Origin of the sequence: Rhizobium sp. 0TCS1.26 (assembly GCF_050455525.1) — a bacterium.
GTDB lineage: Bacteria > Pseudomonadota > Alphaproteobacteria > Rhizobiales > Rhizobiaceae > Neorhizobium.
In genome coordinates this window covers 513,977-627,780 of sequence record NZ_JBCIYV010000003.1, presented here as the reverse complement: position 1 = coordinate 627,780, position 113,804 = coordinate 513,977, and the positions used below count along the sequence as shown (strand labels likewise).

The 113,804-nt window shown below is 64.3% G+C and carries 100 protein-coding genes, 1 pseudogene and 1 riboswitch (2 of these 102 running past the window's edge); of the genes and pseudogenes, 33 read left to right on the top strand and 68 right to left on the bottom strand.

Features of this window, described 5'->3' with window-relative positions:
- Positions 1-545, top strand: the 3' portion of a protein-coding gene (locus AAIH46_RS16935) for a LysR family transcriptional regulator (protein WP_430307163.1). It extends 391 nt beyond the left edge of the window; 545 of the gene's 936 nt are visible here — the last part of the coding sequence; its start codon lies beyond the left edge, outside the window; it ends in the stop codon at positions 543-545.
- A gap of 62 nt (positions 546-607) precedes the next feature.
- Here AAIH46_RS16935 and AAIH46_RS16930 read toward each other — a convergent pair whose 3' ends face one another.
- Entirely contained in the window at positions 608-1,528 is a 921-nt protein-coding gene (locus AAIH46_RS16930; RefSeq protein ID WP_430307162.1) for an AraC family transcriptional regulator, read from the bottom strand.
- 190 nt (positions 1,529-1,718) lie between these two features.
- Here AAIH46_RS16930 and AAIH46_RS16925 point away from each other — a divergent pair, with 190 nt between their 5' ends.
- Positions 1,719-2,564 (top strand): SDR family oxidoreductase, encoded by an 846-nt coding sequence (locus tag AAIH46_RS16925; RefSeq protein WP_430307160.1) that lies wholly within the window; start codon positions 1,719-1,721, stop codon positions 2,562-2,564.
- A 47-nt stretch (positions 2,565-2,611) separates the two neighbouring features.
- Here AAIH46_RS16925 and AAIH46_RS16920 read toward each other — a convergent pair whose 3' ends face one another.
- Entirely contained in the window at positions 2,612-3,490 is an 879-nt protein-coding gene (locus AAIH46_RS16920) for an alpha/beta fold hydrolase (protein WP_430307159.1), read from the bottom strand.
- Positions 3,491-3,708: 218 nt separating this feature from the next.
- Here AAIH46_RS16920 and AAIH46_RS16915 point away from each other — a divergent pair, with 218 nt between their 5' ends.
- Positions 3,709-4,926, top strand: coding sequence for a cytochrome P450 (locus tag AAIH46_RS16915; protein ID WP_430307157.1), 1,218 nt, complete (start codon positions 3,709-3,711; stop codon positions 4,924-4,926).
- Between the two features lie 94 nt (positions 4,927-5,020).
- Here AAIH46_RS16915 and AAIH46_RS16910 read toward each other — a convergent pair whose 3' ends face one another.
- Positions 5,021-5,791 (bottom strand): GNAT family N-acetyltransferase, encoded by a 771-nt coding sequence (locus AAIH46_RS16910; protein WP_430307156.1) that lies wholly within the window; start codon positions 5,789-5,791, stop codon positions 5,021-5,023.
- A gap of 277 nt (positions 5,792-6,068) precedes the next feature.
- Here AAIH46_RS16910 and AAIH46_RS16905 point away from each other — a divergent pair, with 277 nt between their 5' ends.
- The gene (locus AAIH46_RS16905; protein ID WP_430307155.1) at positions 6,069-6,329 is read left to right on the top strand and encodes a hypothetical protein; all 261 of its coding nucleotides are present in this window, start codon (positions 6,069-6,071) and stop codon (positions 6,327-6,329) included.
- Between the two features lie 69 nt (positions 6,330-6,398).
- Here the strand turns inward: AAIH46_RS16905 and AAIH46_RS16900 are convergent, their stop codons facing one another.
- The 11 genes from AAIH46_RS16900 to AAIH46_RS16850 form a co-directional block, all read right to left on the bottom strand.
- Positions 6,399-7,760 carry an MFS transporter gene (locus tag AAIH46_RS16900; protein WP_430307154.1) on the bottom strand — a complete coding sequence of 454 codons (1,362 nt, stop codon included), beginning with the start codon at positions 7,758-7,760 and terminating at the stop codon, positions 6,399-6,401.
- Between the two features lie 122 nt (positions 7,761-7,882).
- Positions 7,883-10,414: a two-component system VirA-like sensor kinase gene (locus tag AAIH46_RS16895; protein WP_430307152.1), complete on the bottom strand. Its 2,532-nt coding sequence runs from the start codon at positions 10,412-10,414 to the stop codon at positions 7,883-7,885.
- Complete coding sequence (locus tag AAIH46_RS16890; RefSeq protein ID WP_430307151.1) at positions 10,371-11,411, bottom strand: cytochrome-c peroxidase; 1,041 nt, start codon at positions 11,409-11,411, stop codon at positions 10,371-10,373. The genes AAIH46_RS16895 and AAIH46_RS16890 overlap by 44 nt, the downstream gene beginning before the upstream one ends.
- Positions 11,408-12,130: a response regulator gene (locus tag AAIH46_RS16885; protein WP_430307150.1), complete on the bottom strand. Its 723-nt coding sequence runs from the start codon at positions 12,128-12,130 to the stop codon at positions 11,408-11,410. Before AAIH46_RS16885 ends, AAIH46_RS16890 begins: the two co-directional genes overlap by 4 nt.
- A 311-nt stretch (positions 12,131-12,441) precedes the next feature.
- Complete coding sequence (locus tag AAIH46_RS16880) at positions 12,442-12,681, bottom strand: DUF1127 domain-containing protein (protein ID WP_430307149.1); 240 nt, start codon at positions 12,679-12,681, stop codon at positions 12,442-12,444.
- Between the two features lie 90 nt (positions 12,682-12,771).
- Positions 12,772-13,110, bottom strand: a complete 339-nt coding sequence (locus AAIH46_RS16875) for a hypothetical protein (protein ID WP_430307148.1) — start codon at positions 13,108-13,110, stop codon at positions 12,772-12,774.
- Positions 13,111-13,229: 119 nt separating this feature from the next.
- The gene (locus AAIH46_RS16870; RefSeq protein WP_430307147.1) at positions 13,230-13,979 is read right to left on the bottom strand and encodes a CDP-diacylglycerol diphosphatase; all 750 of its coding nucleotides are present in this window, start codon (positions 13,977-13,979) and stop codon (positions 13,230-13,232) included.
- Positions 13,980-14,066: 87 nt separating this feature from the next.
- Positions 14,067-15,680, bottom strand: coding sequence for a GMC family oxidoreductase (locus tag AAIH46_RS16865; protein ID WP_430307349.1), 1,614 nt, complete (start codon positions 15,678-15,680; stop codon positions 14,067-14,069).
- Positions 15,681-15,875: 195 nt separating this feature from the next.
- Positions 15,876-17,021: an iron ABC transporter substrate-binding protein gene (locus AAIH46_RS16860; RefSeq protein ID WP_430307145.1), complete on the bottom strand. Its 1,146-nt coding sequence runs from the start codon at positions 17,019-17,021 to the stop codon at positions 15,876-15,878.
- A 214-nt stretch (positions 17,022-17,235) separates the two neighbouring features.
- The gene (locus AAIH46_RS16855; RefSeq protein ID WP_430307144.1) at positions 17,236-18,090 is read right to left on the bottom strand and encodes an MBL fold metallo-hydrolase; all 855 of its coding nucleotides are present in this window, start codon (positions 18,088-18,090) and stop codon (positions 17,236-17,238) included.
- Between the two features lie 110 nt (positions 18,091-18,200).
- On the bottom strand, positions 18,201-18,920 hold the full coding sequence (locus AAIH46_RS16850; RefSeq protein WP_430307143.1) for a response regulator: 720 nt from the start codon (positions 18,918-18,920) through the stop codon (positions 18,201-18,203).
- Positions 18,921-19,135: 215 nt separating this feature from the next.
- On the opposite strand from AAIH46_RS16850, the gene AAIH46_RS16845 reads away from it, so the two are divergent.
- Positions 19,136-20,215 (top strand): GAF domain-containing protein, encoded by a 1,080-nt coding sequence (locus tag AAIH46_RS16845; protein ID WP_430307142.1) that lies wholly within the window; start codon positions 19,136-19,138, stop codon positions 20,213-20,215.
- Positions 20,216-20,270: 55 nt separating this feature from the next.
- On the opposite strand, the gene uxuA is transcribed toward AAIH46_RS16845, so the two are convergent.
- The 8 genes from uxuA to AAIH46_RS16805 form a co-directional block, all read right to left on the bottom strand.
- The gene (gene uxuA, locus AAIH46_RS16840; protein ID WP_430307141.1) at positions 20,271-21,452 is read right to left on the bottom strand and encodes a mannonate dehydratase; all 1,182 of its coding nucleotides are present in this window, start codon (positions 21,450-21,452) and stop codon (positions 20,271-20,273) included.
- A gap of 101 nt (positions 21,453-21,553) precedes the next feature.
- The gene (locus AAIH46_RS16835; protein WP_430307140.1) at positions 21,554-22,405 is read right to left on the bottom strand and encodes a 2-hydroxy-3-oxopropionate reductase; all 852 of its coding nucleotides are present in this window, start codon (positions 22,403-22,405) and stop codon (positions 21,554-21,556) included.
- 3 nt (positions 22,406-22,408) lie between these two features.
- Positions 22,409-23,194 (bottom strand): 2-oxo-tetronate isomerase, encoded by a 786-nt coding sequence (gene otnI / locus AAIH46_RS16830; protein WP_430307139.1) that lies wholly within the window; start codon positions 23,192-23,194, stop codon positions 22,409-22,411.
- A 12-nt stretch (positions 23,195-23,206) separates the two neighbouring features.
- Entirely contained in the window at positions 23,207-24,919 is a 1,713-nt protein-coding gene (locus AAIH46_RS16825; protein WP_430307138.1) for an ABC transporter ATP-binding protein, read from the bottom strand.
- Positions 24,920-24,930: 11 nt separating this feature from the next.
- On the bottom strand, positions 24,931-26,106 hold the full coding sequence (locus AAIH46_RS16820; RefSeq protein ID WP_430307137.1) for an ABC transporter permease: 1,176 nt from the start codon (positions 26,104-26,106) through the stop codon (positions 24,931-24,933).
- A 9-nt stretch (positions 26,107-26,115) separates the two neighbouring features.
- Positions 26,116-27,102 carry an ABC transporter permease gene (locus AAIH46_RS16815; RefSeq protein ID WP_430307136.1) on the bottom strand — a complete coding sequence of 329 codons (987 nt, stop codon included), beginning with the start codon at positions 27,100-27,102 and terminating at the stop codon, positions 26,116-26,118.
- A 28-nt stretch (positions 27,103-27,130) separates the two neighbouring features.
- Positions 27,131-29,245, bottom strand: coding sequence for a family 10 glycosylhydrolase (locus tag AAIH46_RS16810; protein ID WP_430307135.1), 2,115 nt, complete (start codon positions 29,243-29,245; stop codon positions 27,131-27,133).
- A gap of 103 nt (positions 29,246-29,348) precedes the next feature.
- Positions 29,349-31,277: an ABC transporter substrate-binding protein gene (locus tag AAIH46_RS16805; RefSeq protein ID WP_430307134.1), complete on the bottom strand. Its 1,929-nt coding sequence runs from the start codon at positions 31,275-31,277 to the stop codon at positions 29,349-29,351.
- A gap of 160 nt (positions 31,278-31,437) precedes the next feature.
- Between AAIH46_RS16805 and AAIH46_RS16800 the strand changes: the two genes are divergently transcribed.
- A complete protein-coding gene (locus tag AAIH46_RS16800) occupies positions 31,438-32,448 on the top strand; it encodes a LacI family DNA-binding transcriptional regulator (RefSeq protein ID WP_430307133.1) in 1,011 nt (336 codons plus the stop codon).
- An 11-nt stretch (positions 32,449-32,459) separates the two neighbouring features.
- On the opposite strand, the gene AAIH46_RS16795 is transcribed toward AAIH46_RS16800, so the two are convergent.
- Complete coding sequence (locus tag AAIH46_RS16795; RefSeq protein ID WP_430307348.1) at positions 32,460-33,089, bottom strand: TetR/AcrR family transcriptional regulator; 630 nt, start codon at positions 33,087-33,089, stop codon at positions 32,460-32,462.
- 142 nt (positions 33,090-33,231) lie between these two features.
- Here AAIH46_RS16795 and AAIH46_RS16790 point away from each other — a divergent pair, with 142 nt between their 5' ends.
- Complete coding sequence (locus AAIH46_RS16790) at positions 33,232-33,993, top strand: SDR family NAD(P)-dependent oxidoreductase (protein WP_430307132.1); 762 nt, start codon at positions 33,232-33,234, stop codon at positions 33,991-33,993.
- Between the two features lie 130 nt (positions 33,994-34,123).
- Here the strand turns inward: AAIH46_RS16790 and AAIH46_RS16785 are convergent, their stop codons facing one another.
- The 3 genes from AAIH46_RS16785 to AAIH46_RS16775 all read right to left on the bottom strand — a co-directional run bounded on the left by AAIH46_RS16785 (position 34,124) and on the right by AAIH46_RS16775 (position 37,306).
- On the bottom strand, positions 34,124-35,239 hold the full coding sequence (locus AAIH46_RS16785) for a D-TA family PLP-dependent enzyme (RefSeq protein ID WP_430307131.1): 1,116 nt from the start codon (positions 35,237-35,239) through the stop codon (positions 34,124-34,126).
- A gap of 1 nt (position 35,240) precedes the next feature.
- Positions 35,241-36,710 carry a M81 family metallopeptidase gene (locus AAIH46_RS16780; RefSeq protein WP_430307130.1) on the bottom strand — a complete coding sequence of 490 codons (1,470 nt, stop codon included), beginning with the start codon at positions 36,708-36,710 and terminating at the stop codon, positions 35,241-35,243.
- 110 nt (positions 36,711-36,820) lie between these two features.
- The gene (locus AAIH46_RS16775; RefSeq protein WP_430307129.1) at positions 36,821-37,306 is read right to left on the bottom strand and encodes a hypothetical protein; all 486 of its coding nucleotides are present in this window, start codon (positions 37,304-37,306) and stop codon (positions 36,821-36,823) included.
- 112 nt (positions 37,307-37,418) lie between these two features.
- Between AAIH46_RS16775 and AAIH46_RS16770 the strand changes: the two genes are divergently transcribed.
- Genes AAIH46_RS16770 through AAIH46_RS16740 form a run of 7 tightly spaced genes read left to right on the top strand, consistent with a single transcriptional unit; the run spans position 37,419 to position 44,958 of the window.
- The gene (locus AAIH46_RS16770) at positions 37,419-37,805 is read left to right on the top strand and encodes a RidA family protein (protein WP_430307128.1); all 387 of its coding nucleotides are present in this window, start codon (positions 37,419-37,421) and stop codon (positions 37,803-37,805) included.
- 22 nt (positions 37,806-37,827) lie between these two features.
- Positions 37,828-38,691 (top strand): MurR/RpiR family transcriptional regulator, encoded by an 864-nt coding sequence (locus tag AAIH46_RS16765; RefSeq protein WP_430307127.1) that lies wholly within the window; start codon positions 37,828-37,830, stop codon positions 38,689-38,691.
- Between the two features lie 3 nt (positions 38,692-38,694).
- Positions 38,695-39,471, top strand: a complete 777-nt coding sequence (locus tag AAIH46_RS16760; RefSeq protein WP_430307126.1) for an SDR family oxidoreductase — start codon at positions 38,695-38,697, stop codon at positions 39,469-39,471.
- 35 nt (positions 39,472-39,506) lie between these two features.
- Positions 39,507-41,432: a beta-N-acetylhexosaminidase gene (locus tag AAIH46_RS16755; protein ID WP_430307125.1), complete on the top strand. Its 1,926-nt coding sequence runs from the start codon at positions 39,507-39,509 to the stop codon at positions 41,430-41,432.
- A 25-nt stretch (positions 41,433-41,457) separates the two neighbouring features.
- A complete protein-coding gene (locus tag AAIH46_RS16750; RefSeq protein ID WP_430307124.1) occupies positions 41,458-42,906 on the top strand; it encodes a M81 family metallopeptidase in 1,449 nt (482 codons plus the stop codon).
- Between the two features lie 40 nt (positions 42,907-42,946).
- Complete coding sequence (locus AAIH46_RS16745; RefSeq protein WP_430307123.1) at positions 42,947-44,155, top strand: MFS transporter; 1,209 nt, start codon at positions 42,947-42,949, stop codon at positions 44,153-44,155.
- Between the two features lie 38 nt (positions 44,156-44,193).
- Positions 44,194-44,958 (top strand): copper homeostasis protein CutC, encoded by a 765-nt coding sequence (locus tag AAIH46_RS16740; protein ID WP_430307122.1) that lies wholly within the window; start codon positions 44,194-44,196, stop codon positions 44,956-44,958.
- A 15-nt stretch (positions 44,959-44,973) separates the two neighbouring features.
- Here AAIH46_RS16740 and AAIH46_RS16735 read toward each other — a convergent pair whose 3' ends face one another.
- Positions 44,974-45,438, bottom strand: a complete 465-nt coding sequence (locus tag AAIH46_RS16735; protein ID WP_430307121.1) for an Lrp/AsnC family transcriptional regulator — start codon at positions 45,436-45,438, stop codon at positions 44,974-44,976.
- A gap of 135 nt (positions 45,439-45,573) precedes the next feature.
- Between AAIH46_RS16735 and alr the strand changes: the two genes are divergently transcribed.
- Both alr and AAIH46_RS16725 read left to right on the top strand, forming a co-directional pair.
- Positions 45,574-46,692: an alanine racemase gene (gene alr, locus AAIH46_RS16730; RefSeq protein ID WP_430307120.1), complete on the top strand. Its 1,119-nt coding sequence runs from the start codon at positions 45,574-45,576 to the stop codon at positions 46,690-46,692.
- Between the two features lie 27 nt (positions 46,693-46,719).
- Entirely contained in the window at positions 46,720-47,970 is a 1,251-nt protein-coding gene (locus AAIH46_RS16725) for a D-amino acid dehydrogenase (protein ID WP_430307119.1), read from the top strand.
- An 80-nt stretch (positions 47,971-48,050) separates the two neighbouring features.
- Here the strand turns inward: AAIH46_RS16725 and AAIH46_RS16720 are convergent, their stop codons facing one another.
- From AAIH46_RS16720 to AAIH46_RS16680, 9 genes are all read right to left on the bottom strand, one after another.
- A complete protein-coding gene (locus AAIH46_RS16720) occupies positions 48,051-48,452 on the bottom strand; it encodes a host attachment family protein (RefSeq protein WP_430307118.1) in 402 nt (133 codons plus the stop codon).
- 193 nt (positions 48,453-48,645) lie between these two features.
- Positions 48,646-50,097: a diguanylate cyclase domain-containing protein gene (locus tag AAIH46_RS16715; protein WP_430307117.1), complete on the bottom strand. Its 1,452-nt coding sequence runs from the start codon at positions 50,095-50,097 to the stop codon at positions 48,646-48,648.
- Positions 50,098-50,241: 144 nt separating this feature from the next.
- Positions 50,242-51,399, bottom strand: a complete 1,158-nt coding sequence (locus AAIH46_RS16710; RefSeq protein WP_430307116.1) for a glycosyltransferase family protein — start codon at positions 51,397-51,399, stop codon at positions 50,242-50,244.
- A gap of 6 nt (positions 51,400-51,405) precedes the next feature.
- Entirely contained in the window at positions 51,406-52,656 is a 1,251-nt protein-coding gene (locus tag AAIH46_RS16705; RefSeq protein ID WP_430307115.1) for a glycosyltransferase family 4 protein, read from the bottom strand.
- A gap of 5 nt (positions 52,657-52,661) precedes the next feature.
- Positions 52,662-53,870 carry a glycosyltransferase family protein gene (locus AAIH46_RS16700; protein ID WP_430307114.1) on the bottom strand — a complete coding sequence of 403 codons (1,209 nt, stop codon included), beginning with the start codon at positions 53,868-53,870 and terminating at the stop codon, positions 52,662-52,664.
- A gap of 58 nt (positions 53,871-53,928) precedes the next feature.
- On the bottom strand, positions 53,929-55,101 hold the full coding sequence (locus AAIH46_RS16695) for an ABC transporter permease (protein WP_430307113.1): 1,173 nt from the start codon (positions 55,099-55,101) through the stop codon (positions 53,929-53,931).
- Positions 55,098-56,105 (bottom strand): ABC transporter permease, encoded by a 1,008-nt coding sequence (locus tag AAIH46_RS16690; protein WP_430307112.1) that lies wholly within the window; start codon positions 56,103-56,105, stop codon positions 55,098-55,100. The genes AAIH46_RS16695 and AAIH46_RS16690 overlap by 4 nt, the downstream gene beginning before the upstream one ends.
- Entirely contained in the window at positions 56,098-58,002 is a 1,905-nt protein-coding gene (locus tag AAIH46_RS16685) for an ABC transporter substrate-binding protein (RefSeq protein WP_430307111.1), read from the bottom strand. Before AAIH46_RS16685 ends, AAIH46_RS16690 begins: the two co-directional genes overlap by 8 nt.
- Positions 57,999-59,888, bottom strand: a complete 1,890-nt coding sequence (locus tag AAIH46_RS16680; RefSeq protein WP_430307110.1) for an ABC transporter ATP-binding protein — start codon at positions 59,886-59,888, stop codon at positions 57,999-58,001. Before AAIH46_RS16680 ends, AAIH46_RS16685 begins: the two co-directional genes overlap by 4 nt.
- Positions 59,889-60,153: 265 nt before the next feature.
- Here AAIH46_RS16680 and AAIH46_RS16675 point away from each other — a divergent pair, with 265 nt between their 5' ends.
- Entirely contained in the window at positions 60,154-61,134 is a 981-nt protein-coding gene (locus tag AAIH46_RS16675; protein WP_430307109.1) for a glycosyltransferase family 32 protein, read from the top strand.
- Between the two features lie 6 nt (positions 61,135-61,140).
- On the opposite strand, the gene AAIH46_RS16670 is transcribed toward AAIH46_RS16675, so the two are convergent.
- The gene (locus AAIH46_RS16670; protein ID WP_430307106.1) at positions 61,141-61,878 is read right to left on the bottom strand and encodes a polysaccharide deacetylase family protein; all 738 of its coding nucleotides are present in this window, start codon (positions 61,876-61,878) and stop codon (positions 61,141-61,143) included.
- Positions 61,875-62,963, bottom strand: coding sequence for a glycosyltransferase family 4 protein (locus tag AAIH46_RS16665; RefSeq protein WP_430307105.1), 1,089 nt, complete (start codon positions 62,961-62,963; stop codon positions 61,875-61,877). Before AAIH46_RS16665 ends, AAIH46_RS16670 begins: the two co-directional genes overlap by 4 nt.
- Positions 62,964-63,164: 201 nt before the next feature.
- Between AAIH46_RS16665 and AAIH46_RS16660 the strand changes: the two genes are divergently transcribed.
- Positions 63,165-64,508, top strand: a complete 1,344-nt coding sequence (locus tag AAIH46_RS16660) for a nucleotide sugar dehydrogenase (RefSeq protein ID WP_430307104.1) — start codon at positions 63,165-63,167, stop codon at positions 64,506-64,508.
- A 35-nt stretch (positions 64,509-64,543) separates the two neighbouring features.
- Positions 64,544-65,026 carry a class I SAM-dependent methyltransferase gene (locus AAIH46_RS16655; RefSeq protein ID WP_430307102.1) on the top strand — a complete coding sequence of 161 codons (483 nt, stop codon included), beginning with the start codon at positions 64,544-64,546 and terminating at the stop codon, positions 65,024-65,026.
- A gap of 44 nt (positions 65,027-65,070) precedes the next feature.
- On the opposite strand, the gene AAIH46_RS16650 is transcribed toward AAIH46_RS16655, so the two are convergent.
- The 3 genes from AAIH46_RS16650 to AAIH46_RS16640 form a co-directional block, all read right to left on the bottom strand.
- On the bottom strand, positions 65,071-65,535 hold the full coding sequence (locus AAIH46_RS16650; RefSeq protein WP_430307101.1) for a cyclic nucleotide-binding domain-containing protein: 465 nt from the start codon (positions 65,533-65,535) through the stop codon (positions 65,071-65,073).
- 38 nt (positions 65,536-65,573) lie between these two features.
- Positions 65,574-68,294: an ABC transporter transmembrane domain-containing protein gene (locus tag AAIH46_RS16645; protein WP_430307100.1), complete on the bottom strand. Its 2,721-nt coding sequence runs from the start codon at positions 68,292-68,294 to the stop codon at positions 65,574-65,576.
- Between the two features lie 195 nt (positions 68,295-68,489).
- On the bottom strand, positions 68,490-70,265 hold the full coding sequence (locus tag AAIH46_RS16640; RefSeq protein WP_430307347.1) for an ABC transporter ATP-binding protein: 1,776 nt from the start codon (positions 70,263-70,265) through the stop codon (positions 68,490-68,492).
- A gap of 268 nt (positions 70,266-70,533) precedes the next feature.
- Here AAIH46_RS16640 and AAIH46_RS16635 point away from each other — a divergent pair, with 268 nt between their 5' ends.
- From AAIH46_RS16635 to AAIH46_RS16610, 6 genes are all read left to right on the top strand, one after another.
- Entirely contained in the window at positions 70,534-71,361 is an 828-nt protein-coding gene (locus tag AAIH46_RS16635) for a transporter substrate-binding domain-containing protein (RefSeq protein ID WP_430307346.1), read from the top strand.
- Between the two features lie 100 nt (positions 71,362-71,461).
- Positions 71,462-72,103 carry an amino acid ABC transporter permease gene (locus tag AAIH46_RS16630; protein WP_430307099.1) on the top strand — a complete coding sequence of 214 codons (642 nt, stop codon included), beginning with the start codon at positions 71,462-71,464 and terminating at the stop codon, positions 72,101-72,103.
- Entirely contained in the window at positions 72,100-72,768 is a 669-nt protein-coding gene (locus AAIH46_RS16625) for an amino acid ABC transporter permease (protein ID WP_430307098.1), read from the top strand. The genes AAIH46_RS16630 and AAIH46_RS16625 overlap by 4 nt, the downstream gene beginning before the upstream one ends.
- On the top strand, positions 72,765-73,556 hold the full coding sequence (locus AAIH46_RS16620) for an amino acid ABC transporter ATP-binding protein (RefSeq protein WP_430307097.1): 792 nt from the start codon (positions 72,765-72,767) through the stop codon (positions 73,554-73,556). The genes AAIH46_RS16625 and AAIH46_RS16620 overlap by 4 nt, the downstream gene beginning before the upstream one ends.
- A gap of 2 nt (positions 73,557-73,558) precedes the next feature.
- A complete protein-coding gene (hutC, locus tag AAIH46_RS16615) occupies positions 73,559-74,347 on the top strand; it encodes a histidine utilization repressor (RefSeq protein ID WP_430307096.1) in 789 nt (262 codons plus the stop codon).
- Between the two features lie 25 nt (positions 74,348-74,372).
- Positions 74,373-75,725: an LLM class flavin-dependent oxidoreductase gene (locus AAIH46_RS16610; protein ID WP_430307095.1), complete on the top strand. Its 1,353-nt coding sequence runs from the start codon at positions 74,373-74,375 to the stop codon at positions 75,723-75,725.
- Positions 75,726-75,728: 3 nt separating this feature from the next.
- Here the strand turns inward: AAIH46_RS16610 and AAIH46_RS16605 are convergent, their stop codons facing one another.
- The 9 genes from AAIH46_RS16605 to AAIH46_RS16565 form a co-directional block, all read right to left on the bottom strand.
- Positions 75,729-78,350 carry a DNA translocase FtsK gene (locus AAIH46_RS16605; protein WP_430307094.1) on the bottom strand — a complete coding sequence of 874 codons (2,622 nt, stop codon included), beginning with the start codon at positions 78,348-78,350 and terminating at the stop codon, positions 75,729-75,731.
- 212 nt (positions 78,351-78,562) lie between these two features.
- Complete coding sequence (recX, locus tag AAIH46_RS16600) at positions 78,563-79,123, bottom strand: recombination regulator RecX (RefSeq protein WP_430307092.1); 561 nt, start codon at positions 79,121-79,123, stop codon at positions 78,563-78,565.
- Between the two features lie 43 nt (positions 79,124-79,166).
- Complete coding sequence (locus AAIH46_RS16595) at positions 79,167-80,153, bottom strand: TRAP transporter substrate-binding protein (protein WP_430307091.1); 987 nt, start codon at positions 80,151-80,153, stop codon at positions 79,167-79,169.
- A 14-nt stretch (positions 80,154-80,167) separates the two neighbouring features.
- Positions 80,168-81,946 carry a TRAP transporter large permease subunit gene (locus tag AAIH46_RS16590; protein ID WP_430307089.1) on the bottom strand — a complete coding sequence of 593 codons (1,779 nt, stop codon included), beginning with the start codon at positions 81,944-81,946 and terminating at the stop codon, positions 80,168-80,170.
- A complete protein-coding gene (gene thiD / locus AAIH46_RS16585) occupies positions 81,943-82,743 on the bottom strand; it encodes a bifunctional hydroxymethylpyrimidine kinase/phosphomethylpyrimidine kinase (protein WP_430307088.1) in 801 nt (266 codons plus the stop codon). The genes AAIH46_RS16590 and thiD overlap by 4 nt, the downstream gene beginning before the upstream one ends.
- Positions 82,740-83,402 (bottom strand): thiamine phosphate synthase, encoded by a 663-nt coding sequence (gene thiE / locus AAIH46_RS16580; protein ID WP_430307086.1) that lies wholly within the window; start codon positions 83,400-83,402, stop codon positions 82,740-82,742. The genes thiD and thiE overlap by 4 nt, the downstream gene beginning before the upstream one ends.
- Positions 83,389-84,135: a hydroxyethylthiazole kinase gene (locus tag AAIH46_RS16575; protein ID WP_430307084.1), complete on the bottom strand. Its 747-nt coding sequence runs from the start codon at positions 84,133-84,135 to the stop codon at positions 83,389-83,391. Before AAIH46_RS16575 ends, thiE begins: the two co-directional genes overlap by 14 nt.
- On the bottom strand, positions 84,132-85,076 hold the full coding sequence (locus tag AAIH46_RS16570; protein WP_430307082.1) for an ABC transporter substrate-binding protein: 945 nt from the start codon (positions 85,074-85,076) through the stop codon (positions 84,132-84,134). The genes AAIH46_RS16575 and AAIH46_RS16570 overlap by 4 nt, the downstream gene beginning before the upstream one ends.
- The gene (locus AAIH46_RS16565) at positions 85,073-85,867 is read right to left on the bottom strand and encodes an ABC transporter permease (protein ID WP_430307080.1); all 795 of its coding nucleotides are present in this window, start codon (positions 85,865-85,867) and stop codon (positions 85,073-85,075) included. Before AAIH46_RS16565 ends, AAIH46_RS16570 begins: the two co-directional genes overlap by 4 nt.
- 139 nt (positions 85,868-86,006) lie before the next feature.
- Positions 86,007-86,109: riboswitch (TPP riboswitch) on the bottom strand.
- 135 nt (positions 86,110-86,244) lie between these two features.
- On the opposite strand from AAIH46_RS16565, the gene AAIH46_RS16560 reads away from it, so the two are divergent.
- The 5 genes from AAIH46_RS16560 to AAIH46_RS16540 all read left to right on the top strand — a co-directional run bounded on the left by AAIH46_RS16560 (position 86,245) and on the right by AAIH46_RS16540 (position 94,706).
- On the top strand, positions 86,245-87,513 hold the full coding sequence (locus AAIH46_RS16560; RefSeq protein ID WP_430307078.1) for a metallophosphoesterase family protein: 1,269 nt from the start codon (positions 86,245-86,247) through the stop codon (positions 87,511-87,513).
- On the top strand, positions 87,513-90,980 hold the full coding sequence (locus AAIH46_RS16555) for an AAA family ATPase (RefSeq protein WP_430307076.1): 3,468 nt from the start codon (positions 87,513-87,515) through the stop codon (positions 90,978-90,980). Before AAIH46_RS16560 ends, AAIH46_RS16555 begins: the two co-directional genes overlap by 1 nt.
- A gap of 118 nt (positions 90,981-91,098) precedes the next feature.
- Positions 91,099-92,049, top strand: coding sequence for a DUF1403 family protein (locus AAIH46_RS16550; protein ID WP_430307074.1), 951 nt, complete (start codon positions 91,099-91,101; stop codon positions 92,047-92,049).
- Positions 92,050-92,051: 2 nt separating this feature from the next.
- Positions 92,052-92,708: an SMC-Scp complex subunit ScpB gene (gene scpB / locus AAIH46_RS16545; protein ID WP_430307072.1), complete on the top strand. Its 657-nt coding sequence runs from the start codon at positions 92,052-92,054 to the stop codon at positions 92,706-92,708.
- 129 nt (positions 92,709-92,837) lie between these two features.
- Positions 92,838-94,706 carry an adenine deaminase gene (locus AAIH46_RS16540; protein ID WP_430307070.1) on the top strand — a complete coding sequence of 623 codons (1,869 nt, stop codon included), beginning with the start codon at positions 92,838-92,840 and terminating at the stop codon, positions 94,704-94,706.
- 21 nt (positions 94,707-94,727) lie between these two features.
- Here AAIH46_RS16540 and AAIH46_RS16535 read toward each other — a convergent pair whose 3' ends face one another.
- From AAIH46_RS16535 to AAIH46_RS16520, 4 genes are all read right to left on the bottom strand, one after another.
- A complete protein-coding gene (locus AAIH46_RS16535; protein ID WP_430307069.1) occupies positions 94,728-95,786 on the bottom strand; it encodes an ABC transporter ATP-binding protein in 1,059 nt (352 codons plus the stop codon).
- Positions 95,787-95,810: 24 nt separating this feature from the next.
- The gene (locus AAIH46_RS16530) at positions 95,811-96,599 is read right to left on the bottom strand and encodes an ABC transporter permease (protein WP_430307068.1); all 789 of its coding nucleotides are present in this window, start codon (positions 96,597-96,599) and stop codon (positions 95,811-95,813) included.
- A gap of 1 nt (position 96,600) precedes the next feature.
- Positions 96,601-97,425, bottom strand: a complete 825-nt coding sequence (locus AAIH46_RS16525) for an ABC transporter permease (RefSeq protein ID WP_430307345.1) — start codon at positions 97,423-97,425, stop codon at positions 96,601-96,603.
- Between the two features lie 192 nt (positions 97,426-97,617).
- The gene (locus AAIH46_RS16520) at positions 97,618-98,619 is read right to left on the bottom strand and encodes an ABC transporter substrate-binding protein (protein WP_430307344.1); all 1,002 of its coding nucleotides are present in this window, start codon (positions 98,617-98,619) and stop codon (positions 97,618-97,620) included.
- 627 nt (positions 98,620-99,246) lie between these two features.
- Between AAIH46_RS16520 and repC the strand changes: the two are divergent.
- A pseudogene (gene repC, locus AAIH46_RS16515) lies at positions 99,247-100,440 on the top strand (plasmid replication protein RepC); the annotation flags it as partial.
- Positions 100,441-100,488: 48 nt separating this feature from the next.
- On the opposite strand, the gene phnN reads toward repC, so the two are convergent.
- From phnN to AAIH46_RS16490, 5 genes are all read right to left on the bottom strand, one after another.
- Positions 100,489-101,043, bottom strand: a complete 555-nt coding sequence (gene phnN / locus AAIH46_RS16510; protein WP_430307343.1) for a phosphonate metabolism protein/1,5-bisphosphokinase (PRPP-forming) PhnN — start codon at positions 101,041-101,043, stop codon at positions 100,489-100,491.
- A gap of 47 nt (positions 101,044-101,090) precedes the next feature.
- On the bottom strand, positions 101,091-102,227 hold the full coding sequence (locus AAIH46_RS16505) for an alpha-D-ribose 1-methylphosphonate 5-triphosphate diphosphatase (protein WP_430307067.1): 1,137 nt from the start codon (positions 102,225-102,227) through the stop codon (positions 101,091-101,093).
- A 218-nt stretch (positions 102,228-102,445) separates the two neighbouring features.
- A complete protein-coding gene (locus tag AAIH46_RS16500; RefSeq protein WP_430307066.1) occupies positions 102,446-103,363 on the bottom strand; it encodes an integrase in 918 nt (305 codons plus the stop codon).
- A gap of 49 nt (positions 103,364-103,412) precedes the next feature.
- Positions 103,413-103,832, bottom strand: a complete 420-nt coding sequence (locus AAIH46_RS16495) for an RbsD/FucU family protein (protein WP_430307065.1) — start codon at positions 103,830-103,832, stop codon at positions 103,413-103,415.
- A gap of 83 nt (positions 103,833-103,915) precedes the next feature.
- Positions 103,916-104,362: an Lrp/AsnC family transcriptional regulator gene (locus tag AAIH46_RS16490; protein ID WP_430307064.1), complete on the bottom strand. Its 447-nt coding sequence runs from the start codon at positions 104,360-104,362 to the stop codon at positions 103,916-103,918.
- Between the two features lie 129 nt (positions 104,363-104,491).
- Here AAIH46_RS16490 and AAIH46_RS16485 point away from each other — a divergent pair, with 129 nt between their 5' ends.
- Positions 104,492-105,547, top strand: a complete 1,056-nt coding sequence (locus AAIH46_RS16485; protein WP_430307063.1) for an ornithine cyclodeaminase — start codon at positions 104,492-104,494, stop codon at positions 105,545-105,547.
- Between the two features lie 16 nt (positions 105,548-105,563).
- Here AAIH46_RS16485 and AAIH46_RS16480 read toward each other — a convergent pair whose 3' ends face one another.
- From AAIH46_RS16480 to AAIH46_RS16445, 8 genes are all read right to left on the bottom strand, one after another.
- Positions 105,564-106,640 (bottom strand): glycoside hydrolase family 25 protein, encoded by a 1,077-nt coding sequence (locus AAIH46_RS16480; RefSeq protein WP_430307062.1) that lies wholly within the window; start codon positions 106,638-106,640, stop codon positions 105,564-105,566.
- Positions 106,641-106,815: 175 nt separating this feature from the next.
- Positions 106,816-107,874: a 3-carboxy-cis,cis-muconate cycloisomerase gene (locus AAIH46_RS16475; protein ID WP_430307061.1), complete on the bottom strand. Its 1,059-nt coding sequence runs from the start codon at positions 107,872-107,874 to the stop codon at positions 106,816-106,818.
- A 7-nt stretch (positions 107,875-107,881) separates the two neighbouring features.
- Positions 107,882-108,499, bottom strand: coding sequence for a protocatechuate 3,4-dioxygenase subunit alpha (pcaG, locus tag AAIH46_RS16470; protein WP_430307060.1), 618 nt, complete (start codon positions 108,497-108,499; stop codon positions 107,882-107,884).
- Positions 108,500-109,240 carry a protocatechuate 3,4-dioxygenase subunit beta gene (gene pcaH, locus AAIH46_RS16465; RefSeq protein WP_430307059.1) on the bottom strand — a complete coding sequence of 247 codons (741 nt, stop codon included), beginning with the start codon at positions 109,238-109,240 and terminating at the stop codon, positions 108,500-108,502.
- Positions 109,237-109,656, bottom strand: coding sequence for a 4-carboxymuconolactone decarboxylase (gene pcaC / locus AAIH46_RS16460; protein WP_430307058.1), 420 nt, complete (start codon positions 109,654-109,656; stop codon positions 109,237-109,239). The genes pcaH and pcaC overlap by 4 nt, the downstream gene beginning before the upstream one ends.
- 2 nt (positions 109,657-109,658) lie before the next feature.
- On the bottom strand, positions 109,659-110,456 hold the full coding sequence (pcaD, locus tag AAIH46_RS16455) for a 3-oxoadipate enol-lactonase (RefSeq protein ID WP_430307057.1): 798 nt from the start codon (positions 110,454-110,456) through the stop codon (positions 109,659-109,661).
- A gap of 90 nt (positions 110,457-110,546) precedes the next feature.
- On the bottom strand, positions 110,547-111,758 hold the full coding sequence (locus AAIH46_RS16450) for an MFS transporter (protein WP_430307056.1): 1,212 nt from the start codon (positions 111,756-111,758) through the stop codon (positions 110,547-110,549).
- Between the two features lie 2 nt (positions 111,759-111,760).
- Positions 111,761-112,810: an NAD(P)-dependent alcohol dehydrogenase gene (locus AAIH46_RS16445; protein ID WP_430307055.1), complete on the bottom strand. Its 1,050-nt coding sequence runs from the start codon at positions 112,808-112,810 to the stop codon at positions 111,761-111,763.
- A gap of 250 nt (positions 112,811-113,060) precedes the next feature.
- Here AAIH46_RS16445 and AAIH46_RS16440 point away from each other — a divergent pair, with 250 nt between their 5' ends.
- Positions 113,061-113,399 (top strand): hypothetical protein, encoded by a 339-nt coding sequence (locus AAIH46_RS16440; protein WP_430307054.1) that lies wholly within the window; start codon positions 113,061-113,063, stop codon positions 113,397-113,399.
- A 17-nt stretch (positions 113,400-113,416) separates the two neighbouring features.
- Here AAIH46_RS16440 and AAIH46_RS16435 read toward each other — a convergent pair whose 3' ends face one another.
- Positions 113,417-113,804 carry the 3' portion of a TIGR02588 family protein gene (locus AAIH46_RS16435; protein WP_430307052.1) on the bottom strand. Its footprint extends 29 nt past the window's final position, so the window shows 388 of its 417 coding nt (coding positions 30-417); its start codon lies beyond the right edge, outside the window; it ends in the stop codon at positions 113,417-113,419.

Genomic DNA, 113,804 nt, shown 5'->3' with positions numbered 1-113,804 from the left:
TGGTCGATTACATCGCCGAGAATGTCGATTGTGCTCTGCGCGGCGGCACGCCGACCGATCAGTCGCTGATCGCCCGTAAAGTCGGCGAGATCCAGCTGCACGCCTACGCCTCGCCAATCTATATCAACAATTTCGGTGTTCCCGAGCATCCGCGCGACCTCGAAGACAAGCATTTCGCCGTCGGTTATCTGAACGCGACGGCAGGGCGGGTGATGCAGATGGAATTCTGCCGCGGCGACGAGGTGCTGGATATTGCGCCCCGCTACGCGGTCTCGGTCAATGACGCGCGTTCCTATGTGAACGCCGCGATCTCCGGCATGGGCGTCGCCCAGAGCGCTCGCTTCATTGTCAAGGATGCGCTGGAGCGTGGCGAACTCGTCGAGGTGCTGACCGACTGGGAGTGCGAGAAGCTGCCGCTCTACATCGTCTATCCGCAGACGCGCCACGTCAGCAACAAGGTGCGGGTGTTTGTCGATTGGCTGGCAAAGCTCGTTCAAGGGCTGAAGTCGGGCGACGAACTACCGGAATTGCGCAAGGCGAGCTGATCATCCGGCACCGGGGATACCGCCCCCTCTTTCGGTCATCTCCGATCACTCGCTTAAAAGCGTCAACTGGCCAAAGCAATGCGTGCATATTCGCGCGGCGGGCAGCCGATCTTCTGGCTGAAGGCGGTGCTGAAAGCACTGGCAGACTGGTATCCGACTTGCTCGGCGATCTCGTCCAGCGTCCCGCGCGAATAGCGCAGGGCGTCCTTGGCGAGAGCCATTCGCCACCGCAGCAGATATTCGACGGGAGCAAGCCCGACTGCCTCGGAGAATTTGCGGGCGAAGGCGGAACGCGACATCCCGGCCCGCTGCGCCAGTTCGGCAATGGTCCAGCCGCGCCGCACGTCGGCATGGATTTCGCCGATCGCCCGGGCGAGCTGTGGATGCGAAAGTCCGCGCAGCATGCCCGGATGAGGAAGCTTGGCCGCCTCCCTGCGCAGTGTCTCGATCAGCAGCACCTCGAGCAACCGCGAGAGGATCAGGTCACTGCCGACGCGCGCGTTCTCCGCTTCGTCGCGGATATAGGAGATCAGGTCGCCGAGCCTTGCGCCAGTTCCCTCGCCTGCACCGACGTGAACAAGGCGCGGCAGAAGCTCTGTCAGCAAGTCGGCATTGGTCGGATTGCAGAGGATGCAGCCGCCGACAATCCGGGCAACGCTGTCATCGCCGACATCGCCGACGATGATCTCGCCGTTCACCAGATGCCGGGCCTTGAAGTCGTCATCGGACAAGACGACGTCCTGTCCATCGGCGCTGAAGAACACATCCGCAGTCGGGCTGCCCGACAACACGAAATCTCCGGCGTTCAGGTGCACGGTCTCTCCTTCGGCCGTCCGGAAACGGACGTTGCCTTCGATCACGAAGTAGAGCATCGGTCCCGGCTGCGGCGGAACCTGCACAGCCCAGTCTCCAAATCCCGCCATGCTGCCCATCAGCACCGTCTTCGGCCGCAGCAGTTGGACCACATCCGTCAGCGCATCCATCTGCACAATCCATAAAGAGATCTACCAACTGCACCATGGATCGTCCCAGACGATTTGTACAGGGTCAGGCCTCAGGCACCGTTGCTCGATGATCATTGAGACGATCCGTAACAACAGCTGGATCTTCCATTATTCCTAATCTTCGCTGGTTCGCTATTCTCGGGGCATCGAAGAACAAGGAGATCGATACATGACCAAGACAGTTCTGATCACCGGCACGTCCTCCGGATACGGCTTCAGCATGGCCGAACACTTTCTCGACCGCGGCTGGAATGTCATTGCCACCATGCGCCATCCGGACCCGACGATCTTCCCGCCCGGCGGCGACAGGTTGAAGGTGCTCGCCCTCGACGTCTCAAGGCCGGAGACGATCGACAAGGCAATTGCCGACAGCATCACGGCTTTCGGGAGCATCGACGTGGTGATCAACAATGCCGGCATCGGGCTGGCGTCCGCCGTCGAGGCGACGCCGGACAGCGCGACCCGGGAGGTCTTCGAGACCAATACCTTCGGCGTCTTCAACGTCTGCCGCGCCATCATTCCGCACATGCGCCGCCAGGGTCACGGCGTGATCATCAACGTCACGTCGAGCGTTACCCTCGGCGTGGTCCCGCTCGTGGCGCTCTACGCAGCCAGCAAGTTCGCCGTCGAAGGGTTCAGCGAAGCGCTGTCCTACGAGCTCGAACAGTTCAACATCAAGGTGCGGCTTGTCGAGCCGGGCTACGGGCCGACCACCCGCTTCACCGCCAATGGCGGACCCCGCATGCAGGGCCTCATCCCGGCCGACTACGGACAGTTCGCGCAAGGGTGCTTCGAAAAATTCGCCAACTATCCCACCGCCTATTGCAGCGAGGCGGAAGTCGCAGACGCCGCCTATGCCGCGGCGACCGAGGGCGGCGAGCGGCTTCGCTATCCCGCCGGCGCCGACAGCAAGATGCTGGCGGAGCTTCGCTGGACCACCTCGGAAGATCACTACCGGGCAAGGATGCGCGAGATGTTCGCGCCGGATATCCGCCGGATGTCGAACGCCGCCTGAGCAGCGGCGCGCCTACGGCCTGCCGGCGCGGAGAAATCGCGCCGGCATCACTGCCCGCCGGTCAGCTCGTTCAAGAACTCCTGAACCGTGGAGAAGAACTTCAGCGGCTCTTCGGCAAACGGAAAATGCCCGGAGTTTTCGAACTCGACCAGTCTCGCATTGCGCATCGACCGGGCCAAGAACCGCGCCGCACTCGGCGGGCAGACCCAGTCGTGCCGGCCGACGATCACCAGTGCCGGCACCTCTATCGTATCCAGTTGCGAACGCAGGTCATAGGCGGGCGCGACGACCTGCATGAAATGCTGCATCATCGGGATGTCGAGGGACGTCAGCGACAGGATTTCCTGCATGATCGACGCGTTCGAGGGTGCCACATAAAACGGTGTAAGATCGCGCATGAACAGAGACATTGTCTCTTCGGTGATCTCTCCGGAAAAGACGCGTGACGCGATGGCCAGCGCCGCGTCCGATCCCCGCGATGCCAGCGTCGGGCCGGGATCACCATCCTCCTCCTGTATCGGCGCAACCGTCGGGCTGCCGTCGCAGATGATCAAACCGCCCAATTGACCGGGATGTCGCAGCGCCATGTGCAGCGCGACGAAGCTGCCGGCCGAATGCCCGAAGACGATGGGTCGCTCGATGCCCAGTTGCTTGCAGAACAACGCCACATCATCGGCCATCTGCTCAAGCGTGCAGGTGTCGAGCGGCACGCGCTCGGAGCGGCCGTTGCCGCGCAGATCGATGAAGATCACCTGGGCGATGTCGGCAAGCTCGCAGAGCCCGGGCCTTAAATAGCCGTGATCGAAACCCAGGCCGCCATGCAGCGCGATGATCGTCGGCTTCTCGACAAGCCCGCCCGCCTCGACGGCGAAGGCACTGCTGGCGACGTCGAAGAAAATCGATGCGTCGTTGATTCTTGCTAACATGGAAACATCCCCGTGTCTGATGTGCGGGACGATCGCAGCCGGCTGGCGCTTTGATGTTTCAGGAAGCCGCGACTTCGTTGCATCGGAAACTGGAGACCTCGCAGCAAACGCGGCAGCCCGCCGGATTACAGATCAAACCCGTTTGCCCGGCCCTGTAATCCTTCGACGCGCAGGCAAGCGGAGACTGGGATCCTTGTCTCAACCTCAGAGGACTCCCGGTGAACATTTCCCATACAACAGCTTCAGCTTCGGCTCCGCCCACCCTCAGTTTCGCGGAACTGAACGCCAATCCCCATCAGCTTTACGCGGAACTGCGCAGCCGCTTCCCGTTCGTCAGGCGCGAGGACGGCGTCTACATCGTCCTGCGCGCCCGAGATATCGAGACGCTGGTCAGCGATCCCCGTACGCGGCAGATCGAGACCGAAATGATCAGGATCCGTGGGATCAACTCCGGGCCGATCAGGGACTTCGTCTCATACAGCATGCTGTTTTCCAACGGCGAGACGCATCGCCGGCGCCGGCAGCCGCTGACCCGGAATTTCGCCTTCCGCATGATGGCCGGCTTGCGGCCGAAGGTCCGGGCGCTTTCCCAGGACCTTTTGGATAACGCCGTCGACAAGGGTCGGCTGAAGCTTCGCGACGATTATGCCGCGCTGATCCCGGCAATCACGATTGCCGGGATCCTTGGCATCCCGCGCTCCGACGTTCCGCTGTTCACGACGCTCGCCTACGAGGTCGCGAGGATCCTGACGACCTCGTGGACGACCGAAGACATTCCCGGCATCGAAGCAGCGACCCGCGAACTGACGGACTACTGCGCGCGGCTGATCGCCGAGCGCCGCAAGCTCCCGAGAAACGATTTCCTTTCCGAATATGTGGCGAAGATCGACGAAACGCCGGAATTGTCGCCAATCGAGGCCGTCATGCAGATCGTTTCCGTGGTGCTCGGCGGCAGCGACACCACCCGCGCCGCGATCGTCATCCAGACGGGGCTGCTGCTCGAACGGCCGCATCTCTGGGAGGCGATGCGGAGCGATCCGCAGATGATCGTCCCGGCAGTCGCCGAAGCCTTGCGCTACGAGCCGGCGGTGGGCTCGATCCCGCGGCTGACGCTGGAGGATGTGTTGCTCGACGGGCACGTGATCCCCAAGGGCGGCCCCATGAGCCTCTCGACGCTTTCGGGTTTGCGCGACCCTGCGGTCTTCGACAATCCCGACGCATTCGATCCGCAGCGCGAGCAGCCGCGCTGGCACCCCGTCTTCGGCGGCGGCGAACATCGCTGTCTCGGTGAGGCGCTGGCGAGGATCGAACTCGAAGAGGCACTGACGACGCTGACGACCTCGCAGCTGCAGTTCGGCCTCGGGTCACAGCCGCTGCGCATCCACGGGCACGCGGCGATCCGCAAGGTCGACGAGCTGGAGATCGAGTGCCGATAGGCAGCCAACAAGGGGCACAAGCGTCCGGGCGAGAAGACAGCGCCCGGACGTCGATAGCGAGCGTGACCGGCCGACGCAGCGGATCCAGCCTAGCTCAGAAGGCGACGACGTCGTATTCGGCGATCCTCTTGAAGCCGATACGCTCATAGACGGGTTGTCCCATCGGACTTGCCTGGAGCGTCACCACCTCAAAGCCCATCTCGACAGCCGTCCACGCCGCGTGCAGCGTCATGAGGGTGGCGATACCCTTTCTGCGATGCTGTTCGGCGGTCGAGCAGAGGTAGATCCCGGCGATGCCCTCCGCGCAGAGAAGCGCCGAGGTCGCGACCATCCTGCCGCCGATCCTTGCGGCGAACCGCCGAAAACTTCCCGGCGCATCCGGGCGGTCTAGTTCCATCTGCAGCGTTTTTCCGACCTGGTCCGGGGTGACGCCCATCGACGGCGCAAAACAATCCACCCATTCCGCAAGACCGCGATCGTCCCTCACCTCCTCGATGACAAGCCCGGCAGGCTTGGCCTTGCCGGTGGGCAGATCCGTGAGGCGCAGAGCGTAGACAGGTATTGTGCCATGCTTGGCGCCGCCGTGCCGCATGAGGGCGTCCAGCGCATCCGGGCGGGAGTCCGGACCGACCCACCAGATGCAGGGCACGCCCGCCAGTTGCTCCTGTGCCTGCGTGATCAGCACATCGATGTCGGCGCCGTACAGGCGCAGGACGCCGTTCAGCTGCGGATGGACGACGCCGGAGCGAAACATTGAAATGCCGTCGTCACGGCGGAGCTCGCGGCCGAAGTTCAGCCAGTAGCGACGGCAGTTGGCGAGAGCGGCCTGGAAGGTGGCGTCGGAAAGGTAGGTCTGGTCGATCATTGAAGGTCCTCGGATCAGGTTGCCCGCCACCCTTTCCGGCCCGCTGATGCACTGCCATGTCAGATTCACGGCTGTCGATTGCGGATGACATGGAGGCCATTCCGCACGGCAGATTAGGCCCGCGGGATGCCGAAGCCTTCGTTACATCCGGGTTGGGCCGGGTTACCGATGAATGCATCGAGGGCGATGCTGAAACCGTAGGCTCATGGGCCACTGGTCAACTCCATCATGCCGCTCGTGACGCACACGGCGGTTCACAGAAATGGAGAACACAACGATGAAAACCGCCCTTATCGCTATCGGCTTCGGCGCACTTGGCCTGGCGCTTGCCGCCACCGAGGCCATGGCTTTCGTACCCGAACCGATCCCCGGAAGCCTGATCTTCCCGCAACCGCCGCACACGAAGCTCACCAAGGCGCCGGTCGGCAGCGCCGTCGTGCACGAGTTCCGGCGGGACGGACGCAAGTACCGCGAGACCTACGTCATCCAGCAGGACCGCTCGCTGAAGCTGACGAATCGCGGCGTTGGCAACGACTGACCTGACCGCACGGGCGCGGCGGCCGGTCGCCGCGCCCGCTCTGTCGCAGAAGCAGGACAGGCCGCCCAGTCAACCGCCCCATATGCCCAGTCGCAGATCGTCCGGATGCGGCTCCAGCATCTGCCTGTTGCTGCTGATATAGGCGCCGAGACCGCAGGCCAGCACGGCGATGAACAGCAGATAGTAGGCCGGCGCCATAGGATCGTATTCGACGAGCCAGGTGAGAAGAACCGGCGTCAATCCGCCGAAGACTGCGTAGGAGATGTTGTAGGAGAAGGAGACGCCGGTGACCCGCACACGCGCCGGGAACGCGTTGACCATGACAAAGGGCACCACCGCCATCAGCCCGACGGCCAGCCCCATGATGATATAGAGCAGGCACAGAAGAGCGAATGAGTGCCCGGCGAACGAATAGAAGACGAACGTCGCCGCTCCGAAGATGGCGCTTCCGCCCATCAGGCAGAAACCGGCACCGAGCCGATCAACGGCCATTCCGAAGAGAGCGGTTCCGAGGATCAGCGCAAACGTCCCGATGCTCGTCGCCACCAGCGCATGTTGCGCCGAAAATCCGTAGACGGTCTGGAGCAGGGTCGCGGTCATCAGGCCGGTGACGAGAATGCCTGCCGACAGCACCCAGGTGAGCAGGATCGACACGATGATCGCCCTCAGATGATTGCGGAAGATCGACACCAGCGGCAGCTCAGGTACCAGGGCCCAGCGGTCGCGCAATGCAGAAAAGACCGGTGTCTCCTTCAGCCGCCACCGGGCGCCGATGGCCGGCAGGCTGAACAGCGCGCCCATGACAAAGGGGATCCGCCAGGCGAAGGCTTCGATCTCTGCGGCGGAGAAGAAAGAGTTCAGCAGCGCGACGATGACCGATGCCAGGAGGATGCCGGCCGTGAACGACGACGAGACGAGAGCGCAGGCGAGGCCCACGTGGCGGCGCGGCATCTGCTCGGCGACCAGCGTCCAGGCACCAGGCACCTCGCCGCCGATGGCGACGCCCTGGAGCACGCGCAGACAGATCAGCAGCAGCGGTGCTGCAACGCCTGCGGTCGCGTAGTCGGGAAGCACGGCCATGCCGAGCGTCGACACCGACATCAACAGGATCGAGAAGGCGAACAGCTGCTTACGGCCGAACAGGTCGCCGAAATGCGCCAAGGCGATGCCGCCCAGCGGACGGAACACATAGCCGGCGGCAAAGATGCCGAAGGACTGCATGACCGCCAGCCAGCCGGCGATGCCAGCCGGGAAGAACACCTTGCCGATGACTGGTGCAAGAAAGGCGAAGACGACGAAATCATAGTAGACCACCGAGCCGCCGGCGGCGACCAGCCCGATCGTGCGCAGGTTCTGGTAAAGGTCTGCCGCCGGCACACGACCTGTACCTTGATCTGAGCGGCCGTCGCTTGGCTTTGCGGAAACCGCCATCCACCTGCCCTCCCCAAGCAGCCGACATCATCCAAACGCTGGGGGCCGGTCATTGGCCCTCGATGTCAGAAACGCCCTGTCCGGTTACGATTGAAATCTTTCTCTGTCCTCGGGCCCGAGCTTTAGGCGAGATTGATCCGGTGGAAGATCGCCTGCGCCAGGGACTGCGAACTGAATGGCTTGTTGAGCGCGCAGGCGCTCAGAAGCGGACAGTCATCCAGATTGGCCGCCCGGTTGCGGTCAGCCAGCACGAGATAGCGAAGACCGCTCAGTACCGCCTCGAGCTGCATGATCGACATCGACGGGTCGATACAACTGCTGTCGACCACCACCAGGTCCGGCTGGATTTCCTCCGGCTCGAGGATCCGCAGGAGCGCATCCAGGCTCCCGTAGCCGACCGGCTCGTAGCCGAGTGCTGCTATCTTCTCCTCGTACATGTCGAGCAGCGCCTTGTCCTTTTCGACGATGGCGACGGTCTGGCCGATGCCGGTCGGCACCGAGCCTTCGTTGAAGAAGCTCTTGACCGGCACCGGGGGTCGCAGGCTTGCCGGAAAGAACAGCTCGAAGCGTGTGCCCGATCCGGAAATGCTCTGGACGTTGATGCTGCCGTCCATGCCAGAGACGCTGCCATGAACGGCCGAGAGGCCGAGGCCGGTGCCGCCCGACTGCGCCTTGGTGGTGAAGAACGGCTCGAATATGTGCGGCAGCAGGGACTTCGGTATTCCGTCGCCATGATCCTGTACCGCGAGACAGACATAGAAACCCGACAGGATTTCGCCGTGCGACAGCGTCCGCCGCCTGCGGACCTGCACCTGGCTGACTTCCATCTCGACCTCCTGGCCGCGAACGGAGGCTTCCATCGCGTTCTTGCAGAGGTTCATGGCGATCTGGTGGATCTCGATCGGATTGCCCTCGATGACGGCCGGCTTTTCCGGCAGCCTGGCGGTGAGCGCGATCTGGTTTCCCAGCGTGACCTGCAGCAGGGGCAGGATATCCGATATCGCCTCGACGACATCGAACGGCTTGCGAGCCCGCTCCCGCTTGCGGCTGAAGGTGAGGATCTGGTCGACGATGTGCTTGGCGCGCTCGGCGCTCGTCAGGATCTCCTGCACATACTGGCGCGTCGGCGATGGCTTGCGCAGCATCTGGAGCGCCATTTCGCCGTAGCCGAGGATCGCACCCAGCACGTTGTTGAATTCATGGGCAATGCCGCCGGCGAGCGTTCCAACCGCCTCCAGCCTCTGCGAATGTTCCAGTCGGTTTTCGAGCGCCTCCTTTTCCTGGCGGCTCTGCTTGCTGTCGATGAGCTCGATCAGCACCTGCACAGTCGTCTGCATGAGACCGATGTCGTCGGCAGCCAGCTTCGGGCGCGGCGCGTCGAAGAGGAAGAGCAGCGTCGCCGCCGAGCGGTCCGGCAGCTTGCGGCCGACGACGATCCCCGAGGATGTATCGTCGCGCGTATAGGCGAGATCGTCGGTCTTCAGGAGGTTTCGGTGGGTCGGAAACCACGGGTCGTCCTGCGGCTGCGCGTCCGCGTTCATCAGCAGGTCCCGGGCAAAATCGGCAAGCAGTGCGACGTATTCGTCCTGCTGACCGCGCAGCCGGTAGTGGTCTTTAACTTCGCCGGTATCGCCGTTGAGGATCACGAAGCCACAGGCATCGGCGTCGAAGAACCCGGCAAGCATTCCCAGCGCCTGCTCCATCAGGTCGGGAAAATCGCGCGGCGAGGCATTGACCATCATCGTCTTGATAAGGGTGATGCAGCTTTCGTATTCGAGACGGTTCTTCAGCCGTTCCGTCTGGTTGCGGAGCCGGTAGACCAGCACGAAGACATAGAGGCAGAGCGAGATCGCCGTCGCGCCGAGCAGCATGCGGCTCCAGGCGCCGTTCGAATTGACGGCGCCGTAGATATCCAGATAGAGGGCCTGCAGCTGTTGCGCGCGCGCAGGCGTGCCGGACGCCTGGACAGCGGCGATCTTCTCGTCGACCACCGGCAGGATGGCGAGGATCATCTCCGCATGGGTGACCAGCGTCTGGATCTCCCGGCTGTCGGCCGCGGGAACCGCCATGTGCCGGATATAGGTGAGATCGGCGCGGATGGTCGGCACAAGTTCCGCCTCCGGCTTGGTCGCGAACCGCATCATCAGGTTTCCGAGATCGGAAACTGCGGCGAGGCCGGTGCGCACCGCCGGGTTCCGAGACTGATGAAGGGTGGTGAGGGTCTGGCCGAAGACGCCGATCGAGTTCTGCAGGAGCGCGTTGCGGGTCTTGAACTGCTCGACCAGCTGCTCGTCGGCATCGATGCTCTTCTGCAGTTCCTGCAAAAGTCGCGCCAGCCGTTCTTGATCGTCGAGCTTCGTTGCCAGCAGCAGGTCGTTGAGCTTGGCGGTGATTGCCCGCAAGGCCACCACCGAATTGACCAGCGGATCGTACGAGCGGATGAGGCCGGCCCGCACCCGCAGCACGTCTCGCTGCAGCGACGCATGGCTGAGATCCACCTCGCGCAGCGTCCTGGTTATCTTTTCGTGCGTTGATTGGCCGGGATCGCGCCCAGCGGCGATGACGGCCAGCGAAATGGCAAACATGACCGCCAGCGCGATGAGCCACGCCTCACCGACCACCTTCAATGGACGGCGCTTTGAGCCTTTCACCATTGTATTCTCCGGTCAGGCTCTTGAGGAATTCGACGATCGACGCGACATCGTCCTGGGGCAGTTCGCGTCCGAGCTGGCTCCGGCCCATGATGGCGACGGCGTCGTCGAGACGTTCCGCCCGGCCGTCGTGGAAGTACGGCGCCGTAACCTCGACATTGCGCAGGCTCGGCACCCGGAAGACATGTTCGTCCTCGTCAGCGCCCGACAGCGGCCAGGGCAGGATGTCGGCGGATGGGCCCGCCCAGTTTCCCGGTTCCGGCGGTGCAAAGATGCCGAAGATCTGGAACATGTTGCCGCCAATGTTCGAGCCCTGATGGCAGGAGACGCAGCCGTAGCTCTTGAACAGCTCATAGCCGCGCTGCTGCTCCGGTGTGATCGCATTCGCATTGCCTTCCAGGTAGAGGTCGAACGGGGCGTTCGGCGTCACCAGCGAGCGCTGGAACGTCACCAGCGCATCGAGAACGCTGTCGCGGTCGGGCGATCGTCCGTAGATGGCCTTGAAGCGCGTGCGGTAGAAATCGGTGCCCGTCAGGCGCGGCAGCAGCGTCTGCCAGTCGTTCGCCATGAGGTTGGGATCGATCAGCACATTCTCGTTCTGCGCCGCAAGCGAGGCGAACTTGCCGCGCCAGCCGAGACGATAATTGTTGCCGACGTTGAAGACGGTGGACGCATTGAACTGGTGCAGCCGGCCATCATAGCCGACCGTCCGCTTCACCGGCACCGTGCCGCCGGTGGCCAGGCCGTGACAGGAGGCGCATGACAGCATCTGTCGCCGCGACAGGATGGGATCGTTGAACAGCGTCTCGCCCAGCTCGACCTTGGCGGCATTCAGGCGCGGCGACGGCGGCAGGGGGAAGAGCGCATCGCGCTGATCCTCCGCCAGCGCCGCATGGCTGCTCGGCAGGCCGCCGCTGAAATCCATTCCGGCAACACAGAGACCGGCGGCGAGGACGGACAGGCCGGCGAGAACCCTGATGCCTGTCCGCGACGAGATCATGGCTTGCTCCGCAGCCGGTCGGTAACCACATCGGCATCGAAGAGATAGCCGGCACCGCGCTCGGTCATGATTAGCCGTGGCCGCGACGGGTCTTCCTCCAGCTTGCGACGCAGCCGCAGGATCAGCACGTCGATGCTGCGATCGAACACCTCGTCGTCGTGAATCCGGCTGGCGGCCAGCAGCTGTTCACGCGACAGGATCTGCCGCGGAGACTTGAGGAAGGCGGTGAGCAGGTTGAACTCGCCAGCCGTCAGCTTGACCTCTCGCGTGTCGCCGCACACGAGCTTGCGCAGCTTCATGTTGAGGACCCAGTTGCCGAAGGAGTAGGTCTTGCGCTCCTTCCGGCCCTTGATGACGGGTCGCTCGCGCAGCGATGCACGGACGCGGGCGAGGAACTCGCGCACGCCGAAGGGCTTGGTGATGTAGTCGACCGCCCCGAGCTCCAGTCCCACCACCTTGTCCGCCTCTTCCAGACGGTCGCCGCTGATGATGATGACCGGCGCGTCGCAGGAGCTCGAAAGGGTCCTGACGATTTCCAGCCCGTCTTCATGTCCCAGATTGAGGTCGACGATGACCAGATCGACGGGATCGGTCGACAGGATGCGGGTCAGATGCTGGCTGTCGGAAATGCCGGTGACACGGAAGGCGTGCTGGGTCAGGTAGTCGGTCAGCAGATTTCGGATGCTGGGGTCGTCATCGATTACGAGTACGTGCTTCAATGTTCCGCTCCTGGGCGCGCAGGTCGGCATGCGGGTCCCTCCCCACAACCGCAGGAGTTGCAGCATGGTGGCGGTGGCCGGAACACACGTCGACGACCACGGCGCTGCATGGCCTGAGAATTGCGACTATGTCGGCGGCCAGGGTTTCAGTGCCGTTTCAACGGATGGAAAAATGAATGCAACCGTAACATGGTCGCATCCCACTGCGCCGCCGCACGCTGTCAGCCGCGCCCATTTGCGAGGTCCGTTTGCGCGGCCGGGCCACCAGCCGCGCAGGCAAGCGGCGACGTGCCGCTGTGACAGCCTGCTGCTCAGTGATCCCTCAGCCTGCCGGTCACCGAATGGATCTGGGAGCGGGAGATGCCGATATCCTTGAGGAGATAGTCGGGCAGCGACATCAGTTGCTGGGAGGCCCGCTTGCGCGCCTGCCATCTGGACCACCTGCGCGAGCGGATCGCCAGGTAGCGCATGAGAATGACGATGGGGCTGAGCCTCTGCAGCTCCTGGAACCCGTTTAAATGCTTCTTGGTGTGGATGACCTGATAATGCATTTTGCTTTTCCTTGGTGTCCTGTTTCTTCTGCTTTGGGCTTCCGCGTTGGAGCGGCAGCAAGATCAGGATCGCCGGCCCGGCGGTTGTCGTCATTTCAGCAAGCGGGACCTTGGTTGCATCCGCAACAGCAGCGCCTTGATGCGGCCGGCGAAGCGCCGACGCCGCTCAACCGGCGGCTCACAAGCAATCTGCTCATGCGCGTCCTCCGGCGCGCCCATCGAAGCGGGCGTCGCGTGCAGGCTTTCTCCGGCGAATGCGAAGCCGCTCAGCATCTCGTCGAGGAGCCGCCTGACGGCTGGCCGGGCCACCGGCACCAGACTTTGCGCCCGCGCCGGCGGATCCGCCGGCTCGGGGCCATCCAGGGCGACCAGCCTCAGATGGTTTCTGCAGTTGCGGGGGGACAATGAGGTTCGGTCGATGTCTGACATGGCAGCCTCCAGAGGAGGCCACAGGAAGCGGGATTGCCGTTGCAGCACCGTTTCATCGGGACCCTGCCGCTCCTACAGATGTAGCCGGACGGCAATCGGTTCTCGATCCGCCTACAGGTTCAGGAGCGCTCAAGGCCGCAGGTATGGTCCTGCAGTTCCTCGGCCGAGGCGAGGTTCAGGTCGAACAGGGACAGTCGGGTGGCAAGGATGAGGAAACCGTCGGAGCGGGCCCTGGTCATCGCAAGGCTGAAGCGTCCCATGTCGGAGGGCGCAACCGGCAGGCTGTCGGAGAGCAGTCGGAAGGCGCCGATACGCTGGATCTCGTCTTCGCCGGCCCGGCGGACCCAGTAGTCGTTGCCCTTCAAGCCGTTGCCGATCGGTCGCCAGGCGGCGCCGAGCCCGTGCTCCAGCGCATCGAGCCGGGCTCGAACGTCGGCTGACATGCAGGAGATGTGGATGTGAAGCTGCCTCTGAGACCGGCCATAGCGGGAGTTGATGGCCAGCAGGACTTGATCGTCGTTGATGCCGCGCGGCGCATTCGAGAGGAATTCGCGGTTCTCCCATGCAAGCCAGAAATAGTTCGGCGTCTCTGGATCGAGCAGCGTCGCGCTTTCCATGCCGGATATCGCCTGCGTCGGAAGCAGGAGGTAGTGATGTGGACCTTTCCGGTCCCGCAGCACGACATAACCGGCGCCGCGATCAACCTTGAGGCAGGGCTCGGCCATCGCCGCCTGCCCCGCCCGGAGCCCGCACCGGCTGCCGATGATCTTCGACAGGGCATTGCCGTCCGGAAGCAGGGCGAGATAGGCGCCGAAGATCAGCGCCAGGACCAGGCCCGGAACGAGGAGGAACTTACTTAGCGATCTCAACACCGACTCCTCGACGCGGCAGGCGAACGACGTGTGGCAGCGGCAGGTGCGGGCGCCTCGTCGGAGCCCGCACCCTCGCACGGCAGGTTACTCAGCAGCATTCTCCTGCGGGCGGAAATGATCAAGGCCATGGGCGGCGCGGATCATGTCGGCGGCACGCTCACCGACGACGACGCAGGGAGCCATGATATTGCCGACCGGTATTCGCGGCAGGATCGACGCATCGGCAATCCGCAGATTGTCGATCCCGTAGACACGCAGCTGGGCATCGACCACCGACATCGCGTCGCGGCCCATCTTGGCGGTACATGATTGGTGCCAGTAGGTGATCGCGGAATTGCGGATGAACCGTTCCATGCCGAGCCGATCGCGTTGCAGCGGCGCGACCTCCCCCTTGACCAGCGAGCGGAAGCTGTCGCTGTTGCCGAGCTCCCGGCACAGTTCGATGGTCTTGAACGCCGCCGCCAGATCCTCCGGCTCGCTCAGCGAGTTGAGCTCGATGAGTATCGGGTCGCTGGGATCGGCGCCGGACAGCCGAAGCTGCCCGCGGCTCTTCGGCTGCGCAAGGCCGGCGAACATCGACCAGCCGTGTTCGGGCGGACCGATACCCACTTCCTGCGGCGGCGGCACCGCGAATTCCAGCTGGCAATGCAGCAGATCCGGTGCGGGAAGACGCGAGTCGCTCTTCGAGTAGATCGTCGCCTCGCATCCGCTGCCACCGACGCCCTGTGGCTCCAGGTATTCCCAGGTGCAGCCGAAAGCCAGATGATCCTGATGGTTCTGCCCGACGCCGGGAAGGTCCTGCACCGTCTTGATGCCGTGCAGGCTCAATTCCTGCTGCGGCCCGATGCCGGATTGCATCAGCACCTTGGGCGTGTGCAGGGCGCCGAGCGACAGGACGACCTCGCAGCGCGCGGCAAACCGCAGCAACTGCCCTCCGACCATGGCCTCGATGCCAACGGCTTTCTTCCCGTCGAGGATCACCCGCGTCACCAGCGCATCCGTCAGCACCGTCAGGTTGGACTGGTTCATGCGTGGATAGGTGTAGGACCGGTAGACGGACTGGCGCCTGCCGTCGCGGATGCGCAGGTCGGCGATGGCAGCGCCCCCGGCTGCTTCCATCATTTCGCCGTTGGGACTGGCAAAGGTCGGGATTCCCATGGCCGCCGCAGCGTCGAGCAATGCGCCGGCGATCGGTTGCGGCGATGCCGGCTGTTCAACGTGAACAGGGCCACCGCGGCCGCGGCGCAGCGGATCGGCCTGTCCCTGCCAGTCCTCGATGCGCCGATAATAGTCGAGTACCGACTGGTAGCCCCAGGCGGGATCGCCGGATTCGGCAGCGAAATATTCCCAGTCCGCCTTGTGCCCGCGGGCCCAGACCATGACGTTGATGCTCGAGCCGCCACCCAGCGCCTTGCCCATGCTGAGCGGCAGGCGGCGACCGTTCAGGGTTGCAGCAGGCTCGCCCTGGAACGCCCAGTCGTTGGACGATCCAAGGTTCAACGGCCACTGGCCGGGTTCGGTGATCGCCGGCATCTCGTCGCTGCCACCGGCCTCGAGAAGCAGAACCTGCGCGTTGCGATCCTCGGCCAGTCGCGCGGCGACCACCGAGCCGCTGGAGCCTGCACCGCAGACGATGAAGTCGAATTCCCGGCGAAGATGCTCGCGCAGGCCCGCCTGATTCCGGGCAACGTCGTACATGTGCGAAGCATCATCGGATTGATATGTCATTGAGCTCACCATGATTTATGTCGAGATTGATCTTGCTGAAGCGGGGCTGGCCCTTCGGGGCACCCCTGCCGCGATCCGGCTGTGCAGACCTTCGCCCATGCCTGTTGCTGCGGTGTTTCGGTTCCAGGTTCCGGGTTTCATCTGCAGCAATCCGGCAGTTCGGAGTCAGTGTCTCGGCACCGCGTCCTTCAGAAGATCATCGAGCTGCACTTCCGTCAGATCCACCTGGTAGAAGCGCTTGAAGAAGGTCGCGACGTCGGCGCGCAGGTCACCCTGGAAGACCGTCGGATAGAACAGTGCCTCCAGCCAGCGGATGCCGATCAGTCGGTTGATCCCGGGAGGAGCGTCGAACCAGCCGAACGGCAGCGTCGGCGTTGCGTAGACCTTGCCGTAGCGGACCGCGGCGATCTCCGCCCAGGACCGCTCGCGCTTGGCGATGCGGGCAAAGCGCGGCGTTGCCGCCAGGATGACGTCCGGGTTCCAGGCCGCCACCTGCGGCACGGAGACGTTCGCCAGTCCGCCCTTGCCGAGCGCTGCCGCGACATTATTGGCGCCGACGGCTTCGAGAACCTCGAGATTGATTGATCCGCCAAGGCCGGTTTCGAGCCCCTCGGGTCCGCGCCCGTAGTAGACGCGCGGCCGGTTCGCTTCCGGGATCCTTGAAAGACCGTGCCTGAGTGTCCGGAACGTCGCTTCGGCATAATCGGCCAGTTCTCCCGCCCGGTCCGGAACCCCGAGCAGCTCTCCGACCTGCCGCAAGCTTTCCGGCGTTTTCTCAAGGCTTCCGTCGATCAGGATGTACGGAATGCCGGTCTTTGCCTGCACCATGTCGGCAAGTGCAATGAAGGTCGGATTGACGGTACCGATATCGATGATGACATCCGGACGGGCGGCGATGACAGCCTCCATAGTTGCCGTATTGCCCTGGCCGGTAAGCCGGCCAAAGGTCGGCAGGGAACGCGCGGCCGGCAACAGGAACTGCTTCTCCCGTTCGCTCGGCTCGCGTGACCACCCGACAAGCTTGTCGGGTGCCAGTACGTAGACGAGAACGGAAGCGGGTGGGCCGGCAGGCAGCACACTCGAGATCTTGTCGGGAAGTTCGACGGTCCGTCCGCCCGCATCGGTGAAGGTGCGTGCCAGGGCGGGCGAGACGGCCGCGAAGCTGATCGTGACGATCGATATGATGATCTTCAACGCCGCGGTCAGTCCCCAGATCCGCCAGAGCGGAATGTCTCGGCGGGAGATGGCGTGCGACCGATTGGCCGAACCTGGCGGATGGTCAGACCACGGAACCATGCAGATCTCGATCATCGGCCAGCCTCCTTCGTGCGGGGGTGGTCGACGTCACCCCTACGGTCGGGATGGGCGAATGATCGGTCGGGCTGGAGCATGATCTGGTCCTTTGCAAGCAGAGGGAAACGGAGCGAAGTCCGAGACACCCGATCTTGCAGGACGAGATGCGCGCCCGATGTCAGCCGCGCATGAAGCGATTACAGCTGACACCGGCCGGCGTGCGAGGCCGGCTCTACCAGCCGATCTCGACCGGCAGCTTGAGGAACCGCCGTCCGGCAGCGTCGGCGCGTGGCCACCTGCCGCCGTCGAGGTTGACCTGCAGCGCCATCAGCATGAGATTGGGCAGAGGCAGCGTCCTGTCGCGCGCCTGGCGCTCGTTGACGAACTGCTGCTGGTCGCGGCCAGCCAGATGGATGTTGGCCTGCTGTTCGGCCAGCGAGCTTTCGAAAGCCAGAGGCCGACCTTGCGGCCGATAGTCGTGACCGGTGAAAAGTCGCGTCTCGGCCGGCAGGCTGCGGATCGCACCGATCGTCTGCCAGAGATCCTCGGCACTGCCGCCGGGGAAATCCGTCCGTGCGGTGCCGCTGTCAGGCATGAACAGCGTGTCGTTGATGAAGGCCGCGTCGCCGACCCGGTAGATGACGGTCGCCAGCGTATGGCCTGGGGCGTTGATGACGCTGACCTCCAAGGCTCCGACCGTCAGCACGTCTGCCTCGCCGAGAAGCCTTGTCCATTGCCGCCCGTCCGTGTGCAGCTCCGGCAGGTCGTAGCGTTCCTGCCAGATCCTCTGCACCTGCGTCACGCGTGCGCCGATCGCCGTCGGAGCGCCGGTCCGCCCATGCAGATAATGGGCCGCCGACATGTGATCGGCATGCGGATGGGTATCGAGGATCCAGTCGATCACCAGTCCGCGCGCCTTCACAAAATCGAGGATCGCGTCCGCGTTGTTCGTCGTGAAGCGGCCGCAGGCACGGTCGAAATCCAGCACGGGATCAATGATCGCGCAGCGAGCCGAGACGGGATCGGATACGACATACTGGATCGAGCCTGTCGGCTCGTCATGAAAGGCTTTGACGTCAGGTTTCATATCTTGCTCTCGCGTTGCGTGATCCCTCCGGATCGGCAACCTGCATTGCACCGCGGTGTCAGTCGTTGAGCGGGCGATGTCAAACGCAATAGCGGCCGGCCGAGGGCTCTTCAACCGGCCCGACGCACCTCTACCGCAACGTCCGTATCGAAAGCATAACCGACGCCCCGCTCGGTCCTGATGATCTTCGGATCGGACGGATCGACTTCCAGCTTGCGACGCAGGCGCAGCACGAGCACGTCGATGCAACGGTCGAAGACCTCCTCGGCATGCACGCGGCTTGCCGACAGGAGCTGCTCCCGGGACAGAACCTGCCGTGGCGCATTGACGAAGGCCAGCAGCAGGTTGAACTCGCCGGCCGTCAGCTTCACCCGTGTCTCGTTGTTGTGCGTCAGCTGTCGCATCTTGGGGTTCAGGGCCCAGCGGCCGAAGGAATAGCGCTTCTGCTCCTTGCGCTCGAGAGGCGCCGGCCGTTCGCGCAGCGCCACCCTCACACGTGCCACCAGTTCCCGCATGCCGCAGGGCTTGGCGATGTAATCGGATGCTCCAAGCTCAAAGCCGGCGACCTTGTCCGCCTCGTCCAGCCGATCGCCACTCATGATGATGATGCCGGACTGCGACTTGCCAGACAGCCTGCGGACGATGCCCAAGCCGTCTTCCTGACGCAGGTTGAGGTCGACAAGCGTCAGATCGACCTGCTCGCGGGCAAGGATCTGCTCGGCCTGTCCCGGGTCACGGGCACCCGTCACGCGGAAGGCATGCTGGGACAGGTAGTCTATCATCAGTCCGCGCGCTTGGCTGTCGTCGTCGACGACGAGGAGATGTCTCATGACACGCCTCTCCTGACTGAGGATCGCGCAGGGCACGCTGGCTCGGAATTCTGCGTCTTCATTTCGCACCTCGATTTCAGATGGAACGATGCACCATATGTACAGACTATCAAATTTATCACAAGTATCATTTTTGCCGTTTGTTGCGATTGAAACGGAATCTCGATATGAGCTTTGTCGGCGCTTGGTTATGCTGAAGAAAATGGAGACATGAGTTGGACGATATCCTCACCACTGCCCAGGCTGCCAAGCTGCTCGGCGTGTCCGTCAGGACGGCCCAGCTTTGGGTGGAGAGCGGCAACCTCTCGTCCTGGAAGACGCCCGGAGGCCACCGACGCATTCCGCGGCTTGCCGTTGCCGAACTGATTGCCGGCCAGGCGATGCGGCAGCCGACGGGCGCCACCGCCTTAGTCCTTACGGAAGGCGATCGGGCCGCGGCATGGCAGGCGCTGGGAAAGGCCGGCTTGCTGGTCGAGATCATCGAGGATGTTCTCCAGGCGGCCATCCGGATCGGCGAACTTCTGCCGTCGCTGATCGTCGTCGACACCGCCGAGACGGACCAGGATAAGCTGCTGGATCGCCTCGACGCAGACGGCCTGCTGGCGTCCTCGCTAGTGGTGGTGCGACGCAAGGCCAGGTCGGGCGCACCCAAGCGCGTGGCGGCCCGTCAGCATCTGGTCCTGGACGAGGATCAGGACGTCGCCGACTGCATCGAGGCCATCCGTGTGCATCTGAGCCGCTGCGCGATCCCCACGCAGGCTGACCATGTTCCCTATCCTCTTCCGTTCAATGAACAGGACCGCTTGAAGGCCGTGGCGGCATCAGGGCTTTACAATTCGCCGCGCGAGGAGAGCTTCGACCGGCTGGTCGAGCTTGCGACGCGCACATTCCAGGCGCCGATGGCGATGTTCACCCTGCTTACCTCGTCGCAGCAATGGTTCAAGGCTCTGACGGGGTTCAACGCCGGTGCCACGCCGCGTGATTGGGCTTTCTGCAACTATACGCTGGCTGCCAATCAATTGACGGTCTTCGAAGACCTGTCCACCGATGCACGCTTCGCCAATAACCCGATGATCCAAGAGCCGCATCATTTCCGGTTCTATGCCGGCGCTCCGGTCCGCGACGAGAATGGCTACGCGCTCGGATCGATCTGCATCATCGACCGTGTGCCGCGGTCCTTTGGGCCGGATGACCGCAATGCGCTTACCACGCTCTCCGAAGCTGCATCCAACATCATCAAATGGCGCGCCCAGGAGCGACAGCTTCGCCGGCTTCGCGCCACGATGGACGCATAAGTATTGAGCGAGTGTATCCGATGAACGGTGGACGCGTCGTCGATCTGCAACCGAACTAGGCGAGGTCCAAGGCCTCGATCGTCCGCATGATGCCGCGCAATTCCGCCAGGCCCTTCAGCCTGCCGATACACGAATAGCCGGGGTTCACCGGCTTGCCGATGTCGTCGATGATCGCGTGCCCATGGTCGGGGCGCATCGGAATCTCCCAGTCCGGCCGTCCCGCTTCGCGCCTGCGGCGTTCCTCCGCCATCAGCGCGAGAGTGACCTGAACCATGTCGGTATCGCCCTCCAGATGCTCCGCCTCATGGAAGGAGCCGTCGGCTTCCTTCGTGACGTTACGCAGATGGGCAAAGTGGATGTCCGGGGCGAACTCCTTGGCCATCGCCACCAGATCATTCTCCGGATTTGCGCCGTAGGAGCCGGTGCACAGGGTGATACCGTTGGAGGGTGATGGAACGGTCTGGCGCAGAGCCCTGATATCGGCGGCATTGCGCACCACGCGCGGCAGGCCGAACAGCGAAAACGGCGGATCGTCCGGATGGATCGCCATCTTCACCCCTGCCTCTTCCGCCACCGGGATGATCTCTCCAAGAAACGCAAAGAGGTTGTCGCGGAAACCGGTATCGGAAAGCTCCCTGTAGACGTCCAGCATGCGGTTGAGGCTCCGCCGGTCGTAGACGAACTCACGCGCCGGCACCCATTCGATGAGATTCCGCTCGAGACGGGCCAGATCACTTTCGCTGAGTGACTCCAACCGCAGGGCCGCCTGTTCAATGCGGTCGGCAGGATGATCCGCCTCGGCGTTCGGCCGCTTGAGGATGAAGACGTCGTAGGCGCAGAACTCGACGATGTCGAAGCGCAGGGCGGTACCGCCATGTGGCATGCGATGATCGAGATCGGTGCGGGTCCAGTCGGTGATCGCCATGAAATTATAGCAGACCGTGGTGATGCCCGCCTTGGCGACCGCGCGGATGGATGCCTTGTAGTTGTCGATGAGTTCGCGGTAGCGGCCGATCCGCGTCTTGACGTCCTCGTGGACGATGATGCTTTCGACGACTGACCAGGTCAGGCCGTTGCCCTCGATCAGTGCCTTGCGCTTCAGCACCTCGTCATCGGGCCAGGCGCGCCCGTCGTTGAGATGATGAAGGGCGGTAACGATGCTGGTCGCGCCTGCCTGCTTCACATGATCAAGCGTCACCGGATCGTCAGGACCGAACCACCGCCAAGTCTGTTTCATCGGTTTGCGGCCTCCTCACCTGACCGTGCTGCGCCCGCCTGCGCGTCACGATTTTCTGGGGCGGGCGCTCTCGACAGAGGTAGATCATGTTTATGCGCGTTCTATAAGACCTCGATCAGCGCCGAATGATCCTTGTCGCCCAGCCCCTTTACCAGCGCGCTGTTCATCAACTGCTGCACCATGGCGGTATTCGGCAACATGAGTTCCAGCAGCCGCGCCGAGTCCATCGCCAGCGACAAGTCCTTGTGGTGCAGGCGCAAGCGGAAGCCGGGCTCGAACGTCTCGTTGATCATGCGTTCGCCGTGAACCTCGAGCACGCGCGATGCCGCGAAACCTCCCATCAGCGCCTTGCGGACGGTCGCCGGATCGGCTCCCGCCTTTCGCGCGAAGCTCAGCGCTTCCGACACTGCCTGGATGTTCAGGGCGACGACGATCTGGTTGGCGACCTTGGCGATCTGACCATCACCGACGCCGCCGATCAGCGTGATGTTTTTGCCCATCTTCTCAAACAGCGCTTTTGCCCGCTCAAAGGCGTCCGGCTTTCCGCCGACCATGATGGTCAGAGAGGCGGCTTTCGCGCCGACCTCTCCGCCGGAGACCGGTGCGTCGAGGTAATCGCATCCGCAAGCCTCGACGCGGGCGGCAAAATCCTTCGTCGCCAGCGGCGAGATGGAGCTCATGTCGATGATCAGTTTTCCCGGCTCAATGCTGGGCACCACGCCGTCCTCGCCAAACAGCACGTGTTCGACATCCGGTGTGTCGGGGAGCATGAGAATGATGACCTCAGACAACCGCGCCACCTCCGCCGCAGACGCGCAGGCCGTCGCACCGCTTTCGACGAGATGAGCGGACACCGGCTTCACCCGATGGAGAAAAAGTTCGTGACCAGCCTCGATCAGGTGCTGCGCCATCGGGCGTCCCATCACGCCCAGACCGATAAATCCGATTTTCACTGTTCAATTCTCCTGCTGAAGCATCTTCAGCCAGCCGAGCCCGGCGCTTGTGCCGGCGGCGGGCTTGTATTCGCAGCCGACCCAGCCGTCGTAGCCGAGCTCATCCAGCCGCCTGAAGATGAAGTCGTGGTTGATCTCCCCGGTGCCCGGCTCATGACGGCCGGGATTGTCGGCGATCTGCACATGGCCGATCTTGCTCTGCAGCCTCTCGAAGGTGGCGACGAGATCGCCCTGCATGATCTGCATGTGGTAGAAATCATACTGGATCAGCAGGTTGGGGTGGCCGACCCGGTCCATGATCCGCTCGGCCTGATCCGTCGTCGTCAGAAAGTAGCCGGGGATGTCGCGGGTGTTGATTGGCTCGAAGACCAGCGAGATCCCGGCATCGGCCAGCCGCTCGGCGGCATAGCGCAGATTTTTGACGAGTGTCGCCTCGGCCACGTCCGCCTCTAAGCCTACGGGCGCGATGCCGGCAAGGCAGTTGATCTTGCGGCAGCCGAGCGCGTCCGCGTAGGCGATCGCCTTATCCACGGATGTCTCGAACTCCGCGACCCTTTCCGGCAGGCAGGCGATCCCGCGTTCGCCGGCTGCCCAGTTGCCGGCCGGGAGATTGAACAGCGCCTGCGTGAGACCATGTCGCTTCAGCTCGGCTGCAATGGCCTCAGGCGTTTCCTCATAGGGGCTGACATATTCCACCGCCTGGAAGCCATCGGCAGCGGCGGCGGCAAACCGCTCGATGAAGAGGTGCTCCGTGTAGAGCATGGAGAGATTGGCTGCGAATTTCGGCATGCTTGGCGGCCTTCAGACTTGATCTGCGCGCATGCGGTGAAGCATGCGCTTGTTGCGGGGATCCGGGTTCGGAACGGAGGAAATCAGCCGCTTCGTGTAGGGCTGCGACGGGTTCGTGCAGATGGTTTCCGCATCGCCGACCTCGACGATCTTGCCCTTGTGCATCACCGCCACACGGTCGCAGAAATAGCGAACGACGGATATGTCGTGCGAGATGAAGACGAAGCTCAGATGCAACTGCTTCTGGATGTGGAGCAGCAGGTCGAGGATCTGGCTGCGGATCGACACGTCGAGGGCAGACGTCGCCTCGTCCGCAACGATGACCTTGGGGTTGAGGGCGAGCGCCCGGGCGATGCCGATGCGTTGGCGCTGACCACCTGAGAATGCATGCGGGTAGCGTTCCATGGCGAGCGGATCGAGGCCCACCTTGCCGAGAAGCTCGGCAACCCGTGTCTCGACGGCCTGGCCCGACATGCCCTTCGAGATGACGAGCGGATCGCCGATGATCTGCTTGACGGTCATGCGCGGATTGAGTGAGGCGAACGGATCCTGGAAGATCAGCCGGACGTCCTGGTGGTAGCGCCGCAGGTCGACCTTGCCGAGCGATGTCACGTCAATCGGTGCGGCCGTCCCGTCGGCGCGATAGGTGACGGTGCCGGATGTGGGTTCGACGATGCGCAGGATCATCCGTCCGAGGGTCGTCTTGCCGGAGCCGCTTTCGCCGACGATGCCGAGGTTTTCGCCCGGGAAGAGATCGAGGTTGGCATCGTCGACGGCCACCAGCCCGCGACCGCTGCTGCGGGCAAACAGGCGCGACGGCGCACCGTAGATCTTGCTGAGGTTTCGCACCGAAAGTACCGGCTCGACCGACGGCGTCAGCGACGCCGGCAGGACACGTGCTTTAGCGCCGCTCTCCAGCTTCACCGTCGCGTCGAGAAGCTGGCGCGTATACGGGTGCTGGCTGGCGTGGAAGATATCGTCGACCGTCCCCTGTTCGACGATCTTGCCGAAGCGCATGACGGCCACCTCATCCGCGACTTCGGCGACGATGCCCATGTCGTGGGTGATGAGCAGCATGGCCATGCCGCGCTCGTCCTGCAGCCGTTTGATGAGGTCGAGGATCTCCGCCTGGGTCGTGACGTCGAGCGCCGTCGTCGGCTCGTCGGCGATCAGCACCTCGGGATCGCAGGCGAGCGCCATGGCGATCATGGCCCGCTGCCGCATACCGCCGGAAAACTCGAACGTGTAACGATCGGCCATCAGTTCCGGCTGCGGGATCTCGACCTGGCGCAGCAGTTCGACGCAACGCGCCTTGGCTTCCGCCTTCGACAACCGCGTATGCAGGCGCACCGCTTCGACGATCTGGGATCCGATTGTATGGACCGGCGACAGCGAGCTCATCGGCTCCTGGAAGATCAGCCCGATCCGACCGCCGCGGATGGCGAGCACCTCGCGGCTTCCCTCCTTGAACTGCGCCACGTCCACAGGGCCGTCCGGGCCATCGAGCAGGATCTGGCCGCCGATCATCCGGCCTGGCTTGTCGATGATCCGCATCAGGGCGCGCGCCGTCACCGATTTGCCCGAACCGCTCTCGCCGACAAGCGCCAGCGTCTTGCCGCGCTGCAGGTCGAAGGTGACGTCGCGCACGGCGTGCAGCACATGTGTCCGCAGGTGGAAATCGATCGACAGATTGCGGACCGAAAGCAGCGTGTCGGGCTTCATCATCGAATTTCCTCTCACGTATCGTAGGGATCGGCTGCATCACGCAGGCCGTCGCCGAAGAAATTGAAGGACAGCACCGCAAGCACGACGGCGAGGCTGGGCCAGATGAGCAGCCACGGCGCAGTCGCGACGGTGCGGACGTTCTGAGCGTCCTGCAAAAGCACACCCCAGCTGACGACCGGCGGCTTCAGGCCGACGCCGAGGAACGACAACGAGGTCTCCGCAACGATCATCGTCGGAATGGCGAGCGTCACCACGGCAAGGATATGGCTGGTGAGCGACGGCAGGATGTGGCGGAAGATGATCCGCCGCTCGCCTGCTCCGTCCAGCCGTGCGGCCGTCACGAAGTCGTCGCCACGCAGCGCGAAGAACCGTCCCCGGACCTCGCGCGCCAATCCTGTCCAGCTTAATAGCGAAACGATGAGCGTCACCATGAAATAGACCGAGAGCGGCGACCAGTTGAGCGGAATGGCGGCGGCGAGCCCCAACCACAGCGGGATGGTCGGCATGGCGCTGACGATCTCGATGATCCTCTGGATGAGCGTGTCGACCCAGCCGCCGTAATAGCCGGAAACCGCCCCCATGATCACGCCGAGCGTCAGCGAGATGGCCACACCCACCAATCCGATCGACATGGACACGCGCGTTCCGTAGATCAGGCGGCTCATCAGGTCTCGTCCGAGACGGTCTGACCCCAGCAGGTACATCGGATCGCGCGCATTCAGAGGCCCGATGAGATGGGTTTCCATCGGAATGACGCCCCAGAGTTCGTACGGCGCGCCTTTGACGAAGAAGCCGATCGGAATGATCTTCGTCTCGTCGACCACGAAGCTGCGGCGAAGCGCCTTGGGCTCGATCTCGATCTTGTAGCCCTTCACGTGCGGCCGGAAACTCGTGGCTCCGTCGGGCTCGCTCGTGAACAAGGCGATCCGCTGGGGTGGCGCGAACGTGTATTGCGGCCGCGAGGCGTTGGGCAGGCCGGGTGCCAGGAACTCGGCAAACGCGCCGATGAGGTAGAGCACCAGAATGATGCCGCCGGCGAAGGCGGCGACCTTGTGGCGGAAGAAGCGCTGGCGGATGAGCGTCCATTGGCCGGCCGCCTCCAGCGTCACCACCTTGCCGCCCGACTTCAGCGGGCTGACGGCGGGACCGGTCTCCATGACCGCGGCAGAATTCGTGTCGATCAACATGGCGACCCCTCAGTTGAACCGGATCCGCGGATCCAGGACGGCCAGAAGAATGTCGGAGATCAGCATCCCGACCAGCGTGAGGACCCCCATCAGGAGAATGAAGCTGCCCGCGAGGTACATGTCCTGACCAACGAGCGCCCGCAGCAGCAGCGGTCCCGCGGTCGGCAAATTGAGGACGATCGCGGTGATCGTGACGCCGGAGACGAGGTCTGGCAGCACCCAGCCGATCGAGCTGACGAACGGGTTGAGGGCGATGCGGACCGGGTATTTCAGGATTACCCTCCGTTCGGGCAGCCCCTTGGCCCGGGCGGTGACGACGTAAGGCTTGCTCAGTTCGTCCGAGAGGTTCGCCCGCAGGATACGGATCATCGCGGCCGTGCCCGACATGGCGATGACGATCACCGGGATCCACATGTGGCTGAGCATGTCCTGAAGCTTTGCGAAGCTCCACGGCGCATCGGCGAAGGCGGGGGAGAAGATCCCGCCGACGCTCTGCCCGAGGAACCGGTAGCTCGCATACATGAGGGTGAGTGCCATGATGAAATTCGGCACGGCCAGCCCGATGAAACCGAGCAGCGTGAAGGCATGGTCGCCGAACGAATGACGCCTGACGGCGGAATAGATGCCGATCGGCAGCGAGATCGCCCAGACCAGCAGGAGGCTCGCCAGCGAGATCAGCAGTGTCGACCCCATGCGATCCCAGATCAAGGTCGACACCGGCTGGTTCCACTCGAACGAATAACCGAAATCACCGCGGGTCAGGATTCCGGTTATCCAGACGAAATACTGGACGTAGGCGGGCTGATCCAGGCCATACTGGGCCCGCAGCCGGGCGATCGTCGCCTCGTCAAGGTTCTGCCCGCCATCCGCCATGGTCGACAGGAGCGACGTCAGGTAGTCGCCCGGTGGCAACTGGATGATCATGAAGGCGATCAACGACATGCCGAACAGTGTCGGTATCATGTAGAGAACGCGCTTTGCCACATAAGCCAGCATGGTTTCCTCCCGCTGCGTATTCCTCGGCTTACGAATGCCACGTCAGATGGACGGTCTCCAGCGCCTCGATCGACGGCACCATGATCTCGACGCGATCGCCGACGACGCGGCATGAGCGCGTCTCGCCCCTGACCAGCAGTTTTGCCGAAGCCGACTTGCGACCCGGCGGGATCTTGATCGACACGGTCTGCTGGCCGATCGGATAGATCTCCCGCAGCGGCCCCTTCATCATCATCGGATTGGTAAGGTTGACGAGGAAGATCGCCATCGCGTCGTCGCTCTCGTAGACCGCAATATCGATGACGCCCTTGCCGTCGACCCGGACGCGGTAATCCTTGCCGATCGCCCAGTTGACGGCATTGGCGATCAGCCGGCCGTGATCCGGCGCCAGCACCTTCCAGAATACCTCGCCGATATTCCAGGGGATGTAGACGGTGCGTCCACCCTGATCGGTATCGCGTGCAACGACTGCGGCACCCCTTGGCGCCTCGCGAGGATAAACCTCCTCCATCGGCAGGTCGGGGAAATCGGGGACGTAGAGGAACGGGGTCTGGGCGCTGGCATCCGCATCGACGGCAATGAGCCGCGTCCCGCCGATGATGCGGGTGGCGCCTTCATAGCCCAGGTTCAACGGATGCGGATCGGACAGCGCGACATAGGTGTTCTTCACCGGCCCGCGGGGATCCGACGTCAGCGATGCGCCAAACACCCGTGCCAGCCCAAAGTCATCGCGCCGATTGCCGACTTCGTCGTAGAGCGAGGTCTCGTTTGCCGCGACGACCGAACCGCCGCGCTGGACGTATTGCTCGATGGCAGCGCACTGCGCGTCGGACAGATAGGTGGCGTTTGCCAGCACGATCAGCTTGAAGCGGTCGAGCGCTTCCGGCGTCATGACCTGGTCGGAGAGAAACTCGAACGGGATCCGTGCCTCGACCAAGGCATGATAGAAGCCGAGATCGTTGTGCTCGGCGATATGCCGTTCTTCCGGTGCCCAGTGCCTGAGTGTCGTCGACGGATCGATGATGGCAATCTCGGCCGTCGGCTGCATTCCCTCGATCTGCGGCTCGATTTGCGCATGCAGGTTGAAGGCCTCGACGACCGGCTGCACCCAGCGATCATCGGGAACGCAGGCATTGAACTTGGTGAACCACGGGAACAGCCCCTGCGCCATGCCATCATGGATCCACAGCTTGATCTCTTCGCCGCTCTGGACCGAGTCCTTCCAGCGGTATTCCTCCTCCGGGCCGATGGAGGTGATCAGTCCGACCGGGCGGTCGCGGAACGTCCCGCGAATGCGCTTGCCGTTGCGTCCGGCGGACCAGCCGACCTCGACGCCTTGGCGTGCCTGATGATCGACGAACAGGATCGGGCAATGCTTCTGGATGAGCGACAGGTCGAATTCCATGAGCGAGGAACCGCTCATGTTGGGAATGAAGCTCGCATGTGGCCGCACTGCCTTCACGGTTTCATCCCAGTAGACGACGAGTTCGGTGAGGATCCGCCTGCGCCACGCGGCCCAGGCCTGCCAGGCCGGATCGCTGGCATCGGCCTTTGCCGGCAGATCGAAGCCGGTCTCGTTCTTGAACCGCCGCTGATTGTCCTCGCTGTAGGAGACCCCGTGTCCCTGCCAGCGGTTGGCGAAGACAGCGTCGACATCGTATTTGGTGATGACCTCGCGGATGACGTCGGTGGTGAAATCGCGGTTGTAGCTTCCCAGCGCGTCGGTGACGTAAATGCCGGGAAAGGCCCAGTGCTCGCGCGGGCTGCCGTCACGGTTGATCGCCACCCATTCCGGATGCGCCTCTGCCGCGTCCGCATGGATGGCATGCGGATCGACGCGCGCCATGACATGCATGCCGAGTTTGCGCGCACCCTCGACGATCGTCCCGAACGGGTCGGTGCCGCCGATGAACTTCGACACGTAATGGAGGGGGATCTCGCTCGGGTAGTAGGCGATGTAGCCGCCGGCCGAGAGGCACACCGCGTTCGACTTCGTGCGCCGAAACACATCGATCCAGAATTCCGGATCATATTTTTCCGGATCGTCTTCCGCGAAGGTCAGCTGTGTCCAGCGAGTGGCGGATTTGTACCATTCGTTGGAACGGGCGGATGAGTTGGCGATAGCGTCTGGTCGATGCAGCATCTGGGCTTCCCATGGCAATACGGTGCCTTCGCGCCGGAGGGCACGTGCAGCAGGTTTGAAGTTCCCGTCCCACCCCTGACGGGATCGGAACGGGACGGATTGATCAGGCCTTGAAGAAGGTCTCGGGATTGGCAGGTCCCGGCGTCGGATATCCCCAGGAGTTCGGCATAGTCTTCGGAACGTTCTGCATGTCGTTTTTCACGACCCCGTAGCTGTCGCTCGGCAGGCAGACGCCGAAGACGTAGAACTGGTCGGCGGCGATCTCCAGGATCTCGGCCATCAGTTTCTTCTGCTCGTTTGGATCCGGAGATCCGAGCACCCGGTCGTAGAGGGCCAGCGCATCTCTGACTGGCTGGGGAGGCTCGACGGCTCCCTTGGACGCAGGGTCGCGGTACCACAACTGCCAGCCCTTGGCGTAAAGCGCCTCGGTGGTATTGGGGATGAAGTAGCGCGGATCGAGGATGGCTGCGATCCCGCCATTGCCGCCGAAGCGGTGCGCCGTGGCATCGAACTCGATGCCCTGGCGAACCCGGACTTCCCAGAGCGAGCGGTCCATGCTGCGCATCTGCACATCGACCCCGACCGCCTGGAACATCGGCAGTGCCAGCTGGAAGATGTCGAGGAAGGTGGCGCGTGCCTGGTCAATCTCGAAGATGATCGACACGCGCTTGCCGTTCTGGTCCAGCCGATAGCCCTCGCCGTCCTTGTTCGGCAGGATCTTGTCGAGCAGCGCGGCAGCGGCCTCCGGATCGTACTGTGTGAACTGGGTGGCGAGCCGCTCGTTATAGAGCGGATCCTCCGCCCGCACCGCAGGCTGCGAGATCGTCCCCTGTCCGATGAACACCGTGTCGATGATCGCCTGCCGGTCGAGCGACATCGACAGCGCCGCTCGGAAATCCTTGTTGTTGTAGAGCTTGCGCTTGGCCTCGTCGGGATGGTTGAGATTGAGCTGGAAGACCATCTCGTTCGTCTCGGTCGACGTCAGCGTGTAGAGGCCGAACTTGCCCTGTTCCTGGGCGTCGTAGAGCACGGCGCGATTGGAGGGCGTCGCGATATACTGGTCCATCAGGTCGATTTCGCCCTGCATTGCCTTCAGCAGCAGAACCTGTGCGTCCGCCACCATCTGGTAGACGATGCGGTCCAGATACGGCAGCTGATTGCCCTCGGTATCGACCTTCCAGTAATAGGGATTTCGTTCCGCAACGGCGCGGTCGGTACTCTGCCCGGGCGCCACAGTCATCTTCCAGGCGTGGATCACAGGGCGCTGCGAGTTCTGGAAGAACTCGTTGTCGACGACAAGACCGGCCTCGCGCTGGAACAGCTGGATCCAGCCGGACGCGCCCTTGCTCTTGGCTTCCTGTTCGGCATTCGGATTGTACTTGATGTGGAACTGCTTGAGGTAATGCTTCGGCGCGCGCGTCGTCTGATCGTCGTTCGCCCAAGCGAGCCGCAGCGGAAACAGCCCGTTGGGTGCGGCGAAAATCACCTTGAAGGTCACATCGTCGACCGCTTCGAACCGGGCCTTCTTGCCGCCGGCGCGCAGGTGGTTCTGGCCGACGTCGTTGAGGCCCTCGTAGTTGAAGATGTCCTCGTACCAGAACAGGATGTCTTCGGTGGTGAAGGGCTCTCCGTCCGACCACTTCATGCCCTTGCGCAGCCTGAAGGTGAATTCGGTCGCGTCGGCGTTGCTCTCGAAATGTTCGGCAACGTTCGGCACGACGCCCGACCAGTCCGGCGCATAGCGTACGAGAGGCTCATAGGCCTGGTAGCGGAACAGCATCGACAGCGATCCGCCGCCGACGATCGCGCTGTTCCAGTCGCCACCATGGGTGCCGACCCGATCGAGCGGCGTCACCACCAGCGGATTGAGCGGCAGACGGCTGGCGATCGGCGGCAGACTGCCGCTGTCGACCAGCGCCTTCAACATCTGAGGTTCTTTGGCAGGTCCGGCTTGCGCCAGAACGGGCAGTGCAGGCAACAGGATTGCGGCTGTGCTGGCGGCCAGGAAGGCGCGCCGATTGAATTCTTGCATGGTGTTTCCTCCTCCCGAGGTGATGGCCGGATCCTCCCCTCCTCAGGTTCGATCCCGCATCCAGAAATACTATGTAAGCTTCCCTCTGTTTATGGATGACAGCTTGTATTATGTATTTTGTTAGGTAAAGCGTTATGTGAAATGTTTTTGAGGGAAGGCTATGAGCCGGGTCACCCTGCAGGATATCGCCACAGCGACGGGTCTATCGAAATTCGCCGTCTCCCGCTCGCTTGCCGGCAAGGACGGCGTCAGCGATGCGACGCGCAAGAAGGTCGAAGCCTCGGCAATCGCGCTCGGCTACCGACGGGAAAAACCGCCGGAAGAGCGCCGCGACATCACCGTCGTCTTCCACGACCAGGTGGATAGCGTCAGCTATGAGCTGCGCACCATGCTGCAGGATGGCATGCAGCGCGAAGCCCAGCGCCTCGGACAACCCGTGAGGCTTCAGTGGACCCATGATGCAGACCGGGTGCAGGCGATGGCCCGCGACAGCGCCGGTCTCATCCTCGTCGGCCCGCACGAGCGGAAAACTCTCGATCTGGTGAAGGCCGCTGGCATCCCGGTGGTGCGCCTGGGCTGGGTTGCCCCTCTCGAGCAGGCGGATCATGTCGGCGGAACGGATCACGAAGCGGGAATGGCGGTCGGCGAATACCTGACGGCGCTCGGCCATCGCCAGATCGCGTTCCTGCAAGGCGAGAGCGGGTATCGCGGCCGGATGGAGCGGTATTTCGGCCTGCGGGAATACCTGGAGCCGCACCCGGACGCCGAGTTGCACGACCTGCGCTTCGACGAAAGCGGCGGTTTCATCCCGGCATTGCGCGCCCTGCATGCAGAGGGCATCGCGCCGACAGCGCTGTTCTGCGCCCATGACGGGCTGGCGTTGACAGCCGTCTCTGAACTGCTGGGACACGGGTACCGGATCCCGCAGGACATGTCGGTTGTCGGGTTTGGCGACTTCTCTGCAGCGACGCAGATCTCTCCGCAGCTGACCACCATCAAGGTTCAGGGCCTGGAGATGGGGGCGGCGGCACTCCGGCTCGTTCTCGAGCGTATCGAAGGTGAGGGGCTTCCTGCTCCGGCAAGGCGCATTCTTATCGCATCGACGTTTATCGAGCGTCGTTCGTCCGGCCCGGCGCCGAAGCGCGCCCGACGGCTTGACGAAAAGACCTGAGCGCGCGCCGGTTAGGCGTCGCAGCTCAGGCTGACTTGCGGAGCCGTTCCCGTATGGCCGCCGGCGGGCCAGGAGGCAAGCGCCTGCTCGGCCACGCCCTGCAGGGTCTCCCGGCTGAAGCCAGCCTTTGCCTGCACCGCCATCCCATGGAGGACGGCGAGCAGAAACGCCGCCAGCGCTTCGGGCCGTGCCGCCTCCGGCAGATCGCCCTCCGCCTTTGCCCGTTCAAACCGTTCCCGGAGTTGCGCCTCCCCGGCCGCCCGGGCCTCGATCAGCGCCTGACGCACCGGTTCCGCCTCGTCGGATCCCGCCAGGACACCATTGATGCCGAGGCACCCGGGGTGTTCCGGATAGCGGGTATTGAGGTCGATGGCGCTGTAGAGGATATGCACCGCCACGTCGCGCGCAGTGGGCAGTTCCAGCGCAGCCGGCAGATAATCCAGATACCGCTCGTAGTATCGGACAAGCACCTTGCGAAACAGCGCTTCCTTATTGCCGAAGGCTGAATAGAGAGCGGGTCGCTCGACGCCTGCGGCAGCGGTCAGGTCCGCATAGGACGCGCCCTCGTAGCCCTTGCGCCAGAAGACGCAAAGAGCCGCATCGAGGACTTTATCCACGTCGAATTCGCGATGGCGCCCCATCATCCTGCCCTGCGGAGTTTCATAACGCTCATTATTAAACCCCTTGACCAGCACTGTCAAATTTCATACCGATCGTTATCGTAACATCCGTTACGTTATTCCAACGCGTCGAGCAGGCGCTCGAACACCGAAGGACAATTTCATGACAGCCATCTTCAAGGGGAAAGCAGTGCTGGTGACCGGCGGCTCGCGCGGGCTGGGTGCTGCGATCGCCGAAGCCTTCGCGGATCGGGGTGCGGACGTTGCGATCAGCTACGCGGCCTCGGCGGACAAAGCCCGGGCGGTTGTCCAGAAACTGAAAGCAAAAGGCGCGAGAGCGATCGCCGTTCGGAGTGACCAGTCGGATCTCTCGTCGGCGACCCCGCTGATCGATCGCGTGATGGCGGAATTCGGGAGGCTCGATATTCTCGTCAACAATGCGGGCATCGCCATTCAGGGCAAGCGCGTCGACGATCCGACGCTTGATGGCGAGGATTACAATCGTCAATGGCAGGTCAACGTCCTCGGTTCGATCGCCAATACGCGGGCGGCGGCGTCGAAGCTGACCGACGGTGGACGGATCATCTTCATCGGCTCGGGGCTCGGCTCCTACGTGCCTTTCCCGTGCGTCGCCGATTACGCAGGAACCAAGTGGGCGCTTGTCGGCTACGCAAAGGGCATTGCCCGCGACCTCGGCCCCCGCAACATCACCGTCAATGTGGTGCAGCCGGGCATCATGCCGACGGACATGGCCGCAGAGGTCGCCGGCGAACTGCCGAACCTCGACGCGATCCTCGACCTGCATCCGATCCGTCGTATCGCGACGCTTGAGGAGGTCGCGGCAACCGTCTGCTTCGTCGCCGGTCCCGATGCCGGCTACATCAACGGCGAGACCATCAATGTTGCCGGTGGCCTCGGCATCTGACACTCACGAAAGACAACATATGTCGGATGGCGGGGTGGTTAGGGCCGCCCCGCCCTCAACGCTGACGTCGGGTGATCGCAGATCGGGTCATCCATCGTGGAACCGCACGGGCAGTTGCCCGGACGCGGGGCTACCAGACCCGTCCGCGCGCCTCGATCCGCTCGACCCGGGTCACGACGCCGTTGCGGTGGAAGGTCATCGTGTCGAAGAGGTTGGTGACGACGCAAGTGTGGTTCGGAACGATGCACAGCTTGTCGCCGATCTGCGGCCGATCACCTGAAACCTTCGACAGGTCGACGACGGCATGCTCCTCGGAGAGCCCCGTGATCACCGCATCGGGATACTCGACCACATGGCCGTAGTCGCTGAGGCCGAGCAGATCCGAGGTCAGCGCCTTGGACCCGGCATCGAGCACGGCGCGGTCGGGCGTCGGGCGCGAGACGACGGTCGCCAGAATATGCATGGCGCAGTCCCCCAGCGTGCAGTGGCCTGATCGCACCATGGCGCGGTCATTGTAGACATAGGTGCCGGCCCGGTGTTCCGTGGCCGACGGTACGAGATGGCCGGAGAACAGGCTGGGCGTGCCACCGTTGGAAACGATGGGGCAGGCAATGCCGGTTTCGGCAAGCATGGCGATGGTGGCCGCGAGGAACGCTTCCGTCGCCTCCTCCGAACGCGCTTTCGGATAGGTCACCAGCCCGCCGAACACGAGGCCGGTACTGGCTGCGATCCGCCGGGCGAGATCAGCCGCTGCGTCCGGTGTCTGAACGCCGCAGCGACCGGCGCCGGTGTCGCATTCGACCAGCACAGTGAGCGGCTTTTCGCCGGCGAAGCGGGCGGAGAGGCCGTCGACGGTCTCAAAGCTGTCGGCGACGACCTTGAGGCCGGAGATAGTAGCGTTCAGCGCCACCAGCCGCTCCAGCTTTTCGGGCCCGATGATGTTGAAGGTGATCAGGATATCGTCGAAGCCTTCGGCGGCAAAGACTTCCGCCTCGGTGATCTTCTGGCAGTTGATGCCGCGCGCACCGGCCTCCACTTGCTGGCGGGCGACGGCGGGCAGCTTGTGCGTCTTGATGTGCGGCCGGAAGTTCAGCCGATGCGCGTCCATGTAGGATTGGACGCGGGCGATGTTTGCTTCAAGTCGATCCTCGTCGATCAGCGGCAGCGGCGTCGAGAGTGACAGAATGTCGTCTCCGGGCCGGGCAATCGGCAGGTCGCTCGGGAACGATCGCTGTCCGGTATCCATGTCAGGCGGCCTCCGTGCCGTGCGGATCGGCCATGATCGGCCAGATGTCGCGGCGCACCCGCCGGTAGGGGTTGGTCGCCGGGTTGTTGGGATAGGGCGAACCGGCGGAGCAGTAAAGGATCTCGGCGGCGATCTTCGAAAACGCCGCATAGAAATGGTTGGTCGACTTGATGACCAGGATGCGCTTTTGCGTCGGGTCGATGCCGAGCGCCGTAAACAGCGATGGATCATAGCTCTGCACGCGCACCGAACTCAGCACGATGTCGATGCCGGCAAGATGAATATGCGCAGCATCGCCGAACGGCGCGATGCTGTCGCCGAAGTGCATTTCGGCCGAAGGCTGGACCCTCACCACCTTCACCAGCCCGTCCACCGGATTGCCGGTGCCCGGCGCCGATTTGGCGCCAAAGCGCAGCGGGATCTCGGCCCCCTCGCCGGCCGCCATGCAGATCTGCACGGCAATCGGATCCCAGATCATGCCGATCGCCACATCCGTCGCACCCCGCGCCAGCAGCTCCTCCAGCACCACCGTCGCGTCGCCGGCCGTGCCGCCGCCCGGATTGTCCCACATGTCGGCAATCACCACCGGCCCGGACGTTGCCCCCAACGCCAGGCTCACAGCCTGCTTTTCGTCCATCCACGGCATCATGAAGGTGCCGCGCTTGGCAAACAGTTCCATGCCGAGCGCGCGGGCAAGCGCGGCACCCTTTTCTGGCCTGGCATTGGTGACGGCGATGGTCTTCGTGCCGAGTTCCGGCACGTCGCCGGCCATGAAACCATGGATCACCGACAGTGACAGCACGTCCGGATCGGTTGCCTCGATCTCGATCAGTTTGTCGACGAAGGAGCGCATCGGCTCGCGCGAGGTCGGAAACACGTCGATCATCCGGCAATCGAAGACCGACATCGCCGGCTTCACTCGGCCCTCCAGCGTGTCGACGGCGATCCTCCAGAGATCCTCGGCGCGATCGACGAAATCAGTGTGCGGGAACTCCTTGAACACGACGAAGAAATCCGCCGCTGCGACGCGTTTCTCGGTGAGGTGGCTGTGCGGATCAAGCTCGGCGCAGAGCAGGATGTCGGGCCCGATGATGGTGCGGATGCGGGTGAGGAAATCGCCCTCCGGATCGATGTAACCATCGGCGACCATGGCACCGTGCAGGCCAAGCACGACGGCATCGACCGGCATGGCGGCCTGCAACTGATCGAGGATCTCGTCGCGCAGGCCCTCATAGGCCTTTCGGTTGATGAGGCCTGCGGGATCGGCCCAGGCAGCAGTGCCCTCGATCAGCGTCCAGCCCTTATCCCGACAGACCTTGCGGCCGACGGTGATCGGCGCGGTGCAGAGGGTCGGCGTTTCGGGATGCTGGCCGGGCGGCGCATAGAGCGATTCCTCGAACGCCCGGCGGTCGACGCAGATCGGCGAAAAGGTGTTGGTTTCGGTGGCAAGGGCGGCGGTGAAGATGCGCACGGAGAGCGGCTTTCTGTGGGACGAAGTGTGGTCGGAACGCCGGCTTGGATTGGGGCTGGCCGTGCCGGGTCCGGCGTCGAGAGGCACTGTCGAACCCCTCGTCCGTCGGCTTACCCCATCGGGTTGGGTAGGTAGCCGGTGAAGCCGGAGATCTTCCAGCGTCCCTCGTGCAGCCGGCAATAATAGAGCGTCTGCCAGGCCATGACGTCGAGCGTGCCGTCGGTCTTCCTGATGCCGCCGTCGAATTTCTTGCGCACCAGCGCCGTCTCGCCTTCGATCTCGATCTCCTCCAGCGTGGTGGTCGTGAAGATCGCGGCGCGCGGATCCTCGCCATAGGCCTGGCCGGCGAAATCCTCAGCCTGTCGCAGCCATTCGGCCCGGTAGGCGGCAAGATTGGGGAAGGCAAGGCTCCATTTGTCCGGGTTGACGTCGCGGTTGCCGGAGATTCCGATGAACCCGTCCTCGACGAAATCGCCGGCGACCATCGACCAGTCGGCGGCCAGAAAAGCGTCGATGTCGCGCGGCACGAGCATCTCCCAGATCGAGCGGCGTGCGCTGTCGCTATCGGGGAACGGATTTTGAAAAGGATCACGCATCGAGGGCCACCTGTCTAAATTCTTTTCATCCAGCCTGAAAAACTCTGGTCAAAATTCACTCGATATGGTCCAGTGTCAACGAACAAAGAAAATAATTTGCAAGAGAGGCGGAATGTCGATCAAGCGTTACGGAGCCGAAAAGGCCGGTGCCGGTGGCCAGCGACTGCCCTTCGCCCGCGCCGTGGAAGCCGATGGATGGCTGCATGTCTCTGGCCAGGTGGCCATGGAAGACGGCGAGATCATCAATGGCGGGATCGTCGAGCAGACCCACAAGACGATCGCCAATGTCATCGCCATTCTGGAAGAAGCCGGCTACGGGCTGGAGCACGTGGTGCGCTGCGGCGTCTGGCTGGACGACCCACGCGACTTCTGGACGTTCAACAAGATCTACCAGGGCTATTTCGGCGAGCACCCGCCGGCTCGCGCCTGCGTGCAGGCGTCGATGATGGTCGACTGCAAGGTGGAAATAGACTGTATCGCCTACAAGCCGAAAAGCTGATCCGGGCTTTTTGGGAGGGCGCATGGATATTTTCGAGAAGATCCAGGAAGACCGGAGCCAGTTCTCGCCCTCCGAGCAGCGCATCGCCGACATCCTCCTCGACCAGTTCGATTTCGCCGTCAACGCGTCGATCATCGAACTTGCCGAACGCGCCGAAGTCTCGCCGCCGACCGTCACCCGCTTCTGCCGCCGCCTTGGTTGCCAGAGCTTTTCCGATTTCAAGGTAAGGCTGGCGAAGACTGCCTTCGTCGGCGTGCGCTATCTCAATCCGGAAGCCAAGAGCACGGCACCCGTCGACGTGGCGGAAGACGTCATCACCAAGGCGCAGAACGCCCTGTTCATGATCCACCGGACGCTGGACCCTGCCGTGCTGGACAAGGTCGCCGACCAGCTGTCGCGGGCCGACATGATCTATGCGTTCGGCTCCGGCGGTAATTCCTCGATGATCGCGAGCGAGCTGCAGAACCGGCTTTTCCGGCTCGGTTCGCGCGTCACCGCCAGCAACGACCACAACATGCAGCTGATGCTGACGGCCGCAGCGCAGACCAACGACGTGATCGTCGGCTCGTCGTTTTCCGGCCGCAACGAGGATCTCGCTCGCTGCTTCGCACTGGCGCGCGAGAACGGCATCAGCACAATCGCGTTGACTCAGAGCGGTACCCCGGTGGCGCAAGCCGCCGAACTGGTGATCGGCATCGATATTCCCGAGGGCGACAACATCTACCGCCCGACCTCGACCCGCTTTGCGTTTCTCGCCATCGTCGACGTTGTCGCGAGCCTCGTTGCCTACCGCAACCGCAAGCTTTCCACCGTTACCCTTCGCCATATCAAGCAGCAGCTGGTCGAGCACCGCGACGGTGACGACCGGCAGGTTCTCGGAGACTAGAGCATGACCCGCTCCCTAGCCGTGGTGACAGGTGCTGCCGGCGATATCGGCCAAGCGATCGCCCGGCGTCTGGCAGACAGCCATGACTGCGTGGCGCTTCTGGATATCGACGCTGCAGCCGTCTCCGCCGCGATCGATGATCTCGGCGGCGACGACCGCTTTCTGCCCGTGGTCTGCGACGTGACCGACGAGCAGAGCCTTGCCGCAATGGCGCGGGTGCTCGCTGACGCCGGACAGGTGAAGACGCTGGTCAACAATGCCGGCGCGGCGCGCGCCGTGTCGCTGCACGATACGGATGCGTCGATCTGGCGACAGGACCTGGCGCTGAACCTCGAGGCTGCCTTCCTGACCTTCCGCGCATTCGAAGCCTTGCTCAAGGAGAGCCGGGGCTCGCTCGTCAACATCGCCTCGGTGAACGGCATGGCCGTCTTCGGCCACCCGGCCTACAGCGCTGCCAAGGCCGGTCTCATCCACTTCACCAAGCTGGTGGCGGTCGAATACGGAAAGTTCGGCATCCGCGCCAACGCGGTGGCGCCGGGCACCGTGCGCACGCAGGCCTGGGAGGCACGCGCGGCGGCCAACCCGCAGGTGTTCGAAGAGGTCAAGCGCTGGTACGCGCTGCGCCGCATCGCCACCGCTGATGACGTCGCCAATGCGGTGCATTTCCTCGCCGGAGATCAGGCGGCGGCGATCACCGGTGTCTGCCTGCCTGTCGACTGTGGTCTCACCGCCGGACAGGCCGAACTCGCGCACACGTTTTCACAGTCAGATCACTATTGAACCATCGATCATAAAGAGCCGGAAGGGGAACCATCATGGCCAATGCAGAGTATCGTCTTGAGAATGCCTGGGAGCCGGTCGACGGCGACCCCTGCGGGCGCTTCGTCTTCACGCTGATCAATCTTTCAGACGCGCCGCTGTCCGGCTTCAAGCTGGCCTATACCTCGCTCACCCGCATCAAGGATTCCGAAGAGCCGCATTGCGAGAATGCCACCTTCCTGCGCCGCAACGCCAATTTCCACCAGTACGAACCGCCGGCAGGCCTGACGCTGCAGCCCGGCGACAGCTGGCAGTTTACCGTGGCGCCGCTCTGGCGGCCGGCCCGCCATCGCACCGACGGGGCGAAATCCGCCTACCTGACGCTCTCCGATGGACGCCATGTCCCGGTTGCCGTGGACGACACGTTGCTGTCGGGCCGGCCTGCCGAACCGGCGCCCGTGCTGATGCCCGCGGGCGAGGCGAAGCAGCCCTTCTCGCTGCTGCCCTGGCCTGCCGACGCAGCGCTCGAAGCGGGCGATAAGGCTCCTGTGGCTCTTTATCCGGCGGATGGCGCAAGCGTCGACGACCGACGCGCCATGCAGGTGGTCGGCAGCCTCTACCGCCGGCTGTTCCAGATCGGCCAGCAGCCGTTTGCCCTGGCAACGGTGCATGACGGCCAGGCGATCCGTTTCGCAACGGATGACACGCTTGTCGGCGAAGCCTATCGCCTGGAATTTGGAGACGAGATCACGCTCACCTCGGGTGGTCCGGCCGGTTGCCAATACGGCCTGACGGCGCTGGCGCAGCTTCTGCACGGCGCGCGCACGCAGCCCGGCACGTTCAAGTTTCCAGCATCCGGCACAATCAGCGACCAGCCGCGCTACGGCTGGCGGGGGTGCCATCTCGATGTCTCGCGGCAGTTCTATCCGGCAGCCGACGTCATCCGCCTCATCGACATCATGGCCTGGATGCGGCTCAACATCTTCCACTGGCACCTGACCGACGACGAAGCCTGGCGGCTGGAGATCAAGGCCTATCCACAACTGACGACGACCGGGGTACTCCGCGGACCGGACGAGCCGATGCTGCCGCAGCTCGGCAACGGCGCCGAACCCGTCGGCGGCTTCTACAGCCAGGACGATGTGAAGGCGATCGTCGCGCATGCCGGCGCGCTGCATGTCGAGGTGGTGCCGGAAATCGACATTCCCGGCCACAGCACGGCGACGCTTGCGGCGCTCGCGGACCTGACCGACGGCCAGGAAGCTCCAGACAGCTACCGTTCGGTGCAGGGTTTCCCCAACAATGCGCTGAACCCGGCGATCGAAGAGACCTACACCTTCCTCGGCAAGGTGTTCGACGAGATGGTCGAGCTGTTTCCCTCCAAGCTCCTGCATATCGGCGGCGACGAGGTGGCGGCCAATACCTGGATGGCCTCGCCGCTCGCCCGCAAGCTGATGGAGGACGAAGGCCTCGATGGCACCTTCGGCCTGCAGAGCCATTTCATGAAGCGCATCCAGAAGATGCTGGCCGAGCGCGGCCGTCAGGTCGCCGGCTGGGACGAGGTCAGCCATGGCGGTGGCGTCGATCCTGAGGGCACGCTGCTGATGGCCTGGCAGAAGCCGGAGGTCGGCGTCGAGCTGGCAAAGCTCGGTTACGACGTGGTGATGACGCCGGGCCAGGCCTATTATCTCGACATGGTGCAGGACGAGGCGTTCCAGGAGCCGGGTGCCAGCTGGGCCGGCACCGTGCCGCCGAAGCATACCTACACCTACGAGGCGGTCGGCGAGTTTCCCGAGGAGCTGAAGTCGCGCATGCGCGGCGTACAGGCCTGCATCTGGTCGGAGCATTTCCTCAACCGCGATTATTTCAACCATTTGGTCTTCCCGAGGCTCGGCGCGATTGCCGAAGCCGCTTGGACGCCGAAGGACAACAAGGACTGGCTGCGTTTTGCTGCCATCGCTCCGCTGATGCCAAAGCTTTGACAATTAGACGCTTCAGGAGATTTTCATGACGTTTCGCATTGCCGTCGGCGGTATCCATACCGAATGCTCGACCTCCTCTCCCGTGCTGATGCAGCCGGAGGATTTTCGCGTCCTGCGCGGCGCTGATCTCCTTGGCGCCGAGTATTTCAACTTCCTCGATGCCGATGGCGTTGAGCACCTGCCGCTCCTGCATGCCCGGGCGGTGCCGGGTGGCCCGCTGGCACGCCACACCTACGAGGCTTTCAAGGCCGAGTTTCTCGACCTGCTGCGGGCCAGCCTGCCGCTCGACGGCCTGTATCTCGCAATGCATGGCGCAATGAACGTCGAAGGCATGGACGATGCCGAAGGCGACTGGATCTCGGCGGCCCGAGAGGTCGTCGGCCCGGACCTGCCGATTGCCGCAAGCTATGACCTGCATGGCAATGTGACCCAGAGGATCGTCGACCAGCTCGACATCTTCGCCGCCTACCGGACCGCGCCGCATATCGACGTGCGCGACACGATGATCCGCGCCTGGTCGATGCTGGTGAAGACGATCAGGACCGGCGAGAAACCGGGCGTTGCCTGGGCGCCGGTGCCCGTGCTGCTGCCGGGCGAACGAACCTCGACGGAGGATGCACCGGCTGACGGGCTCTACGCAAAACTGCCGGAGCACGACAAGGCGCCCGGCATCTGGGACGCCAACCTGATGGTCGGCTATGTCTGGGCCGACGAGCCGCGCGGCACGGCGTGCGCCGTGGTGACGGCGACCGACAAGACGGCCGCGAAACAGGCGGCGGAAGCAATCGCCATGTCCTACTGGAACGCGCGGGAAGCTTTCCGTTTCGGTCCGGTGACCGCGCCGCTCGCCGAAGTTCTGGACATTGCCGACAAGGCCGAAACCCAGCCAATCATCCTGGCCGATTCCGGCGACAACCCAACCGGCGGTGGCGTCGGTGATCGTGCGGACGTGCTGAAGGCTCTGATCGAGCGCCAATTCGACGGCGCGGTGATCGGCGGCATCACCGACCGGCCGGCGGTCGAGGCCTGCTTTGCCGCTGGTGTCGGGGCGGTTCTCTCGCTGAAGATCGGCGGCTCTCTGGATCCGAACAGCCCTTCGGTGGAAACGGAAGCCGAGGTTCTGAGCCTCGACGATCCGGGCAATGCGGCCGAACGCCAGGCGGTGGTGAAGATCGGCGACATCACGCTGATCCTTGCGGCCCGTCGCAGGCCCTACCACAACATCGCCGATTTTACCCGGCATGGCATCGATCCCGCGTCTGTCCGACTGCTGGTGGTGAAGTCCGGCTACCTCTCCCCGGAGCTCAGCCCGCTTGCCAATCCCAGCCTGATGGCGCTGACCGACGGCGTCATCAACCAGGATATCGAACGCCTGTCGAACAATCGCCGCAGCCAGCCGAGCTATCCGTTCCAGAAGGATTTCGAGTACCAGGCGGACGCGAAGCTCTCGAGCCGTTGGGCGGACAGGGCATGATGCTTGACGCATTGCGCCGCTCGGTCGGGCGGAGCCTCAGATGAGCGTCAGCCTGTGCAATACGCTGAAGGATCCGGCGCTGCGCGCAAGCGCGCTCGCCATCTTCTTCTTCGGCACGACTGGTGCGGCAACATCGCCTTACCAGTCGATCATCGGCATCCAGGAGCTCGGCCTCAGTGACAGCGGCTACGCAGTCCTGATGTTTTCGGCCGCCGCCATCAACGTCACGGCAAGCGTGCTGATGGGGATTCTGGCCGACCGGATGGGCGACTACCGGACATCTATCCTCTATATCAGCCTGTTCGGCGTGGCGGGCTTCGGTCTCGTCTACCTGGCCGCCAGCGTACCCGCATTCGTCGCCTCGAAGCTGATCCTGCTGCCGATCTACGGGGCGCTGAACTCGCTGATCTTCGCCTATATCCGGGCAAGCTCGACGGGCCAGACGGCCGCACGACTGATTGCCATCAACTCGACGATGCGCGCCACCCTGTCACTATCCTGGGTGCTGATGCCGGGGATCGTCGGCGTCATGCTGGCGGGCGCTTCCTCAATGCTGCCGGCCTACCTGGTGGCGACGATCGCGGCGATTGCCTGCTTCCTGCTCGCGGCCTTCCAGTTTCCGAAACCGCAGGTCCAGCCTGAGCGGCGGACCGAGGAGCGCTACCGGTTTCTCGCATCGCTCCGCGAGGTCTTCGAGACGCGCGTGATGCTGCGGATCCTGGCGATCGCGCTGATCTGCTCGATGCTGCACATCAACGATGCCATCCTGCCACTGATCGTCACCGGCCAGGCAGGCGGCACGGTGGGCGATGTCGGCATCATCATCGGCATCGTGGCACTGCTGGAGATCATCTTCATCATCGTCTGGGGACGCGCCGAGCGCTGGCTGACCGCGGTGAGGGCGTTGGCGATCGGAGCCGGTCTCTACGCGCTCTACCTGCTGCTCCAGGGGTTTGTCAGCACCACCTGGCACGTCTACGCCCAGACCATCCTCAGCGGCATCGCGGCGGCCGCCATCATCAGCCTGCCGATCACCTATCTGCAGGACCTGATCGCCGACCGGCCGGGACTGGGCAGCTCGCTGATCGCCGTCAACATCTTTCTAAGCGCAGGCCTCAGCGCCGTCATCTTCGCCGTCGGCACGGCCATCGGCAGCTATGGTCTTGTGGCGATCCTCGGGGCGTTGGTCGGCAGCGCCGGCATCGCGCTGCTTCTGGTGCTGGACGGCACCCGGCGAAGAACCGTATGAGAACAGCAGCGGGAAGGTCAGCGGGAGGCTATCACAGCATGCACAACGATCCGATCCTCGAAATCTGCGTCGACAATGCCGAAGGGCTGTTTTCGGCCATCGAAGGCGGCGGCGACCGCATCGAGCTCTGCTCGGCGCTTTCAGTCGGCGGCCTGACCCCGTCGCGCGGCTTCATGACGCTTGCCGGACGCCAACCGATCCCGGTGTTCGCCATGATCCGGCCGCGCGCCGGAAGCTTCGTCTTCTCGCCCGAGGAGGTGGAAATCATGAAGGCGGATATCGACGCTGCCCGGGCCGCCGGGCTTGCCGGCGTGGTGATCGGCGCTAACCTTGCCGACGGCAGACTGGACATGGCGACACTCGCGACGCTATGCCGTCATGCCGACGGGCTGGACCGCACGCTGCACCGCGCTTTCGACGTGACCCCCGACAAGACCGAGGCTCTGGAACAGGCGATCGCGCTTGGCTTTTCCCGCATCCTGACCTCCGGCGGAAAACCCACCGCGCTCGAGGGCGTGGAGACGCTGGCCGGGCTCTTCGAGCAGGCGGGCACCCGGATCGCGATCATGCCGGGCTCCGGCGTTCGCCCGGCAACCGCGCCTGCGCTTCTCGCGCGGCTTGCCGTTGTGGAACTGCATGCCTCCTGCTCGGCACGGTTTGTCGAACACGACCAGCAGCTGGTCGACCTGAGTTTTGCCGCACGCGAGATGCTGCGCACCGATGCCTCGGCCGTCCGGCAGTTGAAGGCCATCCTCTGCAGCGCGGTTGCCGACCGGGCCGGGCGTCGCATCGGGCGTGCCTGACCCAGGATCTCGCGGCTAACCCCGGCGGCCGCGCGCCAGCAATGCGTTGCGGATCGAGAAGCTGGAGTGGATGCGCGTGACGCCCGGCAGCTTCGACAGGATGTCCGTGTGGATCGCCTCGAATTCCTTCGGGCTTTCCACCTCGACCCGCAGGAAATAGTCCCAGTCTCCGGTCATCAGATAGCACTCGCGGATTTCCGGATGCTTGCGTACCGCATCTTCGAAGCGATTGAGCGAATCCTCGGTCTGGCGGTCCAGCGTGATGTTGATCATCACCGCCAGCGTGCTTCCCTCTTCGCCAGATCCGATCAGTGCCGTGTAGCCGCGGATGATGCCGCTCTGCTCCATCATGCGGATGCGCCTGAGACAGGCGGACGGCGAAAGGCCGACGATCTCGGCCATCTTGGCGCTGCTCATGCGGGCATCCAACCGCAGCAGTCTGATGATGTTGCGGTCTATGGCATCGATCGTCGGGCTCATGCTCGCTTCATGCGTCCTTGCGCTGAGATTTCGAGCGATATGAGCATGAACGCGCGATAGCGGCAATATCTGCTCGGAACGCGCACGATCTTCACGCTACACTTTTATCAGGATTGAGCTTGTGAGGTCTCGCCCATGGACATGCTGTCGAACCTGGACTGCGAGGCCACCGGCGCGCCGGGCGTCCTGACGATCGATCTTGCCGCTCTGCGCCGCAACTATCGGCGTATCGCCGAGATGGTGGCGCCGGCAAGGGCAGCCGCGGTCGTCAAGGCCGACGCCTATGGTCTCGGTGCCCGAACGGTCGCTCCCGTTCTCTACGGCGAGGGATGCCGGGATTTCTTCGTCGCCCAGTACGGCGAGGCGACCTCATTGCGGCCGAGCCTTCCCCAAGATGCGACGCTCTACGTCCTGAACGGGTTGCAGCCCGGCGTCGAGGCGGACTGCGCCGGGCGCGACATCGTGCCAGTGCTGAATTCCCTGGAGCAGATCGGGCGCTGGCGCTCGGTCGCACAGCTTGCGTCGCGTCGCCTGCCCGCCCTCCTGCAGTTCGATACCGGCATGTCGCGTCTGGGCATGGCGGCCGAGGAGGCGGAAGCGCTGGCCACAGATCCGGCACTGCTGAACGGCATCGACGTGCGCGCCATCATGAGCCATCTCGCCTGCGCCGACGATGTCGAGGATCCGCATAACGCGGCCCAGGAACAGAGCATGCTGCGGTTCGAGGACATGTTTCCGGGCGTGCCGGTGTCGTTTGCCAATTCGGGCGGCGCGTTCCTTGGGCCGAACTACCGCGGTGCTCTCGTGCGTCCAGGCATCGCGCTCTACGGCGCTCGTCCGACGGACCTGCCGGTGCGGCCGATGGAACGGGTCATGACGATCGAGGCGGCTGTCGTGCAGACGCGCATCGTGCCGGCCGGTACAGCGGTCGGTTATGCCGCAACCCATGTGACCGAAGGCGAGCGCCGGCTGGCGACGCTGGCGCTCGGTTATGCCGATGGCGTGCTGCGGTCGCTCAGCAATCGCGGTGCCTTCTACTTCGACGGCATCCGGCTGCCGATCCTCGGTCGCGTGTCGATGGACAGCACGATCATCGATATCTCCGACCTGCCGGCCGGCACCCTGAAGCTCGGCAGCCTCGTCGAGTGGATCGGCCCGCAGCAGTCGATCGAAGATGTCGCGGAAGACGCCGGCACCATTCCTTACGAGATCCTCACCAGCATCGGCCATCGCACCTTGCGCCGCTACCGCTGAGCCAACCACCAGTCACGGGACACTACGATGAAGATCACCATTCTTGGAGCCGGCGTCATCGGCGTGACCTCCGCCTACTACCTGGCGAAAGCCGGCCATGAGGTCACCGTCCTCGACCGGCAGCCGGGCCCGGCTCTGGAGACCTCGTTCGCCAATGCCGGCGAGGTGTCGTTCGGCTACTGCTCGCCCTGGGCGGCGCCGGGCATTCCCCAGAAGGCGCTGAAGTGGCTGTTCATGGAACACGCGCCGCTGATCCTGCGGCCGAAGCTCGACGCGGCCACGCTGTCGTGGATGCTGAAGATGCTCTCCAACTGCACCTCGGAGCGTTACGCGATCAACAAGAGCCGCATGCTGCGGCTGGCCGATTACAGCCGTCTGGCGCTGGCCGAAGTGCGCATGGACACCAACATCGACTACGATCAGCGCATGCAGGGGACGCTGCAGCTGTTCCGGACACAGGCACAGCTCGACGCGTCGGCCAAGGACGTCAAGGCGCTGGCGGCAGACGGCATTCCCTATGAGGTTCTGGATCCGGATGGCTGCATCCGCGTCGAGCCGGCGCTCGCTCATGTCCGCGACAAGATGGTCGGCGGACTGCTGACGCCGAAGGACGAGACAGGCGACTGCTTCAAGTTCACCAATGCCCTGGCCGACAAGGCGACCAGCATGGGCGTAACATTCCGCTGGGGCGTGCAGATCAAGGCGCTGAACGTTGAGGCCGGAGAGGTCAAGGGCGTCATGACGGATACCGGGCTGGTCGCCTCGGACGCCGTGGTCGTGGCGCTCGGCAGCTACTCGCCGCTGCTCGTCAAGCCGTACGGCATCGACCTGCCTGTCTATCCGGTGAAGGGCTATTCGCTCACCATTCCGATCGTCGATGCGGCGCGGGCGCCGGAATCGACGGTCATGGACGAGACCTACAAGATCGCCATCACCCGGCTCGGCGATCGCATCCGCGTCGGCGGGATGGCGGAAATTTCCGGCTACACAAACGACCTTGGACAGGCTCGCCGCCGGACGCTGGAGCATTCGGTGACCGACCTGTTCCCGGGCGGCGACGTTTCCAAGGCAAATTTCTGGTCCGGGCTGCGGCCGATGACGCCGGACGGCACGCCGGTCATCGGTGGGACGAAGGTGCGCAACCTTTTTCTCAATACCGGTCACGGAACGCTCGGCTGGACGATGAGCTGCGGCTCGGCCAAGGTGCTCGCCGATATTGTCGGCGGTCGACGGGCCGATATCGAGACCAAGGACCTGGCGGTCGCGCGCTATCGGTAGGAAGAACATCGGGGCCGCGGAAAGCCACCGCAAAGTGGTGGAGCCTCCGACGCCGCTGCGGCAGAGGCTCCGTCAGCCGGCTAGTTCGCCAGCGCCTTCTCGATATCCTGAAGGGAATGTCCTGTCAGATCCTTGTCGATCTCTCCGATGAGGATCTCGGACAGGGACTTGTGATAATGCTTCCGCAGTTCACCGAGCGTGCGCGGCGCTGCAATGATCACCAGGTTCTTGATGTGGCCGTCGAGGACCTGCTTGTTGAGGAGCTCGGCGATACCGCCGCTGAAGCCGTCTTCGTCCTGCTGGCTGTCACCCGGATTGGCGGCGCTGCTGGAATGGCGTGCGCCCGAGGTAATCTTGGATGCATCAACGTCCGGGGTCGCGAGCGCCTTCAGCTTGACGTTAGCGCCGTCGCCTTCGTTCTGAAACAGGCTGATCTTTTCGCCGTCGGCAACGGCGATCACGGTGTTCTTGGGAAGGTGCAAGTTCATCTCCAACATTTGGCCCGCATGCGCAGGCAAAGGGCCGAACCGGTGGTCCAGCCCCTCATCAGCGCGCCAGTCGACGTTAGGTTCCGGAAGGCGCGAGACGACAACCGCGCCCGTCGAGGATCCAGGTCGAGGCCCACGCGGGATTTGTTGTGATGATTCCGGCATCTCTGCAGAGGAATGTCGGCCGTCAGGCATTGCTGCGCAGGAGTTCCGGCCGGACGCGCTGCTGCGCCCGCTTGTGCTCGTACATCAGCGCATCGGCACGCCGCACGACCGTTTCGATCTTCTCGCCGTCCTCGCTCGTTGCAAGGCCTATGGAAATGGACAGCGGAGCGTTCGAGTAGAACTGGTTGTTGATCTTCAGCAGTTCCATGATCGTGTCGGCCATGGCGGCTGCCGCCTGCCGGTCAGCCCCCGGCATCAGCACGGCGAACTCGTCGCCGCCGATGCGGGCTGCATGGTTCGGCCGCGATACGGCACCGTTCAGCACTTCGCCGATCCGGCGCAGCAGCGCATCGCCGGCATCGTGACCCAAGTGATCGTTGGTTTCCTTCAGCCGGTTGAGGTCGATGACCATCGCCGAAACCGGACGTAGCGATTTGCGTTCCAGGCGGTTCAGCTCGTCCATGTAGAAGGCGCGGTTGTGCAGCTTGGTCAGGACGTCGTGCTTGCCGAGATATTCGAGATAAGCCTCTGCCTTCTTGCGCGCCGTGATGTCGGTCAGCGCCACCTGCACCAGCGACCAGTCGTCCTCGTGGCCGGGTAGAACGGAGAACTGCAGCAGAACGTGGCGCGCCGACCCATCGAGGGCATAGTTCACGACTTCGCGCTGGTGGAACAGGTTGTTGTTCCAGAGGTCGATCAGCTGCTCCTTGAAATGCTTCTCCATCTCGTCGCGGAAAATCTCGCCCTGACGGTGAAGCAGCGTGCGGCGATCTTCGGCGCAGAACAGATCGAGCGTCGCGCGGTTGACGTCGATGACCCGGATCTCGCTCATGCACTGGCGCACGAATTCCGGATGCACGTCGGTAAAGACGCGGAAGTCGACGATGCCGCGATCGCGCAGCTCGTCCAACAGGGTCTTGATGCTGCTGAAATCCTCGACCCACAGCGAAACCGGCGAATGCTCGAAGATGCCCTCGGCATATTGCCGGTTCTGGTGCTCGGCCCGCCGGGCCTGCTCGCGCTCGGTAACGTCCTCGGTGGTCAGCAGCACACGGTCGAGGGTCGCCTCGTGACCCGGCATAACCGAACCGCGCAGCTGGATATCGAGCCTTTGCCCGGTCAGGGTGTAGTTGACGCCGCTGCCGACGAACTGCGTCTCGCCGTCGAACAGCGCGGAAAGCTCGTTTATGTGGCTTTCCAGCATCTCGTCGCGGAACACACGGCCGATATTGTCGACGAGCTGCTGGCGGCTCGACGCACCAAAAAGCTCAAGCGTTCTGGCGTTGACGTCGATGATGCGGATCTTGCCGGCGCACAGCGCCACCCGTGACAGATCTTCCCGCAGGAACGAGCGGATGTCGGAGACACCTGCCCGACGCCACGCGTCGAACTGTGCCTTCACCTGCGAGAAATCTTCCATCCACATGGCGATCGGCGCCAGATCGAAAACACCGGAACGGTCGAATGCAGACATGGGAAGTTATCTCAAGATTGTCGGAAGGAATCACTGACCTTCCTTAGCGGTCGAATCACTTAAATGAACTTAAACATGACCGCGAAAATACGACGATGACTTTTAAGTGTACTTTAGTAATGCGAAATATTTGTGAACTGCGCGTCAGCGGCCTGATGTCGATCGGCTGTCGATGAGGTCCTGAAGGAGCCGCGCCGTCTGTTGTGCGCCGTCTAGTGCAACGGCGACAGTCGGCCGCGCGATGCCGGATCGAGCCGCAACGATGGCGCGCGCCAGCCGGTCGCTGTCGAGCGCGTGTTCGGGAACCACCTGCGCGAAGCCCAACGCGGCAAGCTTTTGCGCCCGCACGGTCTGCTCCGTTTCACCTCCGGATGCGAAGGGCACCAGCACGGCCGCGCACTTGGCCCGCAGCAGATCGCAGACCGTGTTGTATCCAGCCTGTGACACCGACACCTCGGCATTCATCAGCAGGCTCGGGAAGTCGGGGCGGAAGCGCACGAGCGTGACGGTGGCCGGTGCCATCGCTTCGAGGCGGACGAAATCGTCTCCGGGAAGGTTGGGGCCGGCAATCAGGCACCAGCTTCGGCCGTCGGCAAGGATGCGGGCAGCGCCGAGACTGGCTTCCAGAAGCTCGGCACCGACGGCGCCACCGCCGGCGGAAACCACCACGTCGAAGCGGTCGGAGGATGGTACGGGCGGCTCCGGCGCCACAAGCCCCGTGTAATGGACCTTGGCCGAGATCTGCCCCGCAAACGGAAACGTGTCTTCCAGGCGCACGAAGTTCGGATCGCCGTGGACGAGCACGCCATCGAAATGACCGGCCACCAGGTCGGCGGTTTCCTCGTCGCGTCCGGGCTTGCGGTCCTCCTGCAGGATGTCGCGCACCGAGCTGAATAGCAGCGGGCGCGGATCGGCAGCCTCGATCGCGTCGAGCAGCGGCAGGAGCTCGAACCGCATCTGTCGGCGGCCGAAAGGAAAGGCCTCTATGATCACCGCATGCGGCCGGGTGGTCTCGAAGACCTCGAGCAGCGCCCGTGTCCGCTGTTCGCGGTACGCGTCATCGACGGGTGCGCCGGCGCCGTCCGCAAGGCCCGAGAAGTTGCTGTTCGAGGCGAGGATCGTCGGCAGCGCGACATGCCTGATCCCGGGTGCCGGGAAACCAGTGACAGCCGAGCCGCCGGTGACCATGGTCACCTCCATGCCCGCCGCGTGGATCGCCTGTGCGACGCGGCTTGCCCGCACCAAATGACCTATGCCCAGCAGATGCTGGACGTAGAAGAGAATGCGATGGGGCGTGGTCATCTGGAGTTACGCGCCTTTCCCGGCCCAACTGGCGGCAAACAGCCGCTCCAGGTCGCCGATGCTGTTGCGGTAATCGAAGTCGCTGCGCACCTTGCGTTCGGCACTCTTGGCGAGCCTGTTGCGCAGATCAGGATCGCGGATCATCCGTTCGATCGCGAGCGCCAACGGGTCGGGCGCGTCGGGGGCAACAAGCAGGCTGTTCTCCTCGTTCTCGAACAGTTCGGTGATGCCCGACACCGTCGTCGATACAATCGGCAGGCCCTGGCTCGCGGCCTCGACCATGACGTTCGGCAACCCGTCCCGGTCGCCGTCGGCGGTGATCCGGCAGGCGAGTGCAAAAAGGTCGCTGTCGCGGTAATGCGCCAGCACGTCCTTCTGATCGAGGGCACCCTTCCAGGTAATCCGTCCTTCAAGACCCAGTTCTGTCGCCAGCGGCTTCAGCACCTTCAGTTCGTCGCCGCCGCCGATATGGACAAGCTGCCAGTGCAGATTTTCTGGCAGCTTTGCCAGCGCCCGTAGCAGCACGTCATAGCCCTTCTTCTTCACCGCCCGGCCGACGCTGAGCAGACGGACCGGATCCGCTGCATCGCTGCCGTCGCGGCGACTGCGCGTACCTTCAAACGGCGGGAAGCGCGTGAGGTCCAGGCCGTGATAGCTGAGGTTGACGTTGTTGCGGCCGCGGCTCAGCATTGTCAGGTGGTCGTAGCCGACACGGGTGCAGGTCACCGCCCAGTCCGCATGCTGCAGCTTCTCTTCCAACTCCCAACCCGGTGACGTCCAGATGTCCTTGGCATGCGCGGAGACCGTCCACGGCACGCCGCCGATCATGCTGGCATAGCGGGCGACGGACGCGGGCGTATGGATGAAGTGCACGTGCAGCCATTCGGCCGCCTGTGGCCATTCGGCGATGAGGACTGCCGCCTGGCCGAACCGGCGGACCCGGTTGCGCGACACGTCGCGGCGCAGGTCGTTTCTGAAGGCAGCTAAGGCGCGTGCAAAGCCCGCCAGTCGTCGAACTTTCCACAGCGCCTTCAGGACGCGCAGCGGTTCCTGGTGCAGATACTCGGGCAGGTACCAGACCCTGGCGCGGATCTCATCATGCACCGGATGCCGTTTGCGGTCGGTCGGACGGCGCATCGCCACGAGCTCGAGCTCGAAGCCCGCCCGCTCGAGGCCGAGAAGCTCCTGGGCGATGAAGGTCTCCGACAGACGGGGATAGCCCTTCAGGAGGACGAGGATCTTCTTCTTTCGGTTCACGGCCGTCAGCCCTGCGCGAGGGACAGGTGATGCTCGCCCTTGCGGTTGAACCAGTCGGCGACGATGCGCGAAATGTTCGGAAGGCCTTCAAGCTGCAGGTCGGGCGCACTGACGGACGGCGCCTCGCGACGCAGCACGTCCTTGATGGCAGCGGCAAAACGCAGGCTGTCGGTGGATTCCTCCGGCGACAGCATGTCGACGAGACCGAGTTCGGCCGCCCGGGTGGCGCGGATCAGCTGTTCCTCGCGCGGCTGTGTGCGCGGCACGATCAGCGCCGGCTTGTCGAAGGAGAGGATCTCGCAATAGGTGTTGTAGCCACCCATCGCGACAACCGCCTTGGCGCCGGCGATGCGATCTTCCATGCGATTGTCGAATTCGATGATCTCGATGTGCGGGTGGCCGACGCAGGCCTCGTGGAAATGGTTTCGCTGTTCGCCCGACATGTACGGACCGAGCACGATGACCGCCTTGTGGGTGAGCGTCGGATCTGCCGCGTAGGCGGCGATCACGTCGCGCACCAGGTCGGCACCGTCGCCGCCGCCGCCGGTCGTCACCAGCAGGTAGTCCTCGCGTCCCGGCTGCGACGTCGACGGCTCCAGAGATGCCTTGCGCTGCAGGAAGCCGACAAAATTCATCTTCGAGCGGACGCAGGGCGGCACGTCGATGCCGGTCAGCGGATCATAGAATTCCGGCGGCCCATAGACCCAGACGTCGTCGTAGAGATTGCCGATCTTGCGCAGCACGTCGTTGCGCTTCCACTCCGCCTCCAGGAGATGCGGCGCATCCATCACGTCGCGCAGGCCAAGAACCAGCGTCGTGCCCTTGGTCTTCAGATAGACGAGCGTGTCTTCCACTTCGCCGCGTAGGCCGAGCGGCTCCTTGTCGATGATGAATACGTCCGGCTCGAAGGTTTCGGCGGTGTGCCGGATGATCGACTGGCGCATCTTCATCGTCTCGTGGAGATCGATATGACGGTCCATCGACGTGTATTCGCCGTTGCGCAGCTTGATGACGCTCGGAATCTTGACGAAATCGACGCGCGCCCGATAGTCGAAGGCACCGGCGATCGTCGCCCCGGAAATGATCAGCACGTTGAGGCCGCGGTAATCCTCGACCAGTGAATGGGCGATCGTGCGGCATCGCCTGAGATGCCCAAGCCCGAAGGTGTCGTGGCTGTACATCAGGATACGAGCGTTCCCCAGTCGTCTCGGCATGCTCAGTATTCTCCTTAGGATCCGAATGCCGGAAGACGCGACGCGCAATCCGAGTATCTCATTTATACGGGTCGGCGGCATCTCTAAGACCGTCCCCAAGGAAATTGAAGGCGAGGATCACGAAAATCACGGGCAAAACGGGAAATAGCAGCCATGGATAGAGCGCCAGTACACTCACTGTTCGCGCTTCCGTGAGCAGGACACCCCAGCTGGTAATCGGCGCACGCAGGCCAAGTCCGAGGAAGGACAGCGTCGTTTCGCCAAGGATCATGCCGGGTATGGTCAGCGTCGCGCTGGCGATCAGGTGCGACATGAAGCCCGGCACCAGATGGCGGCCGATGATGCGGGCGCTGCCGGCTCCCATAAGCTGCGCCGCCAACACGTAATCCTCTTCGCGAAGCGCCAGAAGCTTGGAGCGCACGGCACGCGCCAGCCCTGTCCAGTCCAGGAGGCCGAGGATGAATGTGATGCCGAGATAGACGAACAGCGGGCTCCAGTCGACCGGCATGATCGCCGCCAGTGCCAGCCACAACGGAATGGTGGGGATCGACTGGAGGACTTCGATCATCCGCTGGACGATGAGATCGAACCAGCCGCCCCAGTAGCCGGCGAGCCCGCCGATCACGATGCCGAGAACGAAGCTCGTCATGACCCCCAGAAGCCCGATGGTGAGCGAGATACGCGCCCCGTAGAGGATGCGCGAGAAGATGTCGCGGCCGAGCCTGTCGGTTCCAAGCAGGAACATCTGGCCGTTCTCAGCCGGGCAGACGAAATGCAGGTTGCTGTCGACGACACCCCAGAACTTGTAGGCTTCGCCCCGGCAAAAGAACCGCAATCGCTGGATGTCGGCCGGATCGTTGTCATAAACGCGCCGCAGCGTCTGCATGTCGAGCGTCATCTTCTGGCCGTAGACGAAGGGACCGACAAAGTCGCCATCGTGGAACAGGTGGACGCGCTGCGGCGGTGCAAAGATGAAATCGATGTTGCGCGTGTGAACGGTGTAGGGCGCCAGGAACTCGACGATGACGATCATCAGGTAAGCGGCGAGAAGCGCGATGCCGGAGATCAACGCCAGCCGATGCCGCTTGAAGCGCCACCACATGAGCCGCAGCTGCGACGCCTGGTCGAGCGGCGAAGACGTCAGGATCTTGTCGTCGGCGTACGGGTCGAACGGTGTGTCGCGCACGTAATGCGGCAGGTCGTCGGTCCGGGGATCGGTGGTGGTCGTCACTTCGTGCTCCCTCCCTGAAGGCGGATCCGGGGATCGAGCAAAGCGAGCGCGATGTCGGACACCAGCACACCGATGACGGTCAGGAAGGCGAGGAACATCAGGAAGGACCCCGCAAGATACATGTCCTGGCTTTGCAACGCCCGGATCAGCATCGGGCCGGTGGTTTCCAGCGACAGCACGACGGCCGTGATTTCAGCACCGGAAATGATCGACGGCAGGATGGAGCCGATGTCGGAGATGAAGAAGTTCAGCGACATGCGCAGCGGGTACTTGATCAGCACGCGGAACGGATGGAGCCCCTTGGCCCGGGCCGTCATCACATATTGCTTGTGCAGTTCGTCGAGCAGATTGGCGCGCACCCGGCGCACCATCCCGGCAGTGCCGGCGGTGCCGATGATGATGACCGGTATCCAGATGTGCTCGAGGATCGAAAGCATCTTGTCCCAACTCATCGGCTCGGACAGGTACTTCTGGTCCATCAGGTGGCCAATCGAGGTGCCGAACCAGATGTTGGCGAGATACATGAGGATCAGCGCCAGGACGAAATTCGGCACGGCAAGGCCGATCAGCCCGAGCAGCGTCAGCCCGTAGTCGCCCCAGCTGTATTGATGCGTCGCAGAATAGATGCCGATCGGGAAGGCAAGCAGCCAGGTGAGGATGATGGTGACGGTGGAGACGAGGATGGTCAGCCACATGCGGTCGCCGACGACGTCCTGAACCGGCATCCGGTATTCGAACGAATAGCCGAAATCGCCGACGATCATGCCACCGACCCAGTTGAGGTAGCGGATCGGCATTGGCTTGTCGAAGCCGTAGCGGGCCCGCAGATCCTCGATCTGCTCCATGTCGGCCTTCTCGCCGATCGCCTTCAGCTCCTCGACATAGCTTTCGAAATAGTCGCCGGGCGGCAGCTGGATGATCGTGAAGATCAACAGCGAGATCAGCCCGAGCGTCGGGATCATCACCAGCATGCGCCAGAGGATGTAGCGGAGAAGGTCACGCATCGGCATCGTACCAGAAGCTGTCGGGCATATAGACGCCGAGATAGGACATGGGATCGAACCCGTAGAGGCCCTCATCCGGCAGGTTGCGCAGCGTTCTGGCGCGCACCATCGGCTGAAGCGTCGCGTTCACGGTGCCGATGGTGAAGACCTGGTCGGTGTAAAGGTGAAGCATCTGGTGCCAGATCTTTTCGCGGTCCTCGGCGGCGGCAGCGCTGCGCCAGGCCTCCAGCAGTTCGAAGAGGGCGATCGCCTCCGGCAGGTCCGGCGCGTGGCCGTCGCTGCCACCGGACAGGGCATGCAGCCCCCAGAGCGGCCACTGCAGCTGGTCGTCGGTCGTCGGCGCCAGTTCGTTGGGGGCCATGTCGGCCGACGGCACGCCATTGTCGAGCCCCATGCCGACGGTCATGATCGTCTCGCCGCCCTTGACGCGGCGGCGCAGAAGTTCGCGCTGCGATGTGCGCAGGTAGATCTTGATGCCGACCCGCGACCACTGGTCGTTGACCAGTTCCAGCACGTCTGCCTCGGCCGAATGCTCGCCGGCAGTCTCGACGACGATCTTTGCCGGACGGCCGTCGGGGAGCAGCCGAAGACCTTCGGGGCCGCGCTTGTCGAGCCCTGCTTCGTCCAGCAGCCGATCGGCCGTGTCCGGATCGAAAGCCGACCACGCATCCCGGTACTCCGGCTTGAACAGCGGGCTTGCCGGCAGGATCGTGTTGGAGCTTTCCTTGGCCAGGCCGAAGAACACCGCCTTGTTGATCTCCGCCCGGTTGATCGCGAGAGACAGCGCGCGGCGAACGCGCGCATCACGCCAGAGGTTGCGCCAGACGTCGTCCCGGCAGTTGAGATTGGGGATGAGACAGACGCGCGACCCCTGGATCCGCTTCCACAGATTGACGACCATCGGATAGCGCTGCTCGGCGTTCTTCAGGAACGTGTAGTCGGAGAAGTCGAGATTGGTGAACTGCAGGTCGGCCTCGCCGGTGCCGGTCTTGGCGGCAATCAGGTCGGACGAACTGATGTCGAGCAACAGGCGGTCAACATAGGGCAACTGGCGGCCGTTCTCGTCGACCCGGTGGTAATAGGCATTGCGCTCGAAGACGAAGCGGCCGGACGGAGGTGCCGTGCGGTTGCACCACGCGTCAAGCGTTGGGAGATCCGGATTTTCCGGACGTACGGTGCGCGACTTGTTCTGGTGCAGCGCCACCCAGTCGGCCGCCTTTTCGCTGACGATCAGCGCGTCGAGCTTGGTCTTGTCCTGGTAAGTGGGGTGGAACTGCTTCAGATAGGCCGAGGGCTGCATCAGCCGCAGCGGCGACGGCGAGGCGACGTCCGCAAGAAAGATCGGGTTGGCGTTCTCCCAGGTGTAGCGGACCGTCAACCGGTCGATCACCTCGAATTTCGGACCCTTGCCCTCGACCTTCAGGCTTGCCGGAATGCCGCCCTTGAAGAGCTTCTTGTTGAGGAACATGTCCTCCCACACATAGCGGAAGTCTTCGGCGGTGAACTCGCTGCCGTCCGACCAGCGATGGCCGTCGCGCAGGTGGAAGGTAAAGACGCGCTCGTTCTCGACCTCGAAGCGCTCCAGCAGATCGGCCTCTAGCTGCAGATGCTCGTTATAGCCGACCAGCCGCGAGTAGGAGATGATCGGCACGTAGCGGATGTCGCGCTGGCCGCCGATCAGCATGCGCAGCGTACCGCCGTGTTTGCCGGGCAACATGCCTTTGGCAGCCATGTTGACGACGCGCGGCACCTTCGGCAACCGCTCGGCAACCGGCGGCAGCGGCTTGGCGGCCTTCGGATCGCGCAGGAAATCCGAATCCTGATAGGCGGCGGCAAGTACCGACCGCGGCACGAGGGTTCCGGCAAGCAGCGCGAGGGTCTGGCGACGCGAGATCATCGGCGCAACTCCCGCGCATCGACATTGCGGCGAGCCAGCACGAAATGTCCGTCACCGAGATCGGCATGCGTCAGATCGTTCTCCGCCTCCGACTGGAACTGGCGTGCCCAGAGACGCTTTGCCTCGGCGCTCGGTTGGCCGATCGCGGCGAAATCCATCGGGCTGTCGAGGTTGGGCAGCGGCACGGCCGCCAGCAGCTTCTTCGTATAGGGATGAACCGGATGGCGCATAATGATTTCGCAGGGGGCGATCTCGACGATGCGTCCCGCATACATGACCGCAACCCGGTCTGCCATGTAATCGACCACAGCCAGATTGTGCGAAATGAACAGGTAGGTGAGGCCGAGGTCCTTCTTCAGGTCCTTCATCAGGTTGAGGATCTGCGCCTGGATCGACACGTCGAGGGCAGACACCGGCTCGTCGCAGATCAGCAGGTCCGGGCCGAGCGCCAGCGCCCGGGCGATGCCGATGCGCTGCCGCTGGCCGCCCGAGAAACTGTGGGGATAGCGGCTGAGGGCACTTTCCGGCAGGCCGATGGCGCGGATCAGCCGCTGCACCGCCTCCGACCGGCTCTTGCCGTCGCCGCGCTGGTGAATTTCCAGCGGTTCGCTGACGATGCCGCGCACCGTCATGCGTGGCGACAGCGAGGATACCGGATCCTGGAACACCATCTGGATGCGCCGGCGCAGCATGGTGAGCGCGCTGCCTTCGGCGTTCAGCACATCGACCGGGCCGGTGTCGCCGTTGTAGGTGACCGAGCCGTGGTCGGCGGTGACGCCGCGCATCAGGATCTTGCTGAGTGTCGTCTTGCCGCAGCCGCTCTCGCCGACCAGGCCCAGAGTTTCGCCGCGCCTGATGTCGAAGCTGACGTCGTTGACGGCAAGCGTCGTCGGCGCCTTGCCCATGCCGTAGCCGCCGCGGCGCTTGGAGGTAAAGGACTTCGACACGTTGCGAACACAGAGGATGACCTCATCCGCCGCGGCCGGCGCCGTGCGCGCCTGCTTTCCGAGAAGCCCCGCGGTCTCCACGTGGATCTCCCGCAACGGCTTGAGGCGCGTGTCGCGCGGCATGTTGAAATCCGGAACCGCGGCCATCAGCCCCTTGGTATAGGCGTGGCCCGGACGCCGGAAGATCGCCTCCACCGGTCCTTGCTCCATCACCTCGCCGCGATAGACCACGACCACCTCGTCAGCCATGCTGGCAACGACGCCCAGATCGTGGGTGATCAGCAGCATCGCCATTCCGAGCTTGGACTGCAGATCGCGCAGCAGCTTGAGGATCTGCGCCTGGATCGTCACGTCGAGTGCCGTCGTCGGCTCGTCGGCGATCAGCAGCGACGGCTTGCAGATCAGCGCCATGGCGATCATCGCACGCTGCCGCATGCCGCCCGACAGCTCGAACGGATACATGTCGAAGGCCCGCACCGGCTCCGGAAAGCCGACGAGGCTCAGCATTTCCTCGCAGCGCGCGCGCCGTTCGGAAGGCGTCATCACCGAATGGATGCGCAGCGCCTCCTCGATCTGGTTGCCGATCGTGTGCATCGGCGAGAACGAGGTCATCGGCTCCTGGAAGATCATGCCGATCCGGTTGCCGCGAATACCGCGCATGGTCCGGCCATCGGCAGGCAGGCTGAGGAGATCGATCTTCTCGCCGGTCCGCGGATCGTCGAAGAAGACGCTGCCGGTGATCTGCGCGGTGTCGGTCTCGATGCCCATGATCGCGCGCCCGAGGACCGACTTGCCGGACCCGGATTCGCCGACGAGAGCGGTCACCCTGCCGGGCCGCACGCGCATGCTGATATTCTTTACGGCTTCGATACTTCCTCCCCACAAGGGGAAGGAGACAGACAGCCCTTCGACGCGGAGCAGATCTGTGCGTGCACTCATCCAGTCAATATCCCGGAAACTGCTTGACGCGCCTTTTGGCCGCCCCGTTTCCCTTGTTGTTCCCACTGTTTTGCCAAACCGTATCGCAGCCTATGGTCCATGTCCATGACGAACCCCGTGGCCGGGAGCCGCTCGCTGACGCTCAATTGAACGAGATTGATTTCGGGAGCATGACACTCGACGCAAATCGTCATGATGGCTTGAACGATCCTCTGACAACGTGCACGAACGCTTTGACCCTTCGCTTCGCCCGGAACCTCGATCGATGACAGACTGCTCCCTCCTCCCGGCCGCGCTGCAAGACCTGAAGGCGGCGAAGGCCATGATCGCAGACGGGCGTTTTGCGGAAGGCCGGGCGCTCCTCGATCGGATCGCGGCGGATAAGCGTCTCGACGGACTGGCAGGCCTTGGAAGCCGCACCGCCCTCGGCCTGCCGCGCAAGCTGCATTCGACCTATCTGAAGCTTGCAAAGGCGGAAGGCCGATCAGCCGAGCGTATCGCCTTGCAGTACAGCCTGGTGCCGCCGCCAGAACTGCTGATGCCGCTTGCGGCAGTCGACGAGATGGCTCGGCGGCAGATGAACAGCTTCAATCGTCAGTCCGTGCCGCGGATCCTCCACCAGATATGGATCGGTTCGCTTGCGGTGCCGCCGGGCGTCGAGGCGTGGCGGCGCCATGCGGAGAAGAACGGTCTTGAATACCGGCTGTGGCGCGAGGACGACCTGGCGCGCATCGGCGTCTACGATCACCCGGGCTTCGCCGCGATGATCGCCGCGGGCGATTTTCCGGGCGCGGTGGACGTGGCGCGCTATGCCGTGCTGCTGGCGGAGGGCGGTATCTACCTCGATTGCGACTGGTATCCCGCCCGAGACGATGTGAGCTTTGCCGATCTGCTGCCGCTGACGGGTCTGACGGCGCTCGCCGAGGAGACGCCTCGCAACACCGGCATGGGAAGCCTGTTGCTGACCAATTCGTTTCTCGCGGCGCCGGCTGGTCATCCGGCCTTCGCGCGACTTCTCGATATTTTGCCCGAGGCGGTCCGGCTGCTGCCGGAAGGTCCCGCCTGGTGGTCCACCGGGCCGCTGATCCTGACGCTGGTGTTTCGCGGCACAAGTTTCTCCATGCCGGATGCCGATTTCGTCGCCTCCAACCTCGAGCGCAAGGCACCGTTCGAGCAGGTCGAGGCGGCACGGGCGAAAGCCCTGGACGAGAAGGGTGGCCTGCTGATCAACTGGAAATCCTGGTAGCGCGCACTACGCGTTGGCAATCACGTCACGTGCCGAAACCCAGCGGCAGGCGGGATGACCTGAGGCCTCCGCGATCAGTTCGCCGAGGAAGGCCCAGGCCTGCGCATCGTGCACCAGATGGTGGGTGAGGATGCCGATGGCGGCTGGCCGCTGCCCGTCATTGATGATCGCCGCAAGATCGCCGAATAGCTCATCCGACGGGCGCCCGCCCCGCGTGCCGCGCCAGTCCATCACGTCGATATGCGTGTTGATGAGCGGCAGCAGCGGCGCCGGCTTTTCGCGACCAAACACCGACAGGCACTCGAAGCCGAGGCCAGCCAGCTGCTCGACGAGCTGTGGCGCGATGCGGTTCCACGGCGGCACCAACATCGGCAGAAGCTGCTCTCCGTAAAGCACCGAGAGCTTGTGGAGGCCTTGCGCCAGCTCGGCCAGAACGATCTCAGACGGCCGGTCGAGCCCAAGCTCCTGCTTCTTGGCAGGTGGTTGGCTGTAGCTGCGATGCGACCAGCCATGGACCGCCACCGATACACGATCACGCCGTGCCAGATGCTCGGCAAGCGCGTGGTCAGTCTCCTCGGGAATGACCGCGAGCGTCAGAGGCACGCCCTGCGGTTCGGTCAGATCAAGCAGTGTCGCGAGTGCCGGCGTTGGGATGACGGCATCGTCGTCACGCAGCCAGAGGTTTACCGTTGCACCCTTCGTCGCAAGATCGTCGAGAGCCTGCCTGAACAACGCGCGGGTCATGCTGTGCCTCCGACATGGGTGCGAATGATGGCGTCGAACCGCTTCGCCGCCGCATCCATCGACCGTTCTTCGCGAACGAACCGGCGGGCTTCACCCGACAGGATTTGGCGTCGGTTCTCATTGGCCAGGATATCCCTGATGGCCCCGGCATAGGCGTGACGATCGCCGGGCGGCGTCAGCATTCCGGTTTGACCGTCGGCGACCACCTCGGGCACGCCCGCCACCGCTTCGGCGATGACCGGCACGCCGGCGGCCTGCGCTTCGAGATAAGCGAGACCGTAGGCCTCGCCGTGGCCTGGCCAGAGATAGAGCGCGGCGGTGGAGAGCAGCTGCGCCACCCTGTCAGGTCCAAGCTCGCCCGCCCATGTGAGGCGCTCAGCGGGAATGCCGGCAAACGCCGCTTCCACCTCTCCCCGCGCCGGACCGTCACCGGCGATCGTCAGGTGCCAGTCGATGTCGAGCAGCTGCGAGAGGCTCTCTGCCAGGGCCGTGTAGCTGCTCAGCTTGTCGCCGGACCGCATCATCGCCACCGCAACCATATGCTTCGACCGCGGCTGCGGATCCCGAACGAGGAAAGGCCGGGGCTCGATGAACGGCGCCAGCCGCGCGAAGCGGCCCTCCGGCACCGCCTCGCGAAGTCCGCGAAGATCCCGCTCGGTTAGGCAAATGTTGACGGCTGCCTGCGCCGCACCGTCGCGCACCAGTGATTGCGATTGCGCCCAGCCACCGATGTTGCGCCGGCCTGAGTAGGAGCTTTCGCAGGTTACGTAGGGAAAACCGAACCGTCGCGCGAGGACCGGTCCCAGCCTGTCAGGCGCCTTGTAGTAGGGATGGTAGCAGAACCACAAATCTGGCAACCCATCGCGCGCGAAACTGGAGGCGACCCGCTGGAGCTCCATCTCGGCCGCCTGCAGATCGTCCGGCAAGACATCGGATGTCGCGGAAAAACTGCGCAACCGCGACACCAGGCCGACATCGTGGCCGGAGAGGGTCAGCGCCTCCACAAGCTGGCGGGCCATCAGGCGGTCGCCGGAGGGAACCGGATGGTCGGGTGCTTTCAACGGCGCGTAAAAGGCGATCTTCATGCAGCGCAGATGGCGCGGACCGCCGGTAAAATGCAAGCACGGGCGGCGTCGTTTTCTGTGAGGTCCACCACGAAGCGCCGCAGGCGGGCGACCGGTTCCCGCAGCCGGGTTGACCCGGCGCGACCTTCCGTGATCTTGACAGGAGATCGTCGGCCTCTCAACTGAGGAGCCGAAATGCCATCCTCATGCGGAGCGATCCAGGTGGACGAACAGAACAAGACGAGGCCGGATCTTCTCGCCGCCATCCATGACAGAACCGCGAAAGCCGGTGTCATCGGCCTCGGCTATGTGGGCCTACCGCTTGCCATGAGCATGGCGCGCGCCGGCTTCACCGTCATCGGCTTCGACGTCGACCCCGACAAGATCACCCAGATCGAGGCGCGCCGGAGCTACATCGACGCGGTATCCAACGAGGTGCTCGCCAGCCAGTGCGACGCCGGGCGGTTCTCGGCGACCGTCGACTTCGCGCTGCTTGGCGATTGCGACGTCATCGCCATCTGCGTCCCGACGCCGCTGACGCGCCACCGCGATCCCGACCTGAGCTACGTCGAAAACACCTGCCGCGATATCGCCCGCCACCTGCGCCCCGGCCAGCTGATCGTGCTGGAATCGACGACCTATCCCGGCACCACCGAAGAGGTGATGAAGCCGATCCTGGAAACCAGCGGGCTTCTCTGCGGCCGCGACTTCCATCTCGGCTATTCGCCGGAGCGCGAGGATCCGGGCAATCGCGATTTCGACACCTCCAGCATCCCGAAGGTGGTGGCCGGCGACGGCGAGGTCGCCTCGCAACTGATGCAGGCCTTTTACGGTGCAGTGGTGAAGACCATCGTTCCAGTCTCCAACACACGCACCGCGGAAGCCGTAAAACTGACGGAAAACGTCTTCCGCGCCGTCAACATAGCCCTCGTCAACGAGTTGAAGCTCGTCTACGACGCAATGGGGATCGACGTCTGGGACGTCATCGACGCGGCGAAGACCAAGCCGTTCGGCTACATGCCCTTCTATCCGGGGCCAGGGCTCGGCGGCCACTGCATCCCGATCGACCCCTTCTACCTCACCTGGAAATCTCGGGAATACGACCAGCCGACACGGTTCATCGAGCTTGCCGGCGAAATCAACACGGCCATGCCGCGCTATGTGGTGGAAAAGCTTGCCGAGGCGCTCGACCGGCGGCTGGGGCGGGCGCTCAGCCGCTCCAAGGTGCTGGTGCTCGGCCTCGCCTACAAGAAGAACGTGCCGGACATCCGCGAAAGCCCGTCGCTGCGGCTGATGGAACTGCTGCTTGAGCGGCAGGCGGATGTCAGCTACCACGACCCGTTCATCGACGAGGTGCCGCGCACCCGTGAATACGGGCATCTGAAGGGCCGCCGCTCGGTCGAGCTGACGCCCGAGGCGGTTGCCGGTTTCGACGCGGTGGTCATCGCCACCGACCACGACCAGATCGACTACCAGGCGCTGGCCAAGTCCGCGCAGTTGATCGTCGACACCCGCAACGCCTTTGCCCGTCGCGGCATCGACAGCGACAGGCTGGTGAAGGCTTAGGACCGAGCGACTTCACGCCCAGATCGGAGAGTTTCGTGAGCAGACTGGACAGTTTCATCAACCGCATGAGCGCGCAACGGGACCTCTTGAACCACGTGCGCGATCTGCCGGACCTGCCGGTAGAGGGAGCGGTCCTCGAGATCGGGCTCGGCAACGGCCGCACCTTCAGCCATCTCCGGGAGAACTTTCCTGGGCGGCGGATCGTCGCCTTCGACCGAAAGCTCGCCTCGCATGCATCGGCAACGCCAGAGCCGGAGGATTTCGTCGAGGGCGAGATCAGGGACAGCGGACAGGCATTCGTCGGCAGCGGCGCAGCACTTGTGCATGCCGATATCGGCACCGGCTATGACGACAAGGACGCCATCACGCTGACCTGGCTGCCGCAGATGGTGGCGGGGATGCTGCAGCCGGGCGGCTACGCGGTGAGCGGCCTGCCGCTCGATCATCCGCAACTGTCACGTCTGCCGCAGCTGCCGACAATCGAGGAAGGCCGATACTTCCACTACCGGCGGGTCTAAGGACAGAACGTATTCGGAGATTCGTGCGTGTTGCGAGCCGGGCCTCAGTGGCTGGGCTCGGTTGCTTTCGCCATCGGCGCCTGCAGCTGGATCGCCTGGTCGCGCAGCGTCTCGGCCAGCGCGCGGCTGACTTCGATGCCGATGCGCGGATTGTCGGCAATCACCCGGAAGAAGCAGTCCCTGTTGATACGCAGCGCCTCGACCTCGCCTGAGGCTCTGACGGTCGCCGCCCGCGGCGCGTCACGGAGCAGGCACATTTCGCCGACGATGGACTGCGGGCCGACCGTGCCTATCTTGATGTCGACGGACGCCGACCCGACCCAAAGCTCGGCTTCGCCGCGCAGGATGACATAGGCCGCATCGGCCTGATCACCCTGGCTGAACAGGACTTCACCCGGATTATAGCAGACCCGGTCCGACGAAAATGCCATCAGCTTGAGCTTGCATGGGTCGACCTTCCCGAAATAGGAGACGTTCCGCAGCATCTGTACTTCGTCGTCGAGCATCATGGCGTCCACCATTCCTATGCGCGCCGGCCGGCAAAGGGTCATGCGACCAGCGACTTGAATATCCCACTCTCTTTGTCCAGCGCCTCGAAGGTTCCGTCTTCGACCACCGTCCCCCGATCGAATACGATTACTCGATGAAACAATCGTGACAGCGATGTGTTCGAAAGAACCCATACGATTGATGGATCATTGTCTTGCTCACGGACGAAATCAAGCACCGCTGAGACGATTTCCTCCTGCATTCGTCTGTCGAGACCCGGAAGCGCCCTGTTGAAGATGTAGAAATCGGAACGGCGAACCAGCGCCCGGGCAAGGCTGAGCTTGTGCCGCTGGGAGAGCGTCAGGCGTCGTCCGCCGGCACCGACGTCGAAGTTCAGGCCAAGCGCCAGGAAATTCTGGAACAGACCCTTTTCCCGAACGATGCGCGCCGCAACCGGGCGCACCTTGGCCGGCGCGTCAGGCACCCGGTAGGACAGTTTGCCGAACAGCACGTTCTCGCGCAGCGTCGCCGCAGCCATGTAGCGGTGTGGGTCGTAGCGTTCGATGCGATCGTGCAGTTCCGGCGGCAGGCTGGCGTAGAACTGGTCGCGCGCCGCCACCACGGCATTCTGGATCTCCTCGGTCAGGACACCGAAACGATAGCGCGGCTCGATATAGTGGAGGCTCAGCCGCACCACCGCGCGCGCCTCGTCATCGGTGGCATTCTGATTGCCGCGCGCCTGCTGGCGCAACAGCAGCTGCTGGTAATAGGTGATGTCTTCGGCGGTGATCTGGTCCAGTTGCTGGAAGAACGGGTGGTCCGGCGGCAGGCCACCAAAGATTTCCACGAGGTTCTCGGCAATCGTCAAACCCATGTCGTAGAGCATGTCGAACAGCCGGGTGACCTTCAGCACGTCGAAGACGTAGTCGCTCTCCGACAGATCGCCCTCGCCGGTGCTCGACAAGCGTGTCGCGGCAAACAGCAGGTTTTCGCCGACGGTGGCTTCGGTATTGTAGGCGGACGGATCGAAGTGGGCGACGATATGCCCGAGCCCCTCCGCCTGCAGCGCCTCGCGCAGCGCATGGCGCACCTCGACGACCCGTTCGGCAAACGCCGGATCGTCTTCCGGGTGGAAGAACGAATGCAGCGCCAGTTCCATGACCTCGTTGGTCAGTTGCACCGCATCCAGGGCCCGCACCAGCGACTGCTCCATGTCGTCGTCCGAGCCATGCAGCACGGAGGTCGAGCGCCGGTCGATCCAGTCGGCGTTCAGATCGTAGTCGTTGTTCATCGCCAGTTGCGCTTCACGCATCTCCCACTGGCGCTGCACCGCCTCGCGGCCCGAATAGTTGACCGTCGTCATCGGCGCGTGCTTGAGGCCGTACAGAAGATTGTCCCTGAGGCTGCCGTGGAAGAAATAGCTGTCGCCGGAGACGTAGGAAATCCGCCGTCCGGCGACCGATTCCGGCAGCTCCAGAAGATCGGTCTCGGCGAGCGTGATGCGGCCGGAGACCGGCCAGACGAGACGGCCGAACGCTTCGGCAAGCGCCTCGGCGCCATTGCCGAGATTGTCGATGATGGCGATCGTCTCGCCGCGTTCGATGCGGATGTTGGCGTTCTGCACCACCTTCGCTCCGCTTCCGTCGACGATCGTCACGTTGTGAGCGACCAGCGGTCCGCTGCCGTGGGTCGGCGTCGTCGTCGCCAGCGCATGCAGCGACGGATCGATCAACTGTCCGGGCTCGAACTGCTCCAGCACCTGCTCGTATTTTACCTGCACGTCCTGGCGGGCCTGGTCCCAGTCGATCAGTTCCTTCAGCGGTCCCGGCAGGTCCTTGTAGGCGTTGATGACGGCGACCAGCTGACCGACGTCGAGCGAACCGCGCAGGGCAAAGTAGCCGCCAATCGAATAGAACAGGAACGGCGTCAGCTGCGACAGGAAGTTGTTGACGAACTTGACCAGGAATTTCCACCTGTAGAGGTCGTAGCGGATCTTGAAGATCAGCCCGAGACGGTGGGCGATATCGGCGCGCTCGTAATTGGAGGTGTCGTATGCGTGGATGGTTTCGATGCCGTCGACGATCTCGCCGACCTTGCCGGCCAGATGGCGCGCCGTGATCTGCCGCTGGCGCCCGAGATCGATCAGCCGGCGGCGCATTTTCGGGATGATGCCGACCTGCAGGGCGACCATCACCGCGGCGATCAGCCCCAGCCAGAAATTCTGCAGGAAGATGAAGAACAGCGCCGCCGCCGCCTGGCCGCCGAGCATCGCCGGCTGCACGAAAGCATCGCCGGTGAAGCCGCCGAACGGTTCCACCTCGTCCTTGACCATGGTCGAGATCTCGGCACCGTGAACCTGCTTCAGCACGCTCGGTGGAAAGCGTAGCACCCGGTCGACCAATTCATAGCGGACACGTCGCAGCAGCCGTTCGCCGAGCCGGCCCTTGTAGGTGTTGATGTAGAACTTGAAGAGGCCGTTGATGACCACCAGCAGCAGGAACACGCCGCTGAGCGCCATCAGCATAGACAGGCGATCGAGCTCGAAACCCTCGAACGAGAAGTTCAAGTTGAGCAACGGAACCGTGAAGTCGAACTCCAGGTAAAGCGCCGTCGCGTCCGGCGATTCGAACCCCTGCCCCTGGATCGGGCCGTTGATGATCTGCTTCGGCAGGTCGAAGGCCGCGAAATACGGGATCATCGACAGCAGAACGATCGCCAGGATCCAGATCTGCTGCGGGCGCGTATGGTTCCAGATATAGCGGAGTAGGCTTTTTTCCATCAGCAGTCTGTCATCGGCGTCCGGCGGGGGGCCGCGGCGGGCCCGATGGGCGGCCGAGGTCAGGGAAGCGAATATATACGAGGTCCATCGGCCAGCGCAAACCGGGCTGGCCGAAAGGCAGCTATGCAAGCGGGGTCTGCCGTCGCTACGGCATGTGGCCGAAGCGCGGCGGCCGGCAGCCCGCGGGCGTCGTCTTCACGATGCCGGCCTTGCGGCATCCATCGGATCGCCGACCCCGTTCATCACCCCTTCGACCTGGATATGGTGAAGCCGGCGGTAGAGACCGTCTGGCCGCGCCAGCAGGTCGGCATGGCTGCCTTCCTCGGCGATGCGGCCGTGCTCGACAACCATGATCCGGTCGGCCTTCGCGATGGTCGCCAGTCGGTGGGCGATGACCAGCGTCGTGCGGCCGACGGAGAGTTCGGCAAGCGATGCCTGGATCGCCCGTTCGGTTTCGGTGTCGAGCGCCGAGGTCGCCTCGTCGAGGATCAGGATCGGCGGGTTCTTGAGGAAGATCCGGGCGATTGCCAGGCGTTGTTTCTGTCCGCCCGACAGCTTCACGCCGCGTTCGCCGATCACCGTGTCGAGTCCATCCGGCAGCGCCTCGATCACATCGTCGAGCCGCGCGCGGTGCGCCGCCTGCAGGATGTCCGCTTCGCTGGCATCGAGCCGCCCATAGGCGATGTTCTCGCGGATCGTGCCGGCGAACAGGAAGACGTCCTGCTGGACGATGCCGATATTGCTGCGCAAGGATTTGAGCGTCATGTCCCGCACGTCGATACCGCCGATGGTGATCGCGCCGTCGGTCACCTCGTAGAAGCGCGGCAGAAGCGAACAAAGCGTTGTCTTGCCGGCGCCGGACGGCCCGACGAAGGCGATCATCTCGCCGGCCCGCACGGTGAAATCGATGCCGTCGAGAACCCTGTGGCCGTTGGCATAGCCGAAATTGACCTTGCGGTAGGCGATGTCGCCCTGCAGCCGGCCGGCTGAGCGCGCGTCCGGCCGGTCGATGATGTCCGGCTGCTGATCGAGGAAGCCGAGATAGCGCTGGAAGCCCGCAATGCCCTTGGGATAGGTCTCGATCACCGAGTTGATCTTTTCGATCGGCCGCAGGAAGACGTTGACCAGCAGCAGGAAGCCGACAAACCCTCCGGCGCTGAGCGACCCTTGGGTGACGAACCAGGCGCCTGCCAGCATGATCACCACCTGGACGAAACGCATCGACAGGTAGGTGAGCGAGGTGGACGCCGCCATGAAGCGGTAGGCCTGCAGCTTGGTATCCCGATACTGGCTGTTGTCGTGCTCGAACAGCCGGCGCTCGTGATCCTCGTTGGCGAAGGCCTGGACGACGCGAATGCCCCCGACATTGGATTCGATGCGCGTGTTGAAATCGGCGACCCGCCCATAGAGCGCCCGCCAGGTGACCGTCATCCGCTGGCCGTAGTGGCTGGTGAGAAAGGCGGTGAGCGGCACGATGATCGCCGCCATCAGCGCCATCGGCAGATGCACCCAGGCCATGATCCAGAACGCGCCGATCAGCGTCATGATGGCGATGAACAGGTCTTCCGGCCCGTGATGGGCGACCTCGCCGATTTCTTCCAGATCCTTTGTCAGCCGCGCCACCAGTCGGCCGGTCCGTTCGTTGTCGAAGTAGCCGAAGGATAGCTTCTGCAGATGGTCGAAGGCTTTTCGACGCATCTCGGTCTCGATGTTGATGCCAAGCATGTGGCCCCAGTAGGTCACCACCACCTGCAGCCCGGCATTGAGGAGATAGACGACCAGCAGGCCGGCGGCCGCGAGCGCGATCAGGCCGAACTGCTGGGTCGGCAGCAGCCTGTCGATAAACAGCGTCACAGCGACCGGAAACGCCAGTTCCAGCAGGCCTGACACCACAGCGCAGGAGAAGTCCAGAACGAACAGCCGCGTATGGGGGCGATAATAGGCGGCGAAACGCCGAAGGATCGTGGACATCATGTCGGTCTCGGGATTCCGCTATCGGCAGGCAAAGGGGAGCGGCATAAACCGCGGCATCCGCAATTGCAAATGGCAAACTCTGCAGAAGGCCATCGGCCGCGTGTGCCTCCCGATTGGGCATGCAAAAAATTTGTTCAGGAACGATTGACAGCCATGGCGCCGCTGGTTCTATTTGTATAGTCAAAAGGCGCTGCAACAAGCAGCCAAAACAGGGAACAGCGCTGCGGGACGGCGCTTCACGCCAGTTTCAACGGGAGTCATCATGATGCAGAAGAGATATTTCCTCAAGGCGGCTCTCGGCGCCGCAGTATTGTTCGGCGCGAGCGTCTCCGCCCATGCGGACGACGTTCTTGCCAAGGTCAAGGCCGCCGGCGTGATGAAGGTGGGCACCGAAACCGCGTTCGCTCCCTTCGATTTCATCGACGCAGGCAAGCATTCCGGTCTGAACGTCGACCTCTTCGCCGAAGTCGGCAAGGAACTCGGCGTCAAGATCGAATGGGTCGCCCTGCCGTGGGAAGGCGTTCTGCCTGGCCTCGAAGCCGGCAAGTTTGACGTCGTCGCCGGTCCGGCAACGATCACCAAGGCGCGCATGGAACGTTACCGTTTCACCGCACCGATCGCCGAAGCGACAGTCGCCATTCTCAAGAAGGCCGGCGATGCATCAATCACCAAGCCGGAAGACATCGCCGGCAAGGCCGTCGGCGTCGGCAAGGCCACCGCCCAGCTCGCCCAGCTGACCGAGTTTTCCGCGACGCTGCCGACCAAGGTCGACATCCGCGAATATCCGGCCTTCAACGACGCCTATGCCGACATGGCCGCCGGCCGCGTCGTCGCCGTCGCCAACTCGCTGCCCAACATCGCCTTCGTTGCCAAGCAGCGCGCCGGCATGTTCGAAGTCGTGACGCCGGCCTTCGGCAAGAAGACCTATTTCGGCTTTGTCGGCCGCAAGGATGCCGATTTCGCCCCGCTGATGGACGCCATCGACGCAGCGCTCATCAAGATGAAGGGCGACGGCCGCATGGCGGCGCTGCAGGAAAAGTGGTTCGGCACGAAGTTCGAGACCCCGGATGCCGTCAAGGATCCGGCTATCTGATCCCTTCACGGTGCGGGCGCGTCAGTGGCGCGCCCGGCTTTCCTCAAGCTGAGCGGGACGTCATCCCGCCAGCAGGCTCCGCGACAGGTGCGCGCTCCTGATGTCCTTCACGCTTTTCATGCTCCTGGTGCAGGCGTCTGTCTGGACGATCGGCATCAGCGCCATCTCCATTGCACTGGGCTTCCTGCTGGCGCTCGGGCTTTCGGCGGCGCTGCTTTCGGGCCGGCCGCTTTTCGTCCGGCCGGCTCAGTTCTTCATCAGCTTCTTCCGCGGCGTGCCGCTCCTCGTGCAGCTGTTGCTGATCTACAATCTTCTGCCGTTCATCGGCCTCAACGTGCCGAGCATCGTCGCCGCCATCATCGGCATGACGCTGTGCACTGCCGCCTATCAGGCGGAAAACCTGCGCGGCGGCTTTGAGAGCGTGCCGCGCGGCCTGGTTGAGGCGGCCGACATGGTTGGCTTCTCGCCGCGCCAGGTGTTCGTCCGTATCAAGATCCCGATCGCCCTGCGACTGACGTTTCCGGCGCTGGTCAACGAGGCGATCATGATCCTCAAATCCTCGTCGCTGGTCTCGGTGGTCGGCATCATCGAGATCACCCGCATGGCGCAGGACCTTGCTTCGTCGACCTACCTGCCGATCCAGATCTTCTCTTCCGCCGCGCTGATCTACCTGGTGATCTGCTGGTGCGTGGCAATGGCCGGCCGGTACGGCGAGCGCTCGCTGCCGGGAGCGGTCAAATGATTTTCGATCCGAACGTCATCGTCCGGCACCTGCCGGAAATCGTCAGCGGCATCGGCGTCACGCTGGCGCTGTGGATCGCCGGCATGCTTCTCGGCGTGCTGCTCGGCTTCGTGGTGGCGACCCTTCGCCGATATGGCGGCGCGCTGTTAGACCTGCCGTTGGGGCTCGTGGTCGAGGTGCTGCGCGGCACGCCCTTCCTCATCCAGATTTTTCTCGTCTATTACGGCGGACCATTCATCGGCATTTCGCTTGATCCGATCCCCTGCGGCCTCTTTGGCCTCAGCATCTACGCCGCCGCCTACTATTCCGAGATCTTCAGGGCCGGCTACGGCGCCGTTCCCCACGGCCACGTCGAAGCCGCCGAATGCCTCGGCCTGTCGCGCCTGCAGATCATCCGCCGCATCCTGCTGCCGGAGATGTCGCTGATCGTGCTGCCGCCATCGGTCAACCTGTCGGTGATCCTGCTGAAGGAATCCGCCGTGCTGTCGATCATCACCGTGCCGGAACTGACGACCACCGTCAGCGCCATTGGCTCGCAGGAATATGCCTTCCTCGAAGCGATCTTCCTTCTCGCCGTCATCTACTGGGTGATCGTCGAGGCCGCCGCCCGCCTCGGCCGATTTGCCGAATCCCGTCTGTCCACCCTTAGGTTCGCCGCGCCATGACGCTACCAGCCATTTCCGTCCACAAGCTCGTCAAGCGGTTCGGCACCACCACGGTGCTGCAGGACATCGATCTGGTCGTGCCCGAAGGCAAGGTTTCCTGCCTGATTGGCCCGTCCGGCTCCGGCAAGAGCACGCTGCTGCGCTGCCTCGCCTTCCTGGAGGAGGCGAGCGAAGGAATGATCACCGTCAACGGCGAGGCACTCGGCTTCTACGAGAACGCCAGGGGCGAGCGCGAGCGGCTGCCGGCAGGCCAGATCCGCGCCGTGCGTTCGCAGATCGGCATGGTCTTCCAGCAGTTCAATCTGTGGCCGCACATGACGGCACTGGGCAACGTCTCCGAGGCGCTGAAGACGGTGCACAAGGTGGCGAAAGCGGAAGCCGAAGACCGAGCGATGGCGCAGCTGAAGAAGGTCGGCCTGGAAAACCGCGCCGGCCACTACCCGTCGCAGCTGTCCGGCGGCCAGCAGCAGCGCGTCGCGATCGCCCGGGCGCTGGCGCTCTCGCCGAAGATCATGCTGTTCGACGAGCCGACCTCGGCGCTCGATCCGGAACTGACCGGCGAGGTGCTGAACGTCATGCGCGATCTCGCGGCCGAAGGCATGACCATGGTCGTCGTCAGCCACGAGATCGGCTTTGCCGCGACCGTCGGCCAGCAGATCAGCTTCCTCGACCATGGCCGCCTGCAGTTTACCGGACCGCCCTCTGAAGTCTTTGCCAAGCCGCGCCACCCGCGCCTCGAACAGTTCCTCGATACCTATCTGGATCGTGGCGCATCCATGCTGGCCTGACGATGCAAGGCGTCGGGCGGCATCACGGCGAACTCGTTCCGGCAACCGGCAGGTCGCCCGCCCCGTCGCTGCATCAGCGGATCCTCGACGATCTGCAGGAGAACATCGTCTCCGGCCGCTGGCCGCCCGGCCACAAGGTGCCGTCCGAACAGGCGCTGACCGAGACCTACGGCTGCTCGCGGATGACGGTCAACAAGGTGCTGACGCAGTTGGCGCGCGCCGGGCTGGTGCTGCGCCGGCGCAAGGTCGGCAGCATCGTCACCGCCCGCGATACGCAGAGCGCCATCCTCAAGATCTACGACATCGGCGACGAGGTCCGGGCGCTCGATCAGTCCTACCGGTTCGAACTGCTGGAGCGGACACTGCGGCTGCCGACGAAGGCGGAACTGCGATCCGCTGCCCTTCCCTCCCGCCGCAAGCTGGTTGCGCTGCGGGTGATGCACCTGGCCGATGAGCGGCCCTTCTGCCTTGAGGAGAGGATCATCAACCTGTCGATCGTGCCCGAAGCTGCGGACGAAGCCTTCGTTACGCTTTCCCCCGGGCCTTGGCTTTTGCAGCACGTGCCGTGGAATGCCGCCGAACACCGTATCTCGGCTGCGACGGCATCGGCGGATGCGGCCCTTGCCTTGAACATCGCCGCTGCGGCACCGGTGCTGGTCGTCGATCGCCAGACCTGGCGGCTGGACGAGACGATCACCCGTGTCCGCCTCACCTACCCCGGCAGCCGCCACTCCCTGACGGCCCGCTTTACGCCGCTGCAGCGGCCACTGTCGCCGGCCGACAGATCCTGAAACCCACGATGGAGAGGAGGCCGTCATGGCGCGTCCCGACAAACTGAAGCTTGGAACCTTCGTCTACACCTTCGGCTTCAACCCGGCCGCCTGGCGCCATCCGGATGCCGATGTGCACGGCGCCAACAAGATCGACCACCTGCTCAACGTCGCCAGGATCTCCGAGGCGGCGAAGTTCGACTTCATGTTCCTGGCCGATTCGCCGGCGGCTGCCATCGGCGATGCGGATGCGCTCGCCCGCTCGCCGACCAAGATGAACCGTTTCGAGCCGCTGTCGCTGATCTCGGCACTCTCGGTGCTGACGGAAAAGCTCGGCTTCGTCGCCACCGCCTCGACGAGCTTCTACGAGCCGTTCAACCTCGCCCGGATTTTCGCCTCGATCGACCACCTGAGCGGTGGCCGCGCCTGCTGGAACGTGGTGACCTCCGACCATGACGAGACCGGCTACAACTACAATTTTGACGGCCTGCCGCCCCACAGCTGGCGCTACGAACGCGGCGCCGAGTTCGTCGACGTGGTGTTCGGCCTCTGGGACAGCTTTGAGCCGAACGCCCTGATCCTCGACAAGCAGGCGGGCCTCTACCACGACAAGGACAAGCTGCACCTGCTGAACCACAAGGGTCCGCATTTCCAGGTGCGTGGGCCGCTGAACATCGCCGCCTCGCCGCAAGGGCGGCCGGTAATCGCGCAAGCCGGCGGATCGGAACCGGGCATGGAGCTTGCCGCGCGCACCGCCGAAATCGTCTTCAGCCTTGCCTCCAACCTTCAGCGCAACAAGGCCTTCGCCGACAACGTCAAGGGCCGCATGGCGAAGTTCGGCCGACAGACCAGCGACCTGAAGATGATGCCGGGCGTCGTCATCAATGTCGGGGAAACGAAGGCTGAAGCGCAGGCGAAGGTGGATTTCCTCATCGACAACCTGCATCCGGATGTCGGCCGCTGGATGCTCGGCGAGTTCCTTGAGACGGATCTCTCGGGCGCCCCGCTCGACGAGCCGTTCCCGATGGAGCGGTTGCCGGCCGAACCGAAGGGCTCCAAGGCGCTGTTCGAGGAACTGACCGACTATATCCGCCAAGGGCACACGCTCGGCCACCTGATCCGCCATTATGCGGAAAAGAGCACCGGCAACGGGATTACCGGCACGCCGACCGAGATCGCCGACTTCATGGAGGAATGGTTCGAGGCAGGCGCCGCCGATGGCTTCATCCTGATGCTGCCGACGCTGCCTGCGAGCCTCAACGATTTCGTCGAGCTGGTGCTGCCGGAACTGCGTCGCCGCGGTCTTTTCCGCGACGAATACGAAGGCTCGACGCTGCGCGAGAACCTCGGCCTGTCGATGCCGGCCAACCGCTATGCGGCTGCCCGCCAGGAGACGTGAGGATCAGTCCTCGCTGCTGCCGGACGGCTTGCCGGAGATGATCTCGCGCTTGCCGACATGGTTTGCCGGACCGACGAGGCCCTCCTGCTCCATCCGCTCGACCAGCGAGGCGGCGCGGTTGTAGCCGATCGACAGGCGCCGCTGGATGTAGGAGGTCGAGCACTTGCGATCCTTCATGACCACCTTGACGGCCTTGTCGTAGAGATCGTCGCCATCCTCGGCACCCATGCCGGTGCGATCGAAGACTGCGGCGTCTGCGTCCGGCTCGTCGTCCATCTCGCTCTCGTCTTCGGTGACGTTGCCGAGATAGTCCGGACGCCCCTGCGCCTTCAGGTGCGTCACCACGTGCTCGACCTCGGCATCCGAGACGAAGGGTCCGTGGACGCGGCTGATGCGCCCGCCGCCGGCCATGTGCAGCATGTCGCCTTGGCCGAGAAGCTGTTCGGCCCCCATTTCGCCAAGGATGGTGCGGCTGTCGATCTTCGAGGTGACCTGGAAGGAGATACGCGTCGGGAAGTTCGCCTTGATCGTGCCGGTGATGACGTCGACGGAGGGGCGCTGGGTCGCCATGATCAGGTGGATGCCGGCAGCGCGCGCCATCTGCGCCAGCCGCTGGATCGCGCCTTCGATTTCCTTGCCGGCGACCATCATCAGGTCGGCCATCTCGTCGACCACGACGACGATGTAGGGCATCGGCGACAGGTCGAGTTCCTGGTCCTCGTAGACGATCTCGCCGCTGTTGCGATCAAAGCCGGTCTGGACGCTGACGGTGATCGTCTCGCCCTTTTCGCGGGCCTGGGCGGCACGGGCATTGTAGCCGTCGATGTTGCGCACGCCGAGGCGCGACATCTTGCGATAGCGATCCTCCATCTCGCGCACGGCCCATTTGAGCGCCAGCACGGCCTTTTTCGGATCGGTGACGACCGGCGTCAGCAGGTGCGGAATGCCGTCATAGACGGACAGCTCCAGCATCTTCGGGTCGATCATGATCAGGCGGCATTCTTCCGGACGCAGCCGGTAGAGAAGCGACAGGATCATCGTGTTGATGGCAACCGACTTGCCGGAACCGGTGGTGCCGGCAACGAGAAGATGCGGCATCTTGGCAAGCTCGGCGATGACCGGTTCGCCGCCGATCGTCTTGCCGAGGCAGAGCGGCAGGCGATGCTTCGTCTCCCAGTAATCCTCGCATTCGATGAGTTCGCGGAAGAACACGACTTCGCGCACGGCGTTCGGAAGCTCGATGCCGATGACGTTACGGCCGGGGACGACGGCGACACGCGCCGAAAGCGCCGACATGGAGCGGGCGATATCGTCGGCAAGGCCGATGACGCGCGAGGATTTGACGCCGGGTGCCGGCTCGAATTCATAAAGCGTGACGACCGGGCCGGGACGCACGTCGATGATCTCACCCTTGACGCCGAAGTCTTCGAGGATGCTTTCCAGAAGTCCGGCGCTCTGCTGCAGGGCATCCGGCTGTACGGCCTCGGCCTGCTGGCCGAACGGCTGCTGGAGCAGCGAGATCGGCGGGAATTCGTAGGAATCGTCGCTCTTGCGCGGCGTCAGGCCGCCACCCAGCCCGAGCAGGCCGGGTTGCGGGCGACGTATCGTCATCGGGATGGTGCGTTCCGCCGGAGCGGCATGGATGCTGACCAGCGGTGCCGGTGTCTCCGCGGCCGGGGCCACCGGTTCGACGGGCTGAGGTTCGACGGCCGCCGCCTGCGGCGGTGTCTGGACCGGAAGCACCGGTGAAGCAGCCTGCGAGACGGGTGTTGCACCCGGATGAACTACTGACTGGACCAGTGGCTGCGCCGCGACCTGCATGGCTGGGCGCGGCGTCGCACCGGGCCGGACTTCGCGGTAGAGCGCCGTCACCGTGTTCGGCTCGATCGGCAGCGACTGACGGACGATTTCGGCGGCACGGCCGACATAGGGAACGGGCGGCATCGCGATGGGCAGCGTGGCAACGACCGGCTGAAGCGCAGCGGCCTGCGCCGGTGCTTCCATCTCGATACCAGCCTCGAAGAAGGCGAAGTCCGACAGCCAGAGTTTTGCAGGCGCCGGTGTGGTGACCGGAGCCACAGCGACCGTGGGTTCGGGCAAGGTGAGGGCAACCGGTGCTGCGGCAGGCACGGCTTCCTGCGGCTTCGGATCGGCCTCAGGGCGGGTTCGCTTGAAGATCAGCGCGCGCGGCGATGGCTCCGGCTTGACCTTCGGCATCTGCGGCAGGTTGGCGGGGATCGGCTGCTGCATGGCGGATGCGACGCCGTTCAGCGCCGTTACCAGCAGTTCCGGTGCCAGGGTCTCGGTCTGCGGCACGCCGGAAGGATCGACATCGACGGGTTCGACAAGACGGCCGGTTGCCGCCGGCACGCGTTCCTCCGGCGCGACGGGGCCGACCGGATCACGGCCGCGCGGACGTGCCAGTGCCGTCTCGGGCGTGCGGGTAAAACGGACATTGGGCGCCAGCTTGAAAGCGGCCTGCCACGGCGCATGCTGGATCACTGCTGCGTTGGGATCGACCGATTGCGGCAGAGTCTCCTGGCCATGCGTCGCTACCGGCTCAGGTCCATCCTCGGACTGGCCGTTCTGGGAGGCTTGGTTGAAGTTGGTTCTGGGAAATTGCATGGCACCGACCGCGTACTGAATTGGCAGTCTTATGGAGTAGAAAATAAAGGTTAACGCCTCCTTTCCGGAGCCCCATCCCGCTCTACAATTTGGCACCCCGACCGCGCCGGAAAACGCTGATGATCATAGCCTATCATCCTGATTTCTCGGAGAAATATAACTGCGCAAAATCCTTCGGGGAACGGAGTGACAGGGTAAACGGCGCAAGCCGCTCACGAGAAGGCGTCGCTACCCAGCATCTCGTCCGCCTCATCCCGATCCATGCGGAAAACGCGCGCGCCAATGTCATAGGAAAATCCCTGCCGCGCGAAAGCGGAGAGTTCCTTGGCCTTCTGCCGGTCATCGAGTTCGACGCGCCTGAACGGCCCGAAGGCGCGACGGCGGGCGTAGACGATCGCCGCCTTCAGATCGTCCGTGTCGCTCACTGCCTGCGCGACGATCTCCCGGTCGATGCCTTTACGGGAGAGCGCCTGGGCGATGGCCTTGCGCGATTTGCCGGCGCGCGCCGACGAGCGGGTGCGGATCTCGGCATAGGCGGTGTCATCGAGTGCCTTGAGGTCGAGCCCGAAGGCGACAGCGGCCCTTGCCAGCGCCTCCACCTGCTCGTCGCTGATGCCATCGAACTTCTGCCGCGCCTTGCGGCTGATGGCGTCCGACAGCTGCTTTTCGGTCATCATCTGCTTTGCCAGCCGATAGGCGGCAGAGTTGCGCACCCATGTCAGCATGCGTGCCGTCGGCACGCTCGGTTCGGCAGGCGTTTCATCGTCGCTCATGGTGCCTCGTCATAGGCCGAAAGCCGCGCCGATGCCAGATACCTCAGGCTTTGAGAACAGCCTCGATGCGCGGCATGCCGCCGACCACCGACGCAAAATCCTGCCACACACCGTGAGCGCCCGCCTGCCATGCCTCGATGTCCTCAGGCTCCAGCAGCGTTCCGCCATGCGCGAGCGCCACTTCCACCGACCGCGCTTCGTCCTCGAGGATCTGCTGGTTGAAGTAAAGCGCGCCCTCAGCCGCTACCTCGCGAAGAACCGCCTGCTCTTCGGCCTCCAGCCGGTTCCAGAAGCTTGCGGCAAAATAGACGACGCCGGAGGCGCGGATATGGGCGGTCTCAGTCATCGATGGCACCACCTCGTAGAGCTTGAAACCGGCATAGGCGGATTTCGTCAGATCCATGGCATCGGCTATGCCGGTGGACAGCGCGTTGTACGTCTCGGTGATCGGGATACCTACCGGCGCGGCGCCGTAGGCGCGCCACAATCTGGTGTGCAGCGGGCTCTGGATGACCCGGATGCGCTTGCCCTTCATCTGTTCCGGCCGTGTCACCGGCTCCTTGGTGAGGAGATGCCGAGCGCCGTAATCGATGAAGCCGCAGGCAATGAACTGTTCCGCTTCGAGGCGCTTTGCGAGGTCCTGTCCGAGATCACCCTCCACCACGCGACGGAGGTGGGCGGCATCGCGAAACAGGAAGGGCAGGTCGAGAATCTGCAGTTGCGGCACCCAGCCTGACAGCGCCGAGACGGTGGAGAGGCTCGCCTGCACCGAGCCGAGCCGCATGGCCTCGGCCACCTCCTTCTCGCCCCCCAACGCGCCGTTCGGCACGATGTTGAAGCGGAAGCGACCGGGAAGTCTTGCCTCCACCCGTTCGGCGATCCGCCGCCAGATCTTCGTCTCCGGCTTGTCCTCGCCGAGCAGCGAGGCGACGGTGATCGCCGTCGTCCGGGCGAAGGCTGGCCGCGCCAGCATCGGCGCTCCGAGAAGACCGGCGGCCGACGTTGTCAGCAGTGTGCGGCGAGTCAGCATGTTTCAAAGTCCTTTCAGAGAAGCAGAGCGGCGGCGGACAGGGCCGCGAGCGCCAGCAGAAGTGCGAAGAGATAAGGAAGCACGGCGCGGAAGAGGTCCGGCGCCGGCACCTTGGTGACGCCGGAGACGACGAAGATCAGCATGCCGATCGGCGGCGTCAGCCCGTGGATCATCAGGTTAACCACCAGGATGACCCCGAAACGCACAGGATCGATGCCGGCGGCGGTCGCCACCGGCAGGAGGATCGGTCCCAGCAGCAGGATCGCCGCACCGATATCGAGCACGAGGCCGGCCACCAGCAAGACCAGATTGGCCATCAGCAGGACCAGCCAGGGACTGCTGCCGAAGGAGTTCACGGCACCGGCGATCAGGCCGCCGACATCGTCGACGGCGAGCAGGAAGGCGAAGGGACCCGCCGAACCGATCAGCAAGCCGATGGCGCCGGCTTCCGCGGCCGCCTGACGGAAGGCGCAGAACAGGGATTTTGCCGAGATCCGAGCGGTGAGTGCAAGGACAAGCGTGTAGGCCGCAGCCATGGCCGCCGCTTCGGTGGGCGTGACGATGCCAAAACGAATGCCGAAGACGACGATGACGCCGAGCCCGAAGGCAGGCAGCGCCGAAAGTGCGGCGGCTGCTCGCTGCGCGCCGGTTGCCGCCCACCCCTCCGGGCGCGCCTTCACCGACAGGTGGATGGCGATGGCGAGGAACAGCGCCATGACGCCACCGGCGAAGAAGCCGCCGGTCATCAGGGCCCCGACTGACAGATTGGTCGCTGCCGCCAGCAGCAGGAAGGCGATCGACGGCGGGATGACGTTGTCGAGCACCGAGGCAGCGGCGATAACGGCACCGGCCTGCGCCGGCGGATAACCGTTCTTCACCAGGTGCGGTTGGAAAGTGGCGGCGCCGAAGGCGGCATTGGCGACCGACGAGCCGGAGGCGCCGGAGAAGATGACGCTGGTCAAGAGCACGGTCTGCGCCAGTCCCGCCCTGCGGTGCCCGACCAGCGTCGCAGCGAAGGCGACGAGCCGCGCTGCTGCCCCCGAGACCGTCAGCAGGCCGCCGGCGAGCAGGAAGAACGGCACGGCGAGCAGCAGGAATTTCGACATGCCGTTGACGGCCGAAGACACCAGTGCCGGCTCGGTGAGGCTGCTGCCGAACGGCACGGCAAGCGCTGCCGCCGCGAGAAAAGCATGCGCCAGCGGTGCTGACAGCAACAGTCCGAGACCGGCGATCATCGCGAGGAAGGCGCTAGGCGGCAGCGACGTCTCGATCGACAGATGCGGCGCCAGCACATAGATCCCGCCACCGACGAGGACGGAAATGATCACTTCTCGGGCGCGGCCCTCATTGGTTCGCTGGAGCAGCAGGACGGCGAGCAGAAGTCCGCCGCTTACTGCGAACAACAGGAAACGCAGCCATTCGGGCAGGCCGAGCGTCGGCGACGTGCCGCCGAGCAGCGCCATCGTCTGCCAGCCGCCCGACAGCAACGTCAGCGCCGCGATGGTGCTCACCGAATCGGCGCCGATTCCGGCTGCCACCTTCAGGCGCGCCGGCATCAGCCGCAGCCCGACGTCGAAGCGCATCGACCGCGGCCCCTTGAGGGCAAGCGGCGAAGCGACGGCGATCAGCGCCACGTGCAGCCAGATGCCAAGATCCTCGATCCCGACGAAACCGGACTGAAAGCCATAGCGCAGGATGACGTTGACGATCACCGTCGCAAGCAGCATCAGCAGGAGTGCTGCGGAAAGCGCTCCGAGCAGTGCTTCGAGCCCGGCTTCCAGGCGCTTGATCACGCCGGCCACCAGCCATGGAAATGGTGCACTGGTCCACGGCCCTGCCCGACGCGCAGCCCTGCCCCGGCGACAAGCGCCGCATGCAGATAGCGTTTGGCCTCCCGCGCTGCCTCGACGAGCGACAGGCCGTGCGCCAGATGCGCGGTGACCGCCGCGGCCAGCGTGCAGCCTGTTCCGTGATCATTGCGGGTGTCGATCCGGGGCGCCGTCAGGCGCAGCGTGCTTTGCGCGGTGACCAGCAGGTCGACGCTTTCGTCGCCCGTTGCGTGGCCGCCCTTTATCAGCACGGCTTGGGCACCGAAGGTCAGGATCTGGCGGGCCTGATCCTCCATCTCGGATTCGCTGGTCGCGAGCGGCCGTCCGGTCAGCAGCGCGGCCTCCGGCAGATTGGGCGTCACCACCCTGGCCAGCGGCAGCAGTTTCTCGCGCAGGGCGGCGATCGCATCCTCCTGCAGCAGCCGGTCGCCGGACGTCGCCACCATCACCGGATCGACGACGATCGGGCCGCCATAGCCGGATAATCCCTCGGCGACGGTGTGGATGGTCTCGATCCGCGACACCATGCCGATCTTCACGCCACTGACCGCCAAATCGGAAAAGATTGCAGCCATCTGTGCGGCGATCATCGGCGCGGAGACATCCTCGACTGCCGTGACGCCGCGGGTGTTCTGCGCCGTGATCGCGGTGATGACGCTGGCGCCGTAGCAGCCGAGCGCCGAGAAGGTCTTCAGGTCCGCCTGGATGCCGGCGCCACCGCCGCTGTCCGATCCGGCAATGGTCAGCGCGATTGCCGTCATATGCGTGTCTCCTTCGATGCCATGTCGATACGGGTGCGAAAATCACGAACCGCACCGCCGATGTCCGTTGTGCGAAACAGCGCGGAGATGACAGCGACACCATCGGCTCCGGCGGCAATCACCTCCGGTATCCTATCGAGCGTGATGCCGGCGATGGCGCCGACGGGCAGCGCCGGGTTGAGCCGGCGGATGGTATCGCGAAGGGCTTTCAGCCCATCGAGCCCGACCGGCGGATCCGGATTGACCTTCGACAGGGTTTCGAAAACGCCGCCGATGCAGGCATAGTCGACGGGCGCACGACCGGCGCGGTCGGCATCCTCCGGTGTCTTGACGGTGAGCCCGATGATCGCATCCGGGCCTAGAAGCCGGCGTGCGGTGTCGGCAGCCATGTCGTCGGCACCGAGATGCACGCCATCCGCGCCGGCGGCAAGTGCCACATCGACGCGGTCGTTGACGACCAGCGGCACGCCAGTGCCGAGGAGTGCGTCGCGAATGGCTTGCGCCCGCTCGATCATCAGGCGGGTCGAGGCGGTCTTGTCGCGGTACTGGATCAGCGTCGCGCCATTCCTCGCGGCGATCGCTGCCAGGTCCGGCAGGTGGCCGATATCGGCCAGACCGGCATCGACGATGGCATTCAGGCGGTAGTCAATGCGTGTCATGGTCTATCCGTGCGCGTTGGAGGAGATCTGCGCCGTCGAGTGCGGCGAGTGCATCGAGGAAGGCAGGCTCGAAACTGCCCGGCCCGCGCGCCTGAGCGGCTGCCAGCTCCGCCGCAACGCCGGTGGTCGCAAGCGCCGCCGCTGCCGCCGTCAGCGCGTTCGGCTCGACCGCCAAAAACGCGGCGATGACGCCGCCGGACAGGCAGCCGGTGCCGGTGACCTGGGCCATCCAGGCATGACCATTGGCGACCGAGACGCGCCGGCCGTCATCCTCCAGCAGATCGACGGGTCCCGTCTGGATGCGCAGGCTAGACCGCGTCTCGCCGATCAGCTGCATTTCCGCACGGTTGCCGCGCACGACCGTCGGCCCGAGCGCGATCAGCTCGCGGGCGAAGGCCAGCCTCGTCGGCGAGTAGTCGCAGTGGACCGGATCGAGGATCCACGGCTTGCCCTTGGCATTGGCGACATCGACGGCCAGCCGGATCACCTTTCGCCGCTCCGCATCAAGCGTGCCGAGGTTGATCGTCAGAGCGTCGGCCCTGGCGACGAAGTCGGCGATCTCCTCCATGGACGAGGTCATCGACGGAATGCCGCCGATGACCGAGATGCCATCAGCGGTGAACTTTTGCACCACCGTGTTCATCAGGCAGTGGACCCGCGGCCTGGCCTGACGCACGCGGGCAAGCAGCTCGGCGGCCGTTGCCGGCGATGGTGTGGATGTCGGCGCCGTCATCGCAGTTCCACCGCCAGATCGTCGACGGACGGCGCGACCGGAACAAGCCCGCTTTCTGCCATGAAGGCGCCGAAGCGTTCGTAACGGCCGCGATCGAGCGCTGCCGGCCGCTTGGCGAAACGCGGCAGGCTGTCGATGAAGGCCTGGCGGTTCAGGGCGTCATCGAGGTTGGGGTAAGCCTTGATGAACATCTGCCAGGCTTCTTGCGGATGGTTGGTCAGGTAGACGGAGGCCTGTTCGACGGCTGCAAGGAAGCGCGGCAGGCGGTCATCCTTCACCAGATCCTTATGCGTGACGAAGATGAGCTCGTCATAGAGCGGCACGCCGTGTTCTTCCGGATAGAAGGCGCGGCCTTCGTGACCTTCCAGACGCATCTGCGTCAGCTCGAAGTTGCGGAAGCCGCCGACGGTCGCATCCACCTTGCCGCCGATCAGCGAGGGCGACAGGGAGAAGTTGACGTTGATGAGCTCGACGTCCTTCACGTCGACGCCCTCGCCCGCCAACATCCGCTTCAGCATCGCATCCTCGAAGCCCGAGACCGAAAAGCCGATCTTCTTGCCCTTCAGGTCCTTGAAGCTCTTGATCGGCCCGTCGGCAAGCACGGTGACGGTGTTGAGCGGCGTCTCGACCAGCGTGCCGAAGCGGACGAGCGGCAGGCCGGCCGCATGGTCGAGGTAGAGGTTCGGCTGGTAGTGGATGCCGATATCCGCCTGCTTCGTCGAGATGAGCCGCGCCACGGCCGACGGATCGGCAGGCGGGATGAGCTCGACCTCCAGCCCCTGATCGCGGAAGAAGCCTTTTTCCTGGGCGACGACCAGCGGCGCATGGTCAGGATTGACGAACCATTCGAGCAGCACCGACAGCTTGTCGGCGGCCTGGGCGGCGGCCGGAGCAAGGCTGATCAGGAGCGCCGTGGCGAGAGCGGGCAGCAGGCGTTTCATCGGGATGACCTTCTGGGTTTCAGTGAGAGAGGCAAGGAAAGAGGAGCGTCGAGGGTCTCGCGCGCCCAGGGAGCAAGGCCGGCCGTCAGCCGGTCGACGAGAAGGCGCAGAGCGACGGTGAACAGCGCCAGCACGATCATGGCGGCAAACAGCATGTCGGCCTGCATGCGGGCATTGGCCTGCACCATGATGAAGCCGAGGCCGCCGGCCGCGCCGACCCATTCGCCGACGACGGCGCCCAAAGGTGCGAGCGGTGCCGCGACCCGCAGACCGGAGACCAGCGACGGAAGCGCCAGTGGCAGGCGCAGATGGCGCAGGATCTGCCAGTGGCTGGCCGGTGTCAGCCTTGCCGCATCGAGGATGTCCGGATCGGTCCGTCGAAGGCCGTCGGCGAGCGCCGAGGCAACCGGGAAGAAGATGATGATCACCGTCATCGCCACCTTGGAGGCGATGCCGAAACCGAACCAGAGCACCAGCACCGGTGCCAGCACGAAGACCGGGAACGCCTGGACGACCAGCACCAGCGGCCAGACGATCTGCCCCAATCGCGGCATTGCCGCCACCGCAATGGCGGTTGCAGCACCGAGCAGGCTGCCGGCCAGAAGACCAACGAGGATTTCGCCAGCCGTGATCAGGCCGTGATGCAGCAGGAAAGCCGGCTGGCGAACGAACACGTCGGCGACCGAAAGCGGTGACGGCAGCAGGTATCGCGGCGGCGCAAGCACCGTCACGACTGCCTGCCACACACCCGCAAGAAGGATCAGGGCAAAACTCCCCTCGGACGCACGCATGGCTCAGCCGGCGGACTTAAGCGAGGTTCGGGGCAAGACGACGATGCTGCGAGAAGCAGCCGAACAACAACGCATGGCGATCTCCAAACCTTGACAGCACGGAGATCCAGGTGAAGCGGAGAAGAGAAAGCGGCGCGGTGGCATGCGCATTTTCCGTTCCTACGCCGGCATGACCCGGATCAGGTTCAAGGGTCCGGCTCCACGCCATCTCAGCACCGTTCGGTGCTCCCCTCGGAATGCGGCGACCCTAGCGACAAACCGGGCCTTAAGTCAACGGCGCCCAGGACTGGATCAGCACGGCCGCCCGGCGATCCGAAGACCGGTGCACGAGATCTCGTCGCCATTGCCCGCGCCGGTTGGACCGGCTAGAAAGCGGCATGCCCTTCAGGTTCGTCCACACCGCCGATATCCATCTCGATTCGCCGCTCCGCTCACTGTCGCTGCGCAATGCAGAACTCGCCGATCTGGTGGGTGACGCGACGCGTCGGGCGCTGATCAGGATCGTCGACCTCTGCCTCGAGGAACAGGTCGATGCGCTGATCATCGCAGGCGATCTTTATGACGGCGACCAGACCTCGATGAAGACCGCCCGCTTCCTCGCGACCCAGATGCAGCGCCTGCACGAGGCGGGCATCGCCGTGTTCAAGATCCGTGGCAACCACGATGCGTTGTCGCGGATCACCCAGGAGCTGGTGCTGCCGCCTTCGGTCAAGGTTTTCGGCGGTCGCGCGGAAGCGATCGAACTGACGACCGGCGGCATCGATGTCGCGATCCATGGCCTCAGCTTTTCCAAGCCGCATGCGCCGGAAAGCCTGCTGCCAAAGTACCGGCCGCCGACCCCCGGCGCCGTCAATATCGGCATCATGCACACGAGCCTTGCCGGCGCTTCCGGTCACGATCTCTACGCGCCCTGCTCGCTTGCCGACCTGCATGGCGCCGGGTTTGCCTACTGGGCGCTCGGCCACATCCATCAGCGCACCCACCATGCCGGCGAGCGGACCGTGATCATGCCCGGCATGCCGCAGGGCCGCGACATCAACGAAGCCGGCGAGAAGACCGTGTCGCTGGTGACCATTGGCGACGACGGTTCGGTGCGGGTCGAGGAACGGCTGACGAGCCTTGCGCAGTTCGCCCGGCTGACGGTCGACATCACCGGCGCCCAGGAGTGGCGCAGCGTCGTCGAGCTCATCGGTACGGCACTGGAGCAGGAACGGCAGCGGACCCGCTCCGACCACCTCGTCGTGCGTCTGCGGCTGGTTGGTCGTACGCCGCTTGCCTGGACCATCCGCCGCGACCGCGACCTGCTGCAGGCCGAGGCCGAGCAGCGCGGCGAGCGGACCGGGCGGACCTGGATCGAGAAGCTGGAACTTGCCGTCGATGTTCCGGCGGACGAGACGCGTGCCGCATCGGGCAGTGACCCGATCCTGGAACTCAGCGTGCTGATGCGCGAAGAGGTGATGACCGCGCATGGTTTTCGCGAGGATGTGCGCGAGATGGTGCAGAGCCTGCTCGACGACCTGCCACCGGAGAGCCGGCGGTTCGCCGGCAGCGACCCGGCCGCGTTCGACCGTTTTCTCGATGACTTGATCCGCGACGGCGGCGAAGACCTGATGGCCAGGCTTGCGGCCGATGGCGGAGCGCGCTGATGCGGCTTCGCCGTCTCGATCTGACGCGCTACGGCAAGTTTACCGAGCAGAGCCTGGACTTCGGGCCGGCGCCGACCGGCGGTCCCGATCTGCACATCGTCTACGGCCTCAACGAGGCCGGCAAGTCGACCGCTTTTTCCGCCTATCTCGACCTGCTGTTCGGCATCCCCGAGCGCAGCGCCTATAACTTTCTGCACGCCTATCACGCGATGCAGGTGGGGGCGGTCCTCGAGATCGACGGGCGGGAGCAAGAGCTGGTCCGCATCAAGCACCGTACCAGCGGCCTTCTGGATGCGCGCGGGCAGCCGCTCAATGAAGCGCTATTGTCTTCGGCGCTCGGTGGCCTGACGCGCGAGACCTACCGGACGATGTTCTCGCTCGACGAGCGGTCGCTGCGCGAAGGCGGTGCGGCGATCGTCGAAAGCAAGGGCGATCTGGGCGAGCTTCTGTTTTCCGCAAGCGCCGGCCTTGCCGACATCGGCCGGGTGCTGACGGCGGCCGGCGATGAGGCGAGCCAGTTCTACAAGAAGCGTGCCCGCAACACGCGGCTGGCGGAACTGAAGCAGCAACTGGCGACGCTGAAGACAGAACGCGAGACGATCGACACCTATGCGTCGGCCTATGCCGGGCTGGTGGCAGCGCGGGCGCAGGCGGAAAAGGCCTATGGCGAAACGCTCGGTGAACTGTCTGCCGCACGGGCCCGCCAGGCAGCTGTGACGGCATTGCTGCGCGCACTTCCGCTGTCGCGCGAGCTTTCCCGCATCGAAAACGAAGTCACGACGTTCGGCGAACTGCCGCGTCCGCCGCGCGCATGGGTCACGCTGTTGCCGGAGCTGCTGCGCGACGAGACACGGCTTCAGACCCAGGCATCGAGCCTGCAGCGGACGATCGATCGGCTGGAGAAAGATCTCGCTGAGATCGCCGTCGATACCTCGGTTCTGTCGCTGGCAGACCGGATTGCCGGCCTCGACGACGGGCGCGCGCGCTATCGCACAGCCGAGGATGACCTGCCGAGACGGCGGCTGTCTCTGGCGGAGAAGGAGGCGGCGCTCGCCGCCCTCCTCGCATCGCTCGGCCAACAGGATCACACCGATCCCTCGTCGCTTGTGTTGCGCGCCACGACCACGGCCAGGCTGCGGGATCTGATCGAGACCCGCTCGGGGATCGCTGCAACCCTGCGCAACGGCGAGCGCGAGCTGGAACGGACGCAGCGCCTGTTGCAGGACATGCAGCTGCGTGCCGATCCGTCGGAAACCGCGACCGGGCGCGCCGGTTCGACGCGTCGTCTGGAAAGCCTGCTGTCGCGACTGCGCAAGGGCGACGGCCAGACGCGGCTCGGCATCGAAGAGCGGGCGCTTGCGCAGATGCAGGACGAGCTTGATCGGGATCTCGCAACGCTCTCCCCCTGGAGCGGAGACATAGACGAGCTGGAAACGATCGTGCCGGCGGATCATCGGCAGATCGGCGCATGGCGCAGCGCGGCCGAAGATCTCGACCGCCGCCTTGCGCGTTCGAACGAGCGGCTGCGCGACCTCAGCGCACGCCAGGGAGAGATCGCGGCACGGTTGTCGGCCCTGCAGACGGGCGGCGAGGCGCTGGACGACGAGACGGCGGCACGTCGGCGGGAGGCGCGCGGCAAGGCGTGGGACTTGCATCGCGCGAAGATGGACGCAGCAACCGCGGATGCGTTCGAGGTCGCACTTCAACAGGATGACAGGCTTTCCGAGGCTCGCCTGCTGCATGCCAAGGATCTGGCAGAGCTGCGTCAGCTGGGGCAGGAACAGCATCAGATTGCCGCGGCACTGGCGCGTGAAGAGGATTCGAAGCGCGATGCGCTTGCCGAGCGCCAGACGCTTTCGGACGCTGTCGTCCGTGCTTTGCCGGTGGCCGCCGATCCCGAGCACGACATCTATCGACAGCTCTCGTTCCTTGAAGCCTGGTCGGGCCGCCGCAAGGATTGCCTTGCGGCCGCTGCCTCGCTTCGACAGGCGCAGGTGCGCCGGGACACGTTGCGCGCCGAACTCGACAGCGACTTTGCAGAGCTGCGGGAGGCGGTCGAAGCCCTTGGCTGGCCTTTGAGCGACCGACTGGACCTGCGCAAGTCGATCGACGTCGTGGACGAAATGCTCGGGCAGGCCATCACCCAGGCGGCTGAACGCGCGGGCTTCGTCACACGCCTTGCGGATCTGCAGCGGGATGTGAGCGAGCGTGAGCGTGAGCTTCAGGATGCGGAACGCCTGGATGCCCAGTGGCAGTCGGCATGGAGCGACGCGCTGGCGGGCACCTGGTTTGCCGAGGAGAGCGAGCCGACCGCCGTTCGCGCCATCCTCGATGCACTGGCAGAACTTCCCGCACTGGTGCGCGAGCGCGACCAGCTTGCCCAGCGGATCGCCATGATGCAGCGCGACATGCAGGCGTTCGCCGGCGATGTGGACGTCTTGAAGCGGGCAGCGGGTCTCGGCCAGACGGGCACTACCGTGCTTGAGGACGCAGACGCGCTCGCCCTGCTGAAGGCGCAGGCCGAGGAAAGCCGTGTCCGATATGAAGCCAAGACCGCAGATCTTGCCGCGGCGCACGAGGAGCAGGCACGGCTTGCCGACCAGATGAGCCAACACGAGGCGAACAGGCTGGAGATGACGAGCCTGTTCGGCGTCGAGACGCTCACCGACGTTAGCCTGCGGATGGAGCAGGCGGCCGAGCGCGACCGGCTTGAGCGACGTCTGGGTGAGGTGCGCGAACAGATCCTGACCGAGCTGAAGCTTGGTTCGCTGGCTGAGGCGCAGGCCGCGCTGTCGGAGATCGACGCGGAAGACTTGGCGCGCCAGGCCGTGGAGCTGGCCGAGCGGATCGAGAATCTGGCCGAGCGCAGCCGGGTGCTGTTTGCCGAACTCAGCCGGGCGAAGGACAAGGTCGAGGCCGTCGGCGGCGACGATGCGGTGGCGCGGCTGGAAGCCCAGCGGTCGACGCTGCTGGTCGAGGTCGAGGATCTGGCGATCGGCTACCTGAAGCTGCGCGCCGGCACTCTGGCCGCCGAGAATGCGCTGTCTCTCTACCGCGAAAAGCACCGCAGCTCGATGATGAAGCGGGCGTCGGAGGCCTTCCGGCAAATCACCCGTGGCGACTATTCCGGTCTCGCCGCCCAGCCGGAGAAGGACAAGGAGATCCTGATCGGCGTCGCCCGCGACGGTGCCTCCAAGCTGTCGGATGCCATGTCGACCGGCACGCGCTACCAGCTGTACCTCGCCCTGCGGCTTGCCGGCTACGAGGAATTCGCCGCCGTACGCCCGTCGGTTCCGTTCGTTGCCGACGACATCATGGAAACCTTCGACGAGCTGCGCTCGGAAGAGGTCTTCAAGCTGTTCGGCGAGATGGCCGGCATCGGTCAGGTGATCTACCTCACCCATCACCGGCATCTCTGCGAGATCGCCAAGGCGGTCGTGCCGGGTGTCAGGATCCACGAGATCTAGGCCACTTGCCGGTAGCCGGTGACGGCGAAGCGTGCTGCGGCCGCAGGTCGACCAGAAGATCTGTGTGCTTTGCCGGACGGCTATGGCGTCGGGCCGGGAACACTCTATCATTTCCGGCATGATTCCAGCGCCGAAGCCTGCTGCCGCCACTGATCTGCGCTTCCAGGTGCCCGCCTGGGCCAAGCGCAGCGCGTTTGCCGGGAGCGAGGCGGAGGCTGCCTTCCTCTGCGGCGCGGCACTTCTGGCGCTGGACCGGGTGGTGCGGGCCGATCCACCGTGGGCCGGGGCCTGGCGCCAGCGTCAGGCGCTGAAATGTGCAACTGTTGCGGTGCGAATGTCGGGGCGGCGCGAAGCCGAGGCCGAACTGCGTGATGCCTGGGTGCTGCGCAGGGCCGGCGACGAGGCCGGACCTTCCGGCAATATCTACGGTGCCTGGAAGCGGCTCGGCAGGTCGCGCCTTGAGCTCCGCGACGACGTGCTGAAGGAGCTTGCAGCCAGCCTCGGCCTTCGCTGGGCGGAAGGGCTCGACGGACTTGCCGATCGGGTGGCGGAGGCGAAGCAGCAGACCGTGTCGGCACCGCATGCCATGGCAGCCGTGCTGGCAGATGTTGCGGCAATCGGGCCCGACTACGAGATCCTCGGCTGGTGGATCGCCGACCTTGTGCTGCGCGACCTGTGCGGCTGGCCGGTCGCCCTGCCGCTTGCGATGGGTCAGCGTTACTCGGCGCAGTTTCGGGCGGAGAAGGGCGCGCCTCGTCCGGCGCCCGGTTCACCGGATTTCGTTCGCGGCCTTTGCCTGGCGCTGGTCGACGGCGTGGCGGACGCGTTGCGGCTGGCAGCCGAGCTCGACCGGCGCAGCGCACACCTTCTGGCCGTGGCGCCGAAGCTGCGGGCCAAGGGCGCCGGCGAGGCGCTCGATCTGCTGCTCGGCGACGATGCGGTTCCCGGGTCCCTGACGACACCGCGCCTCTCGCGCTTCGCCTCACGACGGCTGTTCGACCGCCTGCTGGCGCTCGATGCGGTGCGCGAGCTGTCCGGGCGCAGCAATTTTCGCGTCTTCGGACTGTAGCCATGGCCCGCAGCCCGAAAACGCCAAGCGCGCTCGATACCGAACTGGAAGCCATGACGCCGGACGCCCGCTGGCGCGAATGGATGAACCGCGTGGAGGCCGTGCTGTTTGCCTCCGCCGAACCTGTCGGCCGGGAGATGCTGTCGCGGGTCGTCGGTCGCGACTGCGACCTCGACCTCGTCATTGACGACATCCGTGCCGAACTTCTGGCACGGCCCTTCGACGTGGTCTCGGTGGCTGGCGGCTTTCAGTACCGGACCAAACCCGGCTACGCACAGGTGGTGCGCGCCTCCGGAGCACCGGTCGCCATGCCGGACGAGGTGTCGCAGCAGGAAGCCCTGGTGCTGATGATGATCGGTTATTTCCAGCCGGTCACCCGCAGCGAGCTATCGCGCATCTACGGCCGCGAGGTGAGCCGCGATACGATTGCCGGCATCCGGCGGGCAGGCTTCATCACCTTCGGTCCGCGCAGCCCCACACCCGGCTCGCCCTATACCTATGTGACGACGGAAACGTTCCTGTCGGCCTTCGGCTTCACATCACTGCGTGACCTGCCGGATCTCGAACGCCTCGAGGATGCGGGCCTGCTCAGCCGCCGGCAGATGAACCCGGATGCGCTGAGCGCGGTGCTCGGCATCGAGGAGGACGAGGCGGATTGATGCTGCCGGCGCGGCCAAGCAACTTGGCTGTTGCAGTGCGTAATCGCGGGCGGTAAGGCGGAGGCCTGCCCATGTTCCGCAACGGCTGCGGGATCTCCCGCTTCGCCGTCCGCCATCCAGGAGTGACCCGTGTCGCGTCTCCCGTCCATTGACATCAATCCCAGCGCCGCCACCGAAGTCGCCATCCGCCAGCAATTGACGCTGGTGGCGCTTGGCAAGGAGGCGGCTGACGTTGCGCTGCGCGTCGGCCGGCTGCTGGACGTGGCAACGCGGACCTGGTCGCTGGATCAGGAAATCATCATCAAGGACCGGCGGATCGCCTATGTCGGCCCGGCCGGAAGCTATCCCGGGGAGGTTGCACTGCGCGTCCACGAACCGGATCTCTCCGCCGTTCCGGGGCTCGGCGAAGTGCACAAGCATATCGAAAGCTCGCACCTGACGCCCGAATGGGAGGCGGCGCTGGTACTCCCCCGCGGCAACACCTGGACCTGCGAGGCAAGCCACGAGTTCTCCAACGTCAATGGCGCAAAGACGCTGGAATTCTGGCTGAAGGCGCGCGAGGCGGGCTCGCCGCTGAAGATCTTCCCCCTCCCCGGCTCAGCCGTGCCTCCGACCGGCTACGAGCATGGCGGCGGCTATCTCGGCTACGACGAGCAGAAGGCGTTCCTGAAGGAGAGCCTGATGGTCGCCGGCCTCGACGAGGTGATGGACTGGCCGGCCGTCTGGAACCGCGACAACCCGTCCTACGAGCGCCTCTGGGGCATGATCCGCGCGACGTTCGAGCAGCGCGGCGTGGTGGAAGGCCATGCCGCTGGTATTCGCGATACCCCGACCATCAACGCCTTTGCTGCAGCCGGCCTGGCCTCGGATCATGAAGCATGGACGTTGGAGGAGTTCTGGGACAAGCTCACCCACGGCCTGTTCATGGAACTGCGCCCGCACAGCCTTCCCGAAGTCGTCAAGGGATTGCTGGAGAAGGGCCTCGCCGACTGGTCGCAGATCGCCTTCACCACCGACGACCGCAGCGCCTCCGACACGCTGAAGATGGGGGCCACCGACTACAATGTCCGGCTCGCCATCCAGTCAGGCCTGACACCTGAGATCGCCATCCAGTGCGCGACGATCAACCCTGCCCGCCATATGCGCCTGACGCCGTTCGTCGGCTCGATCGCGCCGGGCCGCTATGCCGATATCGTGCTGCTGTCGGACGTGCAGACTTTTCAGATCGCCAAGGTCTGGGCCGACGGCCGGCAGATCTCCGAGGGCACGACCTACCTGCCCGAAGTGCCAACGATCGGCTGGCCAGACTGGGCGACGAAGACGATCAATATCGGCCGGCCGCTGACTGACGCTGATTTCGCCATCTTCGCCGAACCGGGACGCGAGACGATGCAGGCGGCCGTGCTACGGCCATTCCACTGGGCCGACGACTTCCTGACCTACGAGCTTCCCGTCGAGGGTGGGCTTGTGCAGCGCGACGAGAGCCGCAACATCACCAAGTTCTCGGTGGTCGACCGGTTTTCCGGCAAAGGTGCCGTGTCGAAGATGTTTTGGGTCGGGACCGGGCCGCGCACACCCGACACTGCCCTCGCCTGCTCGATGGCGCACGACAAGCACAATATCTGGTGCGTCGGGTCTTCCGATGCGGCCATGGCGATGGCGGTCAATGCGATTGCCGAAAACGACGGCGGCTGGGCGCTGGTGACGGGTGGCTGCGTGGTGGCAACCGTGCGTTACGAGGTGGCGGGCCTGATGACCTGCCGATCGCCACAAGCGCTGCATGAAGAGATGCAGGCGCTCTATGCCGAGGGCGAGAAGATCGACTGGATGTACGAGCCGACCTTCAGCCCGCGCTGGTTTCCGGGCTTTCCCGAACGCCTGGCCTTTGCCACGCTCACCTGCGCGCCGTGGCGCTGGGTCCTCGTCGCGCCGAGCGATTATGCGCCGCAGGGCCTCGTCAACGTCCAGACGGGCGCGGTGCAGCCGGTCGTCTTCTGACCGGCCGCGCTCGACCGGGGCTCAGCTTTCGGGCGGCAGGATGCAGCACTGTTCGGCAACCGGCATCAGCACGGCGGACATTCCGGGCTCCAGCAGTTCGGACAGGGGACCGTTGCCGAGATAGGTATGGGTCCCGGTGCTGCACTGGTACTGGTAGGCGCGGCCGAGATAGGTGCGGATGCCGAGCGTGACGGGGATCCCCTCGCCGGCGCGGCTGACAGCCAGCCCGTCCGGCCTTGCGGCGAGCACGAAACGATCGGGAACGGCACCGAATACGGCCTGCGACAGGGACAGCGTCGCGCCGTCTACAGTTCGCGCCGTTACCACATCGCCGTTGCGATCCGTCACCGTCATGTCGATGAGGTTCTCGAAGCCGACGAACCGCGCGACGAACGCGTTTGCCGGCCGCTGGTAGAGAACTTCCGGTCGGTCGAGCTGCATGATCCGGCCGGCATTCATGATGGCGACCCGATCGGAGATCGAGAAGGCCTCTTCCTGGTCGTGCGTCACGTAGAGCGAGGTCGTGCCGTTGGCCCGCTGCAGGCGGCGGATCTCGACGCGCATGTCGACGCGCAGCTTGGCATCGAGGTTGGAGAGCGGCTCGTCGAACATCAACAGCGGCGGCTCGATGACCAGCGCACGGGCCAGCGCCACGCGCTGCTTCTGGCCACCCGAGAGGGCTGCCGGCATGCGGTCGGCGAAGGCCGACAGGCCGACGCGTTCCAGCATGGCGTCCGCCTTCTGCTTGCGCTCCGTGCCGGCGATGCCGCGCTGCTTCAGGCCGAAGGCGACGTTGTCGCGTACCGACAGATGCGGGAACAGCGCATAGTTCTGGAACACCAGACCGATGTCGCGCTGGTGGGCTGGCAGCCGCGTCAGGTCCCGGTCGCCGAGCCGGATGGCACCGGTGGTTGGGTCGAGGAAGCCGGCGACGAGACGGAGCGTTGTCGTCTTGCCGCAGCCGGACGAACCGAGCAGCGACACGAGTTCACCGGCCGCAACGGCAAGCGACAGGTCCTGCAGCACCTGGGTGGAGCCATAATGGGCGGAGACGTTGTCGAGGGTAAGCGATACGGTCACGGGTGTTTCACTTTGTCAGGAAGGTCACTTGGTCAGGAAGGTGAGGCCGAGCGTCGCCTCGACGATGGCCATGACGCCGACAGTCAGCAGCATCAGCAGCACCGAAACCGAGGCGATCGTCGGGTCGAAGAACTGTTCCATGTGCGCGAGGATCTGGATGGGCAGCGTCGAGATGCCGGGGCCGGTCAGGAACAGCGAGATCGACACGTCGTTGATCGATGTGATGAAGGCGAGGATGAAGGCGGCAATGACGCCGGCGCTGATGTTGGGCAGCACCACGGTCAGAAACGTCTTCAGCGGCGGGCATCCGAGGCTGATGGCAGCTTCCTCGACGGAAAAGTCGAACGAGGCGAGGCTGGCGCCGACAACCCGCACCGCATAGGGCAGCACCAGCAGCGTGTGGCCGATCAGCAGCGTCGAGAACACCGGCAGATCTAGACCGATGGTGATCGACTTCATCAGTGAAAAGCCGAGCACGATTTCCGGCACGAGGATCGGCAGCACGAAGACGTTCGACAGCCAGGACGGCAGCCGGATGCGGAAGCGATTGAGCGCATAGGCGGCCGGGATGCCGATGAGCAGCGCCAGGAACGTGCCGAGGAAGGCAATCTGCAGGCTGGTGATCGCTGTCGTCCGGAAGGCGGTGACCTGGAAGATGTTGGCATACCACTGCAGGGTAAAGCCCTGCGGCGGGAAGGTGAGGAAGCTGGTGTCGCTCACCGATGCGCCGAGGATGATGAACAGCGGCGCGATGAGGATGGCGAAAATCAGCGATGCGATGGCGATGAGCGCCGGGTGAAGCTTGGTGGTCATGTCAGGCCGCCACCGGGTTCAGGCGGCGTGCAAGCCGCGTCATCAGGACGACGATGACGATGGTGACGGCGACCATGATGGCGGCGATCGTCGAGGCGCCGGTCCAGTCGAAGGTGACCATGGCGCGCTGGTAGAGGAAGGTGCCCATCATCATCTGTTTCTCGCCGCCGAGCAGCTGCGGCGTCGCGTAGGAGGTAAAGCTGCCGGTGAAGACCAGTACGGCGCCGACGATGAGGCCGGGCATGGCAAGCGGCAGGATCACCTGGCGAAAGGCGGCAAAGGGCGTGGCGCCGAGCGAGCTTGCCGCCTCGATGACGTCCTTGGGAATACCTTCCAGCACGCCCGCCAGCGTCAGGATCATCAGCGGCACGAACAGGTAGACCATCGCCGCGATCACCGCGCCTTCGGTGTAGAGCATGGTCAGCGGTTCGGAGATGATGCCGAGCGACAGCAGCGCCGAATTGAGGATGCCGTTCTTGCCGAGCAGGATCAGCCAGGCAAACGAGCGCACGACGACGCCGGTCAGCAGCGGGAAGACCGCGGCGATGATCATGATGCTCTTCAGCCGACCCGGCATGTGCGCCACCACATACGCGGCGATGAAGCCGAGGACCACCGAGATGACGGTGGTGATCAGCGAGATCTCGATCGTCCGGTAGAGCACCGTGCGGCGGAAGCCACTGTTGAAGAAGCTGGTATAGGGAGCAAGCCAGCCCTTGGCGTCCATGAATGTCGCGGCAAGCGTCGAGCCGACGGGAAAGATCAGGCAGACCATCACCAGCAAGGTTGCGGGAGCCACCAGAAACCAGGGGCTTAAACGTTTCATCATTCTGTGCCCAGTCGGCGCGTCCCGGGCAAAAGCCGAGGGGTGCAGGCCTGTCGTTGCGATGTCTGTTGAATTTCGGAACCGCCTTGCGGCGATCGACCGGCGGCAGAATGGCTCAAGCCCGCCTGCCGATCAAGAGCATCGACCCGGTTATGCCCGGGTCGATGCCAATCTAATGAAGAGCTTTGAGGCTCAGTTGCTGAAGATCTCGTTCCAGCGATCGATCCAGTCGGTCTTGGCTTCGTTCAGCTTGACGTAGTCGAGACGGTTGAGCTTGGCGATCATCTCGGCACCGTAGGTCCACATCTTCGCCTGTTCCGGCGTCAGCTGCACCTTGGTCGAGACCGGCGCATCGACGCCCTGCTCGGCTCCAAGCTGCTGGACCTCCTTCGACAGGATGAAGTTGATGAACTGGTGGGCCAGTTCGACATTCTCCGAGCCCTTCGGGATGTTCACCGTGTTCAGCGTCGCGATGTCGCCATCGGAGAGGGTCGCCCAGGTCATGGTCGGCACGGCGGCCTTCATCGAGGCGAGCGTGAAGTCCTGAGAAATCGCCACCTTGGCTTCGCCCGTGGAGATCAGGTTCACCATTTCGGAGCCGGTATTGTAGTTCTTGGCGACGTTTGGCTTCAGCGCCTCGATGCTCTCGAAAGCCTTGTCCGTGTCGGCGAAGGCGTCGGTGCCGCCATGCTTTGCCGCCTGCAGCACGACCATCGGGCCGGCCGTGGTGGTGATGCCGGGCAACGTCACGGCGCTCTTCAGATCGTCGCGCCACAGGTCGTTCCACGACGAGATCGGCGGATTGACCTTGGCGGCGTCGTAGACGATGCCGACGCGGCCGATCGTGTAGGCCGGGCCGTAGCCGCCCTGCGGATCCTTGGCCAGATCGTAGAGATCGGCAAGGTTGGAAAGCTTGGAGGCGTCGACCTTCTGGAACAGGTCTTCGGCAATGCCGATCTGCGAATAGCTGTCGGTGAGGTAGATGACGTCGACGCCTTTGCCACCCCGGAGCTTCAGCTTGTTGAGGCGGTCGGCATTGTTGCCGGTCTCGAACGCAATCTCGCAGCCGCAGATCTTCTTGAAGGGCTCGATGATGTTGGCATTCAGCTTGTCGCCATTGTAGCCCCACCAAGAGATCGTCAACGTCTTGGCTTGCGCGGCGGACGAGCCTGCTGCAGCCAGAACGAGGCCCATCGCCACGGCCGATGCTCGCAGGCGATTTACGTGTGTCATGTTCATCATTCCTTCTCTGGAGATGCCGATCGGGGAACCCTCACCCGGGCCGGCGGCGCAGATACTACCGACCTGCCGATGAATTTCAAGCTCACCAATGAGGCATGCACAATATTCGTGCAGCACCCTTGAGGCGTCCGCCGGAAATCGCGGCTTTGTCGGTCGAAGGGAATCGGATAACAGTGACGGTTATCGGCTGATTGACGGTGAAATGTCGTTACTGAGGCTGAAGCCTCCATGAACGGGATGAACCCGTTTTCAATGCCAGGCAGCATAACCGGACGGTCGTGTAAAGTTTCCGTCGTCTGCGCTACTGCACGGTGACCCTGTCGGGCTTGAGTGTCCGCGTCAGGAATGTCGAACAATGAACAGCGTCGTCTTTGCGCCGGCCGCCATCAGGCGCGCTTTCGCGTGGGCGATGAAATCCGGAGACGTAACCGCAAAAGAAAAAGGCCCCCAAGCGACCAGAGTCGTGGAAGCCCTTCTCGTGTCTAAGCAGCTAGAGAATCGCATTTCTCCGAATCCCAGTCAAGAGTCCGACGTCGTTTTGACGGGTGTATTTCTTTTGCCTTGAAGAAGGTGAAGGACATGCAGACGCATGTGATGACGACGCCGTTTGGGCGGCGGCCGGCTTCGCTTGCCCTGTTGAAGGGGCAGGTCGACGCCGCCGCGACCAATGTTGGACGTCCGGTCGACAAATGGAAGATCTTCCGCGATCTCTCGGAAGCCCGCGAAAAGCTTGGCCTGCAGGATCGCAGCCTTGCCGTGCTGCGTGCATTGCTGAGCTTTTATCCGCATCCCGAACTTTGCGTCACCAAGGGGCTGGTGGTATTTCCCTCGAATGCGCAGTTGAGCCTGCGGGCGCATGGCATTGCCGGAACGACGCTCCGGCGGCACCTGGCAGCACTGGTCGACGCCGGGCTCATCCACCGGCGCGACAGTCCGAACGGCAAACGCTATGCCCGCCGCAGGGCGAGCGGCCAGATCGACCACGCATTCGGATTCAGCCTGTTGCCGCTACTGACGCGCGCCGATGAGGTCGCCGAACTGGCACAATCGGTGGTCGCCGAGCGGCGGGCGCTGGCCGAAGCCCGCGAGGCGTTGAGCCTCTGCCGCCGCGACATCCGCAAACTGCTTGCACTGGCAGCCGCGTCGGAAGTCGACGGCAACTTCGTCGAACTTCAGCAGCGCTTCGAAACGCTGCTCATACCCTTGCCGCGGCGGTCGTGCATCGGGCCGGTGAGGCTCGCTCTCGACGGCCTTACGCGCCTGCGCGCCGAGATCGTCAACGTGCTGGAATGTCACATTAATTGCGCGGATGTGGCCGGCAGTGAACGCCGGACTGGATGCCACATACAGAATCCAGAGACCGAATCCATCATTGACTCTGAAGCGTCGCCTGAGTCGACCGATCGGCGCGACGTCGTGGCAGCCCGCCTGCAACTGCCGGAGAGGCCGCCGTCGGGTGGAGGATGCGACCTGCCGCTGTCGGTCATCCTCAAGGCCTGTCCGGATATCGCCGACTATGGTCCCGGTGGAGAGATCCGCAGCTGGAGCGATTTCACCCGTGCTGCCATCGTCGTTCGCTCGATGCTCGGCGTTTCGAGCTCGGCCTACGACGAAGCCTGCGCGGCGATGGGCCCGACGAATGCCGCAACGGCCATGGCCTGCATCCTGATGCGCGTCGATAAAATCCGTGTGCCGGGCGCCTACCTGAGGGAGTTGACCCAGAGGGCAAGGCGCGGCGGCTTTTCGCCGGCGCCGATGGTAATGGCTCTGCTGCGAAGCCCCGGAAGCGGCGCCGCTGCCAATGCACCGCCGGAACTGCTGTCAGAGACGATGCGCCGCGACGAGCCGATCGAGCGCCGCGAGCAACTGTTCGCCGGCCTCCGGCAGCCTTCCGCTGTTGTCGATGGTGATGCACCGGTACTGCTCGGAAATGGCGAAGGCCTCGCTACGGACAAGCCGAGCCGTGATGTCGACCTGGGATTCCCGGCCGCGGGACTGGAGGCGGCTTGCAAGGATGTCCGGGCGCGCCACGACGTTGACGACGAGCAGGCGCGGAAATGCCGCCGCAAAACGGTCGAGCACCGATCGCGAGCCGTTGGCGATGGCGATCCCGCCATGGGCGAGGAAGGCCCGGGCCTCGTCCGGAATGCCGTAGTCGAGCCCGTGGGCGCTCCAGTGAACGGCAAAGCCGCCTTCGGCCCTGCGACGCTCGAACTCGGTGCTCGATACCGGCTCATGGTCCTCGCCACCGGCCTCGGCGTTGCGGGTGATGGCGCGCCGGACAAAAAGAATGTCGGCACGCTCGGACCGTCTGGCGCGGGCATAGTCGATCAGGCTGTCCTTGCCCGCGCCGCTTGCACCGACGACGACGACCATCGTGCCGAACCGCTCAGGCCCCGGATGCTGTAAGGACCCCGCCTGCATCAGGCCACCCTCTGGCCCTGGCGCCAGACAGCGCGGACCACCGGCACGCCTTGCGTATGGCGGACACGAACGAGATCGGCGCGCAGGCCTGCAGCGATGCGGCCGCGGTCTTCGAAGCCGACGGTGCGGGCGGGCGTCGACGTGACCATGGCGAGCGCCCGCGGCAGCGTCATGCCCTCGATCTCTTCGCTGAGCACGAAGGGCGCGTGCAGCAGGCTGAGGGGCACGTAATCGGACGACAGGACGTCGAGAACGCCGCGTTCGGCGAGATCGCGGGCGGCGATGTTGCCGGAATGCGATTTGCCGCGCACGACGTTGGGCGCCCCCATCAGCACGCTCATGCCCGCCGCGTGGGAAGCATCGGCGGCATCGAGGCCAGTCGGGAATTCGGCGAGCCGCACGCCGTAGCCGATGGCCTCCTCCACATGCTCGAGCGTCGCATCATCGTGACTGGCGACGGTGATGCCGCGAGCCTGAGAGAAGGCGGCCAGCTGCCGGCGATGCGGCGTTGCATAGCGGGCCGAATCGTCCTGACGCCGCTTCATGAAATGCGCGAAGGCCTCGTCCGAGAGCCCGCGCTTGATCTTGTAGTAGAGCGTGTACTGGTCCAGCGTCTGGAACTGCCGCTGGCCGGGAGCGTGATCCATCAGCGAGACGAGACGGACGGCAGGATCGTCGCCGAAATCCTCGACATGCTGCAGCACATCGGCGGCCGACACTTCGCAGCGCAGATGCAGCAGATGTTCGGCGCGCAGCCGATCCTCCTTCTGCGCCGTCTGGATGGCATCGGCCATGCGCCGCATCTCGCCTCGTTCGAAACCGGAGCTCTCGTCCGATCCCATGCGCAGGCAGTCGAACACCGTGGTGATGCCGGAGCTGGCGATCTGCGCATCATGCGCCTGGATCGCCGACATGGTGTTCCAGCGCACTCCTGGCCGAGGCGAATAATGGGTTTCCAGGTGATCTGTATGCAGTTCGACGAGACCGGGGATCAGGTGATCCCCGTCGAGATCGTCACCCGTGGCGCTCTGCCCTTCATCGATATCGAGGATCCGGCCGTCGCGAACCCGGACACTGCCGGTGAGGATCCGGTCGTCGAGAACGATGCGGGCATTGCCAAGAATGAGGTCGGGCATGAAGGAAACCGTATGTTGGAGGCTGCTGCGAGCCCGAATGCAGGATGATGGTGCCACCGGCGCGCCCGGCGATGCACCATGACAGCCGTGAGCCGGCCGCGACGAGAGATGTCTACTATGACCGGGAAGATGACAATCACGAGACGGAAGATCAACACCGGGCGGGAAAACTCATGCCCATCACCACAAGCCGTCCGAACCGACGCCAGAGGTCAACCTTATCCTCTAGGAGCTTGGCTTTCTGGCGTTGAGCGCGGCTCCGCCAAGCGTCCGGCGCGAAGCGCCCGGCTCGCCAGGTTGTCGCTGATGCCGGCGCTGCGGGCGGTGCGGTTGACCAGACGTGCCAGTTCGCGATCGTTGAGGCGATCGGGACCAACGGCACGGCCCTGACCGGTGACGCGCCGGAAGAGCGGCCCGCGCTCGATCCTCGCCAGCGACAGCCAGGTCTCGACTGCGTGTACCGGGCAGATGGCATCGGATGAGCTGCGCCCGATCTCGATGGTGCGCGTTCCCTTGCGTGTCCTCAGCGTCACCCGAAGGCCGTTCGGATCGGCTTCGATCCAGCCGGCAGCGTCGGGCGTCTGGTCCGGACCGGCATCCAGTCCGACGACCTCTGAGCGTCTCAGAGCGCCCGCATATCCGACCAGCAGCATCGCCCGATCCCGCAGTCCGCGCAGAGTTCCGCGGTCCACCGTCTCGAGCATGGCGCGCAGATCGTCCGGCATGACCGCTGGAGACGGACCGGTGTCGGTACGCGGCGCCTCCCGCAGACGCGCGATGACGTTCGCAAGCTGCGGATCCCGGCGATCGATCGGAAACCCGCGCTGAGCAAAATTCCACGACAGCGACGACAGCCGCCGCGCCATGGTCGACGGCGCCTTGTCACGCCCTGTCGGATCAGCCCTTCCCGCCGCGCAGTCGCCGATGTAACCGGCGATCAGATCTGCCGTCGGCGGCAGGACCGCCCTGCCCTGCCGCCGGCACCAGGCAGAAAAGTGCTTCCAGTCGGAAGCATAGGCGCGCCGCGTATTGGCCGATACGAGCGGCTGTCCGGTGGCGGCCGGAGCGTCATCCACGGTCGAGTGGGAAGTCGGCGCCTGGGGCGGCAATGCAGCTGCGAATCGGGATGTATCCATGCCTGCAGCATAGATCACGGCGCTTCGAATTGAAGCCGCGTCGGCGGGGCTAGCTGCGCACCACGCCCTTCTTCAGGATGATGTTGGCGTAGAGCCGGGTCTCCCCGGTCTGGACGATCGCAAAGCAGGTTCTCGCCCGGGCATAGAAGGCGTGCCGTTCGAGCGTACCGCAGGCGGCGCGATCGCCAACGATCGCCCGGAGATCGGCAACGGCCGGCGGAACTTCTTCCGGATTGCCGACGACTTCCATGGTGAACACCGGCACGTCGACGAACTCGTCGAGCGGCAGGACGCTCAGCACGGCGCTGGCCGCGTCGGTGATGGTCACGCCGTCGAGGCGGATCAGGCGCTGGGCATTCGACGTGCCCGGAAAGTTGGCGTCGACAAGCGCGATCTCGTCGCCATGCCCCATCGCCCTCAGCGCATGGAGAAGTTCCGGGGAAAGCAGTGGGTGGATATTGATGAGCATGGAAAGCGCCTCCGCCGGCATGCCGCCGGTTCCGGCGGGACGTTATCGGCGCCGCGAATGCTTCGTCAAGCCGAAGCCCGGCATCAAACGCTGGTGAGCAACAGGCTGGTCTCGCTGTTCGATACCCCGTCGATGACGCGGACATCGCGCAGGACGCGGTCGAATTCGCCGAGGTTGGCGGCGCGGATCTGGGCGACAAGATCCCAGTTGCCGTTGGTCGTGTGCAGCGCATGGATCTCCGGCATGCCACGCAGCTTGCGGATCACCCGGTCGGTCGACTTCCCGGTGACCTCGATCATCATGATGGCCCGCACCGTCTGGGCGTCGAAATCCTCGCGCACGCGTACCGTGAAGCCGGTCAGCGTGCCGGTCTGCATCAACCGGTCCAGCCGGTTCTGCACCGTGCCACGGGCAACGCCCAGCAGGTCCGACAGCTTGGAGAGCGATGCACGGCCATCGATCCGCAACTGCGCGATGATGCGCCGGTCGAGGTCGTCGGGAACGTAGCTGCGCTGGGGCGTGTCGCTCATCTTCATCATTCCGCTGGATCGTCATGTGCATTTCGCTCAATACGCTGACGATTTCAACACATGATTGCCCTTTTGCGCACAAGCCTGCGTGCGCTAGGCTGCAGCCAGTCGCAAAACAAGGAGGACGTCTTGCTGCAGATCCCCTCGCCTAAGGCCCTGGTGCCGTTCGTCAGCGTCGAGAACATGATGCGGCTGGTCCACCACATCGGCCTTCAGCCGATGCTGGTCGGTCTGGCCGACGAGATCGAGGCGGACTTTCGCCGCTGGCCGGTGTTCGACAAGACGCCGCGGCTCGGTTCGCACTCGCGCCACGGCGTCATCGAACTGATGCCGACCGCCGACGGCGAGATCTACAGCTTCAAATACGTCAACGGCCATCCCCGCAACATGGCGAAGGGTCTGCAGACGGTGACCGCCTTCGGCCTGCTGGCGGAAGTCGACACCGGCTATCCCGTGCTGCTGACCGAGATGACGCTGCTCACGGCGCTCAGGACCGCCGCGACATCGGCCGTCGCGGCGCGTCATCTCGCTCCGCATCAATCCCGAACGATGGCGATCATCGGCAATGGGGCGCAGGCGGAATTCCAGGCGCTGGCGATGAAAGCGGTGCTCGGCATCACCCATCTACGGCTGTTCGACGTCGACAGCCGGGCGACGGAAAAGGTCTGCCGCAACCTCCATGGCACCGGTCTCACCCTCATTCCTTGCCATAGCGCTCAGGCGGCCGTCGAAGGGGCAGACATCATCACCACCTGTACGGCCGACAAGCAGTACGCCACCATCCTCAGCGACAACATGGTCGGCGCTGGCGTGTATATCAATGCGATCGGCGGCGACTGCCCGGGCAAGACCGAGCTACATCCGGACATCCTGAAGCGGGCCGACACCTTCGTCGAATATCCGCCGCAGACGCGGATCGAGGGCGAGATCCAGCAGATGCCGGCGGACTATCCGGTCACGGAACTCTGGCGGGTGATCTCGGGCGAGGTGGAGGGCCGGCGCGACGCGCGCCAGATCACCCTGTTCGACAGCGTCGGTTTCGCCGTCGAGGATTTCTCGGCGCTGCGCTATGTCCGCAGCCGGATCGTCGGCACCGAGTTTTTCGAGCTCCTCGACATCATCGCCGATCCGGACGATCCGCGCGATCTCTACGGGATGCTGCAAAGAGCAGTGGAGCCGGCTTAGACCCCGGGAGCAGCGGTCAACGGGTGGCGATCTGCGATCCGGGACGCGCGGTGGACCAGCGGTACCACTGCTCGGCGCTGCCGTAGAAGACGTTCAGGTCGATCTTCTCGTTGACGCCCTGCGACAGGCCAGAGCCGGAATACTGCCACAGCACCCAGTTGCGGCCGGGATAGATCTTCGACGGGTGGGCAGCGACCGAGCGGAGCCAGAACGGGTGGTTGGGGAATGCCGTCTGAAGGTTGTCCTTGTAGAAGTCCGGGGCCGTGTAGATCAGCGGGCGCTTCCCGTAATGGCGCTCCAGCGTGTCCATGAACACCTGCATCTTCTCGCGGATCTTCTCCGGCGACAGGCGACGCTTGCAGTCGGACTGATGGTTGTATTCGACGTCGATCACCGGCGGCAGGGCGTCCGGGTCGTTCGGCACGTTGCGGATGAACCACTCGGCCTGCTCGCTCGCCACCCGGCACCAGTAGAAGAAATGGTAGGCGCCGCGCTTCACGCCCGCCGCCTTGGCGCGCTGCCAATTGGTCTTGAACATCGGGTCGAGATGATCGCCGCCGTCGGTCGCCTTGATGTAGGCGAAGTTGGCGCCCTCGGTGCGCAGCTTCGGCCAGTCGATATTGCCCTGCCAGCGCGATACGTCGACGCCGTGCACCGGGTGGTGACGCGGCGTGATGCGGCCGAAATTCATCGGCTTGGCATCGCGGAAGCGCTGGCTGTAGACGCGCTCGCGCTTGCCCGACGGACCGCGCAGATCCGGCGCGTCGGGGACCAGCATGGCGACGGGGCGGTTGCTCGGAACCGGCATGCCGACATCCATCGGTCCGGTCTGGAAAGATTGCGGCTGCGGTACGTTTCCTGACCAGGCGAGCTCGTGCGGCGCCGGCCTTGCCTGGTCTGCAGCTTCCTGAACCGCTGCCGTCTCCACCTGTGGAGCCGCCGAACCGATTGACCCGGGCGGCGTGACCGGTGAGACGGCGCTGGTGACTTCCTGAGACGGTGCAAGCGTCAGCGCTTCCTCCGGCCCGCTGGAGCGGCAGCCGCCGATGACGAGGCAGCCGACGAGGATGGCGGGGATGAGAGAGGAACGCATGAACACCGTACTCTGTAGCAAGGAGCCGCAAGCGGCGGTTCGACGGAACGTGACTAACAGAGCATTACCGGCAAAATCTAAATGCAAGCTTTACCGGAAGGGTCGCGAGGCGCGCTTTTTCAGCGGCCGCTGATGGAGAACAGCATCACGTTTCCGTCAGGGCAGGGATGCCGGATCAACCGTCAGTCCGGCCGAGCGACTGGATCTTGACGACGAGTTCGGATGCCAGCCGCAGCGAGGCGCCGGTTGCCATCGCCATCGGCGGGAGCAGCAGCCACTCGAGCGTCCAGGCTGCACCTGAACGTTCCTGCTCGTGGACCATCGACTGGTGCATCCCCGAGACAAGCACCGCATTGTGACGGGCAAGCGTTACGAGCGCTTCGGCCGCCACCGGGTTCTGCTTGTGGGCCATGGCAGAGGATCCGCCGCCGCCCGCCAGCCTGATCTCCTCCCCCATCTGCGCCAGCAGCGCGATATCCTGGCCGAACTTGCCGAGGCTGCCGGAGATCAGCGACAGGGTATCGGCCAGTTCGACAACACCGTCGCGCTGGCTCTGCCATTGAACCTGGTCGGCCAGCCCGAGATGATCCGCCAGTCGCCGCCGGACCTCTGATGCCCGCGGACCGAATTGATCGAGATTGCCGGCGGCACCGCCGAACTGGATCGGCAGTGCTGAGATTTGATGCTGCAGACGGGTTCGGTGCCGCTCGAGCGGCGCCGACCAAGACCGCAAGCGATCGGCAACGCTGATGGGAAGCGCTGCCTGCATCCGCGTATGCGCCATCATCGGCCGGGCACCGAAGTTCTTTCCGACTTGAATGAACTGTTCGGAGAGCCGCTCCAGCCGACTGGAGAATATGGTAAGGACGCCCTTCAGTCGCAGCATCAGGCTGGTGTCGATGACATCTTGGCTCGTGGCACCGAGATGCACGAATTGCGCGGCATCGCTGCCGGCTGCGGCCTTGAGCTGCTTGATCAGTTGCGGAACGACAACGCCGTCGCGTGCCACGCCCGCGCGCAGGGCGACGACATCCGGTTCGAACACGCCGCAGAGATCGGCGATCAGTCCCGCAGCAGCCGAAGGGATGACGCCGGCCTCCCCTTCCGCCAGGGCCAGAGCCCGCTCGAACGCAAGCATGGCGCCGATGTCGGCGCTGGCCGAGAACATCGCACCCGTCTCCTCGTCGCCGACCAGGCCGGACAGGTAGGGATGTTCGAAGGCGGAGATGCTCATGGAAGCCTCAGATGTCGAAGAAGACAGTTTCGTCCTCGCCCTGCAGGTGGATGTCGAAGGTCACGGTATTGCCCTCGCGGCAGCCGATCAGCGTCGGCACCCGCACCCGGTGCTCTATCCGCGCAAGGATCGGATCCTCGGAATTAGCCGTCTCCTCGTCGGAAAAATACATGCGCGTATGAAGGCCGATGTTGATGCCGCGCGCGACGATCCAGAGCGTCACATGCGGCGCCATCAGTCGGCCGTCGTTGAACGGTACCCGGCCCGGCTTGATCGTCTCGAACACAAATTCGCCGGTCGTCATGTCGGCCGGGCAACGGCCCCAGCCGAAGAATTCCGGATCGGCGGTGCCGCGGGTCTCTGACGGACTGTTGTAGAAGCCGTCGGCATCCGCCTGCCATATCTCGATCATCGCATCGCGAAGCGGCGTGCCAGTGCCGTCGATCACCCGCCCGCGGATGGTGATCCGATCGCCGCGCGTCTTGTCGTTGACCATCGGCCCGGCGCCGAGATCGGTCTCGTAGACGCCGTGGATGCCGGTGAAATTCGGCGTGCAGCCGATATGGACATAGGGGCCGGCGGTCTGCGACGACGATTCCTTCAGGTAAGCGAGCGGCTGCACCATTCAGTTACCCTCCTTGCGGTTCTCGAAGAAGGTCGAGCGACGGCCGCGCAGCACGATGTCGAACTTGTAGGCGCGCAGATCCATGGGGATGGTGTTGTTCATGTCGAGCGGCGCGACCAGCCGCCGGATAGCGTCCTCATCCGGGATCGTCTTGACGATCGGGCACAGCCAGATCAGCGGGTCGCCCTCGAAGTACATCTGGGTGATCAGCCGCTGGGCAAAGCCATGGCCGAAGATCGAAAAGTGGATATGGGCCGGGCGCCAGTCGTTGACGCCGTTAGGCCAGGGATAGGCGCCGGGCTTGATGGTGCGGAAGGCGTAAGTGCCGTCGTCATCGGTGATCGTGCGGCCGAAGCCGCCGAAATTCGGATCGAGCGGCGCCAGATAGGTTTCCTTCTTGTGCCGGTAGCGGCCGCCGGCATTCGCCTGCCAGAATTCAAGGAGCGCGCCGCCCACGCCAATGCCGCGCTCATCCAGCACCCGGCCGTGGACGAGGATGCGCTGGCCGATCGCCATTTCTCCCGGCTGCGCGTAGTTGACGATCAGGTCGTTGTCGAACGGGCCGAGCATGTTGTGGCCGAACACCGGGCCGGTGATCTCGCTCCTGGTCCCGTCCAGCGAGATCGGTGCCCGCTGCGGCGAGCGCAGAACCGACGTCTTGTAGCCGGGCGTGTAGGCCGGCGGATGGATGTCTCGGTCACGGGCAAAAAAGCCGCCCGTCTCCGGCAGAGTGTTCTTCATGCCTTGTCCTCCCTGTCGCCAACCGACTTCCGCATTTCGGCATAGACCGACTTGGCGATCTTGAAGGCGTGATTGGCTGCCGGAACGCCGGAGTAGACCGCCACATGCATGAGCGCTTCGCAGACATCTTCTTCAGTCGCGCCGGTATTCGCCGTCGCCCGGATATGCAGCGCCAGTTCGTCGTCCTGGCCAAGCGAAGCCAGCAGGGCGATGGTGACGATCGACCGTTCGCGCTTGCTGAAATGCGGGCGCGACCACACCGTGCCCCAGGCCGTTTCCGTGATCATCTGCTGGAACGGCTGGTCGAAGGCGGTCTCGCCGGCGACGGCCCGGTCCACATGCGCATCTCCAAGCACCGCCCGCCGGGTCGCCATTCCCTGGCGGTGGCGTTCGGACGGAGGGGACTGGTCGGCCATGGTCAAGCTCCGGGAAGGTCGTCGATGAAGGAGCGCAGCAGCGCGATGAAGGTTTCCGGCGCTTCGACGCAAGGAATGTGCGCGGCATCCGGGATGATCGCGAAGCGCGAGGCGGGAATGAGATCGGCCAGTGACTTTACCAGTTCGGGGGGTGTCGAGCCGTCCTCGGCGCCGGCTATGCAAAGGGTCGGCACCGCGACCGATCGTGCGACCTCTGCGAAATCTGCATCGCGAATCGCCGCGCAGGTTCCCGCATAGCCCTCAGCCGACTGACGGGCGAGCATCGTGCAGTAGCCGCGATAGTCGGCATTGTCGTCACGGCGATAGGCGGCAGTGAACCAGCGCGACATGATTGGTTCGAGAATGCTTGCAATGCCGCTCTGCCGGACCGCGTCGATGCGGGCGTTCCAGAACTCCGGCGTGCCGATCCTGTGCGCCGTATCGGCAAGCACCAGGGCGCGCGCCAGTTCGGGGCGGGCGCGGTAGAGGTCGAGGGCGATTGGTCCGCCGACCGAGAGGCCGCAGACGATGACGTCCTTCAGGCCGTAGTGGTCGATGAGACCGGCAAGATCGCCGGAGAAATCCTCGATGCGGTAAGGCGGTGCGGCAAGATCCGAGAGACCGTGGCCGCGCTTGTCGAAGGTGAGGATGGTAAAGTCGGGCGCCAGCGCCTCGACCACCCGGTCCCAGATACGGCGATCGGTGCCGAGCGAGTTGATGAACGCGATCGCCGGTTTGCCGCTGCCCTGGCCATGAAGGTCATGGCTGATGACGACATCGTTGATGCGGACGAACCTCATGCTGCACTCCTCCGCTGCTTTTATTGCACCAACAGGGTGGCGAAGCAAAATAAGAAATCGTGCAGATGGTTGTCGCAGAAATGCCGGTCGTCAGGCGGCCAGGCGCCGGCCCCGTTGTTCGATGCTGAACAGCACGAGCCCGACAATACCGAGTAGACTGCCGACGGCCGACGTCGCCGTCCAGCCGCCCCAGTGATAGGTGATGGTTCCGAGCGTCGAGCCGATCGCACCGCCGATGAAGGCGGAGGTCATGTAGATGGCGTTCAGCCGACCGCGCTTTTCCGGCGAGATGGCGAAGATGATTCGCTGGCTGATAATCTGGTTTGCCTGGACGGCCGCATCGAGCAGCACGGCGCAGAGCGTGAGGAGGATCAGCGCGCCGGCCGCCATGGCATAGCCGCTGATCGCGAAGAACACCGCCAGCCCGAGCATCGCCGATGCCGAAAGCACGACGCCGAGACCTCGGTCCGCCAGCCGGCCGATGATCGGGGCTGCGAGTGCGCCGCCGGCACCGGCCAGAGCAAACAGGCCGATCTCGCGCGGCCCGAGAGACAGACGATCGGCAAGCGCCAGCGGGATCGCCGTCCAGAACAGGTTGAAGGCGCAGAAGACGATCGCCTGGTAGCACGACCGCCAGCGCAGCACCGGCGTCTCGCGGAACAGCGTTCCCATGGAGCGGAGGATCTGCGGATAGGTCATGCCGCTATTCGGCTTCTGGCGGGGCATCACCGCAACCAGCGACAGGCCGATGATCGCCATCAATCCAGCCGACAGGAAGAACACCGAGCGCCAGCCGAAGCTCGCCGAGATGAACAGCGATGCCGGCCGCGCCAGCATGATGCCGGTGAGAACGGCGCCCATGACATTGCCGACGACCCGGCCGCGTCGTTCGACCGGCACGAGGTGGGCGATCATCGGGATCAGCACCTGGGCGCCCGTCGAGCAGAGCCCGATGACGAAAGAGGCGATGAAGAACGGTACCACCGATGTCGACAGCCCCATGCCGACGAGACCGAGCATGGTGATGACAAGCGTCACCAGCACCAGTCTCTTGTTCTCGACGAGGTCGGCAAGCGACACGAGGAAGAATAGGCCGACGCCGTAGCCGATCTGGGTGGTGCTGGTCAGCGCACCGGCCACATCCGGATCAATGCCCAGTTCGGGCCCGATCTGGCTGACCAGCGGCTGCGCATAGTAGAGATTGGCAACGAGAGCTCCCGCCGCCAATCCGACTGTTGTTATCAAGGCCGTCGAAGGGCCGTCTGCGATGCCGACGGCACCTTCGGGGCGATGATTGGACATTCTCAGGCTTTCGGCAGCGTTGCCATGTCGATGACGAAGCGATAGCGCACGTCGCTCTTCACGACACGCTCATAGGCTTGGTTGATGTCCTTGATGTCGATCACTTCGATTTCGGCGGTGATATCATGCTTGCCGCAGAAGTCGAGCATCTCCTGGGTCTCCCTGATCGAGCCGATCATCGAGCCGGCGAGGCTGCGACGGCCGGGGATCAGCGAGAAGGCGTGCACCGGAACCGGGTTCTCCGGAACGCCGACCAGTACCATGGTGCCGTCGACCTTCAAGAGGTTGAGATAGGCGTTCCAGTCGATCTCGGCAGCGACCGTGCAGATGATCAGGTCGAAGGTACCGGCGAGCGTCTTGAAGGTCTCGTCGTCGGAGGTGGCGTAGTAGGCCGTCGCCCCGAGCTTCATCCCGTCGTCCTTCTTGGACAGGGTCTGGCTGAGTACGGTGATCTCGGCGCCCATGGCCGAGCCGATCTTGACGCCCATGTGGCCGAGGCCGCCCATGCCGACGATCGCCACCTTCTTGCCGGGTCCGGCCTTCCAGTGGGCGAGCGGCGAGTAGAGCGTGATGCCGGCGCACAGTAGCGGCGCTGCCGCATCGAGCGGCAGGTTGTCCGGGATCGACAAGACGTAGCCTTCCTTGACGACGATCGAGTCGGCATAGCCGCCGTAGGTCGGCGTCGTGCCGTCGGCTTCGACGTCGTTGTAGGTCTGGACGAGGCCCGGCAGGTACTGCTCGTTGTCGAAATCGCGGGTCTGGCAATGGACGCAGGAGTCGACGAAGCAGCCGACGCCGACGCGATCGCCGACCTTGAACTTGCTGACCTTGGCGCCGACGGCGGTCACCGTGCCGGCAACCTCGTGGCCTGGGACCATCGGGAAGCGGGAGTTACCCCACTCGTTGCGGGCCTGGTGAATGTCCGAGTGGCAGACGCCGCAATATTCGATGTTGATGACGACATCGTCGTCGCGCGGTTCGCGGCGCTCGAAGGTGAAGAACTCGAGCGGCTTCGACGCATCCGTCGCCGCATAGCCTCTTGCAGTAGCCATGGTGAAGACCTTTCGATCTGAGTGAATTGAGGAGTGCTCGCCCGGCGCCGGTGGAGCGACACTCTCTTAACCCAGGAGCTTGCGAACTGATTTATTCGATCCGCCGGATTTATTGCCCGATCCTCCGGGAGGCGGCGCAAGTCCGGTGCAAGAGGGCAGATCACACGCTCACGGCACGGAACAAAGCAAAGGAAAGGTCGGTTTAAGCTGGCAATCCATCCTATCGATTTCATTCAGAGCGGAGATTTCCATGAGCGAGCATCTGCAGGAAGCAGCGAGCACCGGAGAACTGCAGGTCGGCGAGAGCCGGTCGACCGTCGGCTACAAGCTGGTCGCAACCCGCGAGCACGACGATGCGGTGAGAGTGAAGATATCCGTGATGGCGCCGCGCGACTGGCTTCTGATGCAGGGCTTCAAGCGCGATGCGACGCTCGTCCGGCACCAGGGAGACCAGTTGCCGGTCTTCTTCGACGGCGAACTGGAGGTTGGCGACAACATCTCCGTGACGCTTGGGGCCAGCGATACGATCTGCCCATCGATCGATGCGGCACGCCAGCAGTTTCCGGAACTCGGCCAGATCCCCGGCTAGGTCTACCTGACCGACGATCAGGGCTCTGTGTAGCCCGCGGGCCGGATCGAGAGAGTGCCGGCCTGCGGGTCGCCCCGGAACAGGATCCCGCCCCGGGTGCGGGATTCAGCCGGCGCGTAGTCGAATGTCACGTCCGAGATCTCCACCTCGCCGTTCGCCCCTCTCAACTCGCCGACGACCTTTACTGCGGCCGCTGTCGAGGGTGCGTCGTTGACCAGCTCGAACTCCACCCGATGAAATTCGCCCGACCGCGACATGCCGGTGATCTCGATCTTCAGTTCCGGCGCGCTGCTGTCCTTGACCAGAGCCTCGCGGCCGATCCAGCCGAGCAGGGCCAGAACCAGCAGAAGCGAGACGATGCCGGTCGTCCACTCGACCCAGCTTGCCTCGCGCTGCTCGGTGTTG

What these genes read in the sequence shown, in the direction of transcription:
- AAIH46_RS16930 (WP_430307162.1), bottom strand. Translation starts at nt 1,528, where the DNA reads ATGGATGCGCTGACGGATGTGGTCCAACTGCTGCGGCCGAAGACGGTG.
- AAIH46_RS16925 (WP_430307160.1), top strand. Translation starts at nt 1,719, where the DNA reads ATGACCAAGACAGTTCTGATCACCGGCACGTCCTCCGGATACGGCTTC.
- AAIH46_RS16920 (WP_430307159.1), bottom strand. Translation starts at nt 3,490, where the DNA reads ATGTTAGCAAGAATCAACGACGCATCGATTTTCTTCGACGTCGCCAGC.
- AAIH46_RS16910 (WP_430307156.1), bottom strand. Translation starts at nt 5,791, where the DNA reads ATGATCGACCAGACCTACCTTTCCGACGCCACCTTCCAGGCCGCTCTC.
- AAIH46_RS16905 (WP_430307155.1), top strand. Translation starts at nt 6,069, where the DNA reads ATGAAAACCGCCCTTATCGCTATCGGCTTCGGCGCACTTGGCCTGGCG.
- AAIH46_RS16900 (WP_430307154.1), bottom strand. Translation starts at nt 7,760, where the DNA reads ATGGCGGTTTCCGCAAAGCCAAGCGACGGCCGCTCAGATCAAGGTACA.
- AAIH46_RS16895 (WP_430307152.1), bottom strand. Translation starts at nt 10,414, where the DNA reads ATGGTGAAAGGCTCAAAGCGCCGTCCATTGAAGGTGGTCGGTGAGGCG.
- AAIH46_RS16890 (WP_430307151.1), bottom strand. Translation starts at nt 11,411, where the DNA reads ATGATCTCGTCGCGGACAGGCATCAGGGTTCTCGCCGGCCTGTCCGTC.
- AAIH46_RS16880 (WP_430307149.1), bottom strand. Translation starts at nt 12,681, where the DNA reads ATGCATTATCAGGTCATCCACACCAAGAAGCATTTAAACGGGTTCCAG.
- AAIH46_RS16875 (WP_430307148.1), bottom strand. Translation starts at nt 13,110, where the DNA reads ATGTCAGACATCGACCGAACCTCATTGTCCCCCCGCAACTGCAGAAAC.
- AAIH46_RS16865 (WP_430307349.1), bottom strand. Translation starts at nt 15,680, where the DNA reads ATGTACGACGTTGCCCGGAATCAGGCGGGCCTGCGCGAGCATCTTCGC.
- AAIH46_RS16860 (WP_430307145.1), bottom strand. Translation starts at nt 17,021, where the DNA reads ATGATCGAGATCTGCATGGTTCCGTGGTCTGACCATCCGCCAGGTTCG.
- AAIH46_RS16855 (WP_430307144.1), bottom strand. Translation starts at nt 18,090, where the DNA reads ATGAAACCTGACGTCAAAGCCTTTCATGACGAGCCGACAGGCTCGATC.
- AAIH46_RS16850 (WP_430307143.1), bottom strand. Translation starts at nt 18,920, where the DNA reads ATGAGACATCTCCTCGTCGTCGACGACGACAGCCAAGCGCGCGGACTG.
- uxuA (WP_430307141.1), bottom strand. Translation starts at nt 21,452, where the DNA reads ATGAAACAGACTTGGCGGTGGTTCGGTCCTGACGATCCGGTGACGCTT.
- otnI (WP_430307139.1), bottom strand. Translation starts at nt 23,194, where the DNA reads ATGCCGAAATTCGCAGCCAATCTCTCCATGCTCTACACGGAGCACCTC.
- AAIH46_RS16825 (WP_430307138.1), bottom strand. Translation starts at nt 24,919, where the DNA reads ATGATGAAGCCCGACACGCTGCTTTCGGTCCGCAATCTGTCGATCGAT.
- AAIH46_RS16820 (WP_430307137.1), bottom strand. Translation starts at nt 26,106, where the DNA reads ATGTTGATCGACACGAATTCTGCCGCGGTCATGGAGACCGGTCCCGCC.
- AAIH46_RS16815 (WP_430307136.1), bottom strand. Translation starts at nt 27,102, where the DNA reads ATGCTGGCTTATGTGGCAAAGCGCGTTCTCTACATGATACCGACACTG.
- AAIH46_RS16810 (WP_430307135.1), bottom strand. Translation starts at nt 29,245, where the DNA reads ATGCTGCATCGACCAGACGCTATCGCCAACTCATCCGCCCGTTCCAAC.
- AAIH46_RS16805 (WP_430307134.1), bottom strand. Translation starts at nt 31,277, where the DNA reads ATGCAAGAATTCAATCGGCGCGCCTTCCTGGCCGCCAGCACAGCCGCA.
- AAIH46_RS16800 (WP_430307133.1), top strand. Translation starts at nt 31,438, where the DNA reads ATGAGCCGGGTCACCCTGCAGGATATCGCCACAGCGACGGGTCTATCG.
- AAIH46_RS16795 (WP_430307348.1), bottom strand. Translation starts at nt 33,089, where the DNA reads ATGGGGCGCCATCGCGAATTCGACGTGGATAAAGTCCTCGATGCGGCT.
- AAIH46_RS16790 (WP_430307132.1), top strand. Translation starts at nt 33,232, where the DNA reads ATGACAGCCATCTTCAAGGGGAAAGCAGTGCTGGTGACCGGCGGCTCG.
- AAIH46_RS16785 (WP_430307131.1), bottom strand. Translation starts at nt 35,239, where the DNA reads ATGGATACCGGACAGCGATCGTTCCCGAGCGACCTGCCGATTGCCCGG.
- AAIH46_RS16775 (WP_430307129.1), bottom strand. Translation starts at nt 37,306, where the DNA reads ATGCGTGATCCTTTTCAAAATCCGTTCCCCGATAGCGACAGCGCACGC.
- AAIH46_RS16770 (WP_430307128.1), top strand. Translation starts at nt 37,419, where the DNA reads ATGTCGATCAAGCGTTACGGAGCCGAAAAGGCCGGTGCCGGTGGCCAG.
- AAIH46_RS16765 (WP_430307127.1), top strand. Translation starts at nt 37,828, where the DNA reads ATGGATATTTTCGAGAAGATCCAGGAAGACCGGAGCCAGTTCTCGCCC.
- AAIH46_RS16760 (WP_430307126.1), top strand. Translation starts at nt 38,695, where the DNA reads ATGACCCGCTCCCTAGCCGTGGTGACAGGTGCTGCCGGCGATATCGGC.
- AAIH46_RS16755 (WP_430307125.1), top strand. Translation starts at nt 39,507, where the DNA reads ATGGCCAATGCAGAGTATCGTCTTGAGAATGCCTGGGAGCCGGTCGAC.
- AAIH46_RS16750 (WP_430307124.1), top strand. Translation starts at nt 41,458, where the DNA reads ATGACGTTTCGCATTGCCGTCGGCGGTATCCATACCGAATGCTCGACC.
- AAIH46_RS16745 (WP_430307123.1), top strand. Translation starts at nt 42,947, where the DNA reads ATGAGCGTCAGCCTGTGCAATACGCTGAAGGATCCGGCGCTGCGCGCA.
- AAIH46_RS16740 (WP_430307122.1), top strand. Translation starts at nt 44,194, where the DNA reads ATGCACAACGATCCGATCCTCGAAATCTGCGTCGACAATGCCGAAGGG.
- AAIH46_RS16735 (WP_430307121.1), bottom strand. Translation starts at nt 45,438, where the DNA reads ATGAGCCCGACGATCGATGCCATAGACCGCAACATCATCAGACTGCTG.
- alr (WP_430307120.1), top strand. Translation starts at nt 45,574, where the DNA reads ATGGACATGCTGTCGAACCTGGACTGCGAGGCCACCGGCGCGCCGGGC.
- AAIH46_RS16725 (WP_430307119.1), top strand. Translation starts at nt 46,720, where the DNA reads ATGAAGATCACCATTCTTGGAGCCGGCGTCATCGGCGTGACCTCCGCC.
- AAIH46_RS16715 (WP_430307117.1), bottom strand. Translation starts at nt 50,097, where the DNA reads ATGTCTGCATTCGACCGTTCCGGTGTTTTCGATCTGGCGCCGATCGCC.
- AAIH46_RS16710 (WP_430307116.1), bottom strand. Translation starts at nt 51,399, where the DNA reads ATGACCACGCCCCATCGCATTCTCTTCTACGTCCAGCATCTGCTGGGC.
- AAIH46_RS16700 (WP_430307114.1), bottom strand. Translation starts at nt 53,870, where the DNA reads ATGCCGAGACGACTGGGGAACGCTCGTATCCTGATGTACAGCCACGAC.
- AAIH46_RS16690 (WP_430307112.1), bottom strand. Translation starts at nt 56,105, where the DNA reads ATGCGTGACCTTCTCCGCTACATCCTCTGGCGCATGCTGGTGATGATC.
- AAIH46_RS16685 (WP_430307111.1), bottom strand. Translation starts at nt 58,002, where the DNA reads ATGATCTCGCGTCGCCAGACCCTCGCGCTGCTTGCCGGAACCCTCGTG.
- AAIH46_RS16680 (WP_430307110.1), bottom strand. Translation starts at nt 59,888, where the DNA reads ATGAGTGCACGCACAGATCTGCTCCGCGTCGAAGGGCTGTCTGTCTCC.
- AAIH46_RS16675 (WP_430307109.1), top strand. Translation starts at nt 60,154, where the DNA reads ATGACAGACTGCTCCCTCCTCCCGGCCGCGCTGCAAGACCTGAAGGCG.
- AAIH46_RS16670 (WP_430307106.1), bottom strand. Translation starts at nt 61,878, where the DNA reads ATGACCCGCGCGTTGTTCAGGCAGGCTCTCGACGATCTTGCGACGAAG.
- AAIH46_RS16665 (WP_430307105.1), bottom strand. Translation starts at nt 62,963, where the DNA reads ATGAAGATCGCCTTTTACGCGCCGTTGAAAGCACCCGACCATCCGGTT.
- AAIH46_RS16650 (WP_430307101.1), bottom strand. Translation starts at nt 65,535, where the DNA reads ATGATGCTCGACGACGAAGTACAGATGCTGCGGAACGTCTCCTATTTC.
- AAIH46_RS16645 (WP_430307100.1), bottom strand. Translation starts at nt 68,294, where the DNA reads ATGGAAAAAAGCCTACTCCGCTATATCTGGAACCATACGCGCCCGCAG.
- AAIH46_RS16640 (WP_430307347.1), bottom strand. Translation starts at nt 70,265, where the DNA reads ATGTCCACGATCCTTCGGCGTTTCGCCGCCTATTATCGCCCCCATACG.
- AAIH46_RS16635 (WP_430307346.1), top strand. Translation starts at nt 70,534, where the DNA reads ATGCAGAAGAGATATTTCCTCAAGGCGGCTCTCGGCGCCGCAGTATTG.
- AAIH46_RS16630 (WP_430307099.1), top strand. Translation starts at nt 71,462, where the DNA reads ATGTCCTTCACGCTTTTCATGCTCCTGGTGCAGGCGTCTGTCTGGACG.
- AAIH46_RS16625 (WP_430307098.1), top strand. Translation starts at nt 72,100, where the DNA reads ATGATTTTCGATCCGAACGTCATCGTCCGGCACCTGCCGGAAATCGTC.
- AAIH46_RS16620 (WP_430307097.1), top strand. Translation starts at nt 72,765, where the DNA reads ATGACGCTACCAGCCATTTCCGTCCACAAGCTCGTCAAGCGGTTCGGC.
- hutC (WP_430307096.1), top strand. Translation starts at nt 73,559, where the DNA reads ATGCAAGGCGTCGGGCGGCATCACGGCGAACTCGTTCCGGCAACCGGC.
- AAIH46_RS16610 (WP_430307095.1), top strand. Translation starts at nt 74,373, where the DNA reads ATGGCGCGTCCCGACAAACTGAAGCTTGGAACCTTCGTCTACACCTTC.
- AAIH46_RS16605 (WP_430307094.1), bottom strand. Translation starts at nt 78,350, where the DNA reads ATGCAATTTCCCAGAACCAACTTCAACCAAGCCTCCCAGAACGGCCAG.
- recX (WP_430307092.1), bottom strand. Translation starts at nt 79,123, where the DNA reads ATGAGCGACGATGAAACGCCTGCCGAACCGAGCGTGCCGACGGCACGC.
- AAIH46_RS16595 (WP_430307091.1), bottom strand. Translation starts at nt 80,153, where the DNA reads ATGCTGACTCGCCGCACACTGCTGACAACGTCGGCCGCCGGTCTTCTC.
- thiD (WP_430307088.1), bottom strand. Translation starts at nt 82,743, where the DNA reads ATGACGGCAATCGCGCTGACCATTGCCGGATCGGACAGCGGCGGTGGC.
- thiE (WP_430307086.1), bottom strand. Translation starts at nt 83,402, where the DNA reads ATGACACGCATTGACTACCGCCTGAATGCCATCGTCGATGCCGGTCTG.
- AAIH46_RS16575 (WP_430307084.1), bottom strand. Translation starts at nt 84,135, where the DNA reads ATGACGGCGCCGACATCCACACCATCGCCGGCAACGGCCGCCGAGCTG.
- AAIH46_RS16570 (WP_430307082.1), bottom strand. Translation starts at nt 85,076, where the DNA reads ATGAAACGCCTGCTGCCCGCTCTCGCCACGGCGCTCCTGATCAGCCTT.
- AAIH46_RS16565 (WP_430307080.1), bottom strand. Translation starts at nt 85,867, where the DNA reads ATGCGTGCGTCCGAGGGGAGTTTTGCCCTGATCCTTCTTGCGGGTGTG.
- AAIH46_RS16560 (WP_430307078.1), top strand. Translation starts at nt 86,245, where the DNA reads ATGCCCTTCAGGTTCGTCCACACCGCCGATATCCATCTCGATTCGCCG.
- AAIH46_RS16555 (WP_430307076.1), top strand. Translation starts at nt 87,513, where the DNA reads ATGCGGCTTCGCCGTCTCGATCTGACGCGCTACGGCAAGTTTACCGAG.
- AAIH46_RS16550 (WP_430307074.1), top strand. Translation starts at nt 91,099, where the DNA reads ATGATTCCAGCGCCGAAGCCTGCTGCCGCCACTGATCTGCGCTTCCAG.
- scpB (WP_430307072.1), top strand. Translation starts at nt 92,052, where the DNA reads ATGGCCCGCAGCCCGAAAACGCCAAGCGCGCTCGATACCGAACTGGAA.
- AAIH46_RS16530 (WP_430307068.1), bottom strand. Translation starts at nt 96,599, where the DNA reads ATGACCACCAAGCTTCACCCGGCGCTCATCGCCATCGCATCGCTGATT.
- AAIH46_RS16525 (WP_430307345.1), bottom strand. Translation starts at nt 97,425, where the DNA reads ATGAAACGTTTAAGCCCCTGGTTTCTGGTGGCTCCCGCAACCTTGCTG.
- AAIH46_RS16520 (WP_430307344.1), bottom strand. Translation starts at nt 98,619, where the DNA reads ATGGGCCTCGTTCTGGCTGCAGCAGGCTCGTCCGCCGCGCAAGCCAAG.
- phnN (WP_430307343.1), bottom strand. Translation starts at nt 101,043, where the DNA reads ATGGTCGTCGTCGTCGGTGCAAGCGGCGCGGGCAAGGACAGCCTGATC.
- AAIH46_RS16505 (WP_430307067.1), bottom strand. Translation starts at nt 102,227, where the DNA reads ATGCCCGACCTCATTCTTGGCAATGCCCGCATCGTTCTCGACGACCGG.
- AAIH46_RS16500 (WP_430307066.1), bottom strand. Translation starts at nt 103,363, where the DNA reads ATGGATACATCCCGATTCGCAGCTGCATTGCCGCCCCAGGCGCCGACT.
- AAIH46_RS16495 (WP_430307065.1), bottom strand. Translation starts at nt 103,832, where the DNA reads ATGCTCATCAATATCCACCCACTGCTTTCCCCGGAACTTCTCCATGCG.
- AAIH46_RS16490 (WP_430307064.1), bottom strand. Translation starts at nt 104,362, where the DNA reads ATGAGCGACACGCCCCAGCGCAGCTACGTTCCCGACGACCTCGACCGG.
- AAIH46_RS16480 (WP_430307062.1), bottom strand. Translation starts at nt 106,640, where the DNA reads ATGCGTTCCTCTCTCATCCCCGCCATCCTCGTCGGCTGCCTCGTCATC.
- AAIH46_RS16475 (WP_430307061.1), bottom strand. Translation starts at nt 107,874, where the DNA reads ATGAGCATCTCCGCCTTCGAACATCCCTACCTGTCCGGCCTGGTCGGC.
- pcaG (WP_430307060.1), bottom strand. Translation starts at nt 108,499, where the DNA reads ATGGTGCAGCCGCTCGCTTACCTGAAGGAATCGTCGTCGCAGACCGCC.
- pcaH (WP_430307059.1), bottom strand. Translation starts at nt 109,240, where the DNA reads ATGAAGAACACTCTGCCGGAGACGGGCGGCTTTTTTGCCCGTGACCGA.
- pcaC (WP_430307058.1), bottom strand. Translation starts at nt 109,656, where the DNA reads ATGGCCGACCAGTCCCCTCCGTCCGAACGCCACCGCCAGGGAATGGCG.
- pcaD (WP_430307057.1), bottom strand. Translation starts at nt 110,456, where the DNA reads ATGAGGTTCGTCCGCATCAACGATGTCGTCATCAGCCATGACCTTCAT.
- AAIH46_RS16450 (WP_430307056.1), bottom strand. Translation starts at nt 111,758, where the DNA reads ATGTCCAATCATCGCCCCGAAGGTGCCGTCGGCATCGCAGACGGCCCT.
- AAIH46_RS16445 (WP_430307055.1), bottom strand. Translation starts at nt 112,810, where the DNA reads ATGGCTACTGCAAGAGGCTATGCGGCGACGGATGCGTCGAAGCCGCTC.
- AAIH46_RS16440 (WP_430307054.1), top strand. Translation starts at nt 113,061, where the DNA reads ATGAGCGAGCATCTGCAGGAAGCAGCGAGCACCGGAGAACTGCAGGTC.